This is a genomic window from Megasphaera sueciensis (genome assembly GCF_050219315.1).
GTDB classification, from domain to species: domain Bacteria; phylum Bacillota; class Negativicutes; order Veillonellales; family Megasphaeraceae; genus Megasphaera_A; species Megasphaera_A sueciensis.
Genome location: NZ_CP116939.1, coordinates 346,029 through 461,371, shown reverse-complemented (window position 1 = coordinate 461,371; position 115,343 = coordinate 346,029). Strand labels below are relative to the sequence as shown.

Sequence of the window (115,343 nt, the reverse complement as noted above, 5' to 3'; positions counted from 1 at the left end):
CGGCCATTTTATTTCCTTTGATAACTTCTGCTAATTTATTTAGTTCTTCTACCTTGGCTTTATCAGGTTGTCCCCCCATTGCCCCGGCATATTCCAACTGCACTTGTTTTATGAGAAATTCTTGAACCATTTTTTTCGATGTCTCATTTGTGGAAAGAACCTTTCCCGCATCTACCAGAGCCTTATATTCTTCAGACTCACGAATAGCTTTTGCCAGTTCATGGGCTTTATCATATATATTCATCATTTATTTCCCCTTTATTTCAAATTTTTAATGCCAATCCCGCATTTAGACATATCGGGAAAATCTAATTGACGCAGCGCTTCATAGGAAACAATAGCAACAGAATTAGATAAATTCAAACTACGAGCCTTATCCGCCATGGGAATCCGAAAACAAAATTCGGGGTACTGTTTAAGTAACCGTTCCGGCAGTCCCTTAGTTTCTTTGCCGAAAACCAGCAAATCATCTTTTTCAAACCGGATATCAGCATAACACTGTTCCGACTTAGTCGTCAAATAAAAAAATCGGTGACCTTCGTATTTTTTCTGCACTTCTTCAAAATTTTCATGAATTTTTACATCAACTAACGGCCAGTAATCTAATCCTGCTCGTTTTAAATACTTATTCTCCAAAGAAAATCCTAATGGTTTAACTAAATGCAGCATAATATGATTAGCTGCACATAACCGTGCGATATTTCCTGTATTGCCGGGAATTTCCGGTTCCACCATAACAATATGCATAATCATCACTCTCCTGTAACATTGTACAAGATTTTTTCATGTCCTTCAAGTGACAGAGATGCATAGATAATATTGTTTAATTGAATTTTATCTTCAAATATGTTTTAATATAGGTATTAGGGAAAGTATATATTAAGAAAGAGGTGTTCATCATGGATATGGAAAACAGAGACAATATTGCACAATGGCCGATTTATTTCGCTCCAGGCTGTAAGCTGCTGCAGTTGGAACCGCAGACAGTGTCTCAGCTATATGATTATTTACATCAACTATTTGGTACTATTCACTTATATACTCGCTGCTGCGGCCTGGACGATGCTCGTCAGCACGATGAAGAAGCGGTTTTTATTACGCTGTGTTCTTCTTGTTTTAAAGTATACGGAGATACGTATGCTAACCTCCATATGAGAGATTTCTGGGATATTTATACTGATTATAAAGACATCTACCCACTAAAAGATGAAAAAGAATTACATAAAAAATTGGATACTGCCATGGAAGGGGCTTTTCCAAAAGAAGGACTCGATAAATGGTACCATGCATTAAAAAAATGAGGCAACATTATGAAATTTACCTATTACGGACATTCCGCTTTTTTACTTACAGAAAAGAATACCGCCATTTTATTTGATCCGTTTATTACGGATAATCCTTGGACATCAATTAATCCGGCATCTATTTGCTGTCAGTACATTTTTATTTCTCATGCCCACAGCGATCATTACGGAGATGCTGAAATCATAGCTAAAACCAACAACGCTACCATTATCAGCACAGCAGAAGTAGCTGCTAAAGCTGCAAATGCAGGCTGTAAGACGCATGCCATGCACATTGGCGGCAAAGCTTTTTTTCCTTTTGGCTATATCCGCCTGACCCCCGCTCTTCATGGTTCCGGTATAGCAGGCGGGCTCGCATGCGGCTGTATCATTCAAATAAATAATAAGCTTATTTATTTTGCCGGTGATACGGGGTTATATGCGGACATGAAGCTTCATAGCCGTTTTTCACCTATTGATTATGCAATCCTGCCCATTGGCGATAATTTCACAATGGGCATTGAGGATGCTGCCATTGCAGCATCCTGGATTCAACCAGGATTAGTAATCCCCATTCATTATAAGACATGGCCGATTATTGACAAGGATCCCATGGAATATAAAAAATTAGTCGAAGAACATTTCCATATTCCGGTCCAAGTTATCGCTCCTGGCACAACATATGAATTTTGATCAAAACAGTACAATCCCCCCTGATGTTAAATACATCAGGGGGGATTGTACTGTTTTATATAGTAATGAAAAACAGTATATTATGTTACTTAATAAAAATTTACAAAATGGATTTATAAATTTCAACAATTTCTTCCTTGATAACATCTCTTGGATTACCCGGTGTACAAGCATCAGCAATCGCTGATGCAGCAAGAAATTCAACATCCTTCTCTTTAACTCCTAATGTACGCAGCTGCCGCGGTATACGAACATCGTCTGCCAATTTTTGCACAGCATCTATACAGGCCTGCCGATATTCTTTCTGACTCATGTTTTCTACACCATTCACGCCCATAGCCCGGGCTATCTCACGGTAACGGTCTCCTGTCGCCGGCGCATTAAATTTTAATACAGGCGCCAATAAAACAGCACAGGCAACCCCATGCGGAATGTCATAAAAAGCACTTAACGGATGTGCCATGGAATGATCGATCCCCAACCCAACATTAGAAAATCCCATACCTGCAATATACTGACCTATTGCCATTTCTTCACGCGCCTTCATATCGCCCGCCACCGATTTCCGCAGCCATTTGCTGATTATTTCAATAGCCTTTAAATGCATCATATCCGTTAATTCCCACGCCCCTTTAGTAATATAGCCTTCAATGGCATGAACGAGTGCATCCATGCCCGTAGCTGCACAAAGGCCAGCAGGCATAGAGGCACTCATCTGCGGATCGATAATCGCAACAACCGGTATATCGTGAGGATCTGAACATACAAATTTACGATGTTTTTCTACATCTGTAATAACATAATTGATAGTAACTTCTGCCGCCGTTCCACTAGTCGTCGAAACAGCAATAATTGGCATGGCTTTATTCTTGGTCGGTGACGCACCTTCCAAACTGCGAACATCATAGAAATCCGGATTCGTCATAATAACAGCAATAGCTTTTGCCGTATCAATAGAAGACCCCCCGCCAATAGCAACAATAACATCAGCTTGTTGTATACGGCAAAAATCGACACCTTCTTGTACGTTTTGAATCGTTGGATTGGCTTTGATATGATCATATACAATATAATCCATGTCCGCCTTATCCAGTAAATCCGTCACTTTATCAGCAACTTTGAATTTTAATAAATCGGGATCCGTTGCAACCATGACTTTTTTTAACCCGCGATTTTGCACTTCATTAATAATTTCCTGAATCGCACCTTCACCAAAATATGAAGTTTCATTCAACGTAATTCTGTTACTCATACTAGTATGCCTCCTTTAATAAAAAGAACTATACTGTATTGTATGAAATAAACGTGCCAAATAATGACAGACTATTCAAATTTATTTTTTATTTGCATATTCTCTTTATATACAACGATATATCTTACTACTCATACTATTCAGTTAATAAAGATTATTCTTTTATTTTATTTCTCATAACAGTCATATGTATCATATGTATCAAAATTATCGATACATATAATACATATGATAATTTCTATCTGTCTTTCATTCTAATCCCCGCCGTATTTTTTTTGGTATTATGTCATACTGCTTACAAATGCGATAAAAAGTAGGTATACTTACGTTTATACTTCGAGCAGCATCTGCCACATTGCCCCCGGAATTTTTAATAATACGCAAATAGGTCTGTTTTTCACTTTCTTCTCCTGTTTCACTCGGCACTGCCGCAACAACATCATCCATAATATAACAAAAATCACGAGATGAAATCACGGGAGACTCACTCGTATAAAAAACTCTTTCAATACTATTTTGCAGTTCCCTGACATTTCCGGGCCAATCATAGTGTTTTAGAGATAATAAAAAATCTGCAGAAAATTTTCTTTTTCTATCCGGATATCGCAAATTAAACCGCTGCAAAAATCGATTGGCACAAAATTCTACATCATCTGGACGTTCCCGCAGAGGCGGAATATCTAATCTCAATACATTGAGTCTATAATAAAGATCACTGCGAAATAACCCTAACCGGACTTGTCTCTTTAAATTGCGATTGGTCGCGGCAATAACACGCACATCCAGTTTTTTTTCCTCTTTACCGCCAATACGGCGAACTTGCAATGTTTCAACCACTCGCAGTAACTTAGCCTGAAATTCCAATGGCATTTCTCCGATTTCATCAAGAAACAACGTACCATGGTCGGCTAATTCAAATTTTCCCGGATTCCCTTCCTTGAGAGCTCCTGTAAAAGCTCCTTTTTCATAGCCAAAAAGTTCACTTTCTATCAAATCCCGCGGCAAAGAAGCACAATTTACCGCAACAAAAGGTCCTTCTGCTCTACAGCTTCCCGTATGAATGGCTTGAGCAAATAGTTCTTTTCCCGTACCGCTTTCACCTTCTATGAGGATGCTTCCATCATATCGGGCATACTGCCGTGCTCTTTCTATCACTTGTTTCATCATGGTATCCGCAGTAAAAATATTGTCAAAGCTATATGCAGCTTGATTTCCGGACACACGATTCACTGACCGTATAAGATGTTCTTGCTTACGAAGAATCACGGTGATTGTCCGTCCGCTCGTATTTACGGTTAATGAAATAGTAGCACTAAAACGCCGCACTTTTCCCTTAATAAAAAAACGCATGTCATCTATATATAACGGTGCATTTTCCTTTTGCATCGTTATAACGCTATTCCAATCTACATCAGGCATAACACTTCTAAAATCAATCATTGCCATTTTAGGAAAACAAATCGATAATTCCTTTTTTGCTGTATTATTTATCCATCGCAATTGAAATGTATCATTGAGCAAAAGGATGGATTCGTGTAGTCCGTTGGCTGCTGAACGCATAAGCAGCGACTGATGATAACTTGCCAGCATACTTTCCACACTAAACGCGCCGGCTACAACAAGTGCCAGTGTATGCGGATGAGCGGCTTCCACAGCACCGGACAAATCAAGACAACCGATTACTTGACCGTTCAACCCATGAATCGGCGCCGCGGAACAAGTCCATCCATGCTGAGACATACAATAATGTTCCGGGCCATTCATTTGAATCGGCATGTCATATTCCAATGCAATTCCCGGTGCATTACTTCCTACTCCCAGATTAGTCCATACAGCTCCCTTATGAAACAATATGTTTTCGGACCTTTTTAAGATAGAATCATCCCCGATTGTTTCTAAAACATACCCATCCCTATCAGTTAATACCAGTAAAAAGTGTGACTCTTTAATAATTTGGTATACACTTTGTATAATAGGGGCTGCTATTCGAATCAATTCTTTGTTTTTCTTCAATACCTTTTGAAAGACGATATCATCTACCTGTGTAACATTATCACTATATGGATTTACTCTCATCTCCCGGCACTTTAACCAAGACCGTGCAACAGCAGGCTGCATCTTTTCATTTAAGGTACCATCAGACATAAATTTTTGCCACACAGCTTTTGCTTCACCTATTTTCATGTTATGCACTCCCTACAACGAACGAATAGTATATATATTAAAAAAACAGACAAACCATCCTATATGAATAGTATATCATCAATCATCATATATTACGCTTACTTTTAAACGGTATATGAATTTATGTATTCATTTGCAAGAAGTGTATAACATACCGATGAAACGCATGTAATTTCAATTTATTTAATATATTGCAATACAACTTCCGTCATTGTATTTGTATCAGCCTTTTTAAATCCATCCTTATATAAATCGGGAGTGCGCCAGCCCTCTTCCAAAGCAGCATCAACAGCTTTTTCAACAGCACAGGCCGCTGACTCTTCCTCTAACGAATAGCGAAGCAGCATAGCAGAAGAAAGAATCGTTGCCAAGGGATTGGCAATACCCTTGCCGGCAATATCCGGTGCCGATCCATGAATAGGTTCATAAAGGCTTGTAAGTTCTCCAATACTAGCCGATGGCATCATTCCAATGGATCCTCCCAATACAGCCGCTTCATCGCTCAGTATATCGCCAAACAAGTTTCCTGTTACAATCACATCAAACTGTGTCGGCCTGATGGCCAGCTGCATAGCACAATTATCTACATACAGATTATCTACTACGATATCCGGATACTGCGCAGCAATTTTCGTTACGGTACGCCGCCACAAACGAGACGTTGCCAATACATTGGATTTATCGACGGAAGTTACCTTATTTCTCCTCTTGCGTGCGGCTTCCATTGCAAATCGTGTAATTCGTTCTACTTCCGGTACACTATAGTTTTCTAAATCCCATGCACGTTCTACACCATCATGTATTTCCGATTCGCATTTATCACCAAAATAAATCCCGCCAATAAGTTCACGGACAATAAGAATATCTGAACCGGTCACAATTTCCGGCTTCAGCGGAGAATATTCGCAAAGTTCTTTTTGTACTTTCACTGGACGTAAATTAACATATAACCCCAGTGCTTTGCGCAATCCTAAAACCGCCTTTTCAGGCCGCAGTGCTGGTTCCACGTCATCCCATTGCCTACCGCCTACTGCACCAAATAAAACAGCACTTGCTTTTTTTGCAGCCTCAATCGTATTTTCAGGAAGCGGGGTTCCAAATTTATCATAGGCCGTTCCCCCTGCATATTGATATTCAAAGGTAAGCCCTATATGATATATCTCATCAATTTTTTTCAGCACCTTCACAGCCGCTGTCGTAATTTCTTTTCCAATCCCGTCTCCCGGGATGACAACGATATGTTTTTCCATTTATTTTTTCTCCTTTACATATTCAATTAACCCGCCGGCTCTGGCAATATCTTGAATAAATCCAGGCAGCGGTGCTGCTTGAAATATATCTCCTGTTGTACTATTTTCAATACATCCTGCCGTCAAGTCAATCCGAAGGATATGACCGGCTTTAATCTTTTCTACATCACTGCCGATTTCCAATACAGGTAATCCTACATTAATACTATTGCGATAAAAAATACGAGCAAAACTAGCTGCAATAATAACCGGGATTCCAGAAGCTTTAATAGCTATCGGAGCATGTTCACGCGAGGAACCGCAGCCAAAATTCTTGCCTCCTACCATGATATCTCCTGTTTGTACTTCATGAGAAAATGTTTCGTCTATATCTACCATACAATGGGACGCTAATTCTTGTGGATCAAAACTGTTCAAATAACGGGCAGGAATAATAACGTCTGTATCTATATTATCGCCATAACGCCAAACTTTTCCTTCTATTTTCATTTCAATATACCTCCTTAGGTGCTGCAATTTTCCCCAAAATAGCACTGGCTGCCGCTACTTGCGGACCCGCCAGATATACTTCACTATCTACGTGTCCCATCCGGCCGCGGAAATTACGGTTCGTTGTAGAAACACACTTTTCTCCGGCTGCAAGTATCCCCATATATCCCCCCAGGCAAGGACCGCATGTAGGCGTAGATACAGCCGCTCCTGATTCAATAAATATTTTAATATATCCTTTTTCCATCGCTTCCATATAGATTTTCTGACTGCCTGGAATAATAATACAACGCACATCAGGATGAATCGTATGCCCTTGCATAATAGATGCTGCAATTTTCAAATCTTCTATTCGGCCATTTGTACAAGAGCCAATCACAACTTGATCAATTTTAATATCTCCAAATGTTCCTACTACTTTCGTATTTTCCGGCAGATGCGGGAACGCAACTACTGGCTTCAATTCTTCAAGATTGATTGAAACTACACGTCGATACGACGCATCATCATCCGCTGTCACTATATCATACGGCTTAGTAACACGATTCTTAATATATTGCATAGTTTGATCATCTACAGGAAAAATGCCATTTTTAGCTCCTGCCTCAATAGCCATATTGGCAATAGTAAACCGATCTGTCATCGACAATTCTGCAATACCGCTGCCCATAAATTCTAATGATTGATAAAGTGCTCCGTCCACCCCGATCATACCTATTAAAGTCAACATTACATCCTTGCCGGTAATATCATCTGGTTTTTTACCTGTAATATTAACTTTAATCGCCTCCGGAACTTTAAACCAGGCCTCTCCCGTCGCCATGGCCACTCCGAGATCGGTTGAACCGACACCTGTAGAAAAACCGCCTAACGCTCCATAGGTACAAGTATGAGAATCGGCTCCGATCGTAACCATCCCCGGCGCTACTAATCCTTGTTCCGGAAGCAGAACATGTTCAATCCCAACACGCCCAACTTCATAATAATGCTGAATGTTATTTTCTCTGGCAAAATCACGTACAATCTTTGCAAGTCCTGCAGATTTGATATCTTTATTAGGGATAAAGTGATCCGGTACCAAAGCAACCTTTGTACAATCAAAAACCGGTCTGCCTATTTTTTTATATTCAGCAATCGAAGGAGGTGCCGTAATATCATTCGCTAACACCATATCCAGTTTACAATTAATTAAGTCACCGGCCTTAACAAAATCCAATCCTGCATGTCTGGCTAAAATTTTTTGTGTCATCGTCATTCCCATAATATATTCCCTCCAAAATTATAACAGTTACTAATGTTGTGCAATTCCATCTTTATATATGTCTTTTTCATATGCAGCTTCTCGTTTTTGACAAAATTTAACTTTTTCTTTGATTCCTTCCATTTGATTTACAGCACTGATAAAAGCAATAACGGAAGCGGTGATAATATCGGTATCTACTCCTACTCCCCAAGCAGTCTTCCTATCATCATAGGTCAATCCAAAATAAGCCATTCCCCGCGAATTGGATCCGCTATCTAAATCGTGCTCATTATAAACTAAATTATATATATATATGCCATACGTGCTGCAAATAGCATTACTCACAGCATCTAACTGTCCATTTCCGCTGCCTTCCAAAATCGTTTTCTTCCCGTTTACCATAAGAACAATTTGTCCATACCATTTCGTCTCTTCTTTTTTAAGTGAAAAATCCTCTAATTGGAAAGGTGAGATTATATTAACATAATGCTGCACAAATATATGATACATATCCTCCGGCTTTAATTCACGATGTTTATGATCTGAAATTTCTTTTACAAAATAACTAAAATCTTCACGCATTTTTTTAGGCATGCAAACGCCATACTGTTGTTCCATTACATATCCCACACCCCCTTGACCTGATTGACTGTTAATGCGGATAACATCCGCATCGTAATGGCGTCCCAAATCTTCCGGATCAATAAGCAGATATGGCACAGACCATTGCTTTTGACACGTATCGGCATGATATTTCATTCCTTTTGCAATGGCATCCTGATGAGATCCAGAAAAAGCGGCAAAAACAAGTTGTCCGGCATACGGTTGTCTGGGAGGAACATTCATACGCGTCACCCGTTCATATACTTCTATCAATTCCGGCATATTAGAAAAATCCAAACCAGGATCAATCCCCATGGCATACATATTTAACGCAATCGTTACAATATCGGCATTACCGGTACGTTCTCCATTGCCAAACAAAGTACCTTCAATACGCTCTGCACCCGCCAACAATCCCAGTTCTGCATCAGCAACACCGCATCCTCTATCATTATGAGGATGCAGAGATAATACAATGTTGTCTCGATAATTCAAATGTTGAGACATGTACGCAATCTGTGAAGCATACACATGGGGCATAGACATTTGCACAGTAGAGGGTAAATTGATAATAGCCTTACGATCACTTGCAGGCTTCCAAACGTTAAGAACAGCATTGCAAACCTCAAGTGCATATTCGGGCTCTGTTCCTGTGAAACTTTCAGGAGAATATTCGAATCGATACTTAGAACCGTTTCGATCAGTTAATTCTTTCAACAATGCTGCTCCTTCAACTGCTATTTGTTTAATTTCCTCCTTTGATTTATGAAACACTTGTGTTCGCTGTGCTGCAGATGTTGAATTATATACATGCACAATTGCATTTTTTACTCCCTCTAACGCTTCAAACGTTCGTTGAATAATATGTTTCCGTGCCTGTGTTAATACTTGTACAGTCACATCATCAGGAATCAGATCTTTTTCAACTAGTGTACGTAAAAATTCATATTCTGTTTCTGACGCTGCCGGGAAACCAACTTCGATTTCCTTGAAACCCATTTGTACCAATTTTTTATAAAATTCTATTTTTTCGGTAAGATTCATAGGGATAATAAGAGCCTGGTTACCATCTCGCAAATCTACGCTGCACCAAGTCGGTGCTTTTTCGGCACAATCCTTTGCCGCCCAGCTTACATCTGTATACGGCGGCATATAATACCCTTTCTTGTATTTTTTTACGTTCATCATCCACCATGCATCTCCTTTTCCCTTCTGATTACAAGCAAACGCTGATTTTTATCAAGATTTTGCTATCTGTACACATGAACCCGTTTTCATCCTTTTTACTAATCCCGGGTTGTTACATCAACAGACAACAAAAAAAGTCTTCCATCTCTTTGAAGAGACGAAAGACTTTGCTCACGCGTTACCACTCTAATTCATACCAAAAAAGTATGCTCTTATATCAGGTACGGATTTTCATCGATACCCTCCTGTTTGTTAACGGCCAGGCCCCGGCTCCACCTACTTGATTCAGCGAGCAGCTTAAAGATGAGTTCGCTTCCGTTCCGCTACTGTTTCACACCACCCAACAGCTCTCTGCAAGCTTTCCGGACACTACTAATTCTTATCAACGCATTTGTATTTTTGCTTGTTGAATGATACTTTATCACAACATTCTTCTTTTGACAAGAGGGTAAAATTAAATTAAACGTTTGACTATATTGTATTTTTTTGTAAATTTATGTTCAGCGTCACAAAATACTATTACTTTTTATATCCTGTCATAAAATCAACTTCATTTTTCAGTGGAACTCCGCAGATATATGACCGCAGATTAGCTGCTGCTATTTTTACGATATTGTCATGTGTAGCTGCTAAATGAAATCCGCCGGATACATGCGGCGTTATATGGATACCCGGAATACTCCATAAAGGATGATTTTTCGGCAACGGCTCCGGATCCGTCACATCAAGTGCAGCACCTGCAAGATGTCCGTTTTTTACTGCATTGCACAGATCCTCACTAACAACCGCCGTACCGCGTCCTACATTAATAAAATAAGCCCCCTGCTTCATCGCTTGAAAACGTTCTTTATTATACAAACCCGTTGTTGCTTTTGTTCCTGGAAGACTGGAGACTATAACATCAGCACGAGCCAAATATTCATCCAGCCTTTCCATCGTTCCCATTTCATCCGCATAATCTGGAATAACAGTGCTGCGCCGCCGCATCCCAATGACATGTGCTCCCATCATTTTGCAAAGTCGGGCAAATCTGCCGCCTATATCACCCAGACCAATCACCAGAACGGTAGCACCCGATACAGAAGTAACGGGTCCTTCATCCTTCCATAAACATTGTTTTTGATTTGCCTCATACACATATAATTTTTTCATCATTGCTAACAGCACTGCCAACATATGTTCCGAAATAGCCAAGCCATACGCACCGGTTGCATTCGTTAACATAACACCGTGCTGAAGCACACCTGGTTTACAATATTCACTGGCACCCGCACTGAACAATTGCACCCATCGCAGTTTTGATGCTGTCGATAAAAGTGCCGGTGCTATATTTCCAATAATAACTTCCGCATCAGATACATCCTGTATAGTCACATTCGCTGCTGGAATATAAACAATTTCATTATCTCCTGCAGCCTCCTCCAACCATTTTTTATGGGTATCCAATAAATCCATTACTGCCAGTATTTTCATAATAAAAAACTCCTTTTTATGTATTATTTTTTTCCTTTCATTCGCATTGCAAAACTTCCGATCAGGACAGCCGTAATAAATGCCAGTAAAAAATAATCATCAATACTTCCTTTTTCTAATACCATGTAATACGACCAGATAAAAGCTGCCACCCCCAGCACATAAGTAAAACGTGTTTTATTATCCATTTCAATTAAAACTTGTTTTACGCTTTTTGGTTTTTTCTCTTGTTGTTCTTTAACTTTATTCGTTTTTTTAGGTATTGCAGAATTTGTTTTTTTTGTTGGTTTTTTACTCATCGCCATGCCTTCTTTTTGTTAGTAATCGTACTGGATCATATCGTATATTTCTATTTTATATGAACACCGGTCCCTTGGCAAGTGATAGTATACCGCAACTATTTTACAAAACCAGACAGACCTGTTAAAATATACATTATAAAATTAAATGCATGCCATCTATCAATACGCGGGATGGTGTGCTTTTTTTCTATATATTTTCATATAAAAGGAGATACGTCATTTTGACTCGCACACAAAACATAATAATTCGTTATATAATTTTATTTACAGGGTTACTTATTATGGCCTTTGGGATCGCGGTAGTTGCAAAATCAAATTCAGGTACTACGCCCATTTCCAGTGTCCCATTCGTTTTAAGCCTTATTTTTCCAATTACCTTCGGACAATTTACCTGCCTGCTCAGTATCCTGTTCATGATAGCGGAGTTTGTTATATTAGGCAGAGACTTTCCAAAAGCACAACTTTGGCAAATTATTATCGGTCCTTTTTTTGGCTTTTTTACAGACTTGGGAATGTATATTTTCTCGCCCCTGAATCCAAGTGCCTATTGGGCCAGAATGTTGGCCCTGCTTATCGGCAGCATTCTGATGGCATTGGGAATCTATCTGCAAGTAGCAGCAAATGTCATCATGAATCCCGGAGAAGGTGCGGTAAAAGCGCTGGCTTACAAATTCAAAATTCGCTTCGGCAGCGTAAAAATAGTATTTGATGCTGTATTAGGCATAACCGCTTTGCTGATTTCCGTTGTTTATTTCGGGGATATACGAGGCATTCGTGAAGGCACTATTGTTTCTATTTTTCTGGTTGGTTTCCTGGTCAAAATTTGGAGTCGTATTGCCAATTATTTCGATTTCGAAAAAAAACTATACCCTATAAAAATGAAGCAATAAAATACGTTACCTGCAGAAATATCTGCAGGTAACGTATTTTTAACTTTAAATATAATTCACATGCTCCACTGTCAGGCTTTATTTTTTATCAACTTGCATCCGTGTAAAAGCGAAACTTTGAATACCATTTTTTCCATTGGGACCAAACGTAATCACAATTCTAACCAATTGATTCGCGCCGTAGTCTGCCATATAAGTCAACCGGTCTCCCTGATCAAATTTTTCCAAGACAACTAATTTCATACTTTTATATCGTCCAAATTTATTTTGAATTTGCTTTTGCAATTCTCCAAAGTTCTGCGTGTTGATTTTTTCTGCCAAAGAATCTGCCATACTGCTTTTGGCAGATCCATAACCATTATCCGTATATAACGCTGTCATGAAAGTTTGTACTTGACTTTCTTCTTTTGTCAATACAGCACCATTATCAGCGGCTATACCCATATTACTTAAAGAAATCGCAAAAAAGACAGTACATATAATTTTTTTAAATTTCATATATTCCGCTCCTCTTATACATTTTTAAAATACACTAAAAGTGACGAGCTACTCTTTTGGGAAACAACATACCTGTATCGGCATTTTACATTACCATGGATATGCAATGATATAGCATAAAACAACCAAACTGCCCCCCTGTATCATTTCATCTATACCGCGTGCTTTCTCAAAAAATAAAATCTTAATATACTGTATTTACCCGAACTCGTTCAATCGTCGGATTTCCGTTTTTATCTTTCGATATGGTATCCACGCGAATCCGTTCCAATTCCGGTTTAAATTCACTAACGAGTTTGCTGTCTACGGGAATCCCTTTCTGCAGTACCCGATAAATAATCTGGGCAAATTCATATCTCGTCATTGTACGATCCCCGCCAAAGGTACCGTCCGGATATCCTTCGATAAGTCCCTGAGCTGCCATCGCTTTAATGGTTTCATAGGCCCAATGATTTTCCGGAACATCAGGGAACATCACCGTTGAATTAGGTTTTACTGCCTGCATGCCTACCAACGTATTCACAACAGCCGTCAATTTTTGTATTTGTTCTGCCTGCTGTGCTACGACAGCACGCATATCCTTCAATTCTTTCGCCATGGCAACACGGGAAGTGGAAATATGATTTCCCTGTCCTAATTTGAAGCTGACACCGGCATTGATCATGTTTTCTCCATTGCCAATACTGCCGCCGATGCTGAACATAGTATCTTCGTTCGGTCGATAGTATGCACCTATAGCAGCTGCACTCGCACCACTGTAATTGCCATATCCAGCAGCAAAATCCCACTTATCATCCGGATCAAAATCGAGAGGATGCAGTGCGGCAAGAGCCGCTGCACCGGCGCCAACTTTGTCAACACGAGTATCCAAATTACTGATAGAATTCCCGAGAAGACTGATGTTTTGGCTATTGTTAATGACCGCTTGGTTCGTTGCATACAGCTGGCTGCCATTGACAGCATCTGTTGAATCGGACGATAATTTTCCAGCAGCTACATTGGTAATCGTAGTCCCCTGAGTACCGCCTAACGTGATTTTACTGTTGTCTACGCTGCCATCACTGTTCAGATTATATTGCACTGTTCGAGAATCCAGAACTTTTAGTTGATCTTCTGTCGCTCCTTGTCCACTGGTGTAATTTTTCGGATCCCACGTTTTATTTGTCAGTCCATTGATCGTGCCGGTAGAGCCACTACCATTAATCGTCACATTACCAATCTTTCCGGTTCCGTTTGCTCCATCCAAAGACACCTTCGTACCGGCCTGAATCGTACCATTGCTACCATTCATAGTTACTGCATTATCTCCGGTTCCAGCAGTAACCGTTCCTTTAGTACCATCCATGGTAACCGCATTAGCACCACTTCCCAATGTCACGGTATCATTTAACGCCACATTATAATCCGTATGTCCGTCTGTCGGATTTACAGTCGATGTCACGGTAATATTTTTCCCTTCAGATACCGTGGACTTGGCCGTCGCAGCTGCCTTGCCTACAGTATCATTCAGTTGATCTACATTAACTGCGTCCGTTCCATTCACTCCAGCTGCTACATTCGTTATGGTATTGCCGCCGTTATCCAATCCACTGCTAGTCAAAGATACGTTTTTACCGTTGGAACCGACAATACTTACCCCATTTCCGGTAACTGACGTCGTATTGCCATTGGCATCTTTAGTAGTCACACCTACCGCAGTAACAGACGTGCTGTTTCCCTTACCGTCTGCCGTAGTCAGACCCTGGGTATCCATCTTAGTATTGCCGGCAGTCACACTGTCTACATTGATATCCTTATTCAGATTCACCTGATAGTCTGTATGACCGTCCATTGGATCTACACTCAATGACACGGTTGTATTCACACCATTGGATACCGTTGTTTTTGATCCGGCTGCCGCTTTATTCAATTGGCTGACATTCACGGCATCGTTATCTGCTGTCCCATTTGCTACATTGGTAATCTTGTTGCCGCCGTTATTCAGGCCCGTATTGGACAAAGACACTGCCGTATCCCCCGTGCCGATGATTACACCGTTCGTATTCATCACCGTGTTGCCTGTAGTAAGGCTGTTGAACACCGCGTCGTCGGCCATCTGGATTTCCAAATCACCGTTTTGGTTCCTTACCGTCTTGATATTTTTCGACGAAGTCGTGCCGCTTCCTGTATACCCTCCTACAATATTCAGTCGGTCTCCCAGATTCTTATGGATGACCGTACCGTCATTGCCGGCAAAGTCTAATCCTGCACTTGTTACAGTAGAGGCTGCCAGTTTCAGCTGATCTTCCGTTGCCGCTTGACCACTTACATAGTTGTTAGGATCCCAGGTTTTGTTGGTCAGTCCATTCACGGTTCCTGCGGAATCATTCCCATTAATGGTCACATTGCCTATCTTTGCGGTTCCATTGACCCCATCCAGCACCACATTTGTACCTGCCTGAATCGTACCTTTCGTACCATCCAGGGTAACCGCATCGGCACCGCTTCCCAGCGTCACCGTATCATTGAGATTCACTTGATAGTCTGTATGACCGTCTGCCGCGGTGAAAGAGGTCACGTGCGTATTGGTACCATCAGACACAGTAGTCGCAGCTTTGGCGGCCGCCGTATTCAGCTGGCTCACATTGACCGCATCGTTATCTGCTGTCCCGTTTGCTACATTGGTAATTTTCTGTCCGCCGTTATTCAGACCTGTATTGGTGAGGGATACCGCAGATGATCCGCTACCTATGGTAATACCGCTGTTATTCATCACCGTGCTGCCTGTAATAAGGCTGTTGAACACCGCGTTATCGGCCATTTGGATTTCCAAATTTCCATCATTGTTCTTGACTGTCTTAACATTAGTTGAAGAAGTAGTTCCCGTACCGTTGTAACCGCCTACAATATTTAACTGATCTCCCAAATTCTTATGGATTACCGTACCGTCATTACCGGCAAAATTCAATCCTGCCCTTGTTACAGTAGAGGCTGCCAGTTTCAGCTGATCTTCCGTTGCCGCTTGACCACTTACATAGTTGTTAGGATCCCAGGTTTTGTTGGTCAACCCATTCACGGTTCCTGCGGAACCATTCCCATTAATGGTCACATTGCCTATCTTTCCGGTTCCATTGACACCATCCAGCACCACGTTTGTACCTGCCTGAATCGTACCTTTCGTACCATCCAGGGTAACCGCATCGGCGCCGCTTCCCAGCGTCACCGTATCATTGAGATTCACTTGATAGTCTGTATGACCGTCTGCCGCGGTGAAAGAGGTCACGTGCGTATTGGTACCATCAGAAACTGTTGTTTTTGATCCAGCTATCGCCGTTTGTAGTTGTCCTACATTTACCGCATCTGTTTGATCTTTTCCGGCCGCTACATTGGTAATCTTATTACCGCCGTTATTGAGACCGCCATTGGTCAAAGAGACCGCTGTACTACCAGTACCAATAGTCACACCATTCGTATTTACCACTGTATTACCCGTGGTCACGCTATGTAAAACTGTGTCATCCGCCATTTGAATTTCCAAATTACCATTGGCATCCTTCACCGTTTTTAAATTTTTGGAGGACGTTGTTCCGCTGCCGCTATAGCCGCCGACAATATTTAACGTATCTCCTAAGTTCTTATGAATAGAATTACCATCATTTCCTGCAAAATTCAGCCCATTATTGGTAAGCGTATTGGAGGCCGACTTTAACTGATCTTCCGTTGCCGCCTGACCAGATACGATGGCATTGGGATCCCATGCTTTATTAGTCAATCCATTTACGGTGCCCATTGAACCACTGCCGGTAATAGTAACGTTGCCAATAACTCCGGTACCGGTACTGCCATTTAATGATACTTTTGTCCCTGCATTGACTGTTCCTGCTGTACCATCTGCAATAACTGCCCCGGACCCGCTTCCTAACGTAAGTTTCGATGCCAAATTCACTTTCACTGCATTCCCGGTATTGCTGATTGTAACATTGCCATCGGTATTGCTGAAATCTACTGTACTGCCAGGTGCCACATTACTCTTAGAGCCGGCTGCCCCATTTGAGGTTAAATTCCATCCTTCATTCGCAACGGTACTGACCGCATTGAGCTGGCTGCCATTTACCGCATCCGTCGAAGTCGCTGACACAATGCCGGCCGCCACATTGGTAATCTTATTACCACCCGCATTGATGCCGCTGGCCGTAACACTCGGCCCTCCTGTAATACTAAGTCCGTTCGTATTTACCGTGGTGTTGCCAGTGGTTAAACTGGTGGAAATTAAATTTGGATTAGTAGCAATCGTCAAATTAGTACCATTCTGGATAATAGCAATATTATTTCCTGCCGTGGTCGTAACTGTTGCTCCAGGAGCTACAGTTGCCGTACTGCTGCCGCTTACCGTCCCCGTACCCGTCGCTGCTGCAGTGGTATTCCATCCTTTATTGGCAACGGTACTAACCGCGTTAAGCTGGCTGCCATTTACCGCATCCGTCGAAGTCGCTGACACGGTACCCGCCGCCACATTGGTAATCTTATTACCACCCGCATTGATGCCGCCGGCCGTAATGCTCGGACCATTCGTAATGACCAGACCGTTGGTATTCATCACCGTATTTCCCGTTGTAACACTACTCAGCCCGGTCAAGTCTTTCGCCAGCTGAACCGCCAGTGTGTTGGTAGATGTATTAGCCGTCACTCCTATATTATTGGAAGAAAGGTTCGTTGCAGAAGCCCCTCCGATAATTTGTATCGCTTGATCAGAACCGCGCTGTATTACATTCTTATCAGAACTGCTGGCCGCAGAGGTATTGCTTACAGTAGAATTGTCACCAGCAAAACGAAGCGGCTGTGTCAAGGCATACAATTGACTGCCATTTACCGCATCCGTACTGGAAGGCGATATTAAACCAGCAGAAACATTTTGAATCCGCCGGGTCGAACCAACGGAGCCCACCGTTACCACACCGGCAGATGCAGTTCCTGAAAAAGTATAATTTCCATTGCCAATAGTAACCCCGTTGTAAGTCGATATGCCTTCTGTGGTATTGCTTGCATCAGAGGCTGCTACATAAGCTGAACCGGTACCAAGATATACAGAATTTCCCATCCCTGCCGTAACACTGTTGCCTAAAATAAATACATCCGACAAATCAGATACAACGTTGTTATTCCCAATGATGCGGTCGTTGCTTCCCGTCAAGGTATTACTATTGCCCAAAATGCCTGATCCTGTGGCATAATCATATGAAGTTGCATAGGTAGTATCCACCTTGCCAACTATATTTGAATTTCCAATAACATCTGAATTCAATGCGGTTACTGTATTGCTGTTTCCCACTATACTGGAATTTACAGTACTGATGGTAGCATAGTTAAGCCCTGTATTATCTGTCGGCACTATTTGGCCTATGCTGTTGCTATTTCCGGTAATACTGGAATTATTAGAATACACCGTGCTCGCATTTCCCACAACACTGGAATTAGCCGCTGAAATAGTATCTCCATTGCCAATCGCATACGTATCGGCCCCACTCAAAGTAGTTCCATTCGTTTTTCCAAGCATTGTGCTGCCTATGGCGCCGGAGTTTGAAGCAGATACGGTTACATATGAACCCAACGCCGTTGAAGAAGTTCCCGATGCCATGGTTCCTGTACCCATTGCAATGGCAGATGTTCCCGTAGCACTGGCAGTATATCCTTGCGCAATTGCCTTTAAGCCTGATGCGTGCGCAGTTTGCCCTAGTGCAACGGCAGAATCCGCTGTTGCTTCCGCATAATCACCGATAGCAATAGCATTGTTTGACGTCGTCGTAGGACTATTCTGAAGACCTGTTTGTGCATATGTACCAATAGCAATAGAATTACTGCCCGTACTGCTCGCCGAAGTACCAATAGCCACTCCCGAAGTATCATAGGCTACAGTTTGTCTGTCCGTAGCCGATACGGCATTGCCTAAAACAATGGTATTATCTCCTTGTGCTTTTGTATTATAGCCCATGGATATACTTTCTGCCCCCACTGCGGTGACTGCCCCCCCAATTGCAATCGCATCTTTTCCTGTCGCACCAAGATTTCCTGAATTCCCTCCTACTGTTGAATTAACACTGAAGTACTTGGTACTGCTAGCTGCAATGGCACTTTTCATTTGTCCTAAATTTACAGCCTGGTCTGAGGTAACCGCATTTGCCACATTGCTGATGGTGGTGCCATTGGTTCCTGCCAGTTTAATATCAGCATTTGTATTATCCGAATAGGTAATTGTACCACTGGGGAGAAGATTTATAGTCCCTGAGCTAAGCGCATTTAATGCCGCCGCTACTGTTGAATATGTATAGGTTTGATTCTTGTTATCCGTCAAAGTAATCCCGCTATAGGTACCATTTGTATTTACTGTTACATTGCCGCCGATAAGATTGGCTACTCTGGTTTGTGCAGCCTGCAGCTGCTGTACATTCACTGCATCATACGCAGAGGAACCGGCAGCTACATTAGTAATACGCCGCTGAAAAATCTGCCCATTTGCACCGGAAGATCCCACAGATACAACCCCGACACCGGAAGTGGTTCCCGTTAGATAGCCGTTTCCTGAAGAATCACTTGCAATGGCATAGGAATCATTCCCCAATGCTATGCTGCTATTATCGGCTGCTGTAGCATTAACTCCTATAGCAACACCGGAAGAAGTAAAGGAAGTAGATTGATAGCCAATTGCAATGGAATTATCTCCCGCTGCATTTGCTAAGTACCCTACAGCGGTAGCCCCTGAAGCAGCCGTAGTAGAAGCCCCGATCGCCGTGCTATGACTCCCCGTCGCATTTGTTAAATTAGCCTGCCATCCGATAGCAACATTGTTATCACCGGCAGTATTACCGCCAGCACTGCTGCCAATCGCAATATTATAAGAACCACTCACGTTATTACCGGCACTTAAACCGATAGCGATATCTTCATTACCACTTACATATTGCCCTGCATCTGTACCTAATGCGATACGATTCGCTTGATTTTTCGCAGTGCTTGTACCTGTGGATCCTAGTCCCGCAGAAGAACCAAAGGAAATATCGTTACTGCCGCTGGTACTGGCCGATGCCCCCAAAGCGATACTTGTATCTCCGTTAGCTGCAGCAGCTGTACCTAACGCAATTCCGTTGCCAGCACTAGCCGCGGTTCCTAAAACAATGGCATTGGTTCCAGCAGAAGCGGAAAGTCCCAAAGCAATGCCATTCGTACCGGCACTAGTTTTATCGCCTATGGCAGTACCATCCGTACCGGCTTTAGCCGATGTACCCAAGGCTACGCCGCTAGCACCACTAACTTGGGTTCCATCACCAATGGCAATCCCTGTTACACCATCTGTAACAGCGGACAGACCAATCGCTATCGAATTAGCCGAGGTTGCATTAGCTGATCCGCCAAAGGCAATACTTCCCTCTCCACCGGCACTCGCGGTTGTTCCTAAAGCAATTGCATTATCGGCAGTGACACTGGCAGCATCACCTATGGCAATTCCCTGATTTCCTCCCGTGAGAGTGGTTACGCCATTCACTGTTTTCGAGCCAACCGTTGCCGCTGAGCCTAGCGCCAAAGAATTATCCGCTGCCGCTGCCGCACTATATCCCACAGCGACAGCCCCCGTACCACTGGACACTGCCGAAATTCCTGCTGCAATAGAGGCTGTCCCGCTGGATACAGCAGAACTGCCTACAGCAATCGCATCCGTCCCGGATGCACTTGCATCAATTCCCGTAGAATTTTCCCGAAAATACTTTACTCCTATACCCGTCGTTTGGAGCGCAGTTTGAAGTGCTGTTATATGAGTTGCATTGGTTGCTATATTCGTTTCATCTGTTGTAGCTCGTGTTTTTAAACCACTAATATCATTGGCATTCGCCGTTATCTTTGTTTCATCAGCCGTGGCCCGTGTTTTCAGACCGCTGATATCACTGGTATTCGCCGCAATAGTTGTTTCATCGGCCGCTGCTCGTGTTTTCAGACCACTAATATCACTGGTGTTCGCCGCAATAGTTGTTTCATCAGCCGCTGCTCGTGTCTTCAGACCACTGATATCACTGGTGTTCGCCGCAACGTTTTGGTTTGTTGCAAATAATTGTCCGCCATTTACCGCATCCATTGAAGTCACGGAAGAAATATCTCCTGCTGACACATTTGTGATTTTTTCTCCACCAGCCTTTATGCCGCTGACTTGTATGCTTGGACCACCGGTAATAGCAAGTCCGCTGGCATCTATCGTTGTATTGCCCACCGTTAGTGTATCTGCAGTTATGCTGGGGTTCACGCCAATGCTCAAGGTCGTGCCATCACTAGATTCTGTAAGGATTATATTACTGCCTTCTTGCACTTGGGTTATTCCGCTGATCGGCACAATGGTATCTGCAAATACCGGAGAAATCATGAATCCTGCCATTGCAGAAGCAAGCAGCAGTTTTCGTGCGTTTAATAATTGTAAAGCACATTTATCTTTCCGTTTGGCCGAGGGAGTTGAAGATTTGCTATGTCCTTTAGATAATTCAGATACCACTTGATATACCTGCAGTGCTTGATTAAATATAACCTTATATATTTTGTTCATAATTTTTTCCTCCATTATTTTCTATTTTTCATAAAAGAAAAAAAGGCTGTAAAATGAATCCCCAAGGCATTGGCAATATCTATGAGCATAGACAGCGAAATATTCCGATTATAGTTTCCACATTCGATTTTTCCGATGGAACTTCTGCTGATATGTGCTTTATCCGCCAATTCTTGTTGGGTTAAATTTTTTTTTTTCTATAACTTGCAACTTGATATCCTATCTGTTTAAAATAAATTTCCTTGTCATCATACAAAATTATCTCTCCTTTTTTATTATTTAGTTAAGAATATTAAGTTATATTGATTATTATTAACTTAATATATATATTTGTATGTTATCGTTTCTTCTATTTTTTGTAAAGTATAATTATTCATAAAATAAATTAATAGTTTATATATTCGTCTGATAATGTTCATAAATAAGAACATTATCATCATAAATAAGAACATTTGAATTGTATTTATGATGATAATATAAACACTTTAAGCCTTTTTACGCTTATATTTTAAATAAATATTCATATTTTTTTATAATACAAGCGTAAAAATAAATAATTAGTCTTATAAAAAAAATATTATTAACTAGTCAAGTGTTCACTTTTACATTTCTTCTATATATACATTTTAAAATACATAGATCATATTACTTCAACATAAAAATCCCTGCTACATACCTATGAGTAAAAATCATCATAGGTATATAGCAGGGATTTTCTATATCCACACTATATAATTAAACTAGTTTTTCTTTTCCATTAAGTATCGCATGAACCAAGGTATTTCCCTTATAAATAACTTTAAGAGAAAAGAAGTCCTGTTTCTGCTGCATCAGTTTTAAAAATATTTTATCCCCTGCCCAAATGGGTAAATCAACTATTCTTTCAATGGGAACCCACTGCAAAACACCTTCATCACATTCCTGCAGCTCTCCAGAAAAAGAATCCGAACTATATAAATGCATAAGTTCTGTTTCATAATCATCACAAATAAACGTAATAATACCGCAATACCGCCAAGAGGACAATGTTAAACCTGTTTCTTCGTAAACTTCACGTAATACACAGTCTTCCGGACTCTCATGCTCTTCAAATTTACCGCCAATGCCAATCCATTTATCATGATTAATATCATTTTTTTTCTTAATGCGATGCAGCATTAAGTAAGAATTATTTCTTTCTATATAACACAATGTAGTATTTAGCATATATGTTCACTCTTTTCTTTTTATACCTTGTATTTTATTATTATAGCATAGGGTATACTGCTGTCTACTGCTATATATCCTACCTGCCGGTCATAAAAAAAATGCTCTTCATAAGTTAAATTGCCGCATTCAGCTTATAAAGAGCAGTCCTTGTATCGTATAATCAATTAGCCAACAATTTAAATTCTTATCGATTATATACAGATAACTGCACATAATCTGATCCGAAAAACAGGAACTCGCCATGACCTATTTTATATACTGGTGAGAGTTGTCCCCCTTGAGCAGGAATGCTGGGAAGATCCTCCATTCCATAGGCTTCTTTGTACGCAGATGGTGCGGAAGCAGCGCCAAGTCCGGATTTATCAAAATGTTTCGTACTATCTTCATATAACCGGATACCTACTACAATATTGCTTTTAAAAATAACATCAAATTTATTGGCATCATATTCCCATCGTTCCGTACCATTTTCGGCAATAATATTCGTCGGACGGGCATAGTGTTGCAATACATCTTCCTGCGTCATACCCAGATAGATGCCACCGGCAGATTCATTGTATTCCGGACGAGTAGAGCGGCGCAGTACCATATGATCATCGACAATAAGATATTGATGCACATTATTCCCAAATAAATCCATTTTTATATTACGATTCCCCGCAGCTTCAGCAACGCAAAAAGTACCGCTTCGCGGGTAATCATAGGTACAATTCTGTGCGCCAAGGACTTTGCAATTATTAATATAATCTCCTTGGATCGTCAGCGTCAGATTCCCCTTGGTACTGTACCAATCGCCTTCGGCCGGTTCCAGCCATTGTAACATATTTTCCCGACTTTCCGTTCCTTCTCCTTTTGCTAAGCAATTCATTGATACTGCCATAAAAAAAACAAAACATACCGCAACTATAGATAATAACTTTTTCAAAATCGGTCTCTCCCTTATACTGGTTTCTTTCCAAACGAACATTATACGCTCATTCATGTAAGAAAACAATATATATTCTTCCCCGCAATCGGATATCTTGTAGGTTTGTCAAACATATGTTACACAGTAGCAAGAAAAGAACGAAGGACTTCGTTAGGAGATTTCCAAGCCAGAGGACGCATAGGAAAATTATTGTATTCTCTACTACGTACTGCTAACTGTTTTTTGAAATCTGCAAAAGAATAAAAACGATGCTCCGCATAGAAGTACTCGTTGTCTTTTCGATGAGAGCGCTCTACCTTTCCGTTATGCCGCGGCGTATACGGCCGTATTTTTTGATGGATAATGTGATAGGCTGCCAATTGTCGTTCAAACAGCGTGAGTTCCGCTGTCTTACTTCGACCAAATCGGTTGGTGAATTCAAAGCCATTGTCGGTTTGGATTTTACAAATGGGAAACGAGAATCTTCGTACCAAGTGTTGGAGAAATATCGTGGAAGAATAGGTGCTCTGTTCTTGGAATGCTTCCAAATACCGAACGCGCGTACATTCATCCATAGCGGTGTACTGGTACATCTTTTCACCCAGCGCATGTGCCTGCCCCACGATGCAAGCAGAAGGAACTACTTTGACATCTACCTGCACTTTTTCTCCAGGGAACAGTGCTTGTTGATAGGGCTTGGGGATGTACTTTGGGTTCGGTACGGATTCCCGTGTGAGTCCGATACGCTTTAAACAGCGATATAGGCCAGTGATGGATCGTGTATATCCCCGTTTTCTTAGCTTGATCCAAAACACGACCAGCCCGGCATGCGGATTTCGTCGTCGCATATTCTGAATAAACGTTATCTCTTGAGACGTGTGTTGATTGGGATGATGGTGAGGGCGTCTGGATCGGGGCTGTAACGATGCCGGGGTCCCATCATAGCGCCATTGCAAGCGATAGATAAACTGGCGATTCGTACGATATTTTATAGCAGCAATAGTCACACCATATTTTCTGGCGTAAGAAAGAATAGATAGACGATACTTTACATCTTGTGTTATGCTGTTCATGAGAGGACTCCCTTTCTGTTATGGTTTTGCGTAGTAACTTAAGCATAACACAAAAAGGTGTTCTCTCTTTTCTGTTTTTGTAACATATCTATGGTAAACCTACATATTCTTCCCCGCAATCGGATATCTATACTATACATCTCTCTTATTCAAAATATGTAAAGGAAATACCGCTCCGTTCTAATACTATTCCCGCTGCAATAGCTGCTGCAATATTAACTACTCCTTCCAAAAAAAGTCCCGGTGCAGAAGTCAACCCAACCGCGATTCCTCCATATAGAATACTTCCGAATATAGTATAACCAATAACCATCCATCCCCCCGATAAACAGAGTCCACAAAAAGCATAGGCAGACAAAATATGAATATCTGCTTCATGTTTCTTTACAATATGCCAAAGGATTACCGCCATACTATATTTTATGAGGATCGTCGGCAGAATCCATATAGGAAACCCTCCTAAAAAATCGGCAAATGCAGAACCAAGACTAGCTGCTACAGCGCCCTCACGATGTCCCGCATACAAAACCGCCAGAAAAATGGCAGCATCACCTAAATGAGCATACCCCAATGGGATCGGAATGCGCGGAACGATTGTCATTATGCATATAAACGCCGCCATAACAGCTGTTATGCAGATACGTCGCGATGCTGACATAGGTTTTCTTTTATTGTACTTCATCATGTCACACACTCCTATTAATCATGATATTCATATCTAATTTTCTTCATACGCTCGTATACGCAGTGTTAACCCTCGTTGGGCACATAGTGTTTGACAGGCTTTAATTTCATCATCACTTTCCACTTTATCTACAATCGTCATTACCACATTCGGAATGTATTTCTTGCAATGGCCTGCAAATGTAAGCATCGCTTCAAAAGATTGTATGCCAAACGTATTTCTCGTAAGTGATAAATATCGTTCTGCGTTCGAAGCGTTCAGACTAATAGATATAGTATCTAAAATATGATGGTCAAAGACAGAAGATGTATCATAGCCATATTCCAAATCGGATAAGCCATTTGTGTTAATCCGTGTTTGTACATCAGGGTGCTTATGTTTTATATAGGTTAACAGTTGAACTACATCAGATAATCTCATCGTGGGTTCACCAAATCCACAAAATACAACTTCATTTATAACCGGCCAAGGTGCTATATCCAATATCTGCTGTATCTCTTCTGCAGAAGGTTCTGTTTCCAGCCAAAGTGTTGCTGTTTTATCCATTTTTTTGAGATTGCGCAAACAGAACGTACATGAACAATTACAGCGATTTGTCATATTAATATAAACACTTCTCCTCCCTTGCGGCTGCCGTTTTAAACTTTCCTCCAGACTTAAATAACGCCCTTTGTCATATGTATAGATAATCATATGCCCGTCCTCCTCATTTCAATTCTGTTAAATATTCTTCAAACGCCAATCCATAATTCCAAGGCAATCCTAGTTTTTCAGTATATACCAATGTTTTTACAATAAAATCCACTGCTTTTCTTACAGAAGGTATTAATGGTTCTCCTTTTACTAAGCAGGCAGAAATGATTGCGGTAAAAATATCTCCCGTACCAGACCGGTTGCCGCCTATTTTCAACGTGCGGATAATTTGAGAGTCTTTTCCTCTTTCATATACATAATTGCTGATTGTATTATTTCCTCCCAGACCGGTAATAATAACACGGGAAGGACCTTTAGAAGATAAATCTTCCGCCATCTTAAGCAATGCTTTTTCTGTAATTATGCCTCTATCCGGATATGGCAGGCAAAGCAATTCACAAGCTTCCGTAAGATTCGGCGTTATCGTATCAGCATACGTTAAGAGCCTTCGCATTTCATTGCAAATATCGGGAGTGTAGGATGCATATAATGTACCATAATCTCCCATTACCGGGTCAAAAATAACTTGTGTATGTGAATATTTAAAGTTTTTTATAAACTCAATAACAATGTCAATTTGTTTGACAGAACTAAGAAATCCGGTACAAATCCCATCAAATTGCAATTGATTGTCCTTCCAGTTACGTATATACGGCCGCATATTTTCACTGTAATCACTCATATAATGAGCAGAAAAACCCGTATGAACGGAAAGTATGGCTGTCGGCAACGGACATGCCTGTACTTTTAAAGCGGAAATAATCGGCAATTCCACAGCAATCGAGCATCTTCCGAATCCAGTCAAATCATTAATTAAGGCAATCCTTTTTTGTCTCATTGTCTGTTATCATCCTTATCACCTGTATATTTTAGATCTTTCACATCAGGAAAATCTAAAATTAAGTATACATCAAATGTGTATTCATTAAAATATACAAAAATTAAATATTTTAGTGGTACAGATTGACAAAAAAAACAGCAGAGATACCTTCATAAAAGTATCTCTGCTGTTTAACAGACATCTAATTCATTGCTTTATAATATGAGAAAGAATATAAGCCATATAGGGATGTCTTTGACTTTCTTCCCAGCTTTTCACCGGTAAATTTGCAAATTGCAGTGTATTATATACCCATAATGACGTAGCTAAACAAACGCAAAGAGGAAACAAATACGCAGGAGAAAATCGCGATAATTCCAATAAAAACACAACAGCTGTAACCGGCATTTTTTGTGCCAATCCCAAGAATATAGCAGCTCCAACGAAGGCAATAACAGCAACGGATACTGAAATACCTGGAAACAGCATATTCCAAAAAATTGCTGAAATCAGACCTATCATTCCTCCCAGCATCATCGAAGGGGTAATCCGGCCGCCGTAAGCACCTGCGGCTGTTGCCAATATAACTGCCAGCCATTTAGTAGATAAAAGTCCCAAACCATATTGCCAACTGATCCTATCTGTGAAACTAAGTTGATTACCCGCTTTCCCATTACCTAGAATTTCCGGATAATACATAGATAACACCCCGATGAGAAAAAAAGATATGATAGCTGCCACTATTATTTTAGGATTATTTCTGGAGATACAAGGAAACGGCTTCAAGCTCTTTTCAAAAATAATAACGGCAATCGCTATAAAAGGTCCTATAAGTGCTGCAAATAAAACGGTCGATTCACCAAACGCAACTTGTGGCAGAGGATATTGAACCAAATCACCCAATCCTTGACGTACAACATAAACAGCAGTACCGCTGCATAGAAAGGCTGCACTGACAGATCGGTAATCCCAGCGCATTAATAATGTTTCCAACGAAAATATGGCAGCCGCCAAAGGAACATTATACACCGCTGCTAAACCCGCACCCGATGCACAAGCTAATAATAATTTTCGTGTTTCTGTATCAACATGAAAAACCTGAGATAATTTTGTTGCAAAAGCTGCACTCATTTCTCTTGGGGCAACTTCCCTTCCCAGAGGTGAACCTAATGCAACTGTTATAATTTGAAGAACAGCATGAACAACCGTTGTTTTCACCGGCATCTCCCGTGTCGGATCATCAACGGTTTGCTTGATAGAAACAAGCGGCGGACAAATTCGATGAATAACAAACCAAGCTCCTCCCACTAACACACCGCAACCTGTCAGCACAATAAGCCGGCGTAAAGGGGATGCATATTCTACAACCTCCCGAAAAGATACTTCGCCGTGAAAACCATATCCAAAAGCATAGTGCTGTATCGTATGCATAAGTATAGTCAAAATAATACCTATAGATCCGGCCGCTGCGCCTATAATAAGCAAATAAAATATAACTTTTATATGTAATGATTTCATGTAGAACACTCCTGTTAGTAAATTCGCCCTGTTTTTATTTTTTCAACAACGGTATTTGGTATACCATTGTTGAAAAAATAAAATGACTTGTATGTATAAAAATACCATGTATTAATAAAAATGTCAACATCTATCTAAAATAGTATCGTAAGATACACTACCTGTAATTTTATATATGCAGCCGTTTTATATCTGGGAAAAGAAGCTATGTCTTTACCATTACTTTTTCAAATTATTACGGGAAATACAGCACCTCGTACTTATTTTACAGATTGACAATATGTAAAAATTAAAGTACGCTTAGAACATCAAACATAAAGGAGGAAGATATATATGAAACCTATTACAGCTTTTTATCTGACACATTGCCCCTATTGCCGTAATGCAAAGGCTGCCATTGAAGAATTAATAACAGAAAACCAGGTCTATGGAACGGTCCCCATTACTTGGTATGAAGAAAGTGAAAATCCCGATGCAGTGAAGGGGCATACCTATTACTATGTACCTTCCCTGTTTATCGGGCATGAAAAATTATACGAAGCACAGCCAGGGCAAACCTATGAAGAAATCAAAAAACACGTAAAGGCAGCCCTTGATAAGGCGCTTACCATGTAAAAAAAGCTCCTTGAAAACACGAGTAACAGTCAGTGTTTTCAAGGAGTTTTAAATTTAAAAACGCAGTTTTTATTATAACAATATAAAAAACACCATATGCTACAATGTATTGCTTTCCTTAATTAATCCTTTCCGTTTTTTATTTAGATAAATAAAGTAGAACGGAAGAACTACTATGCATCCTCCAAATCCCCATATCAATTGTGAAGTTTGAGCCTGAGACAACATCCACAGACTGACAACGATAGCAATAACAGGAATAGTAACACCAAACGGAATCGTATACGGCCTTTCTTTATCTGCCCATTTCTTTCGGAAAATAATAACAGAAATACAAGTTGGCAAATATTGGGTAAAACGTGACACCGCACTAATCGCTGCCAAAGTTGCAAAACTTCCGGTCCAAGTCAACAGGATGCTGAAAAAAGCAGTTACAATAGCTGCCACATACGGAGTATTCCATGGTGTACGTTTAGAAAGTACTGCCGGCAGCATTCCATCCTCTGATAAGGATGTGCAGACACGCGGACCAAAAAAAGATTGCGCCATATTAATACCGCCCATAGAGAGCAACGTCCCTGCTAAAACAAAATATGCACCTGCCGGTCCAAGAATCATACCGAAGGCATCTTGAATCGGTGCCTGTGTACGTGCTAAATCAGTTCCCATAATACCGATGCTGATACCTAAAATAAGCATATATAAAATAGAAACAATAATCATCGTCATAATAATAGCCCGAGGCAGATTTTTTTTGGGATTTTCCATATCTTCTGCGGCTACTGCAATAGCTTCAAATCCGGTATAGGCAAAAAACAATAAAATAGCAGCACTGGCAAAGGTTCCTTCCTGATACTCTCCGCCTGGAAATACAGGGGTGAAGTGAGAGCCATTGACAAAAAAAATGCCAATCACAATAAAAGCAATAAGCGGAACCAGCTTAGATACTGTAATAAGATTACTCAAAATTTTTGTCGTATTGACACCGATGATATTGATAATAGTCAGTACTAAAATAATAACAGAAGCAATAATATTTTTCATCATTTCACCGGATAAAAATGGAAAGGCAGCACCTAATGCCGTAGCAAATCCTACAGCCATAGTAGCCCATGCAATCATAACAACAATCCACTTCAAAACCCCAACTTCATAGCCAAAAAAATTTCCCAATGAATATTTCGCATATAAATAAGGACCGCCGTTACGCGTAAAAAAGCCAGCAACTTCCGCAAAACAAAGAGCCATACAGCCAGCTAAAAGCGCATCAAAAAAAAGAACGCCCAAACTAGCCGAACCAATCAACGAATAGGCTTTATTGGGCAAAAGAAATATTCCCGTACCGACAATACTGTTAATTCCCAGGAGGACAATACTCCAAAAGCCGAATTTTCCCGATTTCTTATCCATTATTTTTCTTCCCTCCTGCCGCTTGAATAAAATCATCAAATAAACATCTTGCCTCTCTATTATTTACAGTCATCATTTCGGGATGAAATTGATACGTTTGTAAATACGGATATACCGTTCCCTCCATTGCTTCAATAGTACCGTCTTTAGCACGTGCGACAATACGCAATCCCTCTCCCGTCCTTTTTATCGTTTGATGGTGATGGGAATTGGTAATCCATTCTGTGCGCTTAATAATACCCGCCAATCGTGAATCCGCTTCCACAATAACGGTATGCGTCGCGGTTGCTGGATCTTGATTCTGAGAATGTTTAATATAGCATGCCGTGTCATACGTTAAATCCTGATACAAAGACCCTCCATGATACACGTTGACAATCTGATGTCCCCGGCAAATAGCCATAATGGGGATATTCTGCTTCTCCGCCCTTTCCAATAATAAAAAGTCAAAATGGTCCCGTTCCGGCCAAACCGGGCCAATCTCCTGCATAGGTTCTTCATCATAATACAACGGATATACATCGTGCCCGCCTGATAATAACAAGCCGTCAACGTGATTCATTGTTTCCATGACAATCTCATCATTACTGGTAAAAGGCAATATAACAGGAATTCCTCCTGCCTCTGCCACAGATCGAACATAATCATCATTAACATAGGCACGGCGATATCCGGCAAAAGCACCATGATCATCGACCAAATGAGATCCTGAAATACCAATTACGGGTTTATTCATGTCTTGCTCCCCTCCCTAAAAGATTACTTTCTGTCATAAAATCGGAAAAAGCCATGCTTTATCCATATGCTCCATTTTATAATACATAAAACACTACGTCAATAAAATTATTTTCTATACAAAAAGACCTTAGACAAAATCAGTCCAAGGCCCTTCTAATTGCTATATCATTATATCATTTAAAAAACAAATTCTTTTTTTCCAGAATTGCCGCCGCTGCGGTACAAGCAGGACAGTCACAATACTGTGCTCCGGCAGATTTAATTTGTTTGGCATGTGTCAAAACAGCGGCTGCCTTTTCTGTTCCAAAAACTTCAATTCCCTTAGCAGATTCCGCAAAGGCGATCAACATATCAATCGGCATAATGTCCGCTTCCAATTCAAGCAGATATTTTTTTGTTTCTTCAATTTCCTGTTCTGATCCAACGGCCTTCAACCAATGCTGTGCTGCTTCTTTTGCTTCCCGGCTGCAGGACGGAGCACTCATTAATTCCTGCGTTTTCTCAACGATAAATTTCCGCGTTTTGTTTTCCATAAATACCCTCCTCGCTTTCTTCTATTACTGCTCGTATTCTAACACAATATGTAACTACGTGCAATGACTTCAACAGTACCATGTATTATATATAAGCCCCTTAATTATTACCCACAGCAAACGGATCGCAATTTTTATTTTCCTGCCAATTATATTCTATGCTTTGAGCAATTTCCACAGCCTTATTTCTTCCATACCTGTCGCAAATAAATCCTAATGTCATATCTATACCCGCGGATATACCGGATGATGTATAAAATTTTCCATCAACAACCCATCGGGCTTTACCTTGCCACAAAACAGCAGGACGAGTAGTTTTAACCCAAAAAAAGGCTTTCTTATTGGATGTGGCCTTTCGCCCGTCCAGCCTTCCCGTTTGTGCAAGAAGTACAGACCCCGTACACACAGTAAGGCAATAGGCGGACATATCAATAATCGGAACCAGAGTCTTCAAAAAAGCTGTATCGGTTACCAGCGGCCGCGTTCCCATTCCTCCGGGAATAAGAACAACTCCTCCATCGTTTACACTATCTAATCTTTCGGTTATCACCGGAATGCCCTGCCGGCTAATCACTGTACCACCTACATATGACACAAAATGCAGATGATATTCTCTAATGCGGCCCAAAATCTCCACGGGTCCAAACGCATCCAATGTCTCAAAATCATGAAATAGTATAATATAAATTTCCACTATATCCATCTCCCGTTTTTTTATTTCTTTTATTACATCTGATAATTCTTTTAATACGGGTACCGGAAACGCAATAATACCAAGATGGGTATTGCCATTTTGGTTAACACCCTCTGTTTCAACAATTTCCGGCATGGTTTTTTCCCCTAATGGGATCCCCTGAATCGCTGCTGTATTGGCAATGAGGCCTAATGGCAATGTTTCATCAATACTCATAACACCTTTTTTATATTATAATTTTTTTTCCATATAAATGGTAGATGCAACGGGTGAATCGTAGTATTTAGGTATTTCATAAAAGCCGTACTTTTCATACATTTTAATAGCTTCTTTAAGAAAAGGCAGCGTATCAAGAAGAAAAATCTTATAGCCAATTTCTTTGGCTTCCTTCATAATTTTTTCCATAAGCAGTGTTGCAATGTGCTGCCCGCGATATTGCGGACGCACATAAAGGCGCTTTCCCTCGCAGCGAACAGCATCATAACGATGAAACGCTGCACAACCAGCAGGAATCCCTTCCACATAGGCAATATAAAGTCTTCCATCCGGCATTCCATATTTGTCATGTAAATGCTCTATTTCTTCTTCATATTTTTGCATTTTTAGAGAAGCCGCAAAAGTTGCATCGTTTGCAACAAGCATATCCGTATATTCTGTAAATAATTTTTTTAAATCATTTTTTTTATCATATCCTAATACAATATCTGCTGCCATATATATCATCCCCTCATAACCCATATTTTTAAAACACTCCGGCATATGTACAATACTACATCATATGCTTCTATTTCAATATCATATCAATTAGTGTTTCCCTATGTATCTCCATCGCATCTAATACCGGAATCGGCAAATTCGTCAACTGGAGGAGCAGCGGTATTTTTCGATAATACGGTATAGTCAACTCGGGTCCTATCCCGCCAATCAATCCCAATAGTTTTCATTTTATGCACTCCTTTCCATTAAACAATATGGTAAGCAGATACTCTCGCATCTATCTCTTTAATTCTCAACCTTACCCGTCACCTAGCTGATATAATCTGCTGCTGTTCTACCACTGCCTCCGGATAAACCATTTTAACATAAGTATACATATCCGTCAGATGATTACGAATCATACTATCAGAAATACCCGGTGGCGCATAAATAACAAATAATGCAGTCTTCGTTTCAGGTACAATACGCGTCCGTTGGTCCGGTCCATAGATAATACTGGAAATAACACCACATTGATCACATAGTATCATATCCTCATTCTTCGGTTGCTGTATATTGCGGCTCATCAACGTATATGACTCCGTTCCCTGTGCCGTATCCAGATACAGCGGTAGTTTTAATGCATCATAATCATGGCCGGCTGTCAACAAACCATTCTTGAGTTCAGCCATAAACATAGCTTCCACTATGGGAATAGATTGTGGAATTGATTTTCCCTTAAAAGCAACCGACTCTTGCTGCTTTAAAACATGGTAGGTTTTCTTAAAATGCTTATAATATTTTACATAGGCAGCAATCGCGGGTTGTCCTTTTAATGAAGTACTATCTGCAAAAGAATTTCTAAGTAGTTGTTCTACTTTTTCCTTTTCTGCATCCAAAATTTCTGTCCCCATGCCATACATGAGCTGATCCATTACCATAAAACCCATTTTGGCATCTGGATGTCTTTCCTTCCATTTTTCTGTTGCTTGTATCATATGCTCTCGCCTCCTAAAATAATATCGCAGAAGATTACAGCGATTTACTTTATTTTAGCTTTTCTCCCTGCTATTTCTTGTATACTATTGCTGTATTTTTTAGGTGTAATTCCGGTAATTTGTTTAAATTGCTTTGTCAAATGACTTTGATCTGTAAAACCTGTTTCTTGAGCTGCCGATAACAAAGAGTATCCTTTTCCCAATAAATCCTTCACTCTATGTATTCGAACCTGCTTCAAATACATATGCGGCGGCACACCCATACATTCATGAAACATACGAATTAAGTAATACGGACTTAAGTGGCATACATCGGATAATTCTCGAATAGAAATATTTCTCATATAATTTTCTTCTATAAAAGACACGGCTGACCTAACCATTTTTTTCTCTTTTTCTATCCGTCTTACACAAGGTTTTTCTTCTGCATATCGAGAAATAAATACAGTCAGCATTGTCAGCAATAAGGATTCTTGTTCTATCAGGGATATGCCCTGTGGTTCTGATAACGCTATGTGCAGATTTCGAATGTATGCCGCCAAAAATTTATTCTGTATCACTCCGGCTTTAAAATATGGCAATTGGTGTATTCGATCTGACATATAATACATTACTTTTTCCATCATTTCAGGGTAAATATAAAACATGCGGTATGTCCATCCATTCTGTGAAGCGGCATACCCATCATGTGCCTCTCCTGGAACGACTAAATTAATGCTTCCGGGATAAGAAACAAGCCGTTCTCCATGATAAGAAAAACCAAGTGCTCCCCGTTCCACCACTCCAATCGCATAATTTTCATGAATATGTTTGCTAAAAGTATAATTTCCATAAGCAGCATGAAGTAATTCAAGATTATGCAGCTGAGGAATTATTGTAAATTTAATTTGTTCCTTATTCACCTCAAGAAATCCTCCTTATCCCCAGTTGCTACTATACATCACATAATAAGTTATTCATTATAAAACACTAAAATTAGTCAAAAAGCATCTGCAATGATTTAAAAATTATAATTGCAGATGTTTTCCCTTTTAGAAAAATAGATTGCTTTATGTATTAAGTGCATTTTCAACGGCTTTTTCCAAAACAATACTTGAATTAGTTGCCCCTGATACAGCATCTACTTTGATTTTTTGCTCCTTAATTATGTTATCCAAAACAGCTTCTGCCGGTTTACCGCGTCCATTTTTATGCTGCAGAATATGGATCTTCGTAATTTTTCCATTATAAACCGTAACTTCAACCGTTGCAGAAATAAGGTCCGCATCACAAGTTCCGATATATACCCCATCCGCTTTTGCTGAAATATCCACATTATGAATAACAATATGCTGTACTTTTTCTTGATAATTCATAACTTTTTTCATATATATCGCTCCACCGGCCAAAAGAATAATTAAAATTATGATTCCGGCCTGTATCCATTTTTTCTTATTTCTTATCATATCATTTCTCCGTTTGCCATGCTGTAATTGAACCTTTTTAATTCTATGCTTCTATAACACCATCGATAAATTTATCAATGTACTGCCATCCTTTATTTGCTTGTTCTTTATCATACCTCTCGCTATACCTATCAAAAAATCCATGCGCAGCAGGAAGTATGATAGATTGTACGCTTTTTTTTGAAGACACGGCTCGATGTACTGTTGTCACAGAAAAAGAATCCTTTTCCGCAAAAAGCAACAGGGAATCACATCGCGGTTCTACCTCCAGATACTCTCGAATACGGGAACCGTAACAAGCAACAATTCCGTCAACGTGTCCTCGTCCACTGCACCGCCAAGCTAATGTTGCTCCGACGCTAAAACCTAATATAATAACTTTTTCATAAGAAGCTTGTAACTCTTCCATTAAATAGTCAATATCTTTATATGCCCCAAACCCGATATGACTTTGAAAAAACAGATATGCTTCTTCCCGTTCCGTATAAGGAAAATAAGGACGCAATAATAAATTGGGAGAAAAAACACAAAAACCTAAATCCTGATATTTTTTCTTTACTTCTTCAATAAATGGATTAATACCATAAATTTCTGGTAAGATGACCAGTGCCACTTTTTTTAACATTTTTCCCCTTCTATTCCACATACTCTATTTTATACCTGACTGATGCGGACCGCGAACAGTTACAAAATCAGATATATCTATGTGTTTTATTGTATGCACAAAAAATATTCTTGTCAATCGTTCACCGAAACGGGTACCCTCCCGAGGTACGTTATCACACTTCATAATAAAAATCATTTGTATATTACCCACTTTCATGATATGAAAAAGACGCCAAACGGCGTCTTTTTATAACATTTTTCTACATGTCATGTTAGTATATCTATTCTTGTAACGTTTTCAATAGACGGGACCATATTAGTTTATTATTTTCAAAATATGTATATTGTTTATCAATAGTATTATCATATTTTTTTAATTCCCGCAACACCATCATAAACATGTCTGATTTAAAATATCGGCAAATAAACGGTAATGTTTTTTCCAGGCTTTCAGTCATTTCTGCAATTCGGCTGCGATAATGTTCTCTATCCGTAATATAAATATACAACGGTTTATATCGTATCCAGCCTATGCAGGCTGTATAAAAACGTTTCAACACACGTGAGGAATCAGCTCGTATCATTTTCATTCGTACAGGCAAAACACCTGCCAACATGTAACGATACGCACCAAATCCATCATGAAAAGTATAGCAGGGAATCTGCAGTACCTTGCGTTCCGTTAAACAGGTACTTAAAAAAGTATCTTCTCCACGCGCCCCTGGCGGATTGTAAAAAGGAAATACTCGTTTTGGATTTTGTAAATTAATGCAAAGATTGGAACCAGAAATAAATTTAGCTCCGTTGATATCCTGTACTGTTTTTACTTCCTTACGCAATAAAATCTGCTTATCGGCATACGTTACCCCGCCGTTTTTCATTACACTGCGGATAGTATCCCAATTTATAATATCATTACTTAACGATTGAATAAATTTCTTAAATATATCTTCGGGAAAAGCGTGCGAAAATTCCACATAGGGAATCGGTGATATATAACCGCAATGATGTCCGCAAGTAATATCCGCATCCTTAATATATTTGAGATGTGATTGAATGACACGCTGCCCGCCCCATAAATCAGTTTCAATACTTTTTGTCAAAGCTACAGGATATTCATCATCGTCGAGAAAAAGTAAGCAATCCATATGGTTTTCAATGGCCTTATACAAAATAATATTCCGTTGCAGCGCATACCCGCGCCGAAAAATAACTTTAGCTTCTGCTTCCGTAATAATACCGCGTTTCAACATATTTTTCTTTTCAATCAACATCTCTGATTTGCCAATAAAATGTACACTATCCAGTAATTTCGAAATTTCCGGATTGATTGCAACAAAATCAGCTTTGCTGGTATGACGATACTCCAAATCATATGCAACAAACAAATTTAATCCTACATCTTTATTATCCAGCAGGCCTGATTCTAAACAATTTAATACATAACTTCGCAGGATACGATAAAAATTTTTTCTTCCTGTTGCAAAACCGATAGCAACATTCCATTTCTTTTGACTCATGTATCATCACCTCCTTTTTCATAATAAGTATGAGAGATTGATGTCTAAATCTTAAAAACACCAATCTCTGCTATACTCCCAGTTAACTACATTAGCTATAATACATGATGCCCGCTGTCAGTCCACAGCTTATCCGCAGTCCGGTGCCAGTCCTTTGCATATTTTTTGCATTTTGCACATAAATGTTCTGCCGATTCAGGAGACTGTAAATCAGTGGAAGGAGCTTTAGATTCACGAATAATTTCCGGCAGTATAGATGGATTTTCCAGCATAGGACAAGGCTGCAGTAAATTTTTATTAAACGGCTGTCGTGTATGATATGCCATAAATAAGGGGTTTTCAAGAGCTTGCATTAATGTACCTGTATGAATATTGGTATCCGAATAATGAATGAACACGCAGGGTTCAATATCTCCGTTGGCATTAATATGCAGATAAGCTCGTCCGCCGGCAATACAACCATCAATAAATTCTCCATCATTTTGAAAATCAATGGCAAAGAATAGTTTATCACACTGTTCTGAACGAATTTCCCGTACACGATGATACATATAGGTGCGTTCATCAGGAGATAACAGTAAATCAGGAACCGCTTCATTTCCTACCGGCATATAATGAAAATACCACGCATATTTGCATCCTTTTTCAATAACCATATCCAAAAACTCATCTGATGTCACATCTTTATAGTTCAATTTTGTGTAACAAACGGAAATACCGAATAACAGGCGATTCCGGTGCAAAATATCCATAGCCTTCATAATACGTCGAAAACTTCCCTTTCCTCGTCTTTTATCATTGGCCTGTTCAAACCCTTCTATGCTTAACGAAAAAGACAGATTACCGGCAGCTGCTGCCGCTTGGGAAAATTCATCCGTAATCAAGGATCCATTCGTAAAAACATGAAATTCACTTGTGGGATGTTTTCGCGCTAAGGTGATAATGTCATTTTTTCTCATCAGCGGTTCCCCGCCTGTAAGTAAGTAAAAGTGACACCCTATCTTTTCTCCCTGTTCTACAATAGTGTCCATATCTTCATTGCTCAAATTCAGCATATGCCCATACTCCGCCGCCCAACATCCCGTACAGTGCATATTACACATAGAAGTCGGATCAAATAAAATCGCCCACGGTATACTGCACGACTTTTCTTTCATTAATTGATGTCGCAGGTTATTACCTTGGTATCCAGATTCATATCCTACATTCAAAATAAACATCTTTATTACATTCTTATCTACATCCCGCAGCAAATTTTCCGCATAGCGCCACCATTTTGATTGCGGATTCTCTAGATACTGCTTGATATACGAAAATGTATTCTGCCCTTCTTGATTCTGATCATATGGCGTAGGCTTTAAATATTTATCTACTAAAGTTACTACATCCTGCATACCGGCTGCCGGATCTTTTTCCATATGATGTATGGCCAAATCCAAGCCTTCCTTTAACACCATTCGTGTCATTTTGTTTTTAATCGTACTCATATTGAATCACTCCTACTCACTTACAAAAAACATGTTTTCATTTCAAAAATGAAATGATGACATTATACGGCATTCCTTATATGCCTTTTTCTTCAATAAATCCCCGGGTAAGGATTTTTGACAAGGATACAACCGCGTCATAATAGGTCATATTATTCTCCACGAGAAAAGTATGATCGAACAAATCATTCATGGAAAAAAAGACCAATTGTTTCAATACACTAAAATTAATAGGCTTTATTTTCTGGGAAGAAACTCCTTTTTCAAGTAATGTAATTAATCTGTCCAACCGCTGCTGCCGAAAATTTTCCACATTACGCCATTGTTCCGGATATGTCGTTTGCAAGTCACAATAAATACTGTCACTGCTGGGCCCCACTAATGCCGGACTAACGGACATCACTGCTTGAAATTTATCTTCAATGCTGCGTTCCGAATCATTGTAAATAGCTTCTTCCTGCCGCTGCACATCTTCCTGCACCATTTTTATAACGGCAGCTACTAATGCATTTTTTGAAGGAAAATATCCATATAATGATGTCTTGCTTATATGCAGTCTTGCTGTTACATCATTCATAGTAAATTTAAATCCATGCATCTTAATTTCTGCGGCAGCTGCCATGATAATTTGTAATTGAATAATATTGCTCATCCTCCTCAGTACCCAATAATACAAATTCAGTATCCTCGTTATCATCATTATACTCTTTTTGTCAGCAGATAACAATACAGGACACTGCCATTAAAATAAAAAGACACCATACCAGGTTAATACGCACCTCGTATGATGTCTACGGATATTTTTAAATAAAATTATACTTGACAAGTGATACTTTTTACTTGTGATATAAATTACAGGCAAAATAATCTCGATCTTCTTCCAAAATAAGATGAGCTTTCGTATCCAATGCCGTAATTTTTCGATATGGGCGGCACGGATTTCCAAAGGCCAAATATCCTTCTGGAATATCTTTTGTTACAACACTTCCCGCCCCGATAACAACATTATTGCCAACGTGTACGCCACCCAAAACAACCACATTACAAGCCAGCCAAACATTATCTCCAATATGAATAGAATCGGCATATTCGGCCATCGTCATAGTGCCATCTTTATTCAATCCCAAACGTTCTTGTGCGATAAGCGGGTGGTTTGTCGCCATGAGAGAGACATTAGGTCCAAAACAAACATTATCGCCAATATAAATACACCCATCATCCATAATTGTTAAATTAAAATTAGCAAAGAAGTTTTCTCCGATGAATGTATGGCAACCATAATTAAATTGCATAGGTCCTTGAAAATAGTACGTGTTCCCAATATCTCCAATAAATTCTTTTACAACAGCCGACCGAAGCGGATCAGATTCATCCATCGCATTATATCTTTTACAAGCATCATGCGCTTTATGTTTAATATCCACAAGTTCTTTAGTCCGGTTGTTGAATATATATCCTGCAAAAATTTTTTCTTCTTCCTTCACAAGATCCCCTCCTATCCCACTTACGATAATACATTTTATTGCAAGCAAGATAAACTCCCTATTATTTTCCTGTCTGCAGCGTTAATGTTTATTACCGAAAGGTATGCCTATTTCTCTTTTCAGAGATTCATACAGTCCCCCATCTTCATTCAGACTGCCCCACGATAACTCTTTTACCTCTATTAAATTACCCCATCCACTCGACAACTTCCTCTATTTTCTTTCTTGGCCGCGGTTTCGGCTGCTCCTCGGGATACCCTAAAGCAATCGCTGCCAGCAATTCTCCATCATGATCCAGCCATTTACATAATTCCTGATAAGCAAAATAAATATCACATATCCAAAGACTGCCGATTTTCCTTTCTGTAGCTGCTAACAACATATTTTGTATAGCCGCACTAACGGATTGAATATTGCACACCTCAAACACTCTATCCTCATCTGTCATAGAAGAAAACATGTTTTTTCCCATCGTATTGAGAACAAAAATAATAACCGGAGCTTGTTTCATTATTTCTATAGTATACCGTGCGCCTGAAATAAATTGTACACTTCCGGGCAAACACGCCGTCCCATTTTCCTCACGCTGTACGCCGTTATAAAAAGCCTGCAGCATCTTTTCTTTCGCATTCCCCTGAACAACTATAAACTTCCACGGCTGTCTGTTTTTAGCTGATGGTGCTTTTGTCCCGCTTTCTATAATATGCAAAATATCTATTTTATCTATTGGCTGGGAAGAAAATTTTCGAATACTCCGTCTTTCCATAATTTCTTTAATCATTTGGCAGCCATTCCTTTCTCAATTATATTCCAATTAAACCGTATTCTGCAGTAGTCATATTGCCTTTTGATATAGAGTTACTCTACATTATATAGTTGGATTATACCAAATAAAAAGGAGTGATTCAAATGAATACCGGAAAGAAGAGTAAATTTCTTCAACCCTTCCTCCAGAACAGTTAATACATTATACTGTTCCGTTGAAATTCATCTATTGTTTTATCAACAATGACAGGAAGATTAACAATACCGAGCATGATTTTAACAAGTCTACCAGTCTCAACCTCGATGAAAATCCCATAATCATTTCCGACCCAGCCAAATACATCAACAAAAACACTAAACGCCATCATCTCAAAATCTTTAGATAATAAAAGCAATATTTTTATAATCGTTCTTTCTTGTCTTCAAAATAAATGGTTCGTTACCTATCTTTGAGAGTAAATTCATGTCCGGCAATATCCGCTGCCGATGCTTTATATAATTCATCTAAAAAAATCATCTGAAAATATCCCGGTCCCTCTGCTTTTTTCGCAGCGCGCTCACCTGCCAGGTTATATATAGCCGCACCCGTAAGCGCCGCAATAAAGGGAGACGCCACAGCTGAATACACTGCCATAACACCCCCAAGAGAACATCCGGCTCCCGTTATTTTTTCCATAAATAGGGAACCTCCATAAGAATATACACCCAGACTGCCATCTGTGATAAAATCAACTTCTCCCGACACAGCAACTGCTCCAGACGTCCAGCGTGCCAACGCTGCTGCGGCTTCTTCTGCATCACACACCATATCCGTCGAATCTACACCGCGCACGCTTGACTTACCAGTGCCGCCTTCCAAATTCCACAGCCCCGCCAACGCAATAATTTCCGACGCATTCCCGCGTATAATTGAAGGTTTATATTCTTTAAACCGCAGCAGCATATTCGTGCGCATTTCACCTATACCAATTGCCGCCGGATCCAATACCCATGGTTTTTTATTTTCATATAACGTTCTGGCTGTCAGCGGCAAACTTTCTTCATATAACGGGAACATAGTCCCCACGTTAATATACATAGCACTTCCCGCTTTAGCCATAGCAACCCCTTCATCTGGTAAATACACCATAGCAGCTGATCCTCCAACAGCTAATTGTGCATTAGCAACAAAATTAATAGTCACTGTATTGGTAATAGAACCCGCCATCGGTTTGATTCTTTTAACTGTTTCTACGGTTTCCATCATTTGTGTACGAATATCTTCTTGTATATTCATTAAAATTCTCCTCATCTGCCTGTACTTAAATTTATATTTTTTACTCACAGTATAATCAAATACTTTCCAGTGATCATCTCCTATACATATCATTATCCCTCATATACCTTTACTTACTATCTGTATCAGGTTTATTATCATCTCCCCACTGCGACATAAGCTGCAAAATAGGAATAAGCGAGGTCCCTTTTTCAGTCAATGCATACTCTACTTTAGGAGGAATCTGGTGATATTCATTACGTGAAATTAATTTTTCTAATTCTAATTCTTTAAGCTGTTGACTCAACATCTTATGAGTAATATGAGGAATACTTTTCTTTAATTCTCCATAACGCTGAATTCCGTTATTCCATAATTTGTAAATAATCAGCCATTTCCATTTACCGCCCACAACGGCTAATGTATACGCCACGGAGCAATCACATTTATCCGGATTCCATTTCATAATACCTCTCCTTTTATATAGTATCTACCTAAAAAGTGCATACTTTTATTTTTTTTAAAGTAATTATATAATGATAAAAAAATAAACTGTTGTCAATAAGGCCCTATATGTATGCATCGTTATCATACAGTTTGGTATATTGAAAATTTAATTTCAGAAGGAGGAATAGACATGAAGTATCTAGCTTTTAACGGCAGTCCAAGAAAGGGTTGGAATACGGAAACAGTATTGAAATACTCAATGAAAGGTGCTGCATCACAGGGGTTTAGTACCGAACTTATTCATTTATATGACTATGATTATAAAGGATGTCGAAGCTGTTTTGCATGCAAACTAAAGGACGGAAAAAGCTATGGCCGATGTGCAATAAAAGATAATTTAACCGCTATTCTCAACAAAATCGAAACAGCAGATGCCATAGTTATTGGCTCTCCTATATATTTTGGCGATGTAACAGGAACCGTGCGAGCTTTTATGGAACGACTGTTATTTCCCTATTTAGTATATGACAATATGTATTCTACTCTTTTCCCCAAAAAATTACCTGTTGGTTTGATATATACAATGAATGTAACGCAGGAAAAATTGAAAGCCGTTGGATACAAACCTCATTTAACACGTATGGAACAACTATTTGAAAGAATTTTAGGTCCATCAAAATCATTGTATGTTACTGACACATACCAATTTACCAGTTATTCCAATTATGTTGTGACAAGTTTTAACGAAAAAGAAAAAGCAAAAAGAAAAAAAGAAGAGTTTCCAAAAGACTGTCAAAAAGCATTTGATCTGGGAGTGAGCCTTGCCGTCCAGGCATATACCTGACAAAAATGTATTATTGGCAATTATATATTGCTTTTAATATTTTTACGGATTCTATCTCTATGAAATAAGAACGAAAAATATACTCCTTTTTACGCAACGGTTGAAGTGCCGAAACAGTTTGCGTAGAAGGAGTATATTTTATGTCAGAAAATATTGCCGCACACTGCTTTTGCTTCCTATATAGGAAGCACCTGTACATCTTTAGCATATTCTTTAATTAATGTAAGCATATCTTCGAAATAGAGAAAAATAGTCTTTGTGTTATCAAGAGGGTGTACTCCTATTATTTGACCTTGCAAAGAAGCATCAAATATCATAGTAATATTTTTCTCTTGATTATTTAACACGCCAAAGGGCGTTACATCCCCTTTTTCCAGACGCATCATTTCATACAGCGTTATCTCACTGGCAAAACTGAGTCTTCTGCTGGAAATCTTTTCGCTCAATATTTTTAGATCGATTTTTTTATATCCTGGCAGTGCCACTAAATAATAGTTTTTCTTTTTATCATCACGCAAAAAAAGATTTTTTACAATCCGTTCTTTATGCGGAATTTCTAAATTTGATAAATCATCAATAGTATACGCTGCCGGATGTTGATGAATTTCAAATGGAATATGTTGTTCATGCAAAAGATGTATAATATCCTCCGATTTTAAAAAAATACATCGAATGTCCATGCGAATTCCCTCCTAAATAACTTGTCTATATAAACGCAGCCATCATCGCACAAGTGCAGATAAAGTGCGTACATCAACCCCTTCTGCTGCAAGCAATCGTTGTTTTTTTTCTATGCCGCCGGCATATCCGGTGAGACTCCCCTTAGCCCCGACCACTCTATGGCACGGAATAATAATAGAAATCGGATTATGCCCCACAGCTCCGCCGATTGCCTGTGCCGACATGGTTTTTATTCCATTATATGCCGCCACTTCCGCAGCAATATCACCATACGTGCGAACGTGTCCATACGGGATATCACACAAAATTCGCCAGACGATTTGCCTAAATGTACTTCCCGCAGGGGCAAGAAGTAATTCATCTATTTTCGGATTTTCCCCCGAAAAATACCGTTGCAGCCAAGATACAGTTTGAGTAAATATAGGTATATGCTGATTATATATGATATCATTACCTATACCAGCAGCGTAATATTTTTGCCCTGCAAACCATACGCCTGTAAGATAACTTCCATCACTCGCCAGCAAGACTTTCCCCAGAGGTGTTTGCGCTTTTGCTGCATACTTCATAATCAATGCCCCTTTTCCGATAAAAAATCCCACAAATTCATCACGGCGTAACTTCGCCACGGCCGCCATTTTTCCGCTTGTTGCAGCATTTCTTTTGCAGTCATAGGTTCCATTGCCTTTTTTATTCCATAATCCGTCTCTAAAAAAATATCGGTACATCCCATTGCCCGCATCGCTATATATCCAGCCGTCCACACACCGACCCCGGGAATTGCCAGCAATTTTTTTATTTCTTTTTCTGGATCTGCATATACTTGACAGTAATTATCCTCCTGATAAAATAACTGCGCCAAGGCCTTAATTGTCCTTGCCCGTGTCGAAATAATTCCCAATGATGCTATTTTATTTTCCCCAGTTGTCCCAAGACCCACAATTTTTTCGGCAGTTGGAAACACATAGGATAATCCTTGTATCGTTGTTTCTATCGGTGTCCCAAAAGTTTCTGCAAATCTTCCCGCCAGCGTTGTTGCAGCCTTTACCGTAATTTGCTGCCCAAGTACGGCACGTACGGCCAGTTCAAAGGGATTTATACAACCGGGTACACGTGTCCCTTTTACACATAATCCTGATTTTATCGTATTCATGGGCAGCAATGCCGTATATATGACTTCCGGATCACAATATACATCAAATAAACGCTTAATTCGGCCCAAAATCTGTGGAATAACAGTAATCAAGGTATCACTCAGCGTGACTAACAGCATACTTCTCACCGGATCATTTTTTACTTTTATCCATCCTGATCGATAGATTCCCTGCCTGTCAACCTGACTTATTGTACGCATGTAGCAGTCATTTTGCACAACTTCTACCCCCGGTATCGCCCGCAAAGCAAGAAAGTCAAGCATCTTTTTCCATTCATAAGGCGGATGGTAGCCTATACCAACGGTAAGTACTTCGTTTTTTTCTTTTCTCTTTTTTAATCCGTTACGAAGGACTGTTGGTGCCAAATGATACTGTTTTTTAAATAATTCATTACAGCGCCTTAGGCTTCCAAATCCCGCTGCCATAGCAATTTCAAGTATAGATAGATTAGTATCTGTAAGCAGACTTTTTGCCAAAAGAAGACGGCAGGTCTGCAAATATGCAACAGGAGTTACATGATACGCTGCCGCAAAGACACGCCGCAGATGACGGTCTGTACACGCCAGCTGCTTAGCCAAGACCGTTATGCTGACACCACTTCCGCAATGTTCTTCTAATAACCTGGCAGCTTGAATTGCAATTTCTTCTCCTTTTGCCGTGAATGATTTTTCAGGTGCAAGCTCCGGCCGGCACAACAGACAAGGACGAAATCCGGCTTGTTCTGCTTCTGCCGCTGTCTTAAAATAACGGCAGTTTTCTTCTTTCGGAAGTCTTGCTCTGCATATAGGACGACAGTAGATGCCAGTAGAAGAAATTCCAACAAAGAACTGTCCGTCAAACCGCCTATCTTTAGATCTAAACGCCGCATAATATACTCTTCGTTCTTTTTCTTCCATAAGCAACTCCTCCCATAATGATATTATATCATGTCCTCCATAAAACACTGGCTGTTTTCGGACATATATACGACAAAAAAGGAAGCATCTATTAATTTACATGCTTCCCACTCTATCTCAAAATTCAAAATGAAATTTTTTTTATATTTTATCAGATGTATCTAAAATTTCCTGTACTCTCCCAATAATACCCGTATCAAGACGTACCTTTATACCTCTAGGGTGTACTGCACTACGAGTCAAAATATCCTTTACAATACCTTCTGTCAATTGCCCTGTTTTTTGATGTTGCTTTTGTACTATTTTTACACTAATGCCCGGCCTGATATTCTTTCGTTCTGTACCATTCATTTTTATGTCTCCCCACATATTCATTATATACAACTACGTTAACTAACTTCAAGTAAATAGGTTCTTTTATGCAAAATGCCTGTTCTTCAATATAACCTGTCAGGCACTCCCCAATGGCATCTCCTGTGAAAGATATAATGTCAGCTATGCTTATTTCTACGTTTCAAGCATCATACTAGCAGTTGCTTCTGCTGCTACCGTACCATCCTTTTTCCAAATCTTCCCTTCCATCATTCGTAACCTGCCATGCCGACTTACCACTTTTCCTTCTACTTTTATAGTTTCACCGATCGGCACAGGTTGTCGAAAGCGAATTTCTATTTTTGCAGTATATGCTTTACGATGTTCTACTTGATATACATAATTTCCCATAACTTCATCCAGCAATGTGCTGATAAGTCCGCCATGCATATTTCCATCATAACTTTGATGTTCTTTTTGCGGTGTAAAATAAGCAGTACAGCATTCCCCCTGTATGCTCATTTTCAGCTTAAGGCCTATTGGATTTTCTTCGCCGCAAGCAAAACACCATGAATTATCGTTTCTCACCCGTTGATCCCGTTCCATTTCACACCGCCGTCCTCTCTCCCATACTATGCTGTTAACTACCATATCATACATTAGCAAAAATCACAATGATACACTATGACAGGTAGTTTTAACTAATTCATTTGCACCTTATCAACTACCGCTAAGCGATATATCAGCTTTACCACTTCAGATAAGAAAATAACGCTGGCTGAAACCACCATAATCTTCAGCCACATCATACCATCCAGGGGAACAGTACCAAAAAAAGCACCGGCAAACTGAATAATTAAAATCTGCAGCACAAACGTAAGAAAAACGACACCTAACATAAGTTTATTTTTGAGGAAATGTTTAAAAATACTTACCGCATGAAGTTCCCGGCAATTAAAAGCGTTAAACAGCTGAAATAACGTAAACATAGTAAAGAGGACCGTTATCATCTGTTCCTGTCCGGCATGTAAAAAATCAAACGCATATTGGCACAAAAATACAATGGAGATATATATGCCTGTTGAAACAATTCTCAATACCATTGGCATAGAAACAATGCTCTCGTTTCTCTTGGTCGGCGGATGTACCATCAAATCACTGTAAATCGGTTCCAAGCCCAATGTCAATGCCGGGGGACCATCCATAATAAGATTGATCCACAATAGTTGAAGTGCCGTAAAAGGCGCTTTAAAACCAAGAATAATAGAAACCAGAACTACCGTAACAGAAGCAACATTAACGGTCAATTGAAATTGGATAAAATGCTTGAAATTTTCATAAATTCCACGTCCCCAAGCAATCGCCTTTACAATTGTTGAAAAAGAATCATCCAGCAAAACAATGTCACTTGCTTCTTTTGAAACATCCGTTCCCGAAATTCCCATAGCAATACCAACATCAGCATTTTTCAAAGCCGGAGCATCATTAATGCCATCTCCTGTAACAGCCACCACATTCCCCTGACTTTTCAGCAATTTTACTATTCTCATTTTAATCGCAGGCGTACTGCGGGCAATCACACTGATACGAGGAAGAAGCTGCAGTAATTTTTCATCGTCCTTATCAAAAATATCCTTAGCTTCCACTGCAATTTGGCCATTTTCCAAAATATGAAGTTCTTTGGCAATTGCCGTTGCCGTAATAATATTATCCCCCGTCAGGATTTTTAAATCGATACCTGCCCGGCGGCAGTTTTTCACCGCCTCGTATACATCTTCCCTTAATGGATCGGAAATAGCAACAAAGCCATCAAAAATCATGTTCGTTTCCATCTTAGCATGCAATTGTTCATTTCTATAATCCTGCATGGATTCCAATTCCTTATGAGCAAAAGCAATCACACGCATAGCTTTTTCCTGAACCGTCATAATATGCCGATTAATTTCCCGGTACTGCGAATCGGGAAAAGGAACACACATTGAAAATATAGCTTCCGGACTTCCTTTTACATAAGAAATAATTTTGCCATCGACATTACTGACCGTTGTCATATGCTTTAAATCCGATGAAAAAGGAAATGCCATTAGCACATCATGTGCAGCACGTTCATCCTTATATGATTTTCCGCTTTTTTTTCGGGCTTCTGATCCTTCATAAAAATTTAACATGGCACATTCTGTCGGGTTGCCGATAAAATTGCCTTCCTGAGACACATCTGCAGTAGAATTAAGACAGACATTGTGAGCGATCCATTCTGATGACAAGGTTTCCGGGTGCGAATGAAAAACATTGTCAAAGAAAGCGGAAACTGTCATCTTATTTTCTGTAAGTGTCCCCGTCTTGTCCGAACAGATTACGTTAATACACCCTACGGTCTCTGATGCGATCATTTTCTTAACCAGTGCATTCTGCCCCGCCAGTTTGATAATATTAATAGAAAGTGACACGGCTACAATTGTCGGCAACCCTTCCGGCACAGCAGCAACAATAAGAACAATACTGGTAACAAAGGCTTCCATAATATTTCCCAGGTTTACTTCGCCAGCTTGTACAAAAGAAAAAACTTCTACAGCAAATACAATAATTGCCGCCATAACACCCAACAGGGTGATAATTTTTCCGAGACGTGCCAGTTTTTCCTGCAACGGGGTAGAGGTGCGTCCCATATCCGTCAATTCCTGTGCAATTTTACCAAACTCCGTATGATCACCCACTGCAGTAACTACCATTTTTCCATATCCGTTGGTAACGTAGTTCCCCGAATAAAGCATATTACTGCGCTCTGCAAGAGGCGTTTTTTCATCTGTAAAAGTAATTTCCGAATTTTTTCTTACAGGGACACTTTCTCCTGTAAGAGCAGATTCGTCGGATTCTAAATCAACGCCTTCCAAAAATCTTCCGTCTGCCGGAATTTTATCTCCTATTGCAAGCAAAACGATATCTCCGACAACGAGTTCATTTTGAACTATCATTTCCGTTTCCCCATTCCGAAGAACTTTCACAGAATTATCTTCATTAATTTTGGAAAGGGTATCAAATGCTTTTGCACTTCTTCCCTCCATTACCACCGTGATGACAACGGAAAGAAAAATTGCCACAAAAATTCCCGCACATTCTAAAAAATCCGCTTCACCGCCGGTAGCCGTACGAATTACATTGACAGCCACATCGATCAGGCCCGCCATGATCAGCATCAAAATCATCGGTTCGATAGATGCTTCAAAAATTCTGCGAGCTAATGATTTAGGCTTTTTTCGAGATAGAGAATTATTTCCATATTGATTTCGATTTTGTATAATTTGATCAGATAACAATCCATCAGACAAGCTAGTATGAAACTGCACCAGCACTTCGTCCTGATTCATCATAAATTCTTTCATCGACATGTTCCTCCTTGCTCAAGTTTTGTATATATCACTCACACGTGTTTGCTTATAAAAAACGAGACCCGCGCATGGCAATAAAGCCATACGTGAGTCTCGTTTTTTAAGACAAGCCAGACCAATTGGTCAGTGTGTTGACTTGGCACACAATACCTGTGCAAACTACTCCCTCACGGAGCATTAAATTATTTTTACACCATATCATGTTCACACCGATTTGTCAAGAATTCAATATTTTGAGTATCTAAAATGAATACGATTCATTCCCTGATTCTCAGCTGCCAAAAGGCTACTGCACTCGCCGCTGCTACGTTAAGTGAATCCACATGATGAGACATAGGTATTTTCACCGCATAGTCACAGGAATCAATAATAGACTGTGACAATCCATAGCCCTCCGTACCGAACAGTAAAGCCAATTTCTTTTCTCCTGCCAATTTCTCGTCTGCTATACTTACAGCATTCGTGGATAACGCCATAGCCGCGGTCTTAAACCCCAGTGAATGCAATATGGAAATATCGGTTCCCATGTGTGTCCACGGTACTTGAAAAATAGTTCCCATACTGACACGCACGGAACGCCGACATAAGGGATCACAACAAGAAGGTGTAACAAGTACAGCATCTATATTCAAAGCTGCCGCCGAACGAAATATAGCCCCCACATTCGTAGAATCTGTCATACCATCCAACACTGCTACTCTGCGGGCTTTCATGATTAAATCTTCTGCTGCCGGCAGTACCGGACGAGCCATAGCACACAAAATACCGCGGGTAAGTCTATATCCCGTCAAGTCCGCCAGCACTTCCCTATCTCCCGTGTACACCGGTATATCACCGCACCGTTCAATAATACAACCCGCTTGCCCTTTAATTCGTTTTCGTTCCATTAAAAGGGCCAGCGGCTTACAGCCATTTTTTAAAGCTAACTGTATCACCTTGAGACTTTCTGCAATAAAAATTCCCTTTTCCGGTTCTAACCGGCTGCGCAGCTGCACTTCCGTTAAATGAGCAAACAAAGCTAATCCCGGAGCTGCTATATCTTGTATTTCTATAATACGGGCCAAAAGCCTTCATCCCCTTTATCATCTTAAATTAATATACTTCTTATCAAAGGCAAGTTATACAACTATGTTTTATTGGCAAAGATACCATCAATGACACTATCTATATTATCCGAGTCTTCTGCTTTTTTGGCAACCTTCCTATAAAAAATATAGATTTTTTCACTCCGTCGGCGATGTAAATAAATATAAAGAATACCCTGCAATTATCTTGGTATATTCACATATATGAATAATAAAAAAAAGACGGAACACTCTATCCATAGAGATGTTCCGCTTGAAAGTTACACTATACTTTTTTGTTTGTATGGCATAAGTGCAATACAACAACAGAAACCAGCAATATGACAACCGCCGCGGTAGATACAAATTCGTTAAGATCCATCATATCCATTTTCATCATCTCCTGATCGAAAACATACTCGATGCCATTGCATTCAAACAATGCAATTTCAACAATGAAACTTAAATTCTTCTTTATTCAATATAGCAGAGCAACATGAAAATTTTGTAAAATTTATTTTAAAAATATGTAAAAATATAATCTTTATTTCAGTTGTATTCCAAACCTTGCATGTTTTTTAATCAACATAATAAAAGACATATTTCCGGTTAATATAACTGATCATATTGCATGGCTCACCAATCATATCAAAACAGTAAAAAAAATATTCATGTACGTATTATATGATTACTGTTATCTTTTTAACACTATGTATTGACTATATCAGCATGAAAAATGCTGATATAGTCAATACACTAGGCAGTGCGTGATTACGCTGTTTTAATCACTTTTATTTTCATCTGTATTTTTATTGTTCCTTGTTATTCTTTCTCATTTTCTGTATAATATTCCTATCATTATTCTATTGGAATCATTAAAAAAACATAGAAGTACATACCTATAACAATATAATAAACAGTAAAAAGCGACATAACACACTAAAAAACAGCTGTATAAGAAGGTTATCATTTTATAACCATCTGCAGCAGAAGGGGCGTTTTATAATGAAAAAAACAATAATTGATAACATAATCGGCAGAGAAATCATTGATTCCCGAGGAAATCCCACCGTGGAAGCCGAAGTCTGCCTAGTGGATGGCACCATAGGCCGGGGGGATGTTCCCAGTGGAGCCTCCACCGGAAAATTCGAGGCGTTAGAGCTGCGAGATAATGATACCGCCCGATTCATGGGCAAAGGCGTTTCTAAAGCAGTAACACATATCAATGAAATTATTTCTCCCACCTTGTCCGGATTAGATACAGCCGATATATATAACATTGATAACGTAATGATAGCCCTTGATGGAACAACGGATAAGTCTAAGTTAGGGGCAAATGCTATTCTTGCCGTTTCCATTGCCTGCGCACGAGCAGCAGCAGCGGCATCAGGTCTGCCACTATATCGTTTTCTGGGCGGGATAAATGCCAACCGTCTGCCCGTGCCTATGATGAATATATTGAACGGCGGCGTGCATGCTGCAAATACGGTAGATGTACAGGAATTTATGATTATGCCGATAGGAGCTTCCAGCTTTCGTGAAGGCTTGCAATGGTGCACTGAAGTATTTCACACCTTAGCTGTTCTCTTGAAAGCAAAAGAAATGACAACTTCCGTCGGTGACGAAGGTGGATTCGCTCCTGACTTAAAGAGTGATACAGCAGCCATTGAATATATTTTAACTGCCATAATAAAAGCCGGCTATGAACCGAAAAAAGATTTTGTTTTAGCTATAGATGCTGCCGCCAGCGAATGGAAAAGTGACACTAAGGGAAAATATATTTTACCAAAAAGCGGACAAACATTTACCTCTGTAGAATTAGTCAAACACTGGCAGGAATTATGCAGTAACTACCCTATTTATTCTCTTGAAGACGGTTTGGACGAGGAGGATTGGGAAGGCTGGCAATGGATGACACAACAGCTGGGGAAAAAAATCCAATTGGTAGGAGATGATCTATTTGTCACCAATACAGAGCGACTTGAAAAAGGAATTAAATTACACTGTGCAAATTCTATTTTAATCAAGTTAAATCAAATTGGTTCCGTTTCAGAAACCCTAGAAGCAATAAAAAAAGCACACAAGGCCGGTTATACAGCCATTGTTTCCCATCGTTCCGGAGAAACGGAAGACACAACGATCTCCGATCTGGCTGTCGCCCTGAATACATGCCAAATAAAGACAGGCGCCCCAAACCGCAGTGAACGCGTTGCCAAATATAATCAATTGCTGCGCATCGAAGAAGAGTTAGGCAAGGCTGCCGTATATCCAGGCATCCAAGCTTTTAATAGGTAAGTATGTCTTTTGGTCCTGAACATCTGCATTTGATTTACCCTGCTGCCAATGTGATCAATTTCTGAATAGACACAGGCTGCCCAATCACAATAAGAATATCATGGGCCGCTATTGTTTCAGTTTCAATCGAAGTGGAAAGAAAGACATTGTTTCTTTTAATGGCGGCGATAGTTAAATTAAGAGCTTCTTTAGCCCAAAAATCCGCAAGTCGTTCTCCCGCAAGGTTTGATTTTTCACAAACTCGTATTTCGGCCATGTCCACATCAAATTTTTGATTATAAAACATGTTTTGAAGAAAATCATAGGCCAGTGGATATTCTATAGCGGCCAATATTTGTCTTCCCCCCGAAATAGACGGCGATATGACCATGGATGCACCAGCCTGTTTCAGCTTAGATTCCGCTTCTTCTTCATCAGCCCGTGCCGCAATGATAATATCTTGATTTTGGCTTTTAGCCGATAAAGTAACGTATACATTGTCAGCATCATCGGACAATGCCGACACCAAAATTGCTGCTCTTTTAACCCCTGCGGTCTGAAGTACTTTATCCAACTTGGCATCGCCACAGATGGTCATAACATTCTCTGCCCGCAGCAAATCCGCTTTCTTCTGATCTATTTCAATTACCACAAACGATCTTGCACTGTTTTTTAAACCTCCTATTACTTGCTCTCCGACTCGTCCAGCCCCACAAACAATAATATGCTGACTAAGCTTAGCTATTTTTTGTAACATGGCGCGCCTCCCAAACTGATCTTTTATATGTCCCTCAATAATAATGCCCAAAATTAGTACAAGCATATACCCTGTCGTACCCACGCCAGAAACAATAAAAAAAATAGTAAATATTTTTCCGGCTACAGTTGTTGGAACAACATCTCCATAACCAACGGTACTAAGTGTAGTAATTGTCACATAGATGGCATCGAGCCATGATAAATGTTCAATGCAAGCAAATCCGATAATTCCAACAGTCACTACACAAAGAACATATACTACTGCCCATTTTAGTCGATTCATCAAAAGCTCGCCTTCTTCTTATATACTGCACCCACCATTTGATACCCGTCAACGATTTTAATAAAACAATTCGAAATTGTATTTTCAGGTAAGGCTCTTTATCGTTCAGAATTTTTACACATACGGATAAATGAATTACGTATTGAACCAAGACTTTTATTATTAATGCGATTCAACATTTCCAACGCATTTATTTTACCAGACTATCACTAGCTTGTAAATTTCAATATGTTTCAACCTATGTTCAAATTTTAATAAAAGTTCAGATTACGACATATATTTCCTTACCATTTTTATACCAAATCAATTTTTAAAACCGTTGGTGCTTCTTTTTAGTGTTTTTTTGTTCTATAACTGAATCTTTAACTTACCTTAGTATAGAAAACGATTGATCGGAACAAGAAAAAATCTTAAAATATTTTCAATCAATACTTTTTTATGATTTTGATAATAGGCGGAATGGACCTGTTCAAATAAAACCAGATGTTGACTCATCACCAATATAACGGCTATAACCGCAAAAATCATCAAAAATTTGCTTACTATTTTCATTGATAAAATACAATAATCCCCCTATACTATATATACGAGTATCGTACATATAGTATAGGGGGATTGTCCGTTGGACAAAAATATGATTATACATAAACCACGGTATTCCCCCGTCCACACGTACTTGAAGAAGTATTGGAAACATACATAAAAATTTTTTATTTACCCTGAATAAAAAATAGTCTGGGGGCGTTTATTTTGTCATTACTTGAATTTCAAAACGTATCTTTTGATAATGAAGGTAAATCCATTCTTAGCGATATATCTATGCAGATTGAAGAAAATGATTTTATTTCAATTGTCGGTCCGTCCGGCAGCGGCAAAAGCACTTTTCTTAAACTTTGCAGCTATTTGATCAGCCCTACTAAAGGCAGTATCCTTTTTAAAAACAAAAATTTTACCTCCTATGAGCCAACGGAGTTAAGAAAAAATATTACCTACTGTTTTCAGACACCTTATCTTTTTGGTGATACTGTGATGGAAAATATCAATTTCCCTTTCTCCATACGAAACAGTAATCCAGATCAAAAAAGGATCACTGCTTTATTTTCTATGTTTCATATGACCACCGCCTATTTGAATAAAGATGTACAAAATCTTTCCGGCGGAGAAAAACAACGGATAGCCCTGATACGCAGTTTACTATTCAAACCGGAGATCCTGCTTTTAGATGAAATTACCTCTGCCCTTGATGTGGTAAATACAAACATTGTTGAAGCCGTCATTGATACATTAAATAAAGAAGGTATGACCATTTTATGGGTAACTCATAATCCTGAACAAAGCAGAAAATATGCGAATAAACTCTTATCTATAACAGACGGCGAAATCAAGTCCTTGGAGGTTATAAAATGAACAGTTCAACTGCAATCAGTGTAACATCTTTACTTATTTCATCTTCATTGGTACTTGTAACACTTTTTTTCTCCTATTGGCAAAAGCTAAAACTGGAAAAAGAAGTCATCATTGGGGTTATCCGAGCCGTAGTTCAACTTATTATAGTAGGATACGTCCTGGAATATATTTTTGGTCTAAAAAGCCCTGTTTTTACAACTCTCCTGCTTATTTTCATGATATTCAATGCAGCCTATAATGCTGCAAAAAGAGGCAAGGATGTCAAAAATGGTTTTTATATCTCTTTCTTATCTATATCAATTGGAACCATTGTAACGCTGGCAATTCTTGTTGTATCAAAAACAATTGAATATGAACCATACCAAATCATTCCTGTCAGCGGTATGATTATCGGCAATGCTATGGTCGCCCTTGGATTATGTTATAGGCAAATCGCATCTGATTTTAAAAACAAACGAGACGAAGTGGAAACAAAACTTTCATTGGGTGCCGATATACTGCCTTCCTCTATTGATATTATACGCAACTGTATAAAAACGGGCATGCTGCCAACGATTGATTCTACCAAAACACTGGGAATCGTATCCCTTCCCGGTATGATGACCGGACTAATTCTAGCCGGATCCTCTCCGATGGAAGCAATAAAATATCAGATCATGGTTACCTTTATGCTTCTTTCTACCTCTTCCATCGCTTCATTTATCGCCTGTTATTTAGCGTACCGGAGTTTTTTCAATAGTAAAAAACAATTGCTCTTTATAAAATAGCCGATGCAGCAAAACAAATAGGAAGCCGCTCATTGCAAAAAGACGTTCAATATTCGTATTGAACGTCTTTTTGCATACCTAGTATTATAAAATCAAATAAAATTTTTCGATATATTCAGTTTATAACGATGTGAGTACGGCTATTTCTTGTGCTAAAAGCAAATAAACCTTTGCCAAAAGATATCCATCCGCTGCGGCATGGTTTAATCTGACACTGACCGGCATCACAAGACAGCCATTTTCTTTCCGATACCTGCCCCAGTTCACAATAGGCATAAAATAGAGATAGCCATCCGGCAGTTCCACGTGCAGTGCATCATAAGACAGCCAGGAAACATAAGATGCATCAAACCAGTTAGGATGATGCTCCATATCGAGTCCATACTGACGGGATTGCTTGGCTTTTTCGATATCCGCTGCGCAACCTTCATAAAAAATATTATATGCTGGATGATAAGTTGTATAAACAGGCGTACAGGTTTCTGTATCTTCATGGAAGATGTACTGCGTAGGATGAATCCGATCATACACAATAACTTCATCACTCTTCCATAGATATGCCATTCGATAATCTTCTCTGGCATTTAGCACTTTTGTTAAAATATACAGAAAATTAATATAAAACTTTGTTTCTGTCCGTCTGGAAAATGCATCCAGTGCAGTCACATCGATAGTGTGGGTCATCGAAATAGAACATTTACAATCTTTGGAAAAATGCCGGTATACACCACGACGGTAATATGTTTTTAAATCTACTTTTTTATAATTCATTTCATCAGCCTTCTTTGCTATATTAATTAAATTCATACTTATAGCAAAATCAGCCGTCAGCGACTATACTCGCTTCATACAATCGCCGCTGCAGCTAACTTTGTATGAAGCGGCAGCAATGCAAATAATCATGATATTCCCTCCTTTAAAACAAACGATTTTGTTTCTTCAATATCCTTTTTAGATAGGCAATGTCCAATACATTTACAGTTTCAAAGATTCCTTTATAAAACACACCCCAATTATTGAAAACACAAGGTAATCCTTTTGCTTTTTGTAATGTATCTACTTCAATGAAAGATACCGGAACACGATTCAATCCGCAATACTGTTTTATCCGTTCAATCGCTTGATACACATAAGGACATTGCCTATCATAATATATGGTCAGTTCCTTATTTTCAATCCTGTTATTTTTCACCTGCGGTGCAAATTTAGGGGTAGTTCCATCAAAAGAACGCGCCAACAATTCATATCCATTCTCCGTACTATCCACAACCTCCAAGCCATACTTTTTTGCAAACGATTGGTCCGAAAGCCACTGACGCTTTACTTTTATACCAGAATGCAGCTTCGTACTGCGAATAATACAGCACAAATGTTCATGAACAAGATTTTCCGCGGTTATATTTACAAATTGATTCTCCATAGATATCCTCATATGCTATCGGCAAAGCAGCTTTTTTAAGACAGCAGGATTATCCGCAAACGCCAAGTCTTCAAAATGATCAAATCGATGGCATCATAAAACTGTTCCGGTGACTTTTTATTATCACTATAATGTGTATAATCCCCGATCTCAACATTTGCTCTTTTGGGAAGATTACTGATGTAACATACCGTCTTGATTGTTTCATTGGGGTATAGTTTATTCTTATCCGGTCCCATCATACGATAACAGTCTCCTTTCCGCTCCTGTTTATCTTGTATCACCCCTGTAAGAAACATTGATCCAAGCAGGAAATTGCTATTAGCCGAAGAATACAGTCAACAAACATCACCGCATATGCGATTCTTCCTTTGCCTGAATTCCGGCAAACGCGTAATGAATTAAAGTCCTGATAAAATATTCATCCAATTTTTCCCCAGTTATTAACAAACGATAAAAAAGCGGCCCATAAATCAAATCTATACTTAGCTCTATATCGAGATCTTTCCTCAATTCGCCCCGTTCTACCCCACGCTCCAGGATATGGTGTGAGTCCAGCCGTCGAGGATAAAAATATCTTACCCGATATTCTTCAGCCAGCTTTAGGTCAAATTGTCCCTCTGCAATCAACTCATTAATTACTTTTCCCTCCCGGCTCGTCAAAAATTTGGCCAGGTTGTTGACCTGTATAACTATATCATCCATAACGGAGCCTGTATCCGGTACAGGAAGCCTTGCTGAAGCAGCAGATAGAAAGCTGTCCATCACAACGGCAGCTTTGTTTGGCCACCATTTATAGATTGTCGCTTTACTGACTTTTGCCCGCTCGGCAATTTTTTCAACTGTTACGGTCTCAAAATCAGTCTCTAACAACAAATCATAGGCAGCCGTAAGAATAGCTTTTTGTGTTTCGAGGTTACGGGGACGCCCCTTTTTCTTTTCCAAATGACAACACCTTCCTGTATATTTTTCTTTAGTTAAAACTATACGTACATTATACAATATAATTTCTTACAAGAAAAGAAATTATGTCTTTACAAATACTATACGTTTAGTTTATAATAGTGTTAAATACAAAACTAAACGTATAGTATTTGTATTTAACACTATTATAAACTAAACAAAGGAAGGGATTCTTCTATGATGAATGTTCACCCCGAAATAAAAAAACTCCTCGTTGGATTACATTCCTATTAGCTGTTTCATGTGGAGTTATTGTGGCAAATCTTTATTATACTCAACCCTTAGTTGGCCCTATCAGCACAGATACACACCTTCCCCTTGCCTCAGCCGGTTTCATCGTAACGCTGACCCAAATCGGTTACGTTTTAGGTTTACTGTTTATTGTGCCGCTCAGCGATCTCGTGGAAAATCGGCGACTGGTTTTAGCAGCATTAGCTGTCGTTATTTGCGCATTGGTTGCGGCATATCTGGCACATACGGCGTTGTTTTTTCTTGTTTCAGCCCTGTTGATTGGCCTGGGTTCAGTGGCAACACAAATCCTAGTCCCCTACGCAGCCCACCTGGCAACCGAAAAACAGCGCGGTCAAGTTGTGGGAAATGTGATGAGTGGTCTCTTATTGGGAATCATGCTTGCTCGACCTGTTGCAAGTATGATTACAGATTTTTTTGGATGGAGGGTCGTTTTTGCTTTATCGGCTATTATTACCACTATCTTAGCAGTATTATTAGCTTGTATTCTTCCCAGGCGTTCCCCCATACCTACTATGAATTATGGTACGCTGCTCCGTTCCTTATGGAAACTGTTCAAAACAAAATCGGTTTTACGCCGCCGTTCCTTATATCAAGCTTGCTTATTCGGTGCCTTTAGTCTGTTTTGGACAGTCGTCCCTTTATGGCTAACCCATCACTTCCACTTATCACAACAAGGTATTGCCTTATTCGCTTTTGCTGGTGTGGCTGGGGCCATAGCGGCTCCTATTGCGGGAAGACTAGCCGACAGGGGCTGGACAAAACCATTGACAGGTATGGCTATTGGGATTGCAACTCTGGCATTTGTGATTACACATATATTTGAAGATAATCCAGCTCTATCATTGATTATGTTTGTCATCGCAGCAATTACGCTGGATATGGCAGTATCCGGCAACCTTGTCCTCGGTCAACGCGCAGTTTATGCACTGGGAAGCGACATCCGCGGACGGGTAAACGGCATATTCATGGCAGTGTTCTTTATCGGTGGAGCCATCGGTTCAGCAATAGGGGGCTGGGCCTATGCATATGGCAGTTGGTGGTTCACATCTATTCTAGGCATGGCAATACCGTTGGCAGCCTTATTATATTATTTCACCGAACGAACAGCGGCGTCCTGATAGATACAACTTCTAACCGAAATGGGATTTATACCATGTTCTCCAGCTGAGGTCAATTGATTCTTTGGCCTTGTCTCGGTCATGTCTGAGCGAACTTCATTGACCATTGCCTCCAACAAAGGTTTCGATGAATGAGTTGACTTCATGGATGTGAAAATGTCCCGACAATCAGAATTTGACTTGTTTGTAAAGTTTATCGCGTATTTTACCATGGTTATATAAAACAGGCACTCTGCAATGTATGCAAAGCGCCTGTTTTCTTATATTACCAATGTATGCGCTTATACTAGCCTGATTTTATTATTGAATTTTCTACATTCTGATGTATTTTACGTAATCGGGCGTTGACATAAGTTGCATATTTAGCTTTGATTTTGTTTTTTCCGACACATAATTTTGTGTTGCCATTTCATATCCTGACTGCGCAACAATTTGCAGATATTTATTTACAACTGTTTTAATTTTTTCATCCTTGCTTTTTAAAAGTCTGCCACAGTTACGATAAATCTCAATGGTAGGATTGCAGGAAGAAAATACTACTTTCATAGTTTTAAAATTGTTGTCTCCTGGAAAACCACAATTTGAAATTACCACAACAGTACATAATATTTTTATCAATTAAAAATACATTTTCCGTACTAGCATTGGCTCTTTTTGCGCCATTTAAAAACGATTCTGCAATCACATTTGTGTTGCTATTTACTCCAGCAGGGCTCCCATTAAATACTATAAATTTCATTTGATTCTCCTTTTTTCGACTAAACCAACTGGTAAAATAATCCATGTTCCGTACAGTACCAAATCAACATTCCATGCCCTCTTTTGTGAATACGAACATTTAAGTCCCATTCTGGATATTGCTTGATTAAATAAATGCTCCCTCCCGTAACAAAAGCCACAAAAGAAATGTAATGCATTTTTGTCATAGGGTGTAAACTTGTGATATTCCAATCGTCTTCTATAACTTGAACCGATAATTTTTCATTTAGAACCGCTTTTTTCATTACCTGAGCCGTTAGCTTTTTCCCGCAACATGAAATTTCTGCTTTACCAGTACAAAGTGAAATGTTGTGGCATATCGGACAAACATAATAGGTTGTGTTCTTCATATTACCTCCTACAAAATCATTTGGTGTTATATCACCGATCAATAATTTTTGTGTATCAACTCCGAGAATATCAGAAAGTTCTGGAATGAGCGAAATATCCGGACATCCCAAACCACGTTCCCACTTGGAAACGGTTTTGTCACTAATATTCATTCTGTCTGCAAGTTGTTTTTGTGTCATACTGCAAGCTTGACGTAAAGTACGAATGATATTTCCAACTTTAGTATTTTGCATTTTTTACATCCTCCATGCAATAAATTATATAAAAATTTTATCTCTTATACAATAAACGCTCCGTAGAGTTTGGATTGTTATCCATGGTATTCTCATAGCACTAATTTGTCATATTTCGTCAAATCATATCACACTACTTCCAATGATTATATAAAACGGGTACTCTGCAACAGCCTGTTAGTTTACATCTGTATCATATCCCAATAAATTATAGGTCGAAAAAACAGTAATCCTTTTTTTACACCACTCAATAAATGACCATGTAATGGCCGCACTTTTTGTCCTGATTCTCCTTGCGCAACTAAGCCGATAACACCAGAAATCAATTCACCGTTGGTTTCAATGGTATTCAGGTTCTCTGTTTCGAAACATACACCAGCCGGAGGATTTAAACCTTTAATTCTTCTGACAACATCTAAACAATCGAGTGTATTACGAGTAAACCTACTGATACTTTTGGTCAAAATAAGATCAATTTTACCAGCCTCGCAATCAGCTATCATATGTTGAAATCCGAATCGTCCCCTGAATTTTTAGGCGTTCTTCAATAATTATCATCTCCCTTCCGGTATACTACCTAATTATTTATAGAATTACACGTTGATGAAAATATTACATAATTAAACAGGAACAAGATGCCCTACAACCGATATTGTAAAGTATCTTGTTCCTGTTTACTAATATTACAATTTTTTTATTTAACTAAATAATACGTCTACTACCAAATGCACGAATAATCCTTGTTTCAGCCTTGCATTTGCCGCCTTGTACAGATTCTTGCGGAATAAACAATTCATCACCGGAATGCAAAACAGTTTCTTCTCCACTAATGGTAATAACATATTCACCAGACAAACAAACCATATATCCATTATAATCATGCTGGTGCTCTTTGGATATTCTATCAGCCATACATGTCCAGAAAGTCATTTGGCTTCCATCTGCTGCTGTATAATAGCAGCCTTGAATATCCGGTGTATTTTGCTGCTGCATCGGAACTTTATTCATAGGTCTTGTCATAAATTCAGGAAATTTATTCATAATCTTCTCCGCAATAATAGAACTTTAAATTTCAAACCCTTTTTTAATATTACCGATATCACCACTCAGCGATATCTATTCTTATATAACGCTTCGGCTTGTTCCGTATATTTTACAATGAAATCTGTTTTCGCATCTGTATACGCATCCCGATTATATTCATATTTTTTCCACAACTCAAGTTTTAATTTTTCATATTTTTTTGCAATGCTTACATTCTCAATAAGATAATCCCTAAAATAAAGCTCAGCATTATCGCCTTCATAGCTTATATGCAAATGATATACTTTTTCTGCAAACCCATTTATCGTGTATCCTTTGTTTAAAGAAATCCTGTTTTCACTTTTATTCATGCAAAGGTATCCCTTGTTAACCAAAATATTTGCTATGTATTGCAAATCATATTCATTAATCACTTCGATAAGGATATCAACAGTAGGCTTTGCCCATATCGTATTGATTGAAGTACTTCCAATGTGACTAATCCTTTTAATCGCATTAGACGGCAATATAGCTTGAAGTATGGCAAGCTCCTCTTTATACCAAGTTTCCCAGCATTCATTATGTTCTTCCAAACGTATAGGAAATAATTGCCATAATTCTTCTAAATTCATATCAGATAATTTTCTAGTCATACAGTCCTTCCTAAATTGACGGTTAACATCCAACCTGCTCACTCGCAAAGCCATTTTTCCACAAAACATCCAACTTATACACTCATGAGCCCTTTATCCAATCCACCGTTTAAACTATCAAAAAACAGCTTTCGTCGATATGTTCCTATGGAATGATGAAACTCTGATTTTCTGTTTCTCATTTTTAATATCAAAATTGTGAGAACCGCTTATTTACTACACTTTCCAGCGTTTTTACTTTCCAATCCTAGACATCAAACATACGCACTCGGTCGTAGGTTGCTACCAATCGCGCTGCGCCTATGGCTTGCGTTCTTGGGCAACCCTGACATGGGTAGTGCCAGTTGCTCCCTGCGTCACTTTCAGCTCCTTGCGAACAAGGCCACTGCCTCAACGTATGTTTTGATAGACAGATAATACTAGTACGCGAAATAGGCGTTTCACCTACTAGCTTCACCCCACTTTTGAAATTCATAGACAAGTACTCTGACAAAATTTATTTCGTACTATATCAATTGTTTTTAGTCTATATTTTACGTATTATATTTTAACTATCTTTATCGTGAAGATAAATGTATAGTATTGTGAAAACTCTCAAAATAATTGACGGATATCACCCGCCTTTTTGATTAACATAACGTCTCTTAATGGCGAATTACCAAACATACGCGAGTACTCTCGGCTAAATTGTGATGCACTATTGTATCCAACCCTAAATGCTGAACTCTCGGCTGTTTCACCTTCTATTATCATAAGGCGTCTTGCTTCCATCAGACGAAGACGCTTTTGATATTGAATCGGACTCATGGCAGTTGCTTCTTTAAATGCTTTAAAAAAGGCAGAACGGCTCATATTTGCAGTTTTTGCTAAGTAAGATATATCCATCTCCTCACTGAGTTTGGTTCTTAGCATATAGATTACCTGAGATACTTTATACATTTTACTTCCAGATCGAACAAATTGCCGAATTGCGGATCCATCTGGTCCTTTTAAAAGATAATAAAACATTTCTTTGGTAACTAAAGGCCCTAATATGGGAGCATCTTCGGGAACTTGAAAAAGCTTCCCTAACCGAATTGCAGCATCAAGCATTTTATCGCTCGCTTCTCCAATAAACATTGCATGCTGAGGTTTTCCAGTTTCATTTGGAAAATCTTTTTCAATTTGAGCTGCAATTTCGTTTAAAGTTATTGAATCAAAAATTACTTTAATACATAGAAACGGTTGCGCTGGTGTGACCGCAAAAAGACGACTAGAAACAGGTAACTCAACGGGAGTGGCAATATAATAAGCTCCATCATATCGATAAACTTCACTATCTAACATAATTTCAGTACACCCTTGGGCTACGACACATAAGGATGCATGCCAACGTTGCCAGCGGCAATCCAAATGTGAGAATTTTACGCAATAAGTATTGGGAACAGGCATCTTATGTACACCATCGCCCGGAACAGCAAGAGTGATTATTTTTGCTAATTTATATCGTAAGTCTGTCATAAAACCTCCAATAGTATGATCACAGTTTATGTTCATTATAAGTTGTTTTGGACTATTAGGCAAGAAATATAGACGTTTGAGAATTTTCACAATAAAATTGCAATGGTATACTTAATTAACAATTATACTTAAAACAAAATAAAGGAGGTTGAATGCAATGACATCAACTGTTTTAAATCAAAAGAAACCTGCGATTCTCCTCGTGGCGGCTTCACGTGGTTTAGGCCTTGCTATGACGGAGGAATTTCTAAAAAAAGGTTGGAATGTGATAGGTACGACGCGAGCAGAATCAGATCGTACAAAGCTGATTGCTCTTTCGAACAAATTTCAAGGGCAATTGGAAGTAGAAACGCTGGATATTTGCAAGCAGGATCAGGTGATAGCATTAAGGGAACGTTTGTCTGACAGAACATTTGATATACTGTTTGTTAATGCTGGAACCACGAACAGCAACGAAATGGCAATGGTCGGAGAGGTGACGACCGATGAGTTCATTCATGTTATGGTCACAAATGCATTGAGCCCAATGCGAGTGGTTGAGTCCTTTCAGGATATTGTTTCAACAACTGGCTTAATCGGTATAATGTCATCAGGTCAAGGGAGCGTTGCCAACAATATCACAGGAATGCGTGAAGTCTATCGTGGAAGCAAGGCCGCTTTAAACCAATTTATGAGGAGTTATGCCGCCCGCGAGCCTAAATCTTCACGTGCGATGGTGCTGATGGCTCCTGGCTGGGTTCGTACGGAACTTGGGGGGCCAAATGCACGCCTTAGTATTGAAGAAAGTGTTCCAAGTTTAGTAAATGTTCTTTTAAAAAAGCAAGGACATGCTGGATTAGAATATTTGGATTATCTTGGTCATACTGTTCCGTGGTAATAATAACAGCCAACTTCTATTGCAATTCATCTCTTTTAGGAGGAGATGATGTTAGTGAGAGGGCGCGCCAAATTCTCCATATAGCGGTGCAAAATAGTAAGAACGTACGAGTCAGCGGCGATATCGTTGACTCGTTTTCAATATAACAATAAGGGCATGCCCCTGTCAATCAATCCGGTATCTGATCTGCAAAATACACCAATGGCAATATACACGGCTTTCTTGATGATTTGTCCTTCACTGCAGACATGGTAATGAATCGCATCCAAAAATACAACGGCATACAGATTTTCCAATGGCCGTTGTTGCCATTCTTTGGCAACGGGAAGTATTTTATCCGTAATACGGCTGATGGTGGTATCCGATACCTCTAATCCATACATATCCTGAATATGTGCTTCCATATCACGAGTTGTCATGCCCTTAGCATACATCGATATAATCTTTTCTTCTACGTCGTGGCTGATACTGGTTTGATTCTTTTTCAGGGGCTATTCCCATTGCGACTGTTGCTTGTATCCTTATTTTTGTAGTCATATTTGCTATACCCTAATTCATCATCCAGTTCAGCATCTAATCCATTTTCCATAAATTCAGCAATCGTATCTTTGAATAAATTTTGGATATCGTCCATACTGATAATGTTGCTCATTTGCAACAATTCACGAATTTTGGTACGATGTTCCATTTCTTCTAGACTGCGTTTTCTTTTTACCATAATAAAAATCTCCGTACGATGTAATTTTATTTTACACCACACGAAGGTTTACACAAAATTTGGGATTGCTCCCTTTTATAAATCAATTCCATGCAAAAAAAGAACTCTCGAAGTTGCACGCTCGGGAGTTCTTCATATATTGTTTATTTTGTACGCCACAGTTCATTTGCCACAGCATCCAGATGTTTCTTTTCTTCGGCAGTCAATGAGGACAGCGGTACCTTGCAGTTTTCCTGCATAGGCCACCCCATTTCCTTTAAAGCCCATTTCATGACCGGATTGAAGGTCGGATACGCTTCATAAAATTTCATGCGCTTATCTATCTGCCGCTGAATCTTACGGATAGCCACCAGATCTTCATTACGCAGTGCCTCGGCCGCACTGTGACACATATCCGGATATACATTGGACAAGGCGCCAATGCAGCCATTGCCGCCGGAAATAACGGAGGGAATACAGTTATTATCATATCCGGTGAATACCATAAAATCCGGATATTGACCTTTGATTTCCTGAATATACCGCTGCGTATGACGCAGTACGGGATGCGTATCCTTTACGCCGATAAAATTCGTATGCTTTGCCAGCAGGCGCAATATCGTTTCTCCTGAAACGTCATACCCCGTGCGGTCTGCAAAATTGTAAAGGAAAATATTACCATGAATTTGTCCCATCACATCATCATAATACTGGAACACATTTTCCTGCGTACAGGCACTGTAATATGGTCCGACAATAATAACGGCATCAGCACCGGCATCAATCACCGCATTGGACAAGCTGATCGTTTCGGACTTTGCCATATGGCCCGTACCAGCTAAAACAAATCCCCGGCCAGCAATGTATTTTACAGCATCTGCAATCATCTCCTTGATTTCATCATACGTAAAGGCATAAAATTCGCCGGCGCTGCCGCCAACCAAAATACCATCAATGCCAGCGCCTAAAATTTGATCATAAAACGTATGCATGTCTTCATAGTTTACAGTTCCGTCAATATTGACAGAGGTCAGAATCGGGCAAAAATATTTACAATCCATTGTTATTCACCTTTCTCTTTCTTATAAAATATAGTGATTAGTGAATAATATATTAACATTATTCAAAAATTACTTAATAAATATTTTATACCTCAATAGGCTTGATATCTTTTAATACAAACAAATACATAAAAGCTCCCACTACACAAAGCGCTCCCGATACCCCTAATGCAGGAATAAACGAACCGGTAGAAGAAATAATAAAACCTGTAATAATAGGACCTAAAATACCACCAAAATTTGCAATGCAGTTTTGTATTCCTCCCAAGACAGAAGTCATATTTTGAGGCGCTATATCTCCTGGCAAACACCAAATAGCACTCCCGGCAAAAGATAAGCCTGCATATGAAATACACAATAACACCATTAATATGGTATTACTAGAAGACAAGCCAGCAAACGCAATAGTTGTTGCTAATATCATTCCACCTACCAAATTTGTTTTTCTTGCTATGTCCAATGATTTCGTTCGTTTATATGTGTAGTCAAGCAACCAGCCACCGAACCACTCTGATAAAATCCCCGTCAAGGGCGGCAGCATAGCCATCCATCCCATTGCCGCAAATGATAAGCCTCGCTCTTGCACCAAATACATGGGAAACCATGTGACAAAAAAATAAATAGAGTAATTTAATGTGAAAAAACCAATACATATTGCAATTACATTCCTATATTTGAATAATTCATACCATTTCATGGGTTGAACCGCATCCATAGTATGCACTCTTTTTTGCCCATTCTGAGAGAAAATCAAAAGCAATATTTGACATACTCCGCCCCCCTTAACCATCTTAAAATCGATATACATCCAACCTATGTCAATCTCAAATAATTCACAAAACATCCAAATCGACCACACACCAGAGTATAACAACATCTTATCGTCACTCGCCATAAAGCAAGCAGCCAGCAAGCTCATTCTTCAACTTGCTGGTTGCCATTCTTTTCAATACCCGACTGATAATACTTTATTTTCTTCTCAAGATGCTCACGGCAATCATGCCACTTATTCTGCTGCTCAACGACATACTCTCGATGCGTTTCCAGCATTACCAATCTCTCAGACATCGTTGCATCACCTTCATAACGAAGCATAGCATATCGCTGTATATCTTTAAGTGGCATTCCGGTATCCTTTAGCCGTTCCAGGAACTGCACCCAAGCGATATCCTTTGCATCATAATCCCTATAGCCGTTGCCATCCCTTGCTACACGCAAAAGTTCTTTTTTCTCATAGTAACGTAGCGTTGATGCCGCTAACCCTGTTTCCTCCACCATTTTCTTAATATGCATAAATTCACCTCAAAATAATGCTTGCTTTAAACCAAGGTTTAAGCTGTATAGTTTGATTATAAACTTCAAAGGAGGACATTACAAATGGAAGAAACACGTTTTACTAAAGGTTCAGAACAGCTAGAGAAAATCGATGGCGCTGGTGGCGAGGCTATCATCAAGTCACTAGAGGATATTTCTCCAGACCTCGGCAAATTCATTGTTGAATTTGCTTTTGGTGACATCTACACGAGACCACTCCTAAATTTACAAGAGCGTGAGCTCATCACCATCACCAGCTTACTTACCGCCGGCGGCTGTGAACCACAACTTGAAGTACATATCAACGCCTCACTTCATGTCGGCATCTCACCGCAGAAAATCATCGAGACATTCTTGCAATGCATCCCTTATACTGGTTTTCCACGGGTACTCAATGCAGTATTCATTGCTAAAAAGATATTTCAGGAGAACAACCTGCTCTAAAATCCATATTTCTAAACGAGTCACACAACTACCTAGGCCGTTGTGTGACTCGTTTATTGTAAAATACCCTGTTCCTGTTTACTAAAATTACAATTTTTTGTTTAAATAAACAATACGTCTACCACCAAATGCATGAATAGACCTAGTCCCAACCTTGCATCTACCACCTTTCACAGTCCCTTTCGGAATAAACAATTCATTCCCCGCATACAAAACAGTTTCTGCTCCATTAATGGTGAACACAATTAAACTATGTATCTACAGTGCTAAATTATACCATTACATCTCGTAAAATTTATACATCGCAGCGTATGTCTTATTATATACTTCTAATAATTTATAAATTTCATCTTTTGTTAAACTGTTTGCTACTTGAAACGTCAAATTTTCAATTTTATTAACTAGATTAATAGTATCAGTAGGCAATTGTATATTTTTAACTTCCCATGTAATCTTAACTGTTCCAAAAATAACAGGAAATATAGCAATATATAACATATAATATTTTATACGATTTATCTTGTTATTCCTTTATTTCCAGCAAACAATCGCCGCTTAATATCGGCATGCCTTTTGATGCATAGATGGTTCCGACTGTCCCGTCAATCGGTGAGGTAATCGTCGTTTCCATCTTCATCGCTTCCGTCACGACCAGCGGGGCCCCCTTCTTGACAGCCTCTCCTTGGGATACCAGTACCTTCACTACTGAGCCGGACAAGGTGGCTCCGATATCTCCAGCCTTATCCGGGTCCGCCTTCTTGCGTGAGACATGCTGCATGTCTATCTGCTTGTCCATTATCTGGATTTCCCTTTCCGCGCCATTGAACATGAATGTGATGGTCCGCATCCCGCTGTCATCCGGATCGCTGATGTTCATCAGTTTGATGATTAGATCCTTCCCCGGTTCAATTTCCACCCGGATTTCTTCGTTCTTCTTCATCCCGAAGAAGAACGTCGGCGTATCCAGTACGCTCACATCCCCGTATTTCTGGATGAATTCATTATAATCCTGAAATACCTTCGGATACTGGCAGTACGCATTGACTGCTTCATCGTCATGCAGGTACCCCGCATCCTGCAGCTGCGTTCGCACCGCTGCAAAGTCCACGGGCGCCAGGTTCTTCCCCGGCCGGTCTTTCAGCGGTTCTTTTCCCTTTAGCACAATCTTCTGCAATGCTGCCGGGAAACCCTGATACGGAATCCCGATCCGCCCTTCGAAGAATTCCACCACGGACTGCGGGAAATCCAGCACATCGCCCTTCTGGAAGATGTCCTCTTCCGTCAGGTTATTCTGAATCATGAACAGCGTCATGTCTCCCACCACCTTGGACGACGGTGTTACTTTGATAATATCGCCGAACAGCATATTCACGCGATGATACATTTTTTTGACATCATTCCACTGTGCACCGAGGCCCACTGCTTTAGCCTGCTGGCGCAGGTTGGAAAATTGGCCGCCCGGCATTTCATGCATATATACTTCTGTATTCGGATACGGATCCGCCTTGTCTACTCCACGATAATACGGACGGACAGTCACCCAATACCGCGACATGGCTTCCATCGCTTCGACATCCAGCTGTGGCTGCCGCTCTTTACCGCTTAACGCATAGTATAGGCTGTTCATGCTCGGCTGGCTGGTCCCGTTGGCAAACGCAGAATATGCCACATCCACGATATCCACGCCCGCGTCGATAGCTCGTGCCAGCGAGTATATCGCATTGCCCGCACCTTCATGCGTATGGAGATGGATCGGCAGATCGACCGCATCTTTCAATGCCGTCACCAGTTGATAGGCCGCTTCCGGTTTCAGCAATCCCGCCATATCCTTGATTGCGATAATGTTCGCACCGGCCTTCTGCAATTCCTTTGCCATCGTGACATAGTACTGCAAGTTATATTTCGGCCGGGCCGGGTTCAGAATATCGCCGGTATAACAAAGTGCGACTTCGGCAATCTTTCCGTTTTCCCGAACTGCCTGAATAGCGCCGTACATGTTGTCCAGACTGTTCAAACTGTCAAAAATACGGAAGATGTCAATCCCGTTCTTGGCAGACAGTTCTACAAACTGTTTCACGACATTATCGGCATAGCTGGTATACCCGACGGCATTAGCGCCGCGGATCAGCATCTGCAGCAGAATATTCGGTGCTTTTTCCCGCATCTGGCGCAGCCGGTCCCACGGGTCTTCATGCAGGAAGCGGTAGGCTACGTCAAATGTTGCCCCGCCCCAGCATTCATACGAAAACATGTTTGGCTGTCTCTTGGATGCCGTTTCCAATACACGCAGCATGTCAATAGTACGAACACGCGTCGCAAACAGCGATTGATGCGCATCACGCATAGTCGTATCCGTCAATAATACTTTCTTTTGATCCAGTATCCATCGAGAGAATTTTTCCGGTCCCATGGAATCAAAAATCTGCTTGCTTCCCTTGGGATAATCATCGGCAGCTTTGTCCGGCATTTCCAGCGGTTCAAAGTCAGGCTTTGCCACCGGTCCTCCGGCTGTATATCCATTAATCGTCGTATTCCCAATATATTTCAGCAGCTTGGTGCCCCTGTCGTGAACAACCGGCAGGTTAAACAAGCCCGGATTATCATCAATAAATTCTACATTATATTCACCAGATACAAACTGCGGATGCTGCAGCACATTAATCAGGAATCCGATATTCGTCTTGACCCCGCGGATACGGAATTCCTTCAATTCGCGGATCATCTTCTGTACAGCGATATGGTGGCTTAACCCCCACGTAGTAGCTTTGACGAGCAGTGAATCATAGTACGGCGTGATCACAGCACCGGTATACGCATTGCCGCTGTCCAGCCGGACGCCGAATCCACCGCCGCTGCGGTATACCATCAATTTGCCGGAATCCGGCATGAAGTTATTCATCGGATCTTCCGTCGTAATACGGCACTGGATCGCATTGCCGCGGCACTGGACCGCATCCTGCGACGGGATACCGATTTCTTCACTGTCCAGTGCATATCCTTCCGCGACCTTGATCTGCGTCTGCACGATATCGATCCCCGTGATCATTTCCGTCACGGTGTGTTCTACCTGTACCCGCGGATTGACTTCGATAAAATAGAAATTATGATCCGGCGTAACCAGGAATTCCACTGTACCGGCGTTGACATACTTCACATTGTTCATGATCTGCAGCGCCGCATTGCAGAGGCTCTGCCGTACGGAAACAGGAAGCGAAAACGCCGGTGCGATTTCAACCACCTTCTGATGCCGCCGCTGTACGGAACAGTCCCGTTCAAACAAGTGGACCACGTGGCCGTGCTCATCCCCGATAATCTGCACTTCGACATGCTTGGGGTGCACAAGACATTTTTCGATATAGATTTCATCACTGCCAAAGGCGAGCCTGGCTTCCGATTTGGCCCGGTCATACGCCTCCTTCAGGTCGAAGGCCTTGTCCACCATGCGCATCCCGCGGCCGCCCCCGCCGTTGACAGCCTTCAGCATAATCGGGAAGCCATAGTCTTTGGCAAACTGTTCGACCTCGGCAAAATCCTGTACCGGTCCGTCACTGCCGGGAATGTACCGGATTCCCGCCCGCTTCGCCTGGATGCGGGCGTTGACCTTATCGCCAAACATCACCAGATGCTCCACCTTCGGTCCGATAAAGATGATGCCTTCCTCTTGGCAGCGTTTGGCCAGCTCGGCATTTTCCGCCAGGAAGCCGTAGCCGGGATGGATCGCGTCCGCATGATGTTCCTTTGCAATCCGGATCACGTCTTCAATATCCAGATAGGCATCGACCGGCTTTTTCCCTTCGCCCACCAAATACGATTCATCCGCACGAAATCGATGGGTGGACAACGAATCTTCTTTCGAATAAATGGCAATGGTACGAATACCCAATTCATTACATGCCCGAAAAATACGAATCGCAATTTCTCCTCGGTTTGCGACTAACACCGAATGAATTTTTTGCATTCAATATTCCTCCTTGTATTATGTATTATATTATTGACATAAAAATAGTGGTTTTGAATAAAGCGTCTATTAATATCTTTTCAGTTTTTAAATTCATGGTATCATCGAAAATATCAGCTAAAAAACAGCAGAATTATTCCTTATTCAAAATAATCCTGCTGTTCCAAACTATAAATTTATATCTTTCAGGATATTTTTTCAAACTAATCCAGTATCGGTTTGCGGATGACATCGAGGATACTGCCATCCCGGTATTCCACCACCGCGACGATATCCTGATCATCTTGAGAAACTTCGATTTTGTCAGGTTTCCCGACGAACCCATACGCCATCTCCTGCAGTTCCTGTATAGTCTTAAGCGGCAGCTGCGTATGCTGTAAGCGTTCCAACAGATCTTTCCGTTTCGGATTGATCGCAATCCCGCGGTCCGTCACGATGGCATCAATGCTGTCCCCCGGCGTCACCACCGTTTGGACATGATCCCGGATCATCGGGAGCCGTCCCCGAATCAACGGACACATAATGATGGTCAATTTAGCACCAGCTGCTGCATCGCTGTGTCCCCCGGATGCTCCCATACATATGCCGTTGGAATCCGTAATAGCATTAACGTTAAAGTCGAGATCAACTTCAGTTGCCGAAAGGAATACAACGTCTAAATAATTTACAATCGGGCTGGAATTCCAAGGATTTGCGTACATAGAAGCAGACATTTCCATATGACGCGGATTAACAGCTAAAGAGTGAATAGCTGGAATATCAAACGTCTGCGCATCGTATGCAGCTTCAAATAAACCATTTTTTAACATGTCTGCAAAAATACCTGTAATACCGCCAACACCAAAACTACCTTTAATTTCTTTATCTTCCATTTTTTCTCGTACATATTGGCAAGCAGCTAACGAAGCACCTCCCCCTCCCATTTGCATCGAAAAGCCATTTTTTAAATAACCACTTTTTTCCATCAGTTCAACCGCATACTTAGCTAAGATTAATTGAGTCGGGTTCTTTGTAACACGAATGACTCCAGAAGCAATTCCCTTAGGATCGCCAATTGCATCAACTACAACAATATAATCGACACAAGATTGAGGCACACTATATGGAAATACCGATTCTTTCACAAGATTATCCGTAATTACAACAACGTTATCTGCATATGCGGTATCAATCATGACATACCCCATCGAACCAAATGCAGACTTACCTATTCTTCCCGTACAGTTACCACGATAATCACAAGTCGGTACTCCCATAAAAGCTACATCAATATGAAGTTCGCCAGTTTCAATAGCACGGGCACGTCCACCATGAGATCTGATGATAACCGGTTTTTTCAGTGCTGTCGGATGAGCACTAAGAAATTTCCCCAATTCACCACGTAATCCACTAGTTTCCAACGCCGTAATCGTTCCATTTTTAATATATTCAATCAAAAAATCTTGGCATGGAGATAAGGAGCTCGATGCAATAGTTATATCTTTAATACCTTTTGACGCAATGCGTTCAACAACCATTTTCATAATGAAATCACCATTTCGTAAATGATGGTGAAACGAAATAGTCATACCATCTTTCAATCCGGTTTTTTCAATTGCTTCATCAATAGATGACAAAATTTTATTTGCCTGAGGAATATTGAAACGAATTTTACGAGGAATGTTCATTTGTGAAGGGATATAAGCAAATTCACCTTTGTATAACTTAATTTCATTAAAACCTTTTATTCTATCTGGTATTTCACGTCCCAATACATTTTTCATGTTTTCAAGCCCTCTTTTCTTCAATATCAACACCGGCAGCTATAGCCTGATCAATTATACGTTGTGCATGAACAACAATAGGTTTATCAATCATTTTTCCATCAACAGCCAGTACCCCTTTATTGTTTGTAAGAGATGCATGAAACGCGTCCATAATTTTTAATGCCTTGCCAATTTGTTTATCTGTCGGAGTATATATTTTGTGTACTACACCAATTTGTTTCGGATGAATGCAAGACTTACCATCAAATCCCATATCGCGAGATCTGGTAACTTCCTCACGAAAACCATCCATATCGACAATATCAGTAAAAACGGTATCAAAACATTGAATTCCCGCATCACGAGCAGCCATTAATATTTGTTCACGGCAATAGTACAATTCAATACCGGACGATGTCCGGTTGGTCTTGATATTGGCAAGAAAATCTGCCGCGCCTAAAGCAATGGCAACCATTCTAGGATGTTTGCACATTTCTCGAACATTATATAACCCCTTAACACTTTCAATAGCACCAATAATATTAATGGTTCCTTCAGGCCAACCGTTCTCTTTTTCAACTTTCTCAATTTCATTGGCAACTAATTCAATTTCACTAATATCTTCAACTTTCGGTAACCGAATAAGCTGTGGTTTAGCAGGTAAAATGACTTTTAAATCATCCATACCAAATGGTGTTTGTGTCGGATGATTAATACGAACAACAGTTTCTGATCGAAATGATAATGTTTTTAGAGCATGTGCTACAAGTACCCGTGCTGTATCTTTTTCTGTAACCGCAATCGCGTCTTCAACATCAAAGATTAAACTATCGGCACCATATGTATCTGCTGCATTAATCATTTTAGGACTATTAGCCGGTACAAACATCATTGTCCGACGAAGTCTGCTTTTCGCTTTTTCATTATGTAACATTTACTTCATCCCCCGTTCTAATGCACTTTCAACACGGGCTTTAAGAGTATAATCCCAAGCTCCCTTATCCACAACATCTACAATAATATCTGTAAAACCTTTTGCTATAATAGTGTCTTGAATCACTTTTTCCATATGTTTACCATACTGGTGTTTCACATTTGATGTAAGATGAACAATGATACCTGTTCCAGGAGCACTTGAATTAACTGTAACTAATGCATCCTGTTTTTCATTAAAGCCAGCCGAAGCTGATTTAGATAATACTTGTCCCACTTTTATAAGCCTCCTCAATACAAAAAACATTATACAGTTGTACTCTATTGTTGAACTAGTTTCCTACTAAAATCCGCATTAAAGCAATAGCAAGAGTAACATTAACCACACCGCCAATACGGGTTGATACTTGTGCAAACGGCATCAACTCCAACCGTTTTCCAGCAGTCAAAATAGCAACATCCCCCGTGCTTCCCTGTCCGCTATGGCAAGCAACAACCATAGATGCTTCAACCGGATTCATGTTCATGGCTTTGCCAACAAACCACGCCGTAGCAATTAATGAAGCAACCGTACAAACAATAACTATTAAATATAAAGGGTTAGTAAAAACATCAACAAGATTTTTCCAGGGAGTCATCGCTACCCCAACACCCAGCAAGAGAGGCGGGGTCAAAAGAACAATAAAGCGAAATAATGCATGAGCTCCTTCTTCAATATATGGTGGAATTAATCCAACTGCTTTTAAAACAACGACTCCGATTAACATCACAATAGGTGCAGGCAAACCTATAACAGAATCAATCCACATACCACCAATATAGAGCGAAAAAGCAAAAAAACTAACATTAAGAAACTTTTCTATATCAAAAGGTATCTCTTTTTTAGTTTTTGCGCTTTCTGTAGCTGCTTTTAGAATTTCATCATCTCCAGTTTTTAAAAGATTACCGTGACCTGTAAATTCCGGATGTTTTTCTCCCAATATATTCAACCCACCGGAAATAATAATAGCAGTTAAACTGCCAATCATAACACATGGCAGAACCGACGCAAATATAGTATTTTGTTCTTGCGCCAATATAGAAGAATATCCCATTGAAAGAGGAAGAGCTCCTTCACCAACACCACCAGCCAAAATAGGAATAACAATAAAGAAAAATGTTTGATACCAACCGATACCCAATAAGACTCCTATAACCGTTCCAAGAGCCATAGCAACAATTGTGCCTGCAATTAACGGTACAAACATTTTTAGAAAAGCCTTGATTAAAACTTGTCGATTCATACTGCAAATACTACCAACAACTATACAAGCAATAAAAAAGTAAAGAAAGTTACTTTGTTTCATGAATGTTCCTATAGAAGTAATCGCTACCTGCGGTATCATATGTACATATACTAAATATGATGGTAAAAAAGTTGCCATAATAACAGTACCGCCGACATATTTCAAAAAAGGTATACGATTACCAAGTTCGGCGCAAACATAGCCATATAAAGCCAATAATGTAATACCACCGATAATTCCTGATGGTTGAATTCCCCTATTAATTGTTAAAAACATACAAAGTAACATAAATAAATAAATTTTCATTGGCACAATATTAATCTTAAAGTTGAGAAATTTAGACACAAACGAAGTTTTGGAAAGTAATTCCGGCTGTTCAATTTTCAAATTACTCATAATGTCATCCTCCTTAACAAAGATGGTAGTGTAAAGTAATTAAAAAACATTCATAAGTCTTCGATTTAAATTAACTTTAATAACGAAAAAACGCCAAAAGTCGCATAAGATATTCTCGGAAAACTCTTATGCCGATTCTTCTTCTGTTGATTTGTAATTTTTTAGGGGAATATTTTAATTTTATAAAATGATTTACACTACCTTAACCATATAAAATTTATAGCTTTTTAAATTATTTTCCTTTACACCTCCCGGTTATTATAGTCACAGCCTAAGTTGGCTATGCTGTAGAAAAATATTCCTGTTTAGAAAACACTTTTCTATTGTTAACAATAGTTTCTCCATAATGTAGAGTAAACAATAGTATTGTAGAGCTAACTTTTTAAGAATGATTTTACTCAATTAAATTGTAAAGTATTGTAAAAACATTGTAAAATACGATATTTTTATCATCTTTAATAACTAAATATTATCTTTAATATAACAATATCGCTTTATGTATTTCAAAAATGATATTTTATTATAATGTATGTCATTGAGATTATAAATTCAAAAATTATTAAAAAGGAAAGTGTTTGATAAAATCAATAAATATTTTCGCAATACGCAAACTCACCACTTCTGATTGATATATCAAATATGTTTTATGCAAAATAGTATGTCCATATTTATCATGAAGATTATACACATAAAGATTATCAATATTTTGTACAGTCCTATATGGCACAATACCATATCCCAAATCAGCCTTGATCATTTCCACACATGTTGATAATTGATTGACTCTCATCGTTATCCAAGGAGCTTTATTAAAATGTTCCCCCCACCATTTATCAATATGTATCTTTGTTAATAAGTCCGTCATATAATCAATTCGCGGCATAAATGGAAGATTTTCCAATTGAAACCTTTGTCTGGAAACAACACAAAGCGGCTCTTCATACAAAACATATCGTTCAACACAACCACCATAATCAAAACTAACAAAGCCAATATGGATACGCTGCTTTTTTATCAATTCAAACATATCTTGACTCCACGTGGTCACAACATTAAAGTCAATGCTAGGATATAAAATCTTAAATTGTTGTAAAACATGCGGCATGGTATACATTGTAAAGTTCCTAGATGCCCCTAAATATAAAGTGCCTTTTGTGTTAGAACTCAGATTAAGAACTTGTTCTTTGATTTTATATGTTTTAGCTAACATTTTTGTTGCCGAATAAGCAAGATATGTCCCTTCCGTTGTAAATGAAATACCTTTCTTATTACGATTCACAATAGTAACTCCAAAATAATCTTCTATTTGCTGCAATCGTACTGTTAATGCTGGCTGAGATATAAATAAAGTTTGTGCTGCTTTAGTAATATTTTTTTCTTTATATAAAACAGCTAAAATCTGCCAATCTCGATTATCCAAGTTTATTACCTCCATTACAAAAACAATCGTTCAAAAATATTTTTCCGCATTGCTGTATATTTGCTTTTATTTTACAGTATAACAGTAAAGGTATATATATTTAATTTAATGCTGGTGTTTGAAAAATATTGTCATAATAAAAACAGAACATTCGAAGAATAAATAGCATGTCATTTTCTATATGTGAAATTTGCATTTTCTAAAACATCAAAAAACAGGCAGCACGGTAAAAATACCACGGCACCTGTTTCCCACATACTCTAAACTTCCCGTATTTTTGTTTATAAATGTCCCTTTGATTATTAAAACGGGAATTGTTTTACAAAATCAAGGAATATACTCGCAATACGTAAATTCATTACTTCCGGATGATATAATAAATAGGTTGTACGCAAAATACCATGACCAGATTTATCTTGCAGATTATACACATGAATACCATCAATATCTCGTAGAATTCTATACGGGACAATTCCATATCCCAAATTAGCTTTGATCATTTCTAGACATGTTGCTAGCTTATCTACTCTCATTGTTATCCATGGAGGTTTAGTAAAATATGTTCTCCACCATTTGTCAATTTGCATTTTAATAAGTAAATCGGTATCATAATCAATACGCGGCATAGAGGGAATATCTTGCAGCCTAAATTGTTGCATTGATGCAATGCAAATCGGTTCCTCATACAAAATATACCGTTCAGAAGAACCACCATAGTCAGAACTCGCAAATCCAATATGAATATCCTGATGATTCATCAATCGAAATATCTCTCTGCTCCATGTCGTCACAACATCAAAATCAATATCCGGATATAAAGCTTTAAATTGTTTTAAAACACGAGGCATTGTAAACATCGTAAAATATCCAGAAGCACCTATACGTAAAACGCCCTTCATATTAGTGCCTAAATTGGATACCTGTTCCTTAATTTCATGTATTCTCTCCAACATTTTTGTTGCTGAGTGAGCCAGATATGCACCCTCCGTTGTAAATGAAACTCCTTTTCGATTGCGATTGACAATAGTAACATCAAAATAATCTTCCATTTGGTGCAACCGTACTGTTAATGCCGGTTGAGAAATAAATAAAGTCTGTGCCGTTTTAGTAATATTTTTCTCTTTATATAAAACAGCCAAAATTTGCCAATCCCGATTATCCAAGCTTCTCACCACCATTTTCCAGAAACGATGAAAAACAACAATATCTTTAATATTCTTCATGTAATACATTACAAAACTTATGGCTTGATTTTTATAACGATAGCTAATTTATATATTTATTATACTACAAAGTAATCCAAAGAAACTGTAATTAAATATATTTTTTGACCTTGATCGCATATAAAGTGAGTATCAAAGAAATTCATGCTCAACGATTTGCCTTGCCGGTAAGATGCTCAATGTTTATTTTGATCACTTTTGTTTTTGCGCCTGCCCTTTTAATATATTCTTTCCCTTGTTTCATATACCGGCTCGAATACTTATTCAGCAAGGCCAAAAGTGCTTCATTTTTTTTATCGTCAACCACCTCAACGGCATTTCCAAAAACTATTGCACTTTCATACTTTGTAGTAAACGCACTCGGTAAGACCATCGCGTGACCGACAACACAAAAAAGAATCCTGTTATTAAACCTGATATTATCCAGCTTATTCCCTTCTTGTGTTTTGTCAAAAAAATTTCCGAAAAAAATCATATAGCTTCCCGGTTTTTATCATCAAGAATTCCCGGGAATTATCATCAACCTGTTTTAGCTGTTTGACGCATCAATGCATGGGTCATTCGGTAGCCGGTCGTGGGTATCCAACCCAACTGCAGTAATTTTTTTACATATCCGTTTATTTTACGTTCCCGATTCACTTGATTGTAATAGTCGGCTCCTAACTCTATAAAGGGATGGTCTTCTTTTAACATGTGGTATATGGCAATCAGCATGGAATGCGCTACGGCAACTGTTGCACGATTTTTTCCGCGGCGTACCACGATTCGCTGATGTTGTGCATAGAAATACGTGGTGGGCTGTTTTACTGCCACTGTAGCACACTGTGTAGTGGTCAAGCATTTTTGTAACACTGTAGTGGTCAAGCATTTTTGTAACACTTGAGTCTACTTTTTTAACGTCTAAATCTGGCCTCAAATGGAGTCATATTGTTGTTGTAAGAATGGGGCCGTACATGGTTATACCAAATATAGGCAAAATCATGGACAGCTTGGTCAAGTTCTTTCTCCGAATGGTAGTAATGTAAGTTGATCTCTTCATTTTTCAGCGTGTTGTAATATCTTTCCATGGGTGCATTATCATAGGGACAGCCTGCTTTACTCATGCTTTGGGTTATTTTTACCGACTTGCAGAAAGAGACAAACTCCTTTGAACTAAATTGTGCCCCCTGATCACTATGAAGGATAAGCGGTTGTTTAACCGCCGCTTGAGAATTCAGCGCCTTTTTCACAGTTCGAATAGCAAGATCACTCGTTAGTTCTTTTCCATTTATACTGGCAACGACACTGCGGTCATAAAGATCCATGATGGCACAATTATAACGCGGGCGGCCATCTGTTAAAAATAAGTACGTAAAATCGGTACACCATTTGCTATTCTTTGATTCAGCAGTAAAGTCTTGATGTAAAAGATTAGAAAATATCTTATGCGCTTTCCCTTTTACATAGCCTGGTTTTTTCCGCCTTACAATGGATTTTAAGCCTAACTGCTTATTCATATATTTATGAATGGTAGTTTTACTTAAATAGATATTTTTTCGTGCTAAAAACACCCGCATTATGCGATGGCCTATCACGCCATTCATATCGTGATATAACTTGCTAATGACCTTCAGAATCTTTGTTTTCTCAATGTATTTTTGCTTCTTTTTATTTTTGATGAAATTATAATAAGCGTTTGGACTTAACTTGAATTTCCGCAAGAGCCACCGGAGACCAAACTCTGGGTGATATCTTTTGATAAACTGATACCTTTTTATTCGATTTCTTTCGCAAAGAATGCCGCCGCTTTTTTTAGGAAACGATTTTCCTTTTCCACTTCTTCTAGCTGCTTCCTTAGTTTCAGGCTTTCTTTCATATAATCATATTCTGATTGGCTGCTTGCTGTTGTTTGGCATTCTTCGCGATATAACTTAGTCCATTTTGATATAGCGGCTTTTGATACACCATATTCATCGGCTAGCCCTCTTAAGCTCCGTCCTTCTTCTAAATGAAGGCGAATTATTTTCTTCTTAAATTCTTCATCATATTGCTTCATGTTTATCCCTCTTTCTCTGATAGATTCATTGTACTCTATTAGACAGAGGTGTTACAACTTCACTATACCACTACATGCCGTCTATCTGTATTATAGCATGTGATATCTTTATTTTCGTTTATGGTGGCGCTGAAAAAGCGTGATGTTTACTCTAAGTTTTCTTCTGGCGTGACCGTTGAAGAGCTTGTGAACCGTTCTCACGATACACGGCAACCCATTCTCTGATAATTTTTTCGCTGGGAATATGATACTTCTTTGATAATAGCATATAACCTAATTTCCCTTGCAAATACTCGTTGACAACTTTTATCTTAAATTCATAACTATATTTTGCCATAAAAAGCTTGACCCCCATAAGCTAGATTTCTAGGTCTAACTTATGGGGGTCAGTACAAAAAACCGGTATTTTCATTTTATATTACACACCTTCTATGGCACCATGCACATAAACGGCACCATTGAGATACACATAACTCACAGGCGCTCCATAAGGATATCCATTTCCCCCGGTTGTCAACAAAACTCCATACATACATTTTTTCAGTATCTCAATTGTCTCTAAATTTTTAAGTCTTCTATCTTTTCTTCTCATCTCTTTGAACATAAATGATCATTCCCCAAAAATCTATCCGCATTCACTGAAAATTAGGCTCTATAATAAGGTTCTATAATAAATGTTGGGGTAAGGCAGACAATGGATTGTCTAGTCTTACCCCATTTTATATAAAAAGATGGACATAACAGCATACATCCGATACAATCAAAGCGACCAAACCCGATTAGAAAGGATAATGTATTATGTCCCAGTACCATTATATAGAAAAAATGTTTCAATTAGAAGAGGGGAGTGCATCAAGAACAGCGCATATGAGGGAAATAAACAGATCTTTTATATGGAATTTTCTCACACTTCCTGCTTGTGTCCCCAGTGTCATACCCGAACTTCTCGAATTAAAGATTACCGGCAGCAGGAAATCCTATTGGCATGGCTGGACGACGTTCCCGTGTATGCGTCTTTCCATAAACGCCGCTACGTTTGTCCCACATGCGGCCATTCATTTTATCCCGCCACTCCCTTAGTACAACCGTACCAACGACGCAGTCAACGGCAGCAGCTCGCCATGATCCGGGAATGCGCTCGTAAACAAAGTTTTACCGATATTGCCAACCGATTTCACTTGTCGGTGACTACCATCCTCCGGTATTTCGACTGCATTTCTTATAGTAAGCCTGCTACGCTCCCAGCTATCTTGTCACTGGATGAATTTCGGGGAAACGCACCGGGCCAAAAACACCAGGTAGTCGTAGTCGATCCCGCCAGAAAAACAGTACTCGATATCTTGCCACAACGGGATACTCAACAGTTAATACACTATTTTGCAACCTATCCGTATGCTATGCGAAAAACAGTCAATTACGTAGTGATGGATTCTTCTGCCTTGTTCCGCTTAGTCGCGCAACACATGTTTCCGAATGCCGTCATCATCTGCGACAAGTATCATATTGTCCGTCAGGTAATCTGGGCCATGGAAAACGTACGGAAACGGATTCAGCCCCCATGGGATCATCACCGTCTCTATTTCAAGCACAACAAAAAGATATTAACCAAGCCCGGATGTAATCTGACAAACGACGAACTTGTCTGTCTGCAAGAAATACTGGCACAGTCCGACGAACTGCGTAAAGCATATGCCTTAAAAGAATGTTTCTTACAGTATTATCGATGCCCACAAAAACAGTCTGCGAGGTATTTCCTGCGATTCTGGTTGGACCTGGTGCAGGCTTCTGGATTAGCAGAATTCAAGTCACTGCTGCACTCGTTCACAGATTGGTTTGACGGTATTATTAATGCCATCCGGCTTCACTATTCCAATGGATTTATGGAAGGCCATAACAACAAGATAAAAGTATTAAAACGGGTTTGCTTTAGCATTCGTAATTTCCATCGTTTCCGAAATCGCATATTGTTTATGGATGCTGCTACGCATAGCAAAAGAGGAACATCCCATTTGAATGTTCCTCTTACACAGAGGTCACTATTTTGAGTAACCCCAACATTTATTATAGAGCCTAATTAGTTAGTAATACAACTTTCAAAAATATTTTATACCATACCTGTTTTCAATAAAAACTTTAAGGAATTAGGCACCACACTTCTTTGGACAATATCCTCATTCTGCGCAAAAAAGTCATAAGTCATATTCCTAATGTGCTCATCTATATTCTTCACCAATGAACAAGATTGCAAATAATTTTTTCCTATGCAGAAATCACATGATATATATCTATTACTTTTTGTGCCGTTTATCAAAGTTAGGTCAAATAATATTTTGGCCTGATCCCTACTTATTTCTTTACCGATTTCCTTAATGTAGCTTAACGGATTCTCACACGACGTTGCAATTACAAGGAAGTCAAATAGTTCATTATTTAATTTTAAAATTTGATAGTTTTTCATAATGAACCCTCCTTTCTTGTTGTTATGTATTTATATTTATATATGATGTTTCAATCAAATTCAATACACTATTCACAATTTCGTCAGCTTCTTGTTTGTCCTCTAAAATTGTTGTTCCTATTAACACCTGTTCTGTGTGAAATATAACATGCCTATTATTCACTAGATAATTATAAAGTCTTTCTACTTCTTGTTGAAAAACAGTATCATTTAAACTACTTGCAATATCCGCTACTAATACTCCATTATCAAAGATTCTATAAAAAGTATGTCCAATAACAATTGATTTCATACCAAACAAATATTTGATGTATCCTTCCAATGCCCTTAGTGCCGGAAAAGCATAACAAGAGTAATCCTCTAACGGCATTTTGATTTTTCTTAAAGAAATTGATGGTGACAACAATTTCAAAACCATCTCATCTAAATTTCTATAAGAACGAGGCAAAAGCACCGCCATCTCACTTCGCACATCTTCCGTCTTTACATCCACATTGTGAAGATTATTAATTGTATCTACAATATCATCTACCGATACACTCTCGCAGTATGACAAAAATGAGATTGCTTCACTATATAAATATGCTGGTTTTCCTTGCAACGTTATTGTTCCATTGGTGTAAATGTTAATTACTAATGTATCTCCAATACTGCTCGTGAATTTATAAACCTCATGTATTGGTTGCGTTTCGACTTTACTAAAAGCAGGTGCATCTTTAACTAATGATGTCAAATATTGAATTAATTTTCCTGACCATTCAGTTGGTAGTTTTTTAAACGAGTAAGTCTTTCCGTCTATATCATTTGAATAGGTACATCTTTCTTCCAAAATAGTTTTTATCATTAAAGAAATATCTGTATTTGTTCCTGTAGGAGATATCGTTGTTGATCCATCTCCATTAAAATAAAAGTCCAGAATTGCATTTTTTTCATCAGCTACAATCTGGCATCGATACTGATTACCTGTCTTTACCAACTCACTCGCTTCAAAGGTTTCCCATTGCTCTTGACCAATTTTTAAAATCGAAGTCCCGATTTCTTCTCTGTTTATAAAAACTGATTTTTTCTTTGCCACCTTATTTTCCTCTCTGGCATTGTATACTCCTTTGTGTATAGTACCATTTATCATAGCTTCCTTTGCAAGCGAATCTGCTAACTCATTGTATTTATCTCCCGAGTGTCCTTTTACTTTTGCAAAATAAATTTCTATAGTTTTTGCAGCTACATCAAAAAAAGTTTTATATGCTTTAGTTCCTGTTTTCTTAGCTTGCCACTCGCCTGTACACCATTTTGCAATGCCCTCATAGTCATGGTAAATTGTAATGCTACTTATTTTATTATCTAAACAGTACTGTATTGCCCGTTCAGACCCTTTAATTTCTCCTGCAACATTATTCATTTCAGATAAACTGTCATCGCAAAACACTTCAGAAAAATGTTCTTCTTTTCCATTGTAAAAAAGCACTACACCACATGAAAACCTATTAGTTGCTGAGTCAAAACTGCCATCGACATAAGCTATCGCAGGTGTCTGAGGAGTTTTGATATTGGAAGCATCAAAACTCCTTTTATCAACATCTTCTTGAATATATTTTATAGCATCATCGTATGTGGTAAAACTTTTATATACAACACCAGAATAACCATGTATTTGGGACTGGCATTCGTTCCATGATTCATATATTCCTGGCTTAACGCCTTTTTTAACAGCATAAAATTTCTTTGCCATGGCTATCATCCTTTATTGGAATTTTGTATTTTATCACATTTTTTAATCAATGTCAATATTTTAAAATAATTATATCAGATTTTTTTTCAGAGTACAAGATTTTTGCTATCTGGGTATGTGTCAAGAATTTCTCGGTAAATATATTGACCTAGATAATAGCCAGCCTCATCGACTTCGCTTTTTTACAAAAATGCAGGCGTTGAGAAGCTTTTAGCTAACTTCCCTATCGCACTGCTGGCCAGACCAGTATTGTAAATACGTCCGTGATGAACCCCTACATGCGATTGAAAGTAGATTTTCCGCATGATTCGTCTCATCGTTCCACGGAATCTGCGGCTGACGGGAGCGCTAAATCCTCTTCCCCATACCGCAAACGCTTTATCTAATTCTTTGTTTCGTATGGCCGTAATTACTTTCACCATGGCCGTGCCTCCCGTCCGACTCCCATGACGCCCTTGTTTCTTCATCCGGTAACTGTATATTCGATGGTTACTCTCACAGGTACCGATTCCACTCGCAGACACTGGAATGTTTCGCAACCGCAGCGGTTCTAACGAATTCCAGTTTCGCCTCATATACTGACGTAGTTTCTCTACTATGCAGAGTATCTTCGACTGCCGCTGTACAGTCTCACCGGAAGGGAAAATATCTTTTTGACTTGTTTCCCATGAGGCATAGTCCCGACCCACTTGTTGTTTCATGATAGCCCCCCACCGTTTGGTGTCTGATACTCGTTAACGTCAGTTGATTGATCAAATCTGCCGTTGTCCGGTAGATGCTTCCGGTTGCCACTTCCGTTACCCGTTTCATGAATAGTGCTGTATACCGCTGATATTTCTTCAGTCCCAAGTATCGTTTCAAAGGATAAAAGGCCTTTGATCGCAGCCCGTTTTTTGTACCCTCGGCGTACATAAGTCACCGTTCCGAACAACTCCTAACGTGTATGAGGATTCCGTCATTCTGTCTGATACTCGTGATCCGTATACGTTTTTATCAATTCGACATCTATCATTTTCAACGCACAGCCAAGTGTTTCCGTATATTGTGATATATTTTTCTGACTGGACAATATATCTATTATCTAGGTCTTCTCTTTTTTTTGCAATATCTTACCGAGAACTATTTTACACTAAGAAACTATTTGTAGGTTTGTCAAACATATGTTACATAGCGGAGAGAAAAGATCGGAGAACTTCATTGGGAGATTTCCAAGCCAAGGGACGCATAGGAAAATTATTGTATTCTCTATTACGGACAGCCAACTGTTTTTTGAAATCTTCAAAGGAATAAAAGCGATGATTCGCATAGAAATACTCGTTATCTTTTCGGTGAGATCGTTCTACCTTTCCGTTATGTCTTGGTGTATAGGGACGGATTTTTTGATGTACAATGCCATACGCTGCTAACTGTTGTTCAAATAAAGTTAATTTTTCCAGTTTGCTTGGACCAAATCGATTCGTAAATTCAAATCCGTTATCGGTTTGAATTTTGTGAATAGGGAACTTACATTTTCTGACAAGATGTTGGAGAAACACAGTAGAGGAATAGGTACTCTGTTCCTGAAACGCTTCCCAATAGCGAACACGGGTACATTCATCCATAGCGGTGTACTGGTACATCTTTTCACCCCGTGCATCCGCCTGCCCCACGATACAGGCAGAAGGAACGACTTTTACGTCGATCTGTACTTTTTCTCCAGGGAACAGCGCTTGTTGATAGGGCTTGGGGATGTATTTGGGGTTAGGTATCGATTTCCGTTTCAGTCCGATACGCCTCAGACAGCGATACAGGCCCGTGATGGAACGTGTGTAACCACGCTTTCTCAGTTTGACCCAAAACACGACCAGTCCGGCATGGGGATTTCGTCGTCGCATGTTCTGAATCAGTGTCATCTCTTGAGAAGTGTGTTGATTGGGATGATGGTGGGGACGTCTGGATCGAGGCTGTAACGATGCCGGGGTACCCTCATAGCGCCATTGCAAGCGATAGATAAACTGGCGATTCGTACGATATTTTATGGCAGTTTTTGTGACACCATGCTTTGTTGCATAGGAAAGAATAGATAGACGATATTTTACATCTTGTGTTATGCTGTTCATGAGAGGACTCCCTTTCTGTTATGGTTTTGCGTAGTAACTTAAGCATAACACAAAAAGGTGTTCTCTCATTTCTGTTTTTGTAACATATCTATGGTAAACCTACAGAACTATTTTACACTAAGAAACTATTTTTATAATCATTTTTTTCGTATCCAGATATATTTTAACTGATAGAAAAACAAAGGATTTTCATATTTATCTATTTGCTTACCAGCAAGGCCACTGTCTCAACGTGTTTTGAGAGGTCTTGATAGCTGTCAAAACGGCGTTTTAGTTCTATTTTTACCTACTCTCGAACTTAGGAACATATCCACGCTCGTAAATGGAAACATATCCAAGATTGACTCTCGTTTATGGAAAAATATCAAAGTCAAATTTAAATAAAAAAATTCTCAAAAATATATTGACAAGTGGAACATTCTGTGTTATATAATAATTAGCACTCAACAATCGAGAGTGCTAACAAAAAATAAATTGAAAAGGAGTTGTTATTTATGGCTGGATTAGTACCTTTTAACAAAAAGAACAAAGAAATCTCTACAAACACTGGCTTTGAGGACTTCTACAACGTACTTGATGACTTTTTTTCCAATGACTGGCCTTTGAGAAGAACCCTCACACATGACACTTTCAAAGTTGATGTCGAAGATAATGGCAATGAATACCTAATTGAGGCTGAAGTGCCAGGTATAGATAAAAAAGACATCAATGTTGAACTTAACGATGGAAAACTTATGATTTCTATTACTAGGGATGAAAACAGTGAATCAAAGAAAAAGAATTTCATCCACAGAGAGAGACGTTATAGTTCTATGAGTCGTTCAATTTATTTGGAAGATGCCAAGCCAGATGGTATTAAAGCAAAACTGGAAAATGGTTTACTTAAAGTTGTAGTTCCTAAAGAAGAAAAGCCAAACAACAGCATTACAATTGATGTTGAATAAGGCAAAATAAAGGGGAGTGTAAAATGAAGTGTGTAAGTTACCGGTAACCAATTTACTAACTTACGCACTTCATTTTTTTGTCGAGGTGCGGTACACTATCAGAAAGCAGGTTGAAAGGAATTGAGTACAGCACTGATGAAGAAACGTAGAAACCCGAGTGAGAAAGGCCAGGCAATCGCCAAGCTCATCATGGAACAATACCAGCCGAAGACGCAGGAAGACATGCAGATAGCGCTGAAGGACGTGTTCGGTCCTATCTTCGAAGCTATGCTGCAGGGCGAGATAGATAACCATCTCGGGTATAGCTCCAATGATCATAGCAAGAAGGAAACCTCCAACCGTCGGAATGGCTATACGGAGAAAACCATCCAGACTTCGGTCGGCGAGGTCCCCATCCGCGTCCCACGGGACCGCGAATCTACCTTCGAGCCCCAGGTAGTCCCCAAACGCACCAAGGATGTCACAGGGATCGAGAGCAAGGTACTGGCCATGTATGCACGCGGCATGAGCCAGCGGGATATTGCCAAGACGATTGATGACATCTATGGATTCGAGCTGTCCGCAGAGAGCATCTCGAACATCACAGACCGAGTGATGGACGAAGTCCAGCATTGGCAGACACGTCCTCTGAACCCCTTCTACCCCTTCTTGTTCGTAGACTGCCTGTACGTCTCTGTACGCAAGGATTATGAGACCAAGAACCACGCTGTCTACGTCATCCTCGGCTATGACATCAATGGCTCGAAGGATGTCCTGGGCCTTTGGATGAACGAGACGGAGGGCAAACATAACTGGATGCAGATATTCGATGAGCTGAAGGCCCGTGGCGTTGAAGATGTCGGATTCATCTGCATGGATGGTGTCTCCGGTTTGGAAGAGGGAGCAAAGTCCATCTTCCCCCAGGTGGTCGTGCAGCGCTGCATCGTCCATCTGATCCGCAACTCCATCAAGTACATCCCATCCAAGGATTACAAGGCCTACACGACCCAGCTCAGGAAGGTCTATGGAGCCGTGAACCTGAAGAGTGCTGAGGCCGAATTCGAGCGGTTCAAGCAGGCCTGGAGCCAGTACCCCGGTGCGGTAGAAACATGGAAGCGGAACTGGCAGCATGTCCAGCAACTATTCAACTATGGCAGTGCCGTAAGGAAGGTGATGTATACCACCAATGCGATAGAGAGCGTGAATTCCAGCTTCCGAAAAGTCACCAAGAAGGGCTCGTTCTCCAGCGAGGAATCTGTCTTCAAGGTTCTCTATCTCAGGGTAAAGGAACTCTATGCCAAGTGGGAAGGGCATCATATCCAGAACTGGGCGATGGTCAGAAACCAGTTGGCTATGGATGATAAGCTGCAAGCTCGTATCCTGAAATACGAGAAATTTTAAAGCCAGCAATCACTGGTAACGCATCTTCTTTTATGATACCTAAAAAAACTTACACACTTAACTTGACAAACCCATAACGGATCCCTTTCTATAATTCAATATTATTCGAGAAACTTTTTACTAATCTGCATTTTGTCTCAACAACTCTTTTAAAGCTTTCCTGTTCGATATTAGCCATACAGATAAAAAAATCTCTGATTTAAAAGCATCCGAAAAGCTCTCGAACTTAATAAAGCAAAGGAACTTAACCGATTAGTATGAACAAATCCAAGGCAATACCAATATTTTATTTGCTGTAATATCATTTTCCATCTGATGACATCTTTGAAAATAATATATCTCCACAGACGACTGTAAGAACCGGAGTTAAAATGGACATAATCACCAATTGAAAATTCCCCAAAAGCACCATATCCTATACATATATTTTATGAGGAGGATAGGATATGGTTAAACTGGAGGAGTTATTTATGATAAGAGACTTAAAAAGTAAAGGGCTGTCCATAAGACAGATAGCAGAACAACTTGACTTAGATCCAAAAACAGTACGTAAATGGTTAAAGTCAGATCAGTTACCCAAATATCAACGTAAAAGAAAAACAGAAAGCAAGCTCGAACCACATAAAGACTACATACTGGAAAGAATGATGGAAGGATGTCTCAATGCAGTTGTGATCTATGATGAGATTAAAGAAAAAGGATATACAGGAAAAATCAGTATTCTTCGAGAGTTCATGCATCCTTATCGGAAGCACCATAAAGGAGCAGCATCTATACGCTTCGAAACACCACCAGGAAAACAAGCTCAGGTTGACTGGGGTGAGTTTCACGCCATCCTTCCGGATGGGTCTAAGAAGAAACTCCATGCATTTGTCATGATTATGGGCTATTCCAGACAAAAATATGCAGAATATACAGAAGATGAGAAGTTAGAAACACTGATTGGATGTCACGAACGAGCCTTTAAGTTCTTACAATTGTCCGCTTACGGAAATTGAGGTATTATAAAAACAGCAATAAGATAAAATTCAATACGAAATTATCTTATTGCTGTTTTTGATTTATATTCCAAACTCTTTTTTAATATAAATTTCTTTATTTAGTGTAACAGTTTATTTACCTTTAACTATTACTTCATCATTTTCAAGTACGATATCTACATGTTTTACGTCTGTATGATCTAAGTAGTAATCTGTGATTTTGTCGCGTACTTCTTGTTCAACAACACGACGTAACGGACGCGCACCCATTTGTTCGTCGTAGCCTTTATCAATTAACCAATCTTTAACATCTTGTGTAACGTCCATTGTGATTCCTTTTTTATCTAATGTTTTTTGAACATCTTGTAGTAATAAGTTCACAATGTCTTTTAATGCATCTTTACCTAAATGATCGAATTTAACGATACCATTGAAACGGTTAAGGAATTCAGGGCGGAAGTATTTTTTCATTTCATCCATAATATCATCAAACTCTTCATTTCCATCACCAAAGCCAGCATTAGAAGTACAAATAACAATTGTATTTTTAAAGTTAATGACATTACCTTGACCATCTGTTAAGTTACCATCATCCATAACTTGTAGTAATAAAGTTAAGATTTGTGGATGCGCTTTTTCAATTTCATCAAATAAGATAACTGAATACGGGTTACGTCTAACTTTCTCTGTTAATGTGTTTGAATTATCATCATAACCTACATAACCAGCAGTTGTTCCAATCATTTTAGATACAGCAGTTCGATCACTATATTCACTCATATCTAAGCGAATTAATGCATCTTTATTACCGAATAAATCAATTGCTAACTGCTTTGCAAGTTCTGTTTTACCTACACCTGTAGGACCTACGAAAAGGAAGCTACCAATTGGGCGGTTGCCCTCATCAAATCCAGCACGGTTACGACGAATTGCACGAGAGACAAGATCAACAGCTCTATCTTGACCAATAATTTTATCTTTTAAACGCTTATTAATATTTTTCAATCTTTCGATATCACTTGCATCCATTTGAGATACAGGGATACCAGTTAAACGTTCAATTGAATCTAAAACGTCTTTTACAGTAGCTTTAGTATTATGTGCAACATTGCTAATTTTTAGTTTATCTTCTAGTTCTTTAATTTCTTTTTGGATTTTGTCAGCTTCTTTATATTCTTCATTGCTCACGGCTTTACTTTTATCATCTTGTAATTGTGCAATGCGCTTTTCAATTTCCACTTTATCTATTGCGGGACTTTGTGCTGACAAGTGAGCTGCAGTAATATCTAGTACGTCAATAGCTTTATCTGGCAATAAACGTTGAGGAATATATTGAATGGATAAATCTACACAAGCTTTTAATACATCATCTGGTAGTTCAACATGGTGATGTTCTTCAAATTTTTCACGTATACCCTTTAAAATATTAAAAGTGTCATCAGCACTTGGTTCATTAACAAGTACTTCATTAAAACGACGTGCTAATGCAGCATCTTTTAATATATTATTCCGATATTCATCTTGTGTAGTTGCACCAATAACTGAAATATCACCACGACTTAATGCAGGTTTAATAATATCTGATAGCCCTTTGCTACCAGAATCACTGCCAGTTGAACCTGAACCAATAATTTGATGGATTTCGTCAAAGAATAACACAATATTTTTCGCTTCTTTAACAGCTGCAACTAATTTTTGAATATTTTCTTCAAAAGCACCACGATATTGTGTACCAGCTTCTAAGGAAGAAATATCTATTGAGATAATTTCTTTATCTTTAATAGATGATGGTACATTGCCTTTAACTATAGCTTGTGCTAAACCTTCAACAATAGCTGTTTTACCTACACCAGCTTCACCAACTAAAATAGGATTGTTTTTAGTACGTCTACTTAAGACTTCAGCAGTTTCTTGGATTTCTTTATCACGACCAATTACTGGGTCTAATAAACCATCGCGTGCTTCTTGTGTTAAATTACGGCCAATTTGATCTAAATAATTACCTTCATCATTTTGTCTTTGAGAATTAGATTGTTGAAATGCATGCGCGTTTTGCTCAGCAGAATTCCCACCTTGCTGCTGTCGTAATTGTGCTAATTGTTCCGGAGAAACTTCTTTGCCATTGATATAATATCTTTTAGTACCACTATTGACAGATTCTTGCATATCTTGGAATATTCTTCTGAAAATTGAATCAAAATCATTATTGAAATATCCGTTATTCATACATATCACCTCTAAAAAATTTTAGAAATACTTAAGGCAACAATTAAATGCCTAATGTCAAATTTAAATGCAACAAACTCCAAACATGACCAAAATACAGTGACACCAGAGAACAGGTAGGGGAGGAAGTGAAAATGGTAGAGGAATCAGGCAGCGTGGGATGAGGTGTACTGGTAGAACACATCAAAGGAAGATGCGTAACCAAGTACCTTTCTAGGATAATGATTTAACCATGATTCCATGAATAAATCACCTTGATGATATAAATGTAAATCTGAACCACAAATCCCAGATGCTGTTATCTTTATAATTTCATCAGGTGTTTCAATAATCTTAGCATCTTCAACTTTTTCGGGAGTGTATAATAAACTGTGTAAGTAAGTCAGCAACAGATTAAACGATACTCCCCCTCGGGGATGTCAAACACATGCGGAGGTAATAATTTTATGTCAAAGAAACAGCCCACACGGGGTGAATCCCTTGCTAAAGCCATTATCAGTGAATATAAGCCAAAGACCGTGGAAGATATGCAAAACGCTCTTAAAGATGTTTTCGGGCCTATGTTTGAGGCCATGCTGAATGGTGAAATGGAAAATCATCTCGGCTATGACAACAATGAACGTGGCGAAAAGGAAACAACCAATCGCCGTAACGGCTACAACCATAAGACCCTCAAAACATCCGCAGGTGAAGTCCCGATTGATGTTCCTCGTGATCGAGAGGGTTCTTTTGAACCGCAGGTCGTGCCAAAGCGGCAGACCGATGTTTCCTCGATGGAGGGTAAAGTGCTTGCCATGTATGCCCGTGGCATGAGCCAGCGTGACATCTCGTCAACGATCGATGACATCTATGGATTCAAACTGTCAGCAGGACAGATTTCTAACATTACCGATTGTGTCTTAGATGAATTGAATGAGTGGCAGAACCGACCGCTGAAAGCTTTTTATCCATTTATTTTTGTGGATTGCATATACGTTTCTATGCGTACCGAGCAGGGTGTTTCTGACCAGGCGGTGTACGTTATCCTGGGGTACGATCTAAACGGTGGGAAAGATGTTCTGGGCTTATGGATGGGAGATACAGAAAGCAAACATCGCTGGATGCAGATATTCGATGAAATAAAATCACGCGGTGTCCAGGACATCGGTTTTATTTCAATGGACGGTGTCAGTGGTCTTGAAGATGGTGCTAAAGCTATATTCAAGAATGTTGTGGTGCAGCGCTGTATGGTACATCTAATCCGAAACTCTCTGAAATACGTGCCCAGTAAGGATTACAAAGCCTTTACGGCACAGCTGAGAAAAATCTCTATGGGGCAATCAACCTGAAAGGAGCACAGGTTGAATTTGAACGGTTCTGTGATGTGTGGGCCAAGTATCCCGGTGCCATCCGCGTGTGGAAAGACAATTTTCGGCACGTGGAACAGCTTTTTAATTATGGCAGCGATGTGCGTCGGGTCATGTACACGACCAATGCCATAGAGAGCGTCAACTCAAGTTTCCGCAAGGTCACAAAACAGGGCGCTTTCAGCAATGAAACAGCCGTTTTTAAGGTGTTTTATTTACGGATTAAGGAACTTTATCAAAAATGGCACGGTCACTCCATTCGCAATTGGGCCATAGTGATGAATCAGCTGGTTATTGACGAACGGATTGGCACCATGGTACGAAAATATCAGGTTTCAATTTAAAGTAATTTACACACTTTACTTGACAATCCCACTTTTTCCATCTTCATCTTCTTATGTCCTTGATAAGTGACTGCTTTCATAAAGTAACACTTCATTCTAAGTATTATTTACAAGTATACTAAAATATACTTAGAATGTCAACACTAAACCTGCACGATAGTAACTTCATTTTTACAAATTCAGTCTCAGTCATAACTTCTAAGTCAATATGTTCTTCACTACTTCTCATGAGCATGTCTAATAAATATCTTTTATACATAATTTTATAAAGAGCATTTTTCTCTTCTTTATTCATACATTCACAACCTTTCTTTACATAAGTATTACCAAACTCGGAAATTTATTTCATCAACAATAAAATCCTTCGATTTTATACCTCAACCGAATAATCATTGGTTTATTATTGATCCATGTCAGTAGCACAAATACCCACAACTCTTTTATGAGTCATGGGCTATTTAATCCGTTTTTCATACTTCAATTTCAATGCCAGATTTAAAACTTACCACAAAGTGGTCTTCGTACACAGTGACGTTTTGGATGAGCTTCCTTACAAGCGTGTCGTTATATAGTAGGGTGCGATATTTGTTCCTGCGTATAAATCCTATCAGCTCGTCTATCCGCTCATTCTCTCCACTTATGGATGCATCTTCCACAAGAAGGCTCTGACGATCTTCACGGAGCTTATCTATCTCATCTGCTAGATGTTCATAGTCTTGACCTTTATTGGCCAGCTTGATTACTTCCTTCTGCTTTTCTTCAAGTAAGGTGTTTATCTCTGAAATTTTGTACTCTGTGGTGTCGCCAATTATCGCGTGGATGTTTTCTTCCAAGGTTCTTATCATGTTATCACCACCGGCAAGGAGTTTGTTAATGGCAGTCATAACCGCATCATATAAATCTCCTTCTTTTACCGTGCGGTTCTTACACGTTTCAGGACCTTGCTCGATTCTCGTAACGCATCGCCATACAAACTCTTTTCTACCGCGTATATTCCAATACACCCGTCTGTAAATGTCCCCGCAATCCCCGCAGAAGGTTATGGTGCTCAAAGCGTATTTACTGCTATAGAGTCTTTTGTTTTTATCTGCTCCTGTGTAAATATTATTCCTGCGATGAAGTTCTTCCTGAGCCTGTAAAAATAGTTCCTTTGGAATGATTGCCTCATGACTATTCTCAACATAATACTGTGGGACATGTCCTTCATTCTTGACTCTTTTCTTTGTAAGGAAATCCACGGTGAAGGTTTTCTGTAAAAGGGCATCACCGATATACTTTTCGTTCAAGAGAATCTTCTTTATGGTCTCCGGTCGCCATCTTGGTTTTCCTGCAGCTGTTAAAATATCGTCCTTCTCAAGATCCCTACCAATGCCTGCTAGGCTTTTGCCCTCAAGGTACTCTCTGTAAATGCGCTTAATGATTTCAGCCTCTTCAGGAACAATTATTAGGTTTCCTTCTTCATCTTTTGTGTACCCCATAAATCGATTGTGGTTGACCTGGACTTTCCCTTGCTGATATCGATACTGCAGTCCAAGTTTAACATTCTGAGAAAGGCTCTGACTTTCTTGCTGCGCGAGAGATGCCATAATGGTCAGAAGCACCTCTCCCTTGGCATCCATTGTGTTGATGTTCTCTTTCTCAAAAAATACGGATATGTTCTTATCCTTGAGCTGCCTAATATATTTTAGGCAATCCAGAGTATTCCTAGCAAATCGACTGATAGACTTTGTAATAACCAGATCGATGTTCCCCTCCATGCATTCATCAATCATGCGATTGAACTCTTCTCGTTTTTTCGTGTTCGTTCCAGAAATGCCGTCATCTGCAAATATGCCTGCAAACTCCCATTCAGCATTTTTCTTTATAAACTCGGTGTAATGAGCAACCTGCACCTCATAGCTGGAGTTCTGCTCTTCAGTTTCTGTAGAAACACGGCAATAAGCAGCAACACGCAGTTTTTTTACTTTTTCTTTTGCGGCTGTACTTCCCACCCTTTTTCGTGCTGGAATTACAGTTATGTTTTTCTCGGCCAATTTAAACCTCACTTTCTATCAGACTATACAGGTACTCCGCTCGTGCTACTGGATCATCTGGAAGTTTACCTTCTGATTTTTTCATCTTGAATCGTTCTATAGGTGAAGGAGATGTGAATGCTGCAAGCTCTGCAATCCTTCCTAAGTCCTTCGCACGTTTATTTCTGACTTCTTCAGCTTTATCGAATGTTTCTCTATCGATGATTGCAGGATACACATCATTACCAAGATAGCTGATATTTTTCAAAATAAGCCCCATGGATGAATGTGTCTTCTGAATACCAGCTTGTTCACCGGCCACAGCAAGGGAAAGTCCTGAAATGTATTTTTCAAAGAACATCCTCACCTGCTCTGCTTCCTTCTCATCGACAGCAACAAGTCCTTCCGTAATTGTATATCCGTATGGAACATAGGCCATTTACCTCACCACCCTTTCTTTAAGAGAAAGCCCACATTTTAATTTAAATGTCAGTTCATCCCTTGAATTTACAATGATGTTTTCTACAAACTTTTCAAACGCCTCATCTGTATAGTTTCCATCAAACTTATCTTTCGACACATACTCAAGAAGCGCTTTTACCTCATCTGCCCGTGATGTTCCACTTGTAAATGACATGACCAGGTTTGTCTTCTCAGTGGTTAGCTTTTTTATTTCGCCATCCAGTGAATTTCGTTCTTTGCTAAAAAGTGCTGGTTCAAGAAAGCCTTTCGTCATAAGGCCAATAAGCGTATTGCGCTCTTCGGTCAATTGCTCCATTCGCTTATCGATGGCATCAATTCTTTCAAGGTCGCACTCTTCTTGGTTTTTACTTATAGCATCATAAAGTGGCCCAAGGATAACCTTTCTGCTGTAGGCAAGCTTATTCATCATGGTGGCAAAGGTTGCCTTTATCTCTCCATCCCGAATAAATAGCATGGAGCAGCTGTTCTTGTCTTCAATATGCCCTATGCAGCTCCAGGCGATATAACTTCTGCCAGCAGAGTAGTTTGTTTTTCTCCTAAACGTGGATTCACACTCTCCACAGATGATTTTGCCGCTTAATACATATCTATTTTGATAAGTATTCTTAGCAATGGATTTATTACAATTCTTTGCTCTTTCTGCTATCAGCTTTTGAGCCTTAGAAAATACTTCTCTGCTGATAATAGGTTCGTGGTGATTCTTACAGTAAAACTGATCCTTCTCGCCATTGTTAATATGACGGTTGAAGTTGCTGTCCGTATATGTCTTCTGGAAAAGGACATCACCTTTGTATTTTTCGTTCCGGAGCATTTCAATCACCGTCCCCGGACTCCAATGGTTGCCTCTTCTTGCAGGAATCTTATCTCTGTTCAGGCCTTTTGCTATGATACTTCCACCTTTACCTGAAAGGCATTCTGCAAAAATGCGTTTTATTACTTCAGCTTCCTCTGGAACAATAACCATCTCACCATTTACATTGGCATAACCATAAGGAGGACTGCCAATAATGTAACTACCATTTTGAAATTTCTTATTAATTGACCATGAGGTATTTTGTGATATTGATGCAGACTCTTCTTCTGCAAAACCTGAGAGGATAGAAAGCATTAGCTCGCTCTCCATGTCACCTGTATTTAAATTTTCTTTCTCAAAATAAATATAAACACCGATATCCATCAAACTTCTTACCAATTCTAGACAGTCCATTGTGTTACGGGCAAACCGACTAATTGATTTAGTAACAATAAAATCTATCTTCCCGTTCTCACAATCACGTATCATACGAAGAAGTTCTGGTCGTTTTTCCTTTTTGGTTCCTGATATACCTTCGTCATAATAGAGACCTGCAAACTCCCATTCTGAGTTGGATTTAATATAAGTTTCATAATGCTCTCGCTGTGCTTTAAGGCTTACAAGCTGTTCATCACTATCTGTTGAAACTCTAGCATAGGCTGCAACTCGAATCTTCGTTTTAGATAATAGTGATCTCTCCAATTCATTTATTTTTGTTATCTTTTTCATCATCTCACCTCACTTTCTGTCATTACATATATCACTCAAAAGGCCACTAATAGCAAGGGTTTTATGGCATAATCCCAGCTAACTTTGGAGAGAACTTCTGACGGTTTAATGCTGATATTTTGTGAATTTCGTCATCTGTAATTTTGCCTTCTCTATGCAGCATAGCGACAATGCTCTCTGCTATATAAAAGTTGTATTCATTTTGTAATTGCTCATCTGTCATCTGTTCAATCTCACCCTTGATAGGGCAGCCATCTTTCACTTCAATAACATTCATAAAAAAACACCTCCTACCTGGTAGCCACGGCGGGAGGTGAAATCTGATGTTTTTACTAATCTTTTTTATAAAAATCGCATTCATAACCATCGGCATTAAGGAGTAGCCCCTTTGCCCAGGGAGGAACTCTGCCCATCTGCTCACATACGCTATCTATGGACATTCGAGGTTCTGCCTCAATGATAACTTCATCATGCACATGAGCCACTATGTTATACGTTCGGAGTGTCTTCATGGCATACATCAAAATATCACGAGAGATTGCTTGAACAATATTCTCTACAAATTTTGGTCCATAACTTTCAATTCTTTCCCATTTCTTCGTTCCACCTACACCTTCATAAGTCACAGACTCACCACCGAAGATATTTTCACCGATACGAGGCTTTACATAGGCAAGTTGTCTGCCAGAAGGGAGAACTATAAATAGCATTCCACTCATGCAATGAAACTCAATATTATTAGTTTTCTGTGACTTATTTTCCTTGATGCATTTCTTAACAACAGAGTCAACATCCCACCAGAACTTTACGATGTTTGGATTGGATGCTCTCCAGGCATTTACAAGGGGTTTCAATTCTTCCTCTGCAAGTCCCATCTCCAATGCGCCCATAGCCTTTAATGCACCGACTGATCCGCCATATCCAAGTGCTAATTCTGCTATTTTTCCTTTTTGCCTTAGATGACCGTTCACACCATGCTTTTCAACAGGAACTTTAAACATCTGAGATGCAGATGCACAATAAATATCACCGCCGCTTGTGAATACTTCGGTTCGCCATTCTTCACCTGCAAGCCATGAAAGCACACGAGCCTCAATTGCAGAAAAGTCTGCAACAATAAACTTATTGCCGTCCTTTGGCACAAAGGCTGTGCGGATAAGCTGTGACAGGGTATCAGGGATATCATCATACAGAAGTTCTATTGCATCGTAATTGCCGGACTCCACAAGTCCTCGCGCCTGTTCCAAATCCGGCATATGGTTTTGAGGAAGGTTCTGAAGCTGTATCATTCTGCCTGCCCAGCGGCCGGAACGGTTGGCACCATAAAATTGAAACATCCCTCTCGCCCTGCCGTCCTCACAGACTGCATTCTGCATCGCCTGATATTTTTTTACGGAGGACTTGGATAACTGCTGCCGCAGTAGCAGGACCTCCGTCAGTTCCTTAGGAGCGGTTTTGACCGCCTGTGCCACTTCCTTTTTTCCAAGGCTGTCCATCTCCAGACCGTTGTCTGCTAGCCACTGCTTCATCTGCACCACAGAGTTGGGGTTATCAAGGTCAGTCAGTTCCTGCATTTTTTCTGCAAGCTCTGCTTTTGACTTTGCATCAAAAGCAATGGCATTTTTCACTACATCTATATCAAGGGCAATCCCTCGGTCATTGATTTCTTGGTCGAGATGGTATTCGCCCCAAACAAAGTCCGGTACAGGATATTTTTTCAGCCTGTCCTGTATAGACATCTCAACCTCGACATCCCGCTGGTTATAGAACTTGAACAGATTCCATTTCTCCATATCATGCTCCGGCAGATTGCGTGTTCTGCCGCCGTTTACCTTAGTCGGCTTGCAAGGAACACAGAAGTAGCGAATGAGGTCTTTGCCTTCCTTCAGCTTCTGTTCTTCCAGTCCAAGTACCGTGCCTGCTCCGGCAAGAGATAACGGCAGTCCCATGTATGCCGACCAAACCATGGAGCATCTCCATGCCACCGAGTCAAGGTAATCTCTTACTGAATCCTCATCGATGCTGTAACTGCTGAAATACTGCGGATAGTTTCTTTGCAGCCATACCGAAAGACAGACCCTTTCGAACGAACTGTTAAATGCCCATTTTGTCACGCTGTCATTTGTCAGTGCCTTAATAATTTCTACAGGAACTTTCTCGCCGCAAGCAAGGTCTGTCACCTGAACCGCACCGCCATCAACGGCATATCCAAACAACAGAATTTCAAAATTGGCTGACTGCGTGTAACGATATACGCCGCATTTCTGTAAATCAACATCTGAATACGTTTCTATATCAATACTTATATATTTCATTTCATCACCATCCTATGAAAATTTAAGCGGTAAAGGTTTCCCTCTACCGCCCGTGTATTATTTTAAATAGCCTTTTTCCTTCAACTTAGCAATTGCGTTTTTTCCTAATTTGTAAATTTCTTTGATAACCATATTGGCACAGTCCAAAATAGTATAGACAGCAATTACATAGATGAAAATAGCTCCTGCCGAAACTACTAACTGCTTTTGAAATTCATAACTGAACATCTTTCATCCCCCCTACGCTAAAAAGTCCTCATCATCAGCGGTCGCAAAATCATCCTCGGCACGGCTCTTGCCGCCAAGCGGCTCTCCGTCCTTAATCTTTTGGAGATTATTAAGACCACAGGCAATGCCCTTATTGCCGTTGGAGTTGAATGCATAGAAGTTGATGCTGGCACGGCCATACACACCGCTGTATACCTCACTGCGGTCGATGATAGGCTGGCGGTCTGCATCTACGATGCCCGGAGTAGCTGCACTGTTTGCATTGATGAAGTAGCTGTTTGCATAGGTTTCATCATCAGGACGTTCCAAATCGCCATCCCTCATTGGTGTCTTAAGTACGGAAAGAGCAGGCACAGTTTTGCCACTTCCCTTAAGCTTAGATTGACCCTCCTCATAAGCAGATTGAATAGCCGCTTTAATTTTATTGACGGTTACTGTATCGTCCTTAGGAATGATAAGGCTCACGCTGAATTTCGGTGCGCCGCCGTTGATGGATTTCGCATCCCATACATTTGCATAAGACCAGCGTGTTTTTACTCCTGTGATTACCTTTGTAGGGTTCGTATAATTTTTTGACATATCATTTGTCCTCCTTAAAATCGTTTGCTGCTGTATTCATAGCCGGACGCTTGTCCGACATCGGTACTAAGGTTGGCTTGCCCTGTGGCTTTTCAATAAAGCCGGAGAGCAGTTCTTCAAATCTTGTCTTGCCGAGCAGTTTGGTCATTGCCGTAATACCCAGAACCTTATGTTCATATGGGTCATATCCGGCATCCTTAACCGTATCCACCACAGCGGTTTCATTGACATATTTCCTGTTGGAGCGTCCTTCGACAATCTTCCAGTCTTTCCACCCCTTGCCGCTGACTGCCTGCTGCAAAGCGTATTCCTTGATATCGCCTGCCCAAGATACCAGTGCATCAACTTTTGAAAGAATGGCCTCTATCTCATCATCTTCAAGGGTGGAAGGCATCTCAAAATCGTAACGCGCAAGTTCAAGGTTGTATTCGGCTCTCTTGCGGCAGGTGGCTTTTACCTTACAGAACTGACAGTGGTCTCCGGCTTTGTATTCACCCTCACCCTTTGCCGCCAGCTGTGCTGTTGGACTCAGCACTTCATCCGCCCATTTCAGAAGTTCTTCTTTGGAAATGGTGTATGTGCTGACACTATCCCGCCTTGGCTGGAAGATAGTCATGGTCACCGAATCAATATCATAGATACCGTCAAACAGTTGTAAGGCTCCCAGTGCATAGCACATCATCTGAGGATTCTTTTCTGCATCCACCAAAATTCCGACACCATACTTAAAATCAATGACGGTCAGCGTTTCATCTGCAACAATCACGCAGTCTCCGGTGCCGAAGCCCTGCGGCACCCATTTGGAAAAATCAAGATGCTGTTCAATTAGAACAATAGGGTCTTTGCATTTTTCTTTTGCCACAGCAAGCTGCTCCATCACATACTGGGCATACATATCCGAGCAGTCCGCCATTTCTTCATCGAAGAAAGTAAGGTTTTCTGTTGGATCTTTCGATTTCTGCCCCAGTGCTGTTTTCAGTTTGCGTTCGCAAAGGCTGTGGGCATCGGTGCCCTGCATTGCAAACTCGCTTGTGGTGTCACCGACCTTAGCACACTGCAATGCCGATGGCGGACACTCCAGCCACCTGTGACTGGAGGATGCTGATAAGACTGCGTGGTCCAGACCGGTCTCTCTTGCACCTACAGTACAATTCACCTTCTGTTTATTGGGCATTCCCAAGTACCTCCACTTCAGCAAGCAGTGCCTTATATTCTGCTGGATTTATCCCGGACAGCTTTTCTGCACCATGCTTTGTAAGGATTGCTTTGACTTCTGCCGTATAGCCTTTGTGGGATTTATCCGCACACACGGCTCTGACATCTTCCAACGTGAGTGCTTTTTCTTCCGGCACTTCAGCTTTTGGCTCCTCGTTGGTTTTCTTCTTAACAGCAGTCTTTTTTACAGGCTGCATTGCGTCCTTTCCACTGCTGAACAAATCAGCCAGTTCTTCGGAAATACGTACCAAGGTTTCGCCGCACTTTTTGAGTTCATCCACGAGCATGGATAATTCGCTTACTTTACTCACGATGTCGCACCTCCTTCCTTAACCGTACAAATGGAAACTTCTTTCACGTTGTCACCGGGTACAAGAATTGTGAGTTTCTGTTTTCTTCCGAGGAAGAAGCATAGAATACGTTCTCGTACACTAATACTACGGCAAGAAAGAATACCATCTGATTTTGCCTTCTTGGATACACTGATTTTCAAATTGTGTTCCATCTTTATCACCTCTTTCCGAGAGTGTTTTTTGACCCTCTACCTAATAGCCTTGAGAAAGTAATGAATCTGACGGTTTTGAAAAAATATAAATAAAAAAAATAAACCCACCAAGAAAATTCATCCTCAGTGGGCATCAAATTATCTATTCTATTTCCTAACTAAAGCATATAGTAAAACCGCTCCAACTCCGTAGGCTACATTCCTCTGATTCTTAATTGCCTGCATTTTTTTCTTCTCCTCGGACGCGTACGTTTTCAAGGATGCGTTGGCACCCTGCAATAAGTCCGTCTGCATCTGTGAGGTTTTCTTCAATACAGTCAGCTCGCTCTGCAGCATTATCGACTGCTGCTTCGCCTTGTTCAATTCCGTCTTGGATATTTCGAGTTCGGTCTTCAGCAGACTCAATTCCTTCTGTGATTTCTCGTTCAGTTGTTTCAGCTGAGCCAAGTTGCTCTCTAACTGATTCAACTCCTGCTCCGTTATCCTGTACTCCGCTGCATAAGAAAAGGCAGGCAAGAATACTAACGATAATAAGAACAATAATGCTGTAAAATACATATTTTTTCTTTTCATCCGACATTTCCACCACCTCAAAACTACTATTTTTAGCCATTTTCCACCATTTGCGGTTATTACCTCACCAAGCGTATTTAATCTTTGTAGGGCAAATACCTGACAGAGCCTTATTTAAAGCCGCTGTAAGCCATTTGTACGAGCCATTTTCTTTAGACTTTCAAATATTTTTTTGCCACCAGGCTGCTTTGCCGCGAATTACTTGACCACCTAGTTTTAGTTCGTCCGTAAGCGGTGCATCCAGTAAATACCACAAATCCCATCGTTCACAAGTTGTTGATGGACCATAGTCATCTTCTTCAGCTGCCTCACAGTGGGTTTTAACATGAGCATAATCAATAGGCAGATCCAGTTCTTCACATAAAACCGCCACAACCTTTGCCACCCCATCGATTTGGTCTTGCGTAGGTGGATAATCGCCAAAGTCTGTATTGTAACCACTATGTGCTTCTGCCCCATAACAGCCTGCCATGCAGATACCAATGGCTCTGCTGTTTCGGTGCCAAGTATGTGCCAAAAGCTCCGTTAAATCCTCTGTGCTGGCATAAATACTTCCATCGGCATCTACGTTAATATGGTAATCATCAAAAAACTGATGGTACCTTCCTGCGCTCCAATGTACATAAATTTTATCAATATAGCCTTTAGCAGCTTGAGCCATTTCTCTTAACTCATCTAAGGTTATTTTTCTCATGCTCCTCATCCTCCTCAAAATTGTCCGGTATTCCATTATTGTTCATATCAATAAAACAGCCTGCTATGAAGGTCATAAACCCTATCATAGCAGGCCCAATCATTTCTTTAATTACCGCCAATAAATCACTCATAACAATCTGCCTATTATGCCATTGGTACAGCCAGGCAATATAATACGTAGCAACCAAAACCACAACAAGCAGAAAATAACCTACAATCACAGTCTTTATTGGCCTGCTCATAGCATTTATTTTCACCTTTACAGTACTAAGAACATTGCCTAAGATTACTTTTGCATTATCAAACACACTTATTCCCCCTTGTAATTTGGCAGTGCTTTTATTTCAGCCATCAGATCGTCTATTACTCCATTGGCACCAAGGTTTTCATAGCTTTCATAACAGGAAACTATGCTGTCCTTAGCGTAAATGGGAATCCACTTCTTTTCAGTTACATAATGGTTATAAACCTGAATGATTCTGTCTCTAAGCAGTGCCTGAAGTCCGGTCTGGATAGCATCCTGACGTTTCTTTCTGGCTCTAAGCTCTGTAAAGATATAGGTTAAAAGCATACCCATCCCGGCACTTAAAATACTTGTTAATATTTCCTTCCCCATATAGTTATCCCCCTATCAGCCTTTCCATATCAATCGCTCTGCCTGTATACCGACAGTTTTGCGCCCCAAAATACACCTTTTCAGTGGGTATATATTTAAAAGACACCGCATTATGTCCATGGCTTACCCTTACACTCTGCCCCGCATGACTTATAAAGACTGGTGTTTTCCAAAAGTCAGAAATAAGAGTTTCAAAGCTTAGCGTCAAAACACCATCATTAATAGCCGCCTTCACATCTTTTATCGTCCAGCTATATTTCCAATCAAGCTCATGGATATAATCCATGGTATAGTGAGCAAAACAGCTAAAATTGTTGGTATCGCTGGGCAGCTCATTCATACCTTTCAGCAAAAATACTTTTATAAAAACATTACTGCCACTTTTATCAATCTGCATAAAGCACCGCTGAGATAGATTAGTCAAAAACTCACTTGGCAACATATCCAGTACCTGCAGTATTTCCCTAAAGTTATAAAGCACATAGGTATTATCCGTAATGCCATTATTAAGAACTACCGTAGAACTTCCCTCTCGTAAAAGCTCCGTATCAATAATATTCAGTCTGTCATTGTGATAAAAATTAAGTACTTTACCTTCAATATTCAGTTTTATCGTTTCCGCATCATTCTTTCGGTTAACCGCATTCGGAAAAACAAATAAATTCTTAATCGGCATAACTTGCCCCTTTCCACTTTTCGTATTCAGCCTTAAACCAGCTAAAAAGTTCTTTATTGATATAGCATTCAATATCCCTGCTCTTACTTTTAAGGCAGCCGCCACCGCACATAAAATAAACCGGGCAGTATTTGCATTCCGGAAAATTATCATCCAGAACTCTTTGCTGCTCGGCTTTCCAGTTTTTAGTCAACTTTTCATCTCTTATATAAAGGCAGGTAACACTTTCTCCCTTGGTGTTATATTTTTGCAGATTCTTATTAACGCAGTAAGTTTCTCCATAGTCAAAATTTGCTTGGTACCGTTTTAATAATCCTGTAAACATTCCTTCATAGCGAAAGTTACGAACACCGTATTTAAATCGCTGTTCCATAAAACTACCGACCATATTCTTGTACTGTTTTAAGATGTAATCTGCATCTCCAAGGCTTAATGCGTATTTATCATTGGCATCGTTAGTAGCATGAGCAAAATGAGGAAAAAAAGATAACTGCCTGCCAATAATTCTTTCCTTAGCGGCAAAGGATGTAATAATTGATCTTAAATCGGTATGCCCATGATGGAGCGTAGTAGAAACAGCTAATTTTGGATAATCAATAAGCTTAGTAAAGGGGTCAAATCCTCGCTCAGAGTTTTTCCCTCCATCAAAGCTGATACATACTAAAAAATCATGCTTTTTAAAAAATGGCAAATACGCCTCTAAGTTAACGCCATTTGTGCATATAGCAAACTTTGCTTTTGGCAGAGCCGCTACAACCTGCTTTATTTCATCCATGTATAAAGTCGGTTCGCCGCCCATAAATTTGACGGTAAGGTTATCCTGCTTTTTTAACTGCTCCAAAAGATTCGCTGAAAGTCCCGTTTCACGCTCATCTTCTTCTCTGTGGCAGTAGGCACAATTTAGATTGCACTTACTGCCCATATAAATAGTTGCCTGCATTTTAACCCTCCAGGATGAGGTTGTATTCATTCCAAACCTCATACCACTTTCTGCCAAGCTTAAGCTTAAATATACCTGTATGCCCCATAGGATAAAGTCTAAAATTACCTCTGCCATTTTCAAGCTGTACTCTGCGGTTGTTTATAACTCCGCAGCTGCTGTCTATCGTAACATCGTCATCATCAATATCGCGGGTAAGTTCTTCTCCTTCAAAATTACCAGAGTATTTTATAATCTCAAACTCCACATAATCCTTATCCTTCACTAAAGCAATCGGTATTGTAAAATCACCGCTTTGCGGCATTCCTTTCCTGTTGGCCATAAGAATTCTTTCACCAATCTTTAAAGCATAACTGTCCCACAAATGCATCCTAGGGTGATCGCCTGTTACCAAATCATCAGAATTAAAACTTATTACCTCATACTCCTCATCGGCTTCTATTTCAGTATTTTCAGGTCTGCCTTCAAAAACACGGATAATAATATCCCGCTCCGCACCACCAATTACTCCGGTATCAAGCTGCAGTACATCTGCTGTTCCGTAGAGCTGCAAAAGCTCTGCAAAATCAAGTTTTACGCTGACTCCCAGCCTGTTAAGGTCTAAAAACTTAAAATCCGACTTACTCATCTTGCGATAATTTTTAACCTTACCAGGACTAGCGACCAGAGTATAACTGTTATAAGGTCGCAGAGTTTCAATCGTATCCTTGCCATAGCCTGCCGGATATTTAGAAGTTACTTCTGCGGTGACACATAGCTCCTTGATGGTTATTTTTAGTTTATGCTCTGAATCAGACCTCTCGTTAAAACATATCTTAAGCATCGTTATCCTCCAATTTAAAACAATAATTTCCTGCAAATATAGAATCACAGCCTTCCGCTTTAATTTCATAGGTTATGTATTTTCCCACTGTTTTTTCGGCCTTATCTTTCACCATCCGCATATTGGGCTGGGCCATATAAAAAGATGTTTTTTCGGCTTCTGCAACTTTCTTATTTCCATAAACGGTTTTTAAAATAGCTCCCTTAGACACAATAAGCTTCGGATTTTTACCGAAGGTATATGCCACGCTCACCGATTTGTTTTGAATCTCTTTCACTGCAAAAGCTCGATGAAGCTGGTTCAGCACTTTATCTCCCGGTTTCAATTCTTTAATATCCACAGGTCCTTTATCTGTTAAAATCAAGCCTTGTATAATCATTTTCATCAACCTCCATCATCTCCGCAGTCACAATTACTGCAGTTACAGTTACAATTGCAATTCGTACATTCCGTCTGGCAATACTGACAACGTACCGACTGGCAGCCCTGACAGGTTTGACACCCCTGGCAACTTTGACAGTAAGTGCTTTGGCAATAGCTGGTTTGGCAGGTCTGACAGCAATTCGCCTGGCAGCAGTTGCCTGAAAAACTTGTTTCCAGATTATTTACCGCCGTTCTTAAAAGCATAATATTTGCACTTATCACCTTGGTATATGTCAAGCCACTTAAATTTATAGCGGATGATTTATTGGCATTAGCCGCCATGGCAGTCAATGCTGCTGCCAATTCTGATATGTGCAGTTTTTTTACCGTAATATTACTGTTTAAGGTTGTATCTGTATAAGCCATTTAAGCACTTCACCCCCCATCATCACCGCAGTCACAATTACATTGCATGGACTGACAACTATAGCTTTGACAGCTTTGGCAGGATAAGCTTTGACAACTCTGGCTTTGGCACACGGCACTCTGGCAGGTGGCGCTCTGACAGGTCTGGCAATAAGTACAGTTGCCGCAATTATCAACATTCGCCGCATAGCTTTGCAGCCTATCAATAGCTGTTCTTAGTTCGGTAATATGCACCGGTCTTATTTTTGAGGTATATGAAACTGTTGTCTCCGTAAAGGTTGTTTTAGAAATAGCTCCATTAACCGCCATTTACTTCACCCGCCATCAGCCTGCCGTACTCTTCAAAAACTGAAAGCACCGGCAAAAAGACCGCTTGTTTTAGTCTGCAATAACCCTCCTGCCTTGCCTTAGTTTCTACTAGTTTACATCCCCCTCGGCAAAAGGCTGCTGCCGGACAAGCATTGCATTCTTTTAGGTTTAATTTAGTGTTATCTGATGCCATAACCTTATTTAGGTAAGTAAAATAGTCATCTTCAATAGTACACACCCTGCTGCTGGTGTTATGGCAGGGATACAAATTTCCTTCCAAATCCAAGTTCATAACATCATACCCATTACCGCAGAAGCAGTAGTTTTTATGCAGTCTGCCATCTTCCTCAGCATAGAATCGTTTCAACATACCAAACATTCTATCCACATAAGCAAGATTGGTATAATCCTTCAGTTCTGTTTTACTACCGCTTAATCTTTTCTCCAGATAAAATTTGCCAAGCTCCAGCATTTCCTGCTCAACTCTTGCGTAATCTACAGCTAATAGTTCTTGCGGCAAATCCCCTGTGTTAAAAATTTCATCAATATTAATGCCCACATGATACCCATGAATTTTATAGTAATCATCGGATATGCTCTGAAAATCCTCTAATATTTGCAATGGATACGCTTTGCTGCTTAAAACAGCGGATAAGCCAAGCTGCTCTATGCAAAGCAAAAGCTTTCTTTTTTCTTTACCTGAAAATACATCATATCCACGGGTTTCCAGCACATTTCTTCCGTCCCATGAAATAGTTACAGGCATTTTATTGGCATTAAAAAAGGTCACCATATCCTCGGTGACCGCCTTCCCATTTGTAATAACTGAAAACCAACAGTATTCATTTGTTTTTTCTACTACCGTCTTAATGTTTGCAAAATATAATAACGGTTCTCCGCCGTAAAACTGGATATGCAGTTTCTGTCCTTTTGGCAGTTCATCAGCACATTCTTTCAAGAAGTCATATATGACAGGATTAATTTTCTCTGTCAGCTGCCGATTTACCAAAGGATGCTGCAAACAATAACGGCAGTTCATATTACAACTATTACCCAACATTAAAAACACTGTATGTATCCTTCGCTTTAAAAATCTCCCCATCACTGCCTCCTGACCATTATCTTTACTCGTCTTACATTTTGAAAGCTGTCGCTTGCTACGATTCTTCCTACAACACTATCTTCCTTATCGCCTTCAGTAAAGGCTCTGCCAACTCCGGGTATTTCTGATGGAACAACCTTCATTCCAGCAATAGCAGTACCATAAAACTTAACGTGCACTCTTCCTGCTAAAGCTACAGGGATATAGTTTTGAATTACTTTACCAATATCCACATTGCCATTTTCATCTGTTTCTCCACCAATTATTTGGGCATATTCATCACTATGGACGCCAACCACCATAATCGACTTATCTGTTGCCTTTTCGTAGCATTCTTTGCCACCATCAGCCAAAGCAATAATATCTCCCGTTTCTGTTTCTCCTCCTCTGGGGAAAAATTCAGCATAGTCGTTATAATAGGCGTTTACTACTTTAGCTGCCGTTAAAGTTCCGGCTATAGTCACATTGCCGCTAGTATCTTGAACAACATAATTGCTATCATTGGTGAGCTGACTTGTTTTATTTGGAATAGTAGGTTTATTTAAAAGATCACTATAACTGCCCGTGGAAGCAACCGTGGCAAGTTTAGTAATGCCACCTGTCATTTCGGCTTTCGTAGCATAGGTACTTACAATATTATTTCCATCTACGTCCTGTACCGCTTTAGTGGCACTTACTGCATTAGCAGTTTTATCTAACTTTCCTGCAATAAGATTTGTTATGGTAGTCGCAAAATTGGGGTCATTTCCTAAGGCAGCAGCTAGTTCCTTGATGGTATCCAAAGTTCCGGGAGCAGATGCTACGAGTGCAGCAATTGCTGTCTGGACAAAAGAAGTACTCGCAATAATCTGTGAGCTGTTTCCCTGAGCCGCCGTAGGCACTTTAGGTGATCCCGTAAAAGAAGGGGAAGCAAGATCCGCTTTTAAAGGTAAATCCACGGTTTCCAGTTTTTCTAAACTTGAAGCTGCTTTTTCAGCACTTTGTCTGGCTGACGTTTCGCTGTTTGCTGAGTTCTTTTCAGATATAGCCGCAGCGTTAGCACTATCACTGCTCGCCTTAGCATATGAGTCAGCATTTAAAGCACTATTAGAAGAGGCTATCGCTGACTTTGATGCGTTATTAGCATATTCTTTAGATAAGGATGACCAGCTTTTAGCTGATTTTGCATCTGTTATGCCGTCCGGATCTGCATCGCTTTCTGCCCACTGCCTGGCCACATCTGCCCAGTTCTTAGCAGAACGTGTTTCGCTTCCTGTCGGTGGCTCGTTGCTTTCTGCCCAGGCTTCAGCAAGATTTTTACTTTCTTTAGCACTTTCAGCATACTCAAAAGCTTTATCTGCGAATTCTTTGACAACCTCTGCACCATATTCGCCTACCTCAAGTTCCTTACCTTCTGCATTATTAAACGCACTGACCTCTATTTCAATCGACATTATGAGCCACCCCCTTAATCATAAAATACGCTGACCAGATAAGCGTTGTAATCTTTTGAGTGTTTCTGTTAATAATGGCAATATCATAGACATAGGTATCCGGAGCCAGACTATCTAACTCTCCTAAGGTAATTGGCAGGTCAATATAGGTTTTCCCTGCATTATAGACATCCTTCTGAAATACCACATCCGTTGAATTTGAAGTTGCTTTAATGGAAAAGCGGAATTTATCATCAGATGTGAGCATGTAGTCTTTAAACTTAAACCTTATGGTATAAGTATCATACTGGGATACCTCAACATTAAAATTACTATCTATTGAAATCAAAACACATCACCGCCTTCACATATCATCGCCGCAGTCACAATTGCAGTTGTAATAATTTGTACCCTTTATAAATTCCAATGTCTGACTGCGATTAATTAAATGCTGGATTACTTCTCTTAATGTGTACGTCCCAGCAGGAAGTCCCCGGTGCTGCTTTACTCTTACATAGCCGGAACTTAAATTACCTCCTCCGGAACTTTCTGAAGCGTCATAGCTGACTGCAGTTCCTGAAAGCTTTACATCCCGTTCCGATTGGGTACTTGTCGTTACTGACAATTCCAACATATCCTGCAGCCGTTCATCCACCACTGTTCCTGTACCGTTATAGCTCACATAAATGATTTTCCCTGCATCCGCTGCATTAAAAAGAAGTGTTCCTGTATTCCAGTCTGCAGCTCCATGAGCTATTGTATTGTAGTCCGGCCAGTATTGACTTTGAGAGGGAGTTGCAGCAACCTCTGTAAGTATTACCCCTCCGCTGAAAGCTACAGCAAGAGTGCTGGGGTCTGTTTTCTGTGGTACTTCGTTAAGCCTTACCGTATAAGGACTTTGATTAGGCACTTGATGCTGCTCTCCATTTATTCTTTTTACATTCAGCACATTTAAAAATGGGTCTAATCTGTAATCTTTTATAGCCACTGTTTACCTCCTTAAAGTGCAGTCAGTTGTTTAATGGCTGATGCCTGCGACTGTTCTATATTCTTTGCACTCCGTTCAATGTCTGACAAATATTTTTCTAAAGCAAAAATCGGCTCTCCAAGCTCTACATCTGCAGCAATACCACCTGATGCAGATATGGTATATTTGACTTTGGTTATAGGATACTCATGGGTAGCACCTGAAAGCGTCCTTATTTGAGCCTTGCCTGTAGTAGTCATATGCCTTACATTAAAAGTTCCATCAACCAACGGATATTCTAAACGTACTCCTGTCAGCTTGGCTGATTTAATCGGGTCTTTATACTGCCTAATCTGGTTTTCTCCCCATCTAACCGCATCTGCTACTTCATAAGCGGAAGGAAGCGTCCAAATTTCATCTCTCCTGCCATACTCGGCAATACTTGCATCATCTTTAACCACGCACAGCCACTGCTCACCCTCGTCATCAATATTACCGCCTTTGATTCGTGCCCAATTAACAATTTTCTCCACATTCCAGGAGGGTACATATTTATTAAGATGTTTACCGACTGTAAGCCTTGCTTCTTCATTAATACCTGTTTCTCTTGGCATAAAATACAAGCTTCGGTATTCATCTATCCCGTAAACATAATTCACAGCAAAATCTGCCAGGTCAGACAACGCCTCTTTAACCGTAACTCCGTCAAAAACCAGCTTTGTTATGGTATACCCGGCATCTGCTATCTTGCTAGCGTTATAAATAGTTCCATGTGTTTTTTCAGCTTTTATGGCAATATCTCTTACAATTGCCCCTGGGTCCCTATTTTCATAGGTTTCAAAAAGCACCAGTTTTTCCAATCGATTATAGTAGCCGTGGGCCGTAAATTTATATTCCGTTTCCGTTGAACCTTCCACTGGTCTTGTGATGATATAACCGGAATACCAGGGCAGTTCATCTCCAAATAAATGAATGTCTATTCTTTGCATATAATTAAGCTCACTGTTAGAAGGCAATACCTTAAAGAGAAGTTCACAGGACCCGCAGCCGGTAGAACCTATTTCAAATGTTACCTTGCTTA

The 115,343-nt window shown here is 39.7% G+C and carries 117 protein-coding genes, 3 pseudogenes and 1 other annotated feature (2 of these 121 cut by a window edge); of the genes and pseudogenes, 16 read left to right on the top strand and 104 right to left on the bottom strand.

Annotated elements, in window-relative coordinates:
- Both NXG62_RS02325 and NXG62_RS02320 read right to left on the bottom strand, forming a co-directional pair.
- On the bottom strand, nucleotides 1–247 hold the 5' portion of the coding sequence (locus tag NXG62_RS02325; RefSeq protein ID WP_245675055.1) for a YlbF family regulator. The gene continues 104 nt to the left of window position 1, outside the view; 247 of the gene's 351 nt are visible here — the first part of the coding sequence; the start codon lies at nucleotides 245–247; its stop codon lies beyond the left edge, outside the window.
- 11 nt (nucleotides 248–258) lie between these two features.
- Nucleotides 259–747 carry a tRNA (cytidine(34)-2'-O)-methyltransferase gene (locus tag NXG62_RS02320; RefSeq protein ID WP_091647847.1) on the bottom strand — a complete coding sequence of 163 codons (489 nt, stop codon included), beginning with the start codon at nucleotides 745–747 and terminating at the stop codon, nucleotides 259–261.
- 152 nt (nucleotides 748–899) lie between these two features.
- Between NXG62_RS02320 and NXG62_RS02315 the strand changes: the two genes are divergently transcribed.
- Both NXG62_RS02315 and NXG62_RS02310 read left to right on the top strand, forming a co-directional pair.
- The gene (locus NXG62_RS02315) at nucleotides 900–1,301 is read left to right on the top strand and encodes a hypothetical protein (protein WP_245675056.1); all 402 of its coding nucleotides are present in this window, start codon (nucleotides 900–902) and stop codon (nucleotides 1,299–1,301) included.
- 9 nt (nucleotides 1,302–1,310) lie between these two features.
- A complete protein-coding gene (locus tag NXG62_RS02310; RefSeq protein ID WP_427113407.1) occupies nucleotides 1,311–1,976 on the top strand; it encodes a metal-dependent hydrolase in 666 nt (221 codons plus the stop codon).
- A 100-nt stretch (nucleotides 1,977–2,076) separates the two neighbouring features.
- On the opposite strand, the gene fucO is transcribed toward NXG62_RS02310, so the two are convergent.
- The 8 genes from fucO to NXG62_RS02270 form a co-directional block, all read right to left on the bottom strand.
- Nucleotides 2,077–3,228 (bottom strand): lactaldehyde reductase, encoded by a 1,152-nt coding sequence (gene fucO, locus NXG62_RS02305; protein WP_427113406.1) that lies wholly within the window; start codon nucleotides 3,226–3,228, stop codon nucleotides 2,077–2,079.
- Between the two features lie 249 nt (nucleotides 3,229–3,477).
- The gene (locus NXG62_RS02300; RefSeq protein ID WP_427113405.1) at nucleotides 3,478–5,412 is read right to left on the bottom strand and encodes a sigma-54-dependent Fis family transcriptional regulator; all 1,935 of its coding nucleotides are present in this window, start codon (nucleotides 5,410–5,412) and stop codon (nucleotides 3,478–3,480) included.
- A 179-nt stretch (nucleotides 5,413–5,591) separates the two neighbouring features.
- On the bottom strand, nucleotides 5,592–6,662 hold the full coding sequence (gene leuB, locus NXG62_RS02295; RefSeq protein ID WP_427113404.1) for a 3-isopropylmalate dehydrogenase: 1,071 nt from the start codon (nucleotides 6,660–6,662) through the stop codon (nucleotides 5,592–5,594).
- Nucleotides 6,663–7,151 (bottom strand): 3-isopropylmalate dehydratase small subunit, encoded by a 489-nt coding sequence (locus tag NXG62_RS02290; protein WP_091647858.1) that lies wholly within the window; start codon nucleotides 7,149–7,151, stop codon nucleotides 6,663–6,665.
- A gap of 1 nt (nucleotide 7,152) precedes the next feature.
- Nucleotides 7,153–8,412 carry a 3-isopropylmalate dehydratase large subunit gene (leuC, locus tag NXG62_RS02285; protein WP_427113403.1) on the bottom strand — a complete coding sequence of 420 codons (1,260 nt, stop codon included), beginning with the start codon at nucleotides 8,410–8,412 and terminating at the stop codon, nucleotides 7,153–7,155.
- Nucleotides 8,413–8,442: 30 nt separating this feature from the next.
- The gene (locus NXG62_RS02280) at nucleotides 8,443–10,185 is read right to left on the bottom strand and encodes a 2-isopropylmalate synthase (RefSeq protein WP_427113402.1); all 1,743 of its coding nucleotides are present in this window, start codon (nucleotides 10,183–10,185) and stop codon (nucleotides 8,443–8,445) included.
- A gap of 150 nt (nucleotides 10,186–10,335) precedes the next feature.
- Nucleotides 10,336–10,580: a binding site (T-box leader), on the bottom strand.
- A 124-nt stretch (nucleotides 10,581–10,704) separates the two neighbouring features.
- Nucleotides 10,705–11,658, bottom strand: a complete 954-nt coding sequence (locus NXG62_RS02275) for a D-2-hydroxyacid dehydrogenase (RefSeq protein ID WP_091647862.1) — start codon at nucleotides 11,656–11,658, stop codon at nucleotides 10,705–10,707.
- Nucleotides 11,659–11,681: 23 nt separating this feature from the next.
- The gene (locus tag NXG62_RS02270; RefSeq protein WP_091647864.1) at nucleotides 11,682–11,957 is read right to left on the bottom strand and encodes a hypothetical protein; all 276 of its coding nucleotides are present in this window, start codon (nucleotides 11,955–11,957) and stop codon (nucleotides 11,682–11,684) included.
- 224 nt (nucleotides 11,958–12,181) lie between these two features.
- Here NXG62_RS02270 and NXG62_RS02265 point away from each other — a divergent pair, with 224 nt between their 5' ends.
- Nucleotides 12,182–12,850: a YczE/YyaS/YitT family protein gene (locus NXG62_RS02265; RefSeq protein ID WP_427113401.1), complete on the top strand. Its 669-nt coding sequence runs from the start codon at nucleotides 12,182–12,184 to the stop codon at nucleotides 12,848–12,850.
- 78 nt (nucleotides 12,851–12,928) lie between these two features.
- Here NXG62_RS02265 and NXG62_RS02260 read toward each other — a convergent pair whose 3' ends face one another.
- From NXG62_RS02260 to NXG62_RS02215, 10 genes and pseudogenes are all read right to left on the bottom strand, one after another.
- Nucleotides 12,929–13,348: a DUF3887 domain-containing protein gene (locus NXG62_RS02260; RefSeq protein WP_091647866.1), complete on the bottom strand. Its 420-nt coding sequence runs from the start codon at nucleotides 13,346–13,348 to the stop codon at nucleotides 12,929–12,931.
- A 184-nt stretch (nucleotides 13,349–13,532) separates the two neighbouring features.
- Nucleotides 13,533–21,908, bottom strand: a complete 8,376-nt coding sequence (locus NXG62_RS02255; protein WP_427113400.1) for an ESPR-type extended signal peptide-containing protein — start codon at nucleotides 21,906–21,908, stop codon at nucleotides 13,533–13,535.
- Between the two features lie 14 nt (nucleotides 21,909–21,922).
- Nucleotides 21,923–22,093, bottom strand: a pseudogene (locus tag NXG62_RS02250) (helix-turn-helix domain-containing protein); the annotation flags it as partial.
- Between the two features lie 550 nt (nucleotides 22,094–22,643).
- Nucleotides 22,644–23,114, bottom strand: a complete 471-nt coding sequence (locus NXG62_RS02245) for an NUDIX hydrolase (protein ID WP_427113399.1) — start codon at nucleotides 23,112–23,114, stop codon at nucleotides 22,644–22,646.
- A 187-nt stretch (nucleotides 23,115–23,301) separates the two neighbouring features.
- A complete protein-coding gene (locus NXG62_RS02240) occupies nucleotides 23,302–24,042 on the bottom strand; it encodes a hypothetical protein (RefSeq protein ID WP_091647873.1) in 741 nt (246 codons plus the stop codon).
- A 119-nt stretch (nucleotides 24,043–24,161) separates the two neighbouring features.
- Nucleotides 24,162–25,097 (bottom strand): integrase core domain-containing protein, encoded by a 936-nt coding sequence (locus tag NXG62_RS02235; RefSeq protein WP_427113398.1) that lies wholly within the window; start codon nucleotides 25,095–25,097, stop codon nucleotides 24,162–24,164.
- Nucleotides 25,098–25,242: 145 nt separating this feature from the next.
- Nucleotides 25,243–25,782 carry an ECF transporter S component gene (locus tag NXG62_RS02230; protein WP_427113397.1) on the bottom strand — a complete coding sequence of 180 codons (540 nt, stop codon included), beginning with the start codon at nucleotides 25,780–25,782 and terminating at the stop codon, nucleotides 25,243–25,245.
- Between the two features lie 33 nt (nucleotides 25,783–25,815).
- Nucleotides 25,816–26,475, bottom strand: a complete 660-nt coding sequence (locus tag NXG62_RS02225) for a TatD family nuclease-associated radical SAM protein (protein ID WP_427113396.1) — start codon at nucleotides 26,473–26,475, stop codon at nucleotides 25,816–25,818.
- A 13-nt stretch (nucleotides 26,476–26,488) separates the two neighbouring features.
- A complete protein-coding gene (locus NXG62_RS02220; RefSeq protein WP_427113395.1) occupies nucleotides 26,489–27,313 on the bottom strand; it encodes a pyridoxamine kinase in 825 nt (274 codons plus the stop codon).
- Between the two features lie 189 nt (nucleotides 27,314–27,502).
- Nucleotides 27,503–28,813: a chloride channel protein gene (locus tag NXG62_RS02215; RefSeq protein ID WP_427113394.1), complete on the bottom strand. Its 1,311-nt coding sequence runs from the start codon at nucleotides 28,811–28,813 to the stop codon at nucleotides 27,503–27,505.
- A 333-nt stretch (nucleotides 28,814–29,146) separates the two neighbouring features.
- Between NXG62_RS02215 and NXG62_RS02210 the strand changes: the two genes are divergently transcribed.
- Nucleotides 29,147–29,428 carry a glutaredoxin family protein gene (locus NXG62_RS02210; protein WP_427113393.1) on the top strand — a complete coding sequence of 94 codons (282 nt, stop codon included), beginning with the start codon at nucleotides 29,147–29,149 and terminating at the stop codon, nucleotides 29,426–29,428.
- A 99-nt stretch (nucleotides 29,429–29,527) separates the two neighbouring features.
- Here the strand turns inward: NXG62_RS02210 and NXG62_RS02205 are convergent, their stop codons facing one another.
- From NXG62_RS02205 to NXG62_RS02120, 18 genes are all read right to left on the bottom strand, one after another.
- Nucleotides 29,528–30,838: an APC family permease gene (locus NXG62_RS02205; protein ID WP_427113392.1), complete on the bottom strand. Its 1,311-nt coding sequence runs from the start codon at nucleotides 30,836–30,838 to the stop codon at nucleotides 29,528–29,530.
- Nucleotides 30,831–31,574, bottom strand: a complete 744-nt coding sequence (locus NXG62_RS02200; protein WP_427113391.1) for a gamma-glutamyl-gamma-aminobutyrate hydrolase family protein — start codon at nucleotides 31,572–31,574, stop codon at nucleotides 30,831–30,833. Before NXG62_RS02200 ends, NXG62_RS02205 begins: the two co-directional genes overlap by 8 nt.
- A gap of 175 nt (nucleotides 31,575–31,749) precedes the next feature.
- Nucleotides 31,750–32,109, bottom strand: a complete 360-nt coding sequence (locus NXG62_RS02195) for a heat-shock protein Hsp90 (RefSeq protein WP_427113390.1) — start codon at nucleotides 32,107–32,109, stop codon at nucleotides 31,750–31,752.
- Between the two features lie 100 nt (nucleotides 32,110–32,209).
- Nucleotides 32,210–33,019: a DJ-1/PfpI family protein gene (locus tag NXG62_RS02190; protein ID WP_427113389.1), complete on the bottom strand. Its 810-nt coding sequence runs from the start codon at nucleotides 33,017–33,019 to the stop codon at nucleotides 32,210–32,212.
- 15 nt (nucleotides 33,020–33,034) lie between these two features.
- A complete protein-coding gene (locus tag NXG62_RS02185) occupies nucleotides 33,035–33,517 on the bottom strand; it encodes a GNAT family N-acetyltransferase (RefSeq protein ID WP_322351624.1) in 483 nt (160 codons plus the stop codon).
- A 101-nt stretch (nucleotides 33,518–33,618) separates the two neighbouring features.
- A complete protein-coding gene (locus tag NXG62_RS02180) occupies nucleotides 33,619–33,747 on the bottom strand; it encodes a hypothetical protein (protein ID WP_427113388.1) in 129 nt (42 codons plus the stop codon).
- 78 nt (nucleotides 33,748–33,825) lie between these two features.
- On the bottom strand, nucleotides 33,826–34,497 hold the full coding sequence (locus tag NXG62_RS02175; protein ID WP_427113387.1) for a hypothetical protein: 672 nt from the start codon (nucleotides 34,495–34,497) through the stop codon (nucleotides 33,826–33,828).
- Between the two features lie 44 nt (nucleotides 34,498–34,541).
- Nucleotides 34,542–35,399 carry an AraC family transcriptional regulator gene (locus tag NXG62_RS02170; RefSeq protein WP_091647904.1) on the bottom strand — a complete coding sequence of 286 codons (858 nt, stop codon included), beginning with the start codon at nucleotides 35,397–35,399 and terminating at the stop codon, nucleotides 34,542–34,544.
- A 147-nt stretch (nucleotides 35,400–35,546) separates the two neighbouring features.
- Nucleotides 35,547–35,942 (bottom strand): FMN-binding protein, encoded by a 396-nt coding sequence (locus tag NXG62_RS02165; RefSeq protein WP_427113386.1) that lies wholly within the window; start codon nucleotides 35,940–35,942, stop codon nucleotides 35,547–35,549.
- 43 nt (nucleotides 35,943–35,985) lie between these two features.
- On the bottom strand, nucleotides 35,986–36,567 hold the full coding sequence (locus NXG62_RS02160; RefSeq protein ID WP_427113385.1) for a dienelactone hydrolase family protein: 582 nt from the start codon (nucleotides 36,565–36,567) through the stop codon (nucleotides 35,986–35,988).
- A 262-nt stretch (nucleotides 36,568–36,829) separates the two neighbouring features.
- Nucleotides 36,830–38,068: a hypothetical protein gene (locus tag NXG62_RS02155; RefSeq protein WP_427113384.1), complete on the bottom strand. Its 1,239-nt coding sequence runs from the start codon at nucleotides 38,066–38,068 to the stop codon at nucleotides 36,830–36,832.
- A gap of 95 nt (nucleotides 38,069–38,163) precedes the next feature.
- Nucleotides 38,164–39,555, bottom strand: coding sequence for a radical SAM protein (locus NXG62_RS02150; protein ID WP_427113383.1), 1,392 nt, complete (start codon nucleotides 39,553–39,555; stop codon nucleotides 38,164–38,166).
- 76 nt (nucleotides 39,556–39,631) lie between these two features.
- On the bottom strand, nucleotides 39,632–40,207 hold the full coding sequence (locus tag NXG62_RS02145) for a TetR/AcrR family transcriptional regulator (RefSeq protein WP_427113382.1): 576 nt from the start codon (nucleotides 40,205–40,207) through the stop codon (nucleotides 39,632–39,634).
- Between the two features lie 184 nt (nucleotides 40,208–40,391).
- Nucleotides 40,392–41,039, bottom strand: a complete 648-nt coding sequence (locus tag NXG62_RS02140) for a sugar O-acetyltransferase (protein ID WP_427113381.1) — start codon at nucleotides 41,037–41,039, stop codon at nucleotides 40,392–40,394.
- Between the two features lie 187 nt (nucleotides 41,040–41,226).
- Nucleotides 41,227–41,820 carry a nitroreductase family protein gene (locus tag NXG62_RS02135; RefSeq protein ID WP_427113380.1) on the bottom strand — a complete coding sequence of 198 codons (594 nt, stop codon included), beginning with the start codon at nucleotides 41,818–41,820 and terminating at the stop codon, nucleotides 41,227–41,229.
- A gap of 178 nt (nucleotides 41,821–41,998) precedes the next feature.
- Nucleotides 41,999–42,172 (bottom strand): hypothetical protein, encoded by a 174-nt coding sequence (locus tag NXG62_RS02130; RefSeq protein WP_427113379.1) that lies wholly within the window; start codon nucleotides 42,170–42,172, stop codon nucleotides 41,999–42,001.
- A gap of 71 nt (nucleotides 42,173–42,243) precedes the next feature.
- On the bottom strand, nucleotides 42,244–43,080 hold the full coding sequence (gene thiM / locus NXG62_RS02125; RefSeq protein ID WP_322351599.1) for a hydroxyethylthiazole kinase: 837 nt from the start codon (nucleotides 43,078–43,080) through the stop codon (nucleotides 42,244–42,246).
- Nucleotides 43,081–43,189: 109 nt separating this feature from the next.
- Entirely contained in the window at nucleotides 43,190–43,525 is a 336-nt protein-coding gene (locus tag NXG62_RS02120) for a winged helix-turn-helix transcriptional regulator (RefSeq protein ID WP_427113378.1), read from the bottom strand.
- A gap of 171 nt (nucleotides 43,526–43,696) precedes the next feature.
- Here NXG62_RS02120 and NXG62_RS02115 point away from each other — a divergent pair, with 171 nt between their 5' ends.
- Entirely contained in the window at nucleotides 43,697–44,350 is a 654-nt protein-coding gene (locus tag NXG62_RS02115) for an NAD(P)H-dependent oxidoreductase (protein ID WP_322351598.1), read from the top strand.
- Nucleotides 44,351–44,526: 176 nt separating this feature from the next.
- Here the strand turns inward: NXG62_RS02115 and NXG62_RS02110 are convergent, their stop codons facing one another.
- The 7 genes from NXG62_RS02110 to NXG62_RS02080 all read right to left on the bottom strand — a co-directional run bounded on the left by NXG62_RS02110 (nucleotide 44,527) and on the right by NXG62_RS02080 (nucleotide 51,843).
- Nucleotides 44,527–45,030: a prolyl-tRNA synthetase associated domain-containing protein gene (locus tag NXG62_RS02110; RefSeq protein ID WP_427113377.1), complete on the bottom strand. Its 504-nt coding sequence runs from the start codon at nucleotides 45,028–45,030 to the stop codon at nucleotides 44,527–44,529.
- Between the two features lie 42 nt (nucleotides 45,031–45,072).
- Nucleotides 45,073–45,600, bottom strand: coding sequence for a methylated-DNA--[protein]-cysteine S-methyltransferase (locus tag NXG62_RS02105; protein ID WP_427113376.1), 528 nt, complete (start codon nucleotides 45,598–45,600; stop codon nucleotides 45,073–45,075).
- Nucleotides 45,601–45,602: 2 nt separating this feature from the next.
- Nucleotides 45,603–47,081, bottom strand: coding sequence for an Ada metal-binding domain-containing protein (locus NXG62_RS02100; protein ID WP_427113375.1), 1,479 nt, complete (start codon nucleotides 47,079–47,081; stop codon nucleotides 45,603–45,605).
- 141 nt (nucleotides 47,082–47,222) lie between these two features.
- Nucleotides 47,223–47,432: a YwbE family protein gene (locus tag NXG62_RS02095; protein ID WP_427113374.1), complete on the bottom strand. Its 210-nt coding sequence runs from the start codon at nucleotides 47,430–47,432 to the stop codon at nucleotides 47,223–47,225.
- 156 nt (nucleotides 47,433–47,588) lie between these two features.
- Nucleotides 47,589–47,999 (bottom strand): PaaI family thioesterase, encoded by a 411-nt coding sequence (locus NXG62_RS02090; protein WP_427113373.1) that lies wholly within the window; start codon nucleotides 47,997–47,999, stop codon nucleotides 47,589–47,591.
- A 95-nt stretch (nucleotides 48,000–48,094) separates the two neighbouring features.
- Nucleotides 48,095–50,773 (bottom strand): calcium-translocating P-type ATPase, PMCA-type, encoded by a 2,679-nt coding sequence (locus NXG62_RS02085; protein WP_427113372.1) that lies wholly within the window; start codon nucleotides 50,771–50,773, stop codon nucleotides 48,095–48,097.
- 263 nt (nucleotides 50,774–51,036) lie between these two features.
- Nucleotides 51,037–51,843, bottom strand: coding sequence for a TrmH family RNA methyltransferase (locus tag NXG62_RS02080; RefSeq protein ID WP_427113371.1), 807 nt, complete (start codon nucleotides 51,841–51,843; stop codon nucleotides 51,037–51,039).
- Nucleotides 51,844–52,848: 1,005 nt separating this feature from the next.
- Here NXG62_RS02080 and eno point away from each other — a divergent pair.
- Nucleotides 52,849–54,138, top strand: a complete 1,290-nt coding sequence (gene eno / locus NXG62_RS02075) for a phosphopyruvate hydratase (protein ID WP_427113370.1) — start codon at nucleotides 52,849–52,851, stop codon at nucleotides 54,136–54,138.
- Between the two features lie 34 nt (nucleotides 54,139–54,172).
- Here the strand turns inward: eno and NXG62_RS02070 are convergent, their stop codons facing one another.
- Nucleotides 54,173–55,159, bottom strand: coding sequence for a potassium channel family protein (locus NXG62_RS02070; RefSeq protein ID WP_427113369.1), 987 nt, complete (start codon nucleotides 55,157–55,159; stop codon nucleotides 54,173–54,175).
- 750 nt (nucleotides 55,160–55,909) lie between these two features.
- On the opposite strand from NXG62_RS02070, the gene NXG62_RS02065 reads away from it, so the two are divergent.
- Together NXG62_RS02065 and NXG62_RS02060 are read left to right on the top strand one after the other, a co-directional pair.
- Nucleotides 55,910–56,566 carry an ABC transporter ATP-binding protein gene (locus NXG62_RS02065; protein WP_427113368.1) on the top strand — a complete coding sequence of 219 codons (657 nt, stop codon included), beginning with the start codon at nucleotides 55,910–55,912 and terminating at the stop codon, nucleotides 56,564–56,566.
- The gene (locus tag NXG62_RS02060; protein ID WP_427113367.1) at nucleotides 56,563–57,333 is read left to right on the top strand and encodes an ABC transporter permease; all 771 of its coding nucleotides are present in this window, start codon (nucleotides 56,563–56,565) and stop codon (nucleotides 57,331–57,333) included. Before NXG62_RS02065 ends, NXG62_RS02060 begins: the two co-directional genes overlap by 4 nt.
- 120 nt (nucleotides 57,334–57,453) lie before the next feature.
- Here the strand turns inward: NXG62_RS02060 and NXG62_RS02055 are convergent, their stop codons facing one another.
- The 4 genes from NXG62_RS02055 to NXG62_RS02040 form a co-directional block, all read right to left on the bottom strand.
- Nucleotides 57,454–58,104 carry a CatA-like O-acetyltransferase, family 3 gene (locus NXG62_RS02055; RefSeq protein ID WP_427113366.1) on the bottom strand — a complete coding sequence of 217 codons (651 nt, stop codon included), beginning with the start codon at nucleotides 58,102–58,104 and terminating at the stop codon, nucleotides 57,454–57,456.
- A 145-nt stretch (nucleotides 58,105–58,249) separates the two neighbouring features.
- Complete coding sequence (locus NXG62_RS02050; protein ID WP_427113365.1) at nucleotides 58,250–58,753, bottom strand: YoaP domain-containing protein; 504 nt, start codon at nucleotides 58,751–58,753, stop codon at nucleotides 58,250–58,252.
- 35 nt (nucleotides 58,754–58,788) lie between these two features.
- Nucleotides 58,789–58,995, bottom strand: a complete 207-nt coding sequence (locus tag NXG62_RS02045; RefSeq protein WP_427113364.1) for a hypothetical protein — start codon at nucleotides 58,993–58,995, stop codon at nucleotides 58,789–58,791.
- A gap of 106 nt (nucleotides 58,996–59,101) precedes the next feature.
- Nucleotides 59,102–59,698: a TetR/AcrR family transcriptional regulator gene (locus tag NXG62_RS02040; RefSeq protein ID WP_427113363.1), complete on the bottom strand. Its 597-nt coding sequence runs from the start codon at nucleotides 59,696–59,698 to the stop codon at nucleotides 59,102–59,104.
- A 272-nt stretch (nucleotides 59,699–59,970) separates the two neighbouring features.
- Between NXG62_RS02040 and NXG62_RS02035 the strand changes: the two genes are divergently transcribed.
- Nucleotides 59,971–61,086, top strand: a complete 1,116-nt coding sequence (locus tag NXG62_RS02035; protein WP_427113362.1) for an MFS transporter — start codon at nucleotides 59,971–59,973, stop codon at nucleotides 61,084–61,086.
- A gap of 550 nt (nucleotides 61,087–61,636) precedes the next feature.
- Here the strand turns inward: NXG62_RS02035 and NXG62_RS02030 are convergent.
- From NXG62_RS02030 to NXG62_RS02005, 6 genes and pseudogenes are all read right to left on the bottom strand, one after another.
- Nucleotides 61,637–61,825, bottom strand: a complete 189-nt coding sequence (locus tag NXG62_RS02030) for a hypothetical protein (protein ID WP_427113361.1) — start codon at nucleotides 61,823–61,825, stop codon at nucleotides 61,637–61,639.
- A gap of 19 nt (nucleotides 61,826–61,844) precedes the next feature.
- The gene (locus NXG62_RS02025; RefSeq protein WP_322351587.1) at nucleotides 61,845–62,429 is read right to left on the bottom strand and encodes a helix-turn-helix domain-containing protein; all 585 of its coding nucleotides are present in this window, start codon (nucleotides 62,427–62,429) and stop codon (nucleotides 61,845–61,847) included.
- Between the two features lie 182 nt (nucleotides 62,430–62,611).
- Nucleotides 62,612–62,938 (bottom strand): annotated as a pseudogene (locus NXG62_RS02020) (recombinase family protein); the annotation flags it as partial.
- Nucleotides 62,939–63,131: 193 nt separating this feature from the next.
- Nucleotides 63,132–63,470 (bottom strand): cupin domain-containing protein, encoded by a 339-nt coding sequence (locus tag NXG62_RS02015; RefSeq protein WP_427113360.1) that lies wholly within the window; start codon nucleotides 63,468–63,470, stop codon nucleotides 63,132–63,134.
- 65 nt (nucleotides 63,471–63,535) lie between these two features.
- The gene (locus NXG62_RS02010; protein WP_427113359.1) at nucleotides 63,536–64,105 is read right to left on the bottom strand and encodes a GrpB family protein; all 570 of its coding nucleotides are present in this window, start codon (nucleotides 64,103–64,105) and stop codon (nucleotides 63,536–63,538) included.
- A 594-nt stretch (nucleotides 64,106–64,699) separates the two neighbouring features.
- Nucleotides 64,700–65,605, bottom strand: a complete 906-nt coding sequence (locus NXG62_RS02005; protein ID WP_427113358.1) for an AraC family transcriptional regulator — start codon at nucleotides 65,603–65,605, stop codon at nucleotides 64,700–64,702.
- Nucleotides 65,606–65,762: 157 nt separating this feature from the next.
- Here NXG62_RS02005 and NXG62_RS02000 point away from each other — a divergent pair, with 157 nt between their 5' ends.
- Nucleotides 65,763–66,482, top strand: coding sequence for an SDR family NAD(P)-dependent oxidoreductase (locus tag NXG62_RS02000; protein WP_427113357.1), 720 nt, complete (start codon nucleotides 65,763–65,765; stop codon nucleotides 66,480–66,482).
- Between the two features lie 137 nt (nucleotides 66,483–66,619).
- Here the strand turns inward: NXG62_RS02000 and NXG62_RS01995 are convergent, their stop codons facing one another.
- The 5 genes from NXG62_RS01995 to NXG62_RS01975 all read right to left on the bottom strand — a co-directional run bounded on the left by NXG62_RS01995 (nucleotide 66,620) and on the right by NXG62_RS01975 (nucleotide 69,533).
- A complete protein-coding gene (locus tag NXG62_RS01995) occupies nucleotides 66,620–66,949 on the bottom strand; it encodes a transposase (protein WP_427114301.1) in 330 nt (109 codons plus the stop codon).
- 17 nt (nucleotides 66,950–66,966) lie between these two features.
- Entirely contained in the window at nucleotides 66,967–67,200 is a 234-nt protein-coding gene (locus tag NXG62_RS01990; RefSeq protein ID WP_427113356.1) for a transposase, read from the bottom strand.
- A gap of 143 nt (nucleotides 67,201–67,343) precedes the next feature.
- A complete protein-coding gene (locus NXG62_RS01985; protein WP_427113355.1) occupies nucleotides 67,344–68,240 on the bottom strand; it encodes a dihydrodipicolinate synthase family protein in 897 nt (298 codons plus the stop codon).
- 85 nt (nucleotides 68,241–68,325) lie between these two features.
- Nucleotides 68,326–69,159: an MFS transporter gene (locus NXG62_RS01980; RefSeq protein WP_427113354.1), complete on the bottom strand. Its 834-nt coding sequence runs from the start codon at nucleotides 69,157–69,159 to the stop codon at nucleotides 68,326–68,328.
- A complete protein-coding gene (locus tag NXG62_RS01975; RefSeq protein WP_427113353.1) occupies nucleotides 69,156–69,533 on the bottom strand; it encodes a MerR family transcriptional regulator in 378 nt (125 codons plus the stop codon). The genes NXG62_RS01980 and NXG62_RS01975 overlap by 4 nt, the downstream gene beginning before the upstream one ends.
- Nucleotides 69,534–69,617: 84 nt before the next feature.
- On the opposite strand from NXG62_RS01975, the gene NXG62_RS01970 reads away from it, so the two are divergent.
- Nucleotides 69,618–69,998, top strand: coding sequence for a carboxymuconolactone decarboxylase family protein (locus tag NXG62_RS01970; protein WP_427113352.1), 381 nt, complete (start codon nucleotides 69,618–69,620; stop codon nucleotides 69,996–69,998).
- Nucleotides 69,999–70,521: 523 nt separating this feature from the next.
- Here NXG62_RS01970 and NXG62_RS01965 read toward each other — a convergent pair.
- From NXG62_RS01965 to NXG62_RS01910, 12 genes are all read right to left on the bottom strand, one after another.
- Nucleotides 70,522–73,956 carry a pyruvate carboxylase gene (locus tag NXG62_RS01965; RefSeq protein WP_427113351.1) on the bottom strand — a complete coding sequence of 1,145 codons (3,435 nt, stop codon included), beginning with the start codon at nucleotides 73,954–73,956 and terminating at the stop codon, nucleotides 70,522–70,524.
- A 203-nt stretch (nucleotides 73,957–74,159) separates the two neighbouring features.
- Nucleotides 74,160–75,719: a citrate lyase subunit alpha gene (citF, locus tag NXG62_RS01960; protein ID WP_427113350.1), complete on the bottom strand. Its 1,560-nt coding sequence runs from the start codon at nucleotides 75,717–75,719 to the stop codon at nucleotides 74,160–74,162.
- Nucleotides 75,720–75,723: 4 nt separating this feature from the next.
- The gene (locus tag NXG62_RS01955; RefSeq protein WP_427113349.1) at nucleotides 75,724–76,635 is read right to left on the bottom strand and encodes an aldolase/citrate lyase family protein; all 912 of its coding nucleotides are present in this window, start codon (nucleotides 76,633–76,635) and stop codon (nucleotides 75,724–75,726) included.
- Entirely contained in the window at nucleotides 76,636–76,911 is a 276-nt protein-coding gene (citD, locus tag NXG62_RS01950; protein WP_427113348.1) for a citrate lyase acyl carrier protein, read from the bottom strand.
- Between the two features lie 55 nt (nucleotides 76,912–76,966).
- Nucleotides 76,967–78,316, bottom strand: coding sequence for a 2-hydroxycarboxylate transporter family protein (locus NXG62_RS01945; protein ID WP_427113347.1), 1,350 nt, complete (start codon nucleotides 78,314–78,316; stop codon nucleotides 76,967–76,969).
- A 559-nt stretch (nucleotides 78,317–78,875) separates the two neighbouring features.
- On the bottom strand, nucleotides 78,876–79,736 hold the full coding sequence (locus tag NXG62_RS01940) for a LysR family transcriptional regulator (protein ID WP_427113346.1): 861 nt from the start codon (nucleotides 79,734–79,736) through the stop codon (nucleotides 78,876–78,878).
- Nucleotides 79,737–80,038: 302 nt separating this feature from the next.
- On the bottom strand, nucleotides 80,039–80,959 hold the full coding sequence (locus NXG62_RS01935) for a LysR family transcriptional regulator (protein WP_427113345.1): 921 nt from the start codon (nucleotides 80,957–80,959) through the stop codon (nucleotides 80,039–80,041).
- Between the two features lie 148 nt (nucleotides 80,960–81,107).
- Nucleotides 81,108–81,434 carry a pyridoxamine 5'-phosphate oxidase family protein gene (locus NXG62_RS01930; RefSeq protein WP_427113344.1) on the bottom strand — a complete coding sequence of 109 codons (327 nt, stop codon included), beginning with the start codon at nucleotides 81,432–81,434 and terminating at the stop codon, nucleotides 81,108–81,110.
- 44 nt (nucleotides 81,435–81,478) lie between these two features.
- Nucleotides 81,479–81,772 (bottom strand): hypothetical protein, encoded by a 294-nt coding sequence (locus NXG62_RS01925; protein WP_427113343.1) that lies wholly within the window; start codon nucleotides 81,770–81,772, stop codon nucleotides 81,479–81,481.
- An 80-nt stretch (nucleotides 81,773–81,852) separates the two neighbouring features.
- Nucleotides 81,853–82,994 (bottom strand): IS3 family transposase gene (locus NXG62_RS01920; protein WP_427112051.1). Its coding sequence is split into 2 segments (ribosomal slippage): nucleotides 81,853–82,742 and nucleotides 82,742–82,994, totalling 1,143 coding nucleotides; the frame shifts between segments, so codons are not numbered across the junction.
- A gap of 151 nt (nucleotides 82,995–83,145) precedes the next feature.
- The gene (locus tag NXG62_RS01915; RefSeq protein ID WP_427113342.1) at nucleotides 83,146–83,331 is read right to left on the bottom strand and encodes a helix-turn-helix domain-containing protein; all 186 of its coding nucleotides are present in this window, start codon (nucleotides 83,329–83,331) and stop codon (nucleotides 83,146–83,148) included.
- Nucleotides 83,332–83,412: 81 nt separating this feature from the next.
- On the bottom strand, nucleotides 83,413–83,598 hold the full coding sequence (locus NXG62_RS01910) for a pyridoxamine 5'-phosphate oxidase family protein (RefSeq protein WP_427113341.1): 186 nt from the start codon (nucleotides 83,596–83,598) through the stop codon (nucleotides 83,413–83,415).
- Between the two features lie 127 nt (nucleotides 83,599–83,725).
- On the opposite strand from NXG62_RS01910, the gene NXG62_RS01905 reads away from it, so the two are divergent.
- Nucleotides 83,726–85,039: an ISL3 family transposase gene (locus NXG62_RS01905; RefSeq protein WP_427113340.1), complete on the top strand. Its 1,314-nt coding sequence runs from the start codon at nucleotides 83,726–83,728 to the stop codon at nucleotides 85,037–85,039.
- A gap of 59 nt (nucleotides 85,040–85,098) precedes the next feature.
- Here the strand turns inward: NXG62_RS01905 and NXG62_RS01900 are convergent, their stop codons facing one another.
- From NXG62_RS01900 to NXG62_RS01880, 5 genes are all read right to left on the bottom strand, one after another.
- Entirely contained in the window at nucleotides 85,099–85,452 is a 354-nt protein-coding gene (locus NXG62_RS01900; protein ID WP_427113339.1) for a type II toxin-antitoxin system RnlB family antitoxin, read from the bottom strand.
- 22 nt (nucleotides 85,453–85,474) lie between these two features.
- Nucleotides 85,475–87,181: a viroplasmin family protein gene (locus NXG62_RS01895; RefSeq protein ID WP_427113338.1), complete on the bottom strand. Its 1,707-nt coding sequence runs from the start codon at nucleotides 87,179–87,181 to the stop codon at nucleotides 85,475–85,477.
- A gap of 182 nt (nucleotides 87,182–87,363) precedes the next feature.
- Nucleotides 87,364–87,882 carry a hypothetical protein gene (locus tag NXG62_RS01890; protein WP_427113337.1) on the bottom strand — a complete coding sequence of 173 codons (519 nt, stop codon included), beginning with the start codon at nucleotides 87,880–87,882 and terminating at the stop codon, nucleotides 87,364–87,366.
- Nucleotides 87,879–88,100 carry a hypothetical protein gene (locus tag NXG62_RS01885; RefSeq protein ID WP_427113336.1) on the bottom strand — a complete coding sequence of 74 codons (222 nt, stop codon included), beginning with the start codon at nucleotides 88,098–88,100 and terminating at the stop codon, nucleotides 87,879–87,881. Before NXG62_RS01885 ends, NXG62_RS01890 begins: the two co-directional genes overlap by 4 nt.
- Before the next feature lie 244 nt (nucleotides 88,101–88,344).
- Nucleotides 88,345–89,280 (bottom strand): DDE-type integrase/transposase/recombinase, encoded by a 936-nt coding sequence (locus NXG62_RS01880; protein ID WP_427111976.1) that lies wholly within the window; start codon nucleotides 89,278–89,280, stop codon nucleotides 88,345–88,347.
- 494 nt (nucleotides 89,281–89,774) lie between these two features.
- Between NXG62_RS01880 and NXG62_RS01875 the strand changes: the two genes are divergently transcribed.
- The 3 genes from NXG62_RS01875 (at nucleotide 89,775) to istA (ending at nucleotide 92,602) form a co-directional block, all read left to right on the top strand.
- Nucleotides 89,775–90,224, top strand: a complete 450-nt coding sequence (locus NXG62_RS01875) for an Hsp20/alpha crystallin family protein (protein WP_048514408.1) — start codon at nucleotides 89,775–89,777, stop codon at nucleotides 90,222–90,224.
- 135 nt (nucleotides 90,225–90,359) lie between these two features.
- Nucleotides 90,360–91,604, top strand: coding sequence for an IS256 family transposase (locus NXG62_RS01870; protein WP_083615847.1), 1,245 nt, complete (start codon nucleotides 90,360–90,362; stop codon nucleotides 91,602–91,604).
- 446 nt (nucleotides 91,605–92,050) lie between these two features.
- Nucleotides 92,051–92,602: an IS21 family transposase gene (gene istA / locus NXG62_RS01865; protein WP_427113335.1), complete on the top strand. Its 552-nt coding sequence runs from the start codon at nucleotides 92,051–92,053 to the stop codon at nucleotides 92,600–92,602.
- Between the two features lie 114 nt (nucleotides 92,603–92,716).
- On the opposite strand, the gene NXG62_RS01860 is transcribed toward istA, so the two are convergent.
- On the bottom strand, nucleotides 92,717–94,810 hold the full coding sequence (locus NXG62_RS01860) for an AAA family ATPase (protein WP_427113334.1): 2,094 nt from the start codon (nucleotides 94,808–94,810) through the stop codon (nucleotides 92,717–92,719).
- A gap of 446 nt (nucleotides 94,811–95,256) precedes the next feature.
- Here NXG62_RS01860 and NXG62_RS01855 point away from each other — a divergent pair.
- A pseudogene (locus NXG62_RS01855) lies at nucleotides 95,257–96,500 on the top strand (IS256 family transposase).
- A 470-nt stretch (nucleotides 96,501–96,970) separates the two neighbouring features.
- On the opposite strand, the gene NXG62_RS01850 reads toward NXG62_RS01855, so the two are convergent.
- The 25 genes from NXG62_RS01850 to NXG62_RS01730 all read right to left on the bottom strand — a co-directional run.
- Nucleotides 96,971–98,533 carry a recombinase family protein gene (locus tag NXG62_RS01850; RefSeq protein WP_427113333.1) on the bottom strand — a complete coding sequence of 521 codons (1,563 nt, stop codon included), beginning with the start codon at nucleotides 98,531–98,533 and terminating at the stop codon, nucleotides 96,971–96,973.
- Between the two features lies 1 nt (nucleotide 98,534).
- Nucleotides 98,535–98,951 (bottom strand): hypothetical protein, encoded by a 417-nt coding sequence (locus NXG62_RS01845; protein WP_427113332.1) that lies wholly within the window; start codon nucleotides 98,949–98,951, stop codon nucleotides 98,535–98,537.
- Entirely contained in the window at nucleotides 98,952–100,520 is a 1,569-nt protein-coding gene (locus NXG62_RS01840; protein ID WP_427113331.1) for a recombinase family protein, read from the bottom strand.
- Between the two features lie 58 nt (nucleotides 100,521–100,578).
- On the bottom strand, nucleotides 100,579–100,794 hold the full coding sequence (locus NXG62_RS01835; protein ID WP_313568148.1) for an SHOCT domain-containing protein: 216 nt from the start codon (nucleotides 100,792–100,794) through the stop codon (nucleotides 100,579–100,581).
- A gap of 55 nt (nucleotides 100,795–100,849) precedes the next feature.
- Nucleotides 100,850–102,832: a DNA polymerase gene (locus NXG62_RS01830; protein WP_427113330.1), complete on the bottom strand. Its 1,983-nt coding sequence runs from the start codon at nucleotides 102,830–102,832 to the stop codon at nucleotides 100,850–100,852.
- A 57-nt stretch (nucleotides 102,833–102,889) separates the two neighbouring features.
- Nucleotides 102,890–103,060 carry a hypothetical protein gene (locus tag NXG62_RS01825; RefSeq protein WP_288204307.1) on the bottom strand — a complete coding sequence of 57 codons (171 nt, stop codon included), beginning with the start codon at nucleotides 103,058–103,060 and terminating at the stop codon, nucleotides 102,890–102,892.
- Between the two features lie 12 nt (nucleotides 103,061–103,072).
- On the bottom strand, nucleotides 103,073–103,639 hold the full coding sequence (locus tag NXG62_RS01820) for a DUF2815 family protein (protein WP_293727261.1): 567 nt from the start codon (nucleotides 103,637–103,639) through the stop codon (nucleotides 103,073–103,075).
- Between the two features lies 1 nt (nucleotide 103,640).
- On the bottom strand, nucleotides 103,641–104,813 hold the full coding sequence (locus tag NXG62_RS01815) for a DUF2800 domain-containing protein (protein ID WP_427113329.1): 1,173 nt from the start codon (nucleotides 104,811–104,813) through the stop codon (nucleotides 103,641–103,643).
- On the bottom strand, nucleotides 104,803–105,165 hold the full coding sequence (locus tag NXG62_RS01810; RefSeq protein WP_427113328.1) for a hypothetical protein: 363 nt from the start codon (nucleotides 105,163–105,165) through the stop codon (nucleotides 104,803–104,805). Before NXG62_RS01810 ends, NXG62_RS01815 begins: the two co-directional genes overlap by 11 nt.
- Entirely contained in the window at nucleotides 105,162–105,359 is a 198-nt protein-coding gene (locus tag NXG62_RS01805) for a hypothetical protein (RefSeq protein WP_118005354.1), read from the bottom strand. The genes NXG62_RS01810 and NXG62_RS01805 overlap by 4 nt, the downstream gene beginning before the upstream one ends.
- A 211-nt stretch (nucleotides 105,360–105,570) precedes the next feature.
- Nucleotides 105,571–105,972 carry a hypothetical protein gene (locus NXG62_RS01800; protein ID WP_118005353.1) on the bottom strand — a complete coding sequence of 134 codons (402 nt, stop codon included), beginning with the start codon at nucleotides 105,970–105,972 and terminating at the stop codon, nucleotides 105,571–105,573.
- A gap of 120 nt (nucleotides 105,973–106,092) precedes the next feature.
- A complete protein-coding gene (locus tag NXG62_RS01795; protein WP_118005352.1) occupies nucleotides 106,093–106,626 on the bottom strand; it encodes a peptidoglycan recognition protein family protein in 534 nt (177 codons plus the stop codon).
- Nucleotides 106,604–106,936: a hypothetical protein gene (locus NXG62_RS01790; RefSeq protein ID WP_427113327.1), complete on the bottom strand. Its 333-nt coding sequence runs from the start codon at nucleotides 106,934–106,936 to the stop codon at nucleotides 106,604–106,606. Before NXG62_RS01790 ends, NXG62_RS01795 begins: the two co-directional genes overlap by 23 nt.
- A 2-nt stretch (nucleotides 106,937–106,938) precedes the next feature.
- Entirely contained in the window at nucleotides 106,939–107,244 is a 306-nt protein-coding gene (locus NXG62_RS01785; protein WP_118005350.1) for a hypothetical protein, read from the bottom strand.
- Nucleotides 107,245–107,248: 4 nt separating this feature from the next.
- Complete coding sequence (locus NXG62_RS01780) at nucleotides 107,249–107,920, bottom strand: hypothetical protein (RefSeq protein WP_118005349.1); 672 nt, start codon at nucleotides 107,918–107,920, stop codon at nucleotides 107,249–107,251.
- Nucleotides 107,910–108,860, bottom strand: a complete 951-nt coding sequence (locus NXG62_RS01775; protein WP_118005348.1) for a radical SAM protein — start codon at nucleotides 108,858–108,860, stop codon at nucleotides 107,910–107,912. Before NXG62_RS01775 ends, NXG62_RS01780 begins: the two co-directional genes overlap by 11 nt.
- 1 nt (nucleotide 108,861) lies before the next feature.
- Nucleotides 108,862–109,683: a hypothetical protein gene (locus NXG62_RS01770; RefSeq protein WP_118005347.1), complete on the bottom strand. Its 822-nt coding sequence runs from the start codon at nucleotides 109,681–109,683 to the stop codon at nucleotides 108,862–108,864.
- Complete coding sequence (locus NXG62_RS01765) at nucleotides 109,676–110,062, bottom strand: hypothetical protein (protein WP_427113326.1); 387 nt, start codon at nucleotides 110,060–110,062, stop codon at nucleotides 109,676–109,678. The genes NXG62_RS01770 and NXG62_RS01765 overlap by 8 nt, the downstream gene beginning before the upstream one ends.
- Before the next feature lie 5 nt (nucleotides 110,063–110,067).
- A complete protein-coding gene (locus tag NXG62_RS01760; protein ID WP_427113325.1) occupies nucleotides 110,068–110,472 on the bottom strand; it encodes a hypothetical protein in 405 nt (134 codons plus the stop codon).
- Nucleotides 110,448–110,660, bottom strand: coding sequence for a hypothetical protein (locus NXG62_RS01755; protein WP_118005345.1), 213 nt, complete (start codon nucleotides 110,658–110,660; stop codon nucleotides 110,448–110,450). The genes NXG62_RS01760 and NXG62_RS01755 overlap by 25 nt, the downstream gene beginning before the upstream one ends.
- 110 nt (nucleotides 110,661–110,770) lie before the next feature.
- Nucleotides 110,771–111,883: an SPASM domain-containing protein gene (locus NXG62_RS01750; protein WP_427113324.1), complete on the bottom strand. Its 1,113-nt coding sequence runs from the start codon at nucleotides 111,881–111,883 to the stop codon at nucleotides 110,771–110,773.
- Nucleotides 111,883–113,316 carry a hypothetical protein gene (locus NXG62_RS01745; RefSeq protein WP_427113323.1) on the bottom strand — a complete coding sequence of 478 codons (1,434 nt, stop codon included), beginning with the start codon at nucleotides 113,314–113,316 and terminating at the stop codon, nucleotides 111,883–111,885. The genes NXG62_RS01750 and NXG62_RS01745 overlap by 1 nt, the downstream gene beginning before the upstream one ends.
- A complete protein-coding gene (locus tag NXG62_RS01740; RefSeq protein WP_118005342.1) occupies nucleotides 113,306–113,644 on the bottom strand; it encodes a hypothetical protein in 339 nt (112 codons plus the stop codon). The genes NXG62_RS01745 and NXG62_RS01740 overlap by 11 nt, the downstream gene beginning before the upstream one ends.
- A gap of 15 nt (nucleotides 113,645–113,659) precedes the next feature.
- Entirely contained in the window at nucleotides 113,660–114,283 is a 624-nt protein-coding gene (locus NXG62_RS01735; protein ID WP_427113322.1) for a hypothetical protein, read from the bottom strand.
- Nucleotides 114,284–114,294: 11 nt separating this feature from the next.
- On the bottom strand, nucleotides 114,295–115,343 hold the 3' portion of the coding sequence (locus tag NXG62_RS01730; RefSeq protein ID WP_427113321.1) for a hypothetical protein. It continues 187 nt past the right edge of the window; 1,049 of the gene's 1,236 nt are visible here — the last part of the coding sequence; its start codon lies off the right edge, out of view; it ends in the stop codon at nucleotides 114,295–114,297.

Excerpts from the sequence above, each read along its gene's own strand:
- NXG62_RS02135 (WP_427113380.1), bottom strand. The coding sequence starts at position 41,820 with ATGATTAAAGAAATTATGGAAAGACGGAGTATTCGAAAATTTTCTTCC.
- NXG62_RS02230 (WP_427113397.1), bottom strand. The coding sequence starts at position 25,782 with ATGATGAAGTACAATAAAAGAAAACCTATGTCAGCATCGCGACGTATC.
- NXG62_RS02165 (WP_427113386.1), bottom strand. The coding sequence starts at position 35,942 with ATGATAAGAAATAAGAAAAAATGGATACAGGCCGGAATCATAATTTTA.
- NXG62_RS01975 (WP_427113353.1), bottom strand. The coding sequence starts at position 69,533 with ATGCATATTAAGAAAATGGTGGAGGAAACAGGGTTAGCGGCATCAACG.
- NXG62_RS01830 (WP_427113330.1), bottom strand. The coding sequence starts at position 102,832 with ATGAAATATATAAGTATTGATATAGAAACGTATTCAGATGTTGATTTA.
- NXG62_RS02000 (WP_427113357.1), top strand. The coding sequence starts at position 65,763 with ATGACATCAACTGTTTTAAATCAAAAGAAACCTGCGATTCTCCTCGTG.
- NXG62_RS01935 (WP_427113345.1), bottom strand. The coding sequence starts at position 80,959 with ATGAAGAATATTAAAGATATTGTTGTTTTTCATCGTTTCTGGAAAATG.
- NXG62_RS02100 (WP_427113375.1), bottom strand. The coding sequence starts at position 47,081 with ATGGAAGAAAAAGAACGAAGAGTATATTATGCGGCGTTTAGATCTAAA.
- NXG62_RS02290 (WP_091647858.1), bottom strand. The coding sequence starts at position 7,151 with ATGAAAATAGAAGGAAAAGTTTGGCGTTATGGCGATAATATAGATACA.
- NXG62_RS02115 (WP_322351598.1), top strand. The coding sequence starts at position 43,697 with ATGAAGTATCTAGCTTTTAACGGCAGTCCAAGAAAGGGTTGGAATACG.
- NXG62_RS01875 (WP_048514408.1), top strand. The coding sequence starts at position 89,775 with ATGGCTGGATTAGTACCTTTTAACAAAAAGAACAAAGAAATCTCTACA.
- NXG62_RS01880 (WP_427111976.1), bottom strand. The coding sequence starts at position 89,280 with ATGAACAGCATAACACAAGATGTAAAATATCGTCTATCTATTCTTTCC.
- NXG62_RS01755 (WP_118005345.1), bottom strand. The coding sequence starts at position 110,660 with ATGCGGCGAATGTTGATAATTGCGGCAACTGTACTTATTGCCAGACCT.
- NXG62_RS02200 (WP_427113391.1), bottom strand. The coding sequence starts at position 31,574 with ATGAATAAACCCGTAATTGGTATTTCAGGATCTCATTTGGTCGATGAT.
- NXG62_RS02130 (WP_427113379.1), bottom strand. The coding sequence starts at position 42,172 with ATGATGGCGTTTAGTGTTTTTGTTGATGTATTTGGCTGGGTCGGAAAT.
- NXG62_RS02280 (WP_427113402.1), bottom strand. The coding sequence starts at position 10,185 with ATGATGAACGTAAAAAAATACAAGAAAGGGTATTATATGCCGCCGTAT.
- NXG62_RS02245 (WP_427113399.1), bottom strand. The coding sequence starts at position 23,114 with ATGCTAAATACTACATTGTGTTATATAGAAAGAAATAATTCTTACTTA.
- NXG62_RS02155 (WP_427113384.1), bottom strand. The coding sequence starts at position 38,068 with ATGAGTCAAAAGAAATGGAATGTTGCTATCGGTTTTGCAACAGGAAGA.
- NXG62_RS02310 (WP_427113407.1), top strand. The coding sequence starts at position 1,311 with ATGAAATTTACCTATTACGGACATTCCGCTTTTTTACTTACAGAAAAG.
- fucO (WP_427113406.1), bottom strand. The coding sequence starts at position 3,228 with ATGAGTAACAGAATTACGTTGAATGAAACTTCATATTTTGGTGAAGGT.
- NXG62_RS02015 (WP_427113360.1), bottom strand. The coding sequence starts at position 63,470 with ATGAATAAATTTCCTGAATTTATGACAAGACCTATGAATAAAGTTCCG.
- NXG62_RS02210 (WP_427113393.1), top strand. The coding sequence starts at position 29,147 with ATGAAACCTATTACAGCTTTTTATCTGACACATTGCCCCTATTGCCGT.
- NXG62_RS02010 (WP_427113359.1), bottom strand. The coding sequence starts at position 64,105 with ATGACTAGAAAATTATCTGATATGAATTTAGAAGAATTATGGCAATTA.
- leuB (WP_427113404.1), bottom strand. The coding sequence starts at position 6,662 with ATGGAAAAACATATCGTTGTCATCCCGGGAGACGGGATTGGAAAAGAA.
- NXG62_RS01860 (WP_427113334.1), bottom strand. The coding sequence starts at position 94,810 with ATGAATAACGGATATTTCAATAATGATTTTGATTCAATTTTCAGAAGA.
- NXG62_RS01825 (WP_288204307.1), bottom strand. The coding sequence starts at position 103,060 with ATGTTCAGTTATGAATTTCAAAAGCAGTTAGTAGTTTCGGCAGGAGCT.
- NXG62_RS02050 (WP_427113365.1), bottom strand. The coding sequence starts at position 58,753 with ATGGAGAATCAATTTGTAAATATAACCGCGGAAAATCTTGTTCATGAA.
- NXG62_RS01980 (WP_427113354.1), bottom strand. The coding sequence starts at position 69,159 with ATGAGCTTGCTGGCTGCTTGCTTTATGGCGAGTGACGATAAGATGTTG.
- NXG62_RS01930 (WP_427113344.1), bottom strand. The coding sequence starts at position 81,434 with ATGATTTTTTTCGGAAATTTTTTTGACAAAACACAAGAAGGGAATAAG.
- NXG62_RS02090 (WP_427113373.1), bottom strand. The coding sequence starts at position 47,999 with ATGGAACGGGATCAACGGGTGAGAAACGATAATTCATGGTGTTTTGCT.
- citF (WP_427113350.1), bottom strand. The coding sequence starts at position 75,719 with ATGAAAAATGTATTGGGACGTGAAATACCAGATAGAATAAAAGGTTTT.
- NXG62_RS02055 (WP_427113366.1), bottom strand. The coding sequence starts at position 58,104 with ATGAATTATAAAAAAGTAGATTTAAAAACATATTACCGTCGTGGTGTA.
- NXG62_RS01775 (WP_118005348.1), bottom strand. The coding sequence starts at position 108,860 with ATGCAGGCAACTATTTATATGGGCAGTAAGTGCAATCTAAATTGTGCC.
- NXG62_RS02260 (WP_091647866.1), bottom strand. The coding sequence starts at position 13,348 with ATGAAATTTAAAAAAATTATATGTACTGTCTTTTTTGCGATTTCTTTA.
- NXG62_RS02145 (WP_427113382.1), bottom strand. The coding sequence starts at position 40,207 with ATGAGCAATATTATTCAATTACAAATTATCATGGCAGCTGCCGCAGAA.
- thiM (WP_322351599.1), bottom strand. The coding sequence starts at position 43,080 with ATGAATATACAAGAAGATATTCGTACACAAATGATGGAAACCGTAGAA.
- NXG62_RS02160 (WP_427113385.1), bottom strand. The coding sequence starts at position 36,567 with ATGTTAAAAAAAGTGGCACTGGTCATCTTACCAGAAATTTATGGTATT.
- NXG62_RS01835 (WP_313568148.1), bottom strand. The coding sequence starts at position 100,794 with ATGAATGTTATTGAAGTGAAAGATGGCTGCCCTATCAAGGGTGAGATT.
- NXG62_RS02005 (WP_427113358.1), bottom strand. The coding sequence starts at position 65,605 with ATGACAGACTTACGATATAAATTAGCAAAAATAATCACTCTTGCTGTT.
- NXG62_RS02215 (WP_427113394.1), bottom strand. The coding sequence starts at position 28,813 with ATGAAATCATTACATATAAAAGTTATATTTTATTTGCTTATTATAGGC.
- NXG62_RS01915 (WP_427113342.1), bottom strand. The coding sequence starts at position 83,331 with ATGGCAAAATATAGTTATGAATTTAAGATAAAAGTTGTCAACGAGTAT.
- NXG62_RS02320 (WP_091647847.1), bottom strand. The coding sequence starts at position 747 with ATGCATATTGTTATGGTGGAACCGGAAATTCCCGGCAATACAGGAAAT.
- NXG62_RS01785 (WP_118005350.1), bottom strand. The coding sequence starts at position 107,244 with ATGGGGAAGGAAATATTAACAAGTATTTTAAGTGCCGGGATGGGTATG.
- NXG62_RS01970 (WP_427113352.1), top strand. The coding sequence starts at position 69,618 with ATGGAAGAAACACGTTTTACTAAAGGTTCAGAACAGCTAGAGAAAATC.
- NXG62_RS02025 (WP_322351587.1), bottom strand. The coding sequence starts at position 62,429 with ATGCAAAATACTAAAGTTGGAAATATCATTCGTACTTTACGTCAAGCT.
- NXG62_RS01990 (WP_427113356.1), bottom strand. The coding sequence starts at position 67,200 with ATGGTAAAAAGAAAACGCAGTCTAGAAGAAATGGAACATCGTACCAAA.
- NXG62_RS01895 (WP_427113338.1), bottom strand. The coding sequence starts at position 87,181 with ATGGCAAAGAAATTTTATGCTGTTAAAAAAGGCGTTAAGCCAGGAATA.
- NXG62_RS01750 (WP_427113324.1), bottom strand. The coding sequence starts at position 111,883 with ATGGGGAGATTTTTAAAGCGAAGGATACATACAGTGTTTTTAATGTTG.
- NXG62_RS02120 (WP_427113378.1), bottom strand. The coding sequence starts at position 43,525 with ATGAAATGGAATCCGGATAAATGTGATTGCTCCGTGGCGTATACATTA.
- NXG62_RS01765 (WP_427113326.1), bottom strand. The coding sequence starts at position 110,062 with ATGATTATACAAGGCTTGATTTTAACAGATAAAGGACCTGTGGATATT.
- NXG62_RS02070 (WP_427113369.1), bottom strand. The coding sequence starts at position 55,159 with ATGAATCGACTAAAATGGGCAGTAGTATATGTTCTTTGTGTAGTGACT.
- NXG62_RS01890 (WP_427113337.1), bottom strand. The coding sequence starts at position 87,882 with ATGAAACAACAAGTGGGTCGGGACTATGCCTCATGGGAAACAAGTCAA.
- NXG62_RS01770 (WP_118005347.1), bottom strand. The coding sequence starts at position 109,683 with ATGCTTAAGATATGTTTTAACGAGAGGTCTGATTCAGAGCATAAACTA.
- NXG62_RS01910 (WP_427113341.1), bottom strand. The coding sequence starts at position 83,598 with ATGTTCAAAGAGATGAGAAGAAAAGATAGAAGACTTAAAAATTTAGAG.
- NXG62_RS02175 (WP_427113387.1), bottom strand. The coding sequence starts at position 34,497 with ATGATACAAGCAACAGAAAAATGGAAGGAAAGACATCCAGATGCCAAA.
- NXG62_RS01805 (WP_118005354.1), bottom strand. The coding sequence starts at position 105,359 with ATGGAACACAATTTGAAAATCAGTGTATCCAAGAAGGCAAAATCAGAT.
- NXG62_RS01780 (WP_118005349.1), bottom strand. The coding sequence starts at position 107,920 with ATGCCGATTAAGAATTTATTTGTTTTTCCGAATGCGGTTAACCGAAAG.
- NXG62_RS01795 (WP_118005352.1), bottom strand. The coding sequence starts at position 106,626 with ATGAGAAAAATAACCTTAGATGAGTTAAGAGAAATGGCTCAAGCTGCT.
- NXG62_RS02095 (WP_427113374.1), bottom strand. The coding sequence starts at position 47,432 with ATGAATGGTACAGAACGAAAGAATATCAGGCCGGGCATTAGTGTAAAA.
- NXG62_RS01985 (WP_427113355.1), bottom strand. The coding sequence starts at position 68,240 with ATGGATTGTAAATATTTTTGCCCGATTCTGACCTCTGTCAATATTGAC.
- NXG62_RS02045 (WP_427113364.1), bottom strand. The coding sequence starts at position 58,995 with ATGATGGGACCGGATAAGAATAAACTATACCCCAATGAAACAATCAAG.
- NXG62_RS02185 (WP_322351624.1), bottom strand. The coding sequence starts at position 33,517 with ATGGCAGCAGATATTGTATTAGGATATGATAAAAAAAATGATTTAAAA.
- NXG62_RS02235 (WP_427113398.1), bottom strand. The coding sequence starts at position 25,097 with ATGAACAGCATAACACAAGATGTAAAGTATCGTCTATCTATTCTTTCT.
- NXG62_RS02195 (WP_427113390.1), bottom strand. The coding sequence starts at position 32,109 with ATGGAAAACAAAACGCGGAAATTTATCGTTGAGAAAACGCAGGAATTA.
- NXG62_RS01745 (WP_427113323.1), bottom strand. The coding sequence starts at position 113,316 with ATGTCGATTGAAATAGAGGTCAGTGCGTTTAATAATGCAGAAGGTAAG.
- NXG62_RS01900 (WP_427113339.1), bottom strand. The coding sequence starts at position 85,452 with ATGAAAAACTATCAAATTTTAAAATTAAATAATGAACTATTTGACTTC.
- NXG62_RS01815 (WP_427113329.1), bottom strand. The coding sequence starts at position 104,813 with ATGCCCAATAAACAGAAGGTGAATTGTACTGTAGGTGCAAGAGAGACC.
- NXG62_RS01840 (WP_427113331.1), bottom strand. The coding sequence starts at position 100,520 with ATGATGAAAAAGATAACAAAAATAAATGAATTGGAGAGATCACTATTA.
- NXG62_RS02205 (WP_427113392.1), bottom strand. The coding sequence starts at position 30,838 with ATGGATAAGAAATCGGGAAAATTCGGCTTTTGGAGTATTGTCCTCCTG.
- NXG62_RS02060 (WP_427113367.1), top strand. The coding sequence starts at position 56,563 with ATGAACAGTTCAACTGCAATCAGTGTAACATCTTTACTTATTTCATCT.
- NXG62_RS01905 (WP_427113340.1), top strand. The coding sequence starts at position 83,726 with ATGGACATAACAGCATACATCCGATACAATCAAAGCGACCAAACCCGA.
- NXG62_RS01820 (WP_293727261.1), bottom strand. The coding sequence starts at position 103,639 with ATGTCAAAAAATTATACGAACCCTACAAAGGTAATCACAGGAGTAAAA.
- NXG62_RS02180 (WP_427113388.1), bottom strand. The coding sequence starts at position 33,747 with ATGAAAACTATTGGGATTGATTGGCGGGATAGGACCCGAGTTGACTAT.
- NXG62_RS02220 (WP_427113395.1), bottom strand. The coding sequence starts at position 27,313 with ATGAGACAAAAAAGGATTGCCTTAATTAATGATTTGACTGGATTCGGA.
- NXG62_RS02105 (WP_427113376.1), bottom strand. The coding sequence starts at position 45,600 with ATGAAGTATGCAGCAAAAGCGCAAACACCTCTGGGGAAAGTCTTGCTG.
- eno (WP_427113370.1), top strand. The coding sequence starts at position 52,849 with ATGAAAAAAACAATAATTGATAACATAATCGGCAGAGAAATCATTGAT.
- NXG62_RS02315 (WP_245675056.1), top strand. The coding sequence starts at position 900 with ATGGATATGGAAAACAGAGACAATATTGCACAATGGCCGATTTATTTC.
- NXG62_RS02085 (WP_427113372.1), bottom strand. The coding sequence starts at position 50,773 with ATGAAAGAATTTATGATGAATCAGGACGAAGTGCTGGTGCAGTTTCAT.
- NXG62_RS02190 (WP_427113389.1), bottom strand. The coding sequence starts at position 33,019 with ATGAGTATTGATGAAACATTGCCATTAGGCCTCATTGCCAATACAGCA.
- NXG62_RS01965 (WP_427113351.1), bottom strand. The coding sequence starts at position 73,956 with ATGCAAAAAATTCATTCGGTGTTAGTCGCAAACCGAGGAGAAATTGCG.
- NXG62_RS02270 (WP_091647864.1), bottom strand. The coding sequence starts at position 11,957 with ATGAGTAAAAAACCAACAAAAAAAACAAATTCTGCAATACCTAAAAAA.
- NXG62_RS02110 (WP_427113377.1), bottom strand. The coding sequence starts at position 45,030 with ATGGACATTCGATGTATTTTTTTAAAATCGGAGGATATTATACATCTT.
- NXG62_RS01845 (WP_427113332.1), bottom strand. The coding sequence starts at position 98,951 with ATGGCCTATGTTCCATACGGATATACAATTACGGAAGGACTTGTTGCT.
- NXG62_RS02225 (WP_427113396.1), bottom strand. The coding sequence starts at position 26,475 with ATGATTATCTATACATATGACAAAGGGCGTTATTTAAGTCTGGAGGAA.
- istA (WP_427113335.1), top strand. The coding sequence starts at position 92,051 with ATGGTTAAACTGGAGGAGTTATTTATGATAAGAGACTTAAAAAGTAAA.
- NXG62_RS02150 (WP_427113383.1), bottom strand. The coding sequence starts at position 39,555 with ATGAGTACGATTAAAAACAAAATGACACGAATGGTGTTAAAGGAAGGC.
- NXG62_RS02300 (WP_427113405.1), bottom strand. The coding sequence starts at position 5,412 with ATGAAAATAGGTGAAGCAAAAGCTGTGTGGCAAAAATTTATGTCTGAT.
- NXG62_RS01800 (WP_118005353.1), bottom strand. The coding sequence starts at position 105,972 with ATGGCTAAAAATAGTAGTTTTGAGGTGGTGGAAATGTCGGATGAAAAG.
- NXG62_RS01955 (WP_427113349.1), bottom strand. The coding sequence starts at position 76,635 with ATGTTACATAATGAAAAAGCGAAAAGCAGACTTCGTCGGACAATGATG.
- NXG62_RS02255 (WP_427113400.1), bottom strand. The coding sequence starts at position 21,908 with ATGAACAAAATATATAAGGTTATATTTAATCAAGCACTGCAGGTATAT.
- NXG62_RS02275 (WP_091647862.1), bottom strand. The coding sequence starts at position 11,658 with ATGAAAATACTGGCAGTAATGGATTTATTGGATACCCATAAAAAATGG.
- NXG62_RS01870 (WP_083615847.1), top strand. The coding sequence starts at position 90,360 with ATGAAGAAACGTAGAAACCCGAGTGAGAAAGGCCAGGCAATCGCCAAG.
- NXG62_RS02030 (WP_427113361.1), bottom strand. The coding sequence starts at position 61,825 with ATGAAATTTATAGTATTTAATGGGAGCCCTGCTGGAGTAAATAGCAAC.
- leuC (WP_427113403.1), bottom strand. The coding sequence starts at position 8,412 with ATGGGAATGACGATGACACAAAAAATTTTAGCCAGACATGCAGGATTG.
- NXG62_RS01945 (WP_427113347.1), bottom strand. The coding sequence starts at position 78,316 with ATGAGTAATTTGAAAATTGAACAGCCGGAATTACTTTCCAAAACTTCG.
- NXG62_RS01760 (WP_427113325.1), bottom strand. The coding sequence starts at position 110,472 with ATGGCTTATACAGATACAACCTTAAACAGTAATATTACGGTAAAAAAA.